Below are 93277 nucleotides of genomic sequence, written 5' to 3' on the forward strand. Positions count from 1 at the left end.
GGGCGGGGCCGGGCGGGCGGGGCCGGGCGGGCGGGGCCGGGCGGGCGGGGCCGGGCGGGCGGGGCCGGGCGGGGTGGGGTTAGCCGGCCAGGTGGGACCAGGTGGGTTCCAGGTCGTGCCAGGGGCCCTGGGCGGCGACCGTGCCGGACTGGAGGACCACGACGTGGTCGGCCCGGACCAGGGCGGCCCGCTTCGAGGTCGAGCCGACCACTGTCACCCCGTGCTCGCGCAGCGCCTGCCACAGCGCGAGCTCGGTGGTGACGTCCAACGCGGAGGACACGTCGTCGGCCACCAGCAGCTCGGTACGCGGGGCGAGCGCCCGGGCCAGCGCGAGGCGCTGCAACTGCCCGCCCGAGAGGCGGGTGCCCTTGTGCCCGATCAGCAGCCCGAGCCCGCCACCGGCCGCCGCCAGGTCGTGGTCGAGCTGGGCGGTCGTCACCGCCGCGGCGGCGTCCACCTGGTGGCCGAGGGTGATGTTGTCCGCCACCGTGCCGGAGAGCACCCGGGGCAACTGGCCGACGTAGCCCACCTGGTGCGGGCGCAGGAACAGCTCCGGCTCGGTGACCGGATCGCCGTTCCAGGTCAGCCGGCCGGTGTGCGGCGCGATGCCGGCGAGGGCCCGCAGCAGCGACGACTTGCCCGAGCCGACCTGACCGACGACCAGCACGAGCTGGCCGCGTTCCACGGTCAGGTCGACGTCGCGTACGGCGACCGTCCCGTCGGCGTGCCGGACGCCGAAGTCGGTCAGCTCCAGCCGGCGCAGCGGGTGCCGGGGCGGCGCGGTCGGCGCCGGGGCCGTCCCCGCGCCGAGGTCCACCTCCGGCACCGCCGCCGAGTAGGCCTCCACCCCGGTCATCGCCACCGTCCGCCGGGTCCACACCTGCGCCGACGGGATCTGCGAGATCAGCGACGCCGTCGTCCAGGCGAACCAGCGGGCGGCGGCCAGCGTGGCGACCGCGACCAGGGTGGCGCCCGCCGACAGTTCCCCGGCCAGGAACAGCGCCCACGCGCCGATCGGCAGCAGGCCGCTGACCAGCAACGGGGTCGACCGGGACCACACCTGCACCGAGATCTCCCGGCGCTGCCGTTCGCTGCGGACCACGTCGAGGTCGGCCAGGTGGGCCAGCACCGGCCGGGTGGCCCCGGCCAGTTTGACGGTACGGGCGGACGACAGCGAGGAGACCAGCGCGGTGGCGAACGCGGCCCGGGCCGTGACGGTGGCCCGCGCGGAGCGCTCCAGCCGGGGCCCGAACAGTGTGGCGGCCAGCCCGGAGACCAGCATCGTCCCGGCGAAGAAGAACCCCGGCACGAGGCTTCCGGTGACGGCGGTCATCGTGATCAGCAGCAGGAGTGAGATCCCCTGGTCCATCACGTTGTCGGCGAGCTGCACCACCCGCTCGGTGTCGCCGCCCTGGGCCACCACCTCGGCCGGCGTGTGCCCGCTGACCCGGCGCGGCCCGGTCTGGCCGTGCACCAGGCGCAGGCTGATCCGCAGCATCTGCCGGACCCACCACTGGGGGAACCGCAGGCCGGTGAAGTACGGCACCGGCAGGGTGATCAGCAGGCCGGCGACGATCCCCCACGCCGGCAGCCACGGGTCACCGGCGCCGTCGACCAGGTCGGCCCAGAGCCAGGGCAGCACCGGCCCCTCCAGTCCGACGAGCACCCACAGCAGGAACATCGCGAGCGAGGCCAGCCCGTACCGCGCGTCGTTGACGGACAGCCGCAGGATCTCCCGCAGGGCGCGCAGCCCCCGTAGGGACATCCCGGCCGGTTTTCCCGGTTCCTCGGCGGTGTCCCCGCCCGCCCGACCTGCGGTGGGCCCGCCCGACCGGGCGGCGGGCGAGTTGGCCGGTGGCGGGTCGAGCGCCCCAACCGATCCGGCCGGCGCGGCGGGCGGGATGGCCGACGGCAGGTCCTCGTCCCGAGCGGTGGGCGGGAACGGATCCGACAGCCCGGTCAGCAGGTCCACCCCGCCGGACCCGCTCCCCTGCGCCGCGTGCGCGTACGCGGTGGCGTGGCTGGTGGCGAGCAGTTCGGCGAAGCGCTCCGAGGAGTGCAGCGGCCCCGCCTCCACCACCGCGCCGTCGGCCATCACCACCACCTCGTCGCAGCGGCGGACGGAGGAGAGGCGGTGCGCGATGACGATGCCGATCCGGTCCCGCAGCAACCGCTCGGTGGCCTGCTGCACCCGCGCCTCGGTCACCGGGTCCAGCCGGGCGGTGGCCTCGTCGAGGATCACCACGTGCGGCTCGCGCACGAGGATCCGGGCGAAGGCGACCAACTGTTCCTGCCCGGCCGAGAGCACGTGCCCGCCCTCGCCCAGCCGGGTGTCGAGGCCGTCGGGCAGCTCGGCGATCCAGCCGGCCAGCCCCAGCTCGTGCAGCGCCCGGGCGGCGGCGTCGAGCAGGCCCGGGTCGAACAGTGCGACGTTCTGGGCGAGGGTGCCCGCGAGGATCTCGGTGCGCTGGGGTACCACGGCGATCCACCGGCGCAGCCGCTCGACGTCGAGGTCACACAGGTCGTCACCGGCCAGGAAGACCGTCCCGGGCGGCACGTCGACGGCCCGGGTGAGCACCTTGGCCAGCGTCGACTTACCGGAGCCGGTCCTGCCGACGAGGGCGTACGAGCGGCCCCGGGCGAACGTCAGGTCGACGTCGCGCAGCGCGGGGCCGCGTCCGCCGTCGGCGCTGGCGTAGCGGAACGTGAGGCCCCGGATCACCAGGTCCCCCTCGGCCGGTGCGGCACCGCCCACGGGCTCCTGCGGGGAGTCCGCCAGCAGTTGCACCCGGCCCCACGCGCCGAGGGCGTACTGGAGCTCGGGGACCATCCGGCTGACGTGCTCGACGGTCATGCCGAACCCGATGGCGAGCAGCCAGACCGCGGTGAGCCGGGCGCCGTCGACCCGGCCGGTGACCAGCGCCCACGCGCCGCCGAGCACCACGGCCCCGACGCCCACCCGGATGACGCCGGCGGCCACGGTGGTGACCTCGGCCGACATCCGCCACACCCGTACCCCCCGGCGGAGCACCTCGGCCGCCCGGCGGGTGTAGAGGCGCAGCACGTACGGCTGGGCCAGGCTGGTGCGTACGTCGTCCTGGCCGTGGATCGACTCCTCCATCACCGCGGCGAGGTCGGACCAGGCCTCCTCCTCGGCCATCCGGGCCGGGCCGATCCGCGCGGTGGGCTTGCGCAGGCCGACCGCCAGCAGCACGGTGAGCAGCAGCATCCCGACGCCGGCTGGCCACCACACCGCGAGGGCCACGGCGGTCGACAGCACGCCGCCGGCCAGCCCCTGCGCGATCCGTACGCCCTGGTTTCGCACCGCCGAGGCGACCTGGTAGACGTCGCCGTCGATCCGGTCGAGCAGCTCGCCGACGGGGGTGCTTTCCAGCGTCGGCAGATCCTGCCCGAGCGCCACCCGGCACAGCCTGCGGCGCACGTCGGCGGACCAGTCGGCGGTCAGCCCGGCCATCAGCAGGCTGACCGCGAGGTCGGTGACCACGGCGGCGACCAGCGCCACGGCGAGCAGGGCGAAGACCCCGGCGGCGCGGTGCACGAGCACCGGACCGGCCAGCGCGGCGGCGGCGGCCTGACCGCCGGCGCCGAGCACGATCATGCAGGTCACGAACGCCATTCGGCGGGGCGAGGTGGCCCACAGGTCCCGGAGCAGACGCATGGTGAAGTCCCTTCGGGCAGACCTGGGCGGAACGTCTAGCCTGCTCGGTGCGGGCCGACCGGCTCAACGCATTTACCGGCCGGCCGGGCACACGGACGGGCCGGCGGAGCGTGGTCGGGGCCGGGCCGCAGCCGACCCGCCACACGATCGGGTGACGCCCCGGCGGCGGCACCGGCGGGCAGGGCCGGACGAGCACGGGCGCGAGCGTGCCGGGCCGGCCGGGCACGGCGACGAGGAGAGCCAGGTCAGAAGAGCACTGTGGCCAGCGTGCCGACCGGGCGGAAGCCGCAGCGTTCGTAGACCCGGCGGGCCGGCTGGTTGAAGTCGTTGACGTAGAGGCTGACGGTCGGCGCGACCCGCAGCAGCGCGTCGCGTACCACCGCCGCCATGGCCGCCGTGGCGATGCCCCGGCCCCGCCACTCGGGAGCCACCCAGACGCCCTGCACCTGGGCCGTCCGGCGGGTCACCACCGCCAGCTCCGCCTTGAACACCACCTGGTCGTCGACGAACCTGGCGTACGCCCGACCGGCCCGGACCAGGTCGGCGACCCGCCGCCGGTAGCCGCGCCCGCCGTCGTCGGCGAGCGGGGAGACGCCCACCTCCTCGGTGTACATCGCCACCGCCGCCGGGAAGAGCCGGTCGACCTCGCTGCCGTGCACCAGGCGCACCTGCGGGTCCGCCGCCGGCGTCGGCAACGCGTCGGTGGCCAGCAACGGCTGGTTGTGGCGTACGGCCCGGGCGGGGCCCCAGACGTCGGAGAGCCGCTCCCAGAGGCCGAGCACCGCCTCGGCCCGCCCGACGATCGACGAGCAGAGCCGCTCCTCGCCGGCGAGCAGGTCGGCGTAGGCGGCGACGGCCGGCTCACCGGCGAGCACCGGGGTCAGGTTGCCGCCGAGCCAGCAGATCGACTCCAGGTTGCGGCGGGTGCCGTAGCCCAGCACCCGGCCCTCCGCGCGCCACCAGGCCAGGCCCCGCGCGGCGATCCGCTCGGCGACCTGCGCGCCCGCGAACGGGTCGAGGTCGAGCAGTCGCTCGACCGCGCGGCGCTCCGATTCCCCGAGTTGCCGTACCGGCACCGTCAGCACGCTTACCAGCCTGCCAGATCCGCCCCCCGTCGCGCCGGTCGAGTGACCAGTGGGACGGCTGCACCGCGAGCGGACCCGGGCCGTACGGCCGCCGGAAGCGCGCCGGCCCCGGCCGCCGGAACGGGCGGTCGGGGCCGGCGCACGACGGCGCGGTGGGTCAGTGCACGCTGACCGTGGCCCCCGGGAGCAGGCCGCGCAGCTCCTCGGGCAGCTCGGCGCCCATCTCGTCGGCGATGCGCAGCGCCTCCTCGATCAGCGTCTCCACGATCTGCGCCTCGGGCACGGTCTTGACGACCTTGCCCTTGACGAAGATCTGGCCCTTGCCGTTGCCGGAGGCCACCCCGAGGTCGGCCTCGCGGGCCTCGCCCGGGCCGTTCACGACGCAGCCCATCACGGCGACCCGCAGCGGCACCGGCAGCCCCTCCAGGCCGGCGGTGACCTCCTCGGCGAGCTTGTAGACGTCGACCTGGGCCCGGCCGCAGGACGGGCAGGAGACGATTTCCAGGCCCCGCTCGCGCAGCCCGAGCGACTCCAGGATCTGGTTGCCGACCTTGATCTCCTCCACCGGCGGGGCCGACAGCGAGACCCGGATCGTGTCGCCGATCCCCTCGGCCAGCAGGGCACCGAAGGCGACCGCCGACTTGATGGTGCCCTGGAAGGCCGGGCCGGCCTCGGTGACGCCCAGGTGCAGCGGGTAGTCGCACTTCTCGGCGAGCTGGCGGTAGGCCCGGATCATCACCACCGGGTCGTTGTGCTTGACCGAGATCTTGATGTCGCGGAAGCCGTGCTCCTCGAACAGCGAGCACTCCCACAGCGCCGACTCGACAAGCGCCTCGGCGGTGGCCTTGCCGTACTTGGCGAGCAGCCGCTTGTCCAGCGAGCCGGCGTTGACGCCGATCCGGATCGGTACGCCCGCGTCGCCGGCCGCCTTGGCGATCTCCTTGACCTTGTCGTCGAACTGGCGGATGTTGCCCGGGTTCACCCGGACGGCCGCGCAGCCGGCGTCGATCGCGGCGAAGACGTACTTCGGCTGGAAGTGGATGTCGGCGATCACCGGGATCTGCGACTTCCTGGCGATGGCCGGCAGCGCCTCCACGTCGTCCTGGCTGGGCACGGCGACCCGGACGATCTGGCAGCCGGACGCGGTCAGCTCGGCGATCTGCTGGAGGGTGGCGTTGACGTCGGAGGTGAGGGTGGTGGTCATCGACTGCACCGACACCGGCGCGCCCCCGCCGACCGGCACCGGACCGACCATGATCTGGCGGCTGACCCGGCGCGGGGCGAGCGGCGGGGGCGGTACGGCGGGGATACCGAGACTGACAGCGGTCACTTCAGGCACTCACCTTGAGAAGAGCGTGATCGGGTTGACGACGTCCGCGGTGATGGTCAGCAGCGTGAACACGCCACCGATCAGGATCACCGCGTACGTGAGGGGCATGAGCTTGAGGTAGTCGACGCGGCCGGGGTCGGCGCGGCCGATCCGGGCGTAGAGCCAGGACCGGGCCCGCTCGAACCAGGCGATCGCGATGTGCCCGCCGTCGAGCGGCAGCAGCGGCAGCAGGTTGAACACGCCGATGAAGAAGTTCAGCGAGACGAACAGCATGAAGAACAGCAGCCAGGCCTCGTTCTCGACGGCCTCGCCGCCGAGCCGGCTCGCGCCCACCACGCTGATCGGGGTGTCGATGTCCCGCTCGCCGCCGGTGATCGCCGTCCACAGGGCCGGCACCTTCTCCGGGATGCGCTTCATCGCCTCGTAGGTGTTGACCGCCATGTCGCCGGTGAAGTCGGCGGTCGCGCCGAACGCGCCGACCGGCCCGTACGTGATCCGGGTCGGGGTGCTGGGCACCAGGCCGACGCCGAGCGCGGCAACCGCGGCGACCTGGCCCTTCGGGTCGTCCAGCGGGGGCCGCTGGGTCTGCGCGAGCACCGCGCTGCCCGTGCCCGGCTGGCCGTCCCGGACATACGCGATCTGCGCCGTCTCGCCCGGCTTGAGGGTGCGCAGCGTGGTGAGCAGCTGGCCGTAGTCGTTGATCGGCGTGCCGTTGACGGCGGTGATCCGGTCGCCGTCGCGCAGTTGCGCCTGGGCGGCGGGGCTGGCCGGGTCGGCGGCGGTGCACTCGCGCAGGGTGTTCTCCGGCACCACGCACTCCGACAGCGCGATGACCGCCGGCTCCTTGCGGATCTCGGCCTCGGTGCTGGGGAACTGCGGGTTGGGCAGGCCGGCGCTGACCGCGATGATCCAGAGGGCGATCACGGCGAGGGCGAAGTGGGTGATCGAGCCGGCGGACATCACGATCGTCCGCTTCCACACCGGGAACCGCCACATCGCGCGCGGTTCGTCGGCCGGGTCGACGTCGTCGTCCTGGGGGGTCATCCCGACGATCTTGCAGAAGCCGCCGAGCGGGATGCCCTTGATGCCGTACTCGGTCTCGCCCCGCTTGAAGGACCAGAGCGTGGGGCCGAAGCCGACGAAGTAGCGGGTGACCTTCATGCCGAAGGCCTTGGCGGTGAGCATGTGCCCCGCCTCGTGCAGGCTCACCGAGATGAGGATCGCAAGGGCGAAGAGCACCACCCCGAGCAGGTACGCCATCAAGCTCCTTCCACCGAACCCGCGATGATGATCTCCTGCGCGTGCGCGCGCGCCCACGACTCCGCCGCGAGCACGTCTTCGACCGTACCTGGTTCGTCGAAATCGGGAGCGTCGTCCAACACGCGACGGAGAGTGTCGACGATGCCGAGGAAGGGCAGCCGGCCGGCCACGAACGCGGCCACGCACTCCTCGTTCGCCGCGTTGTAGATCGCCGGCCGGCAGCGCCCGGCCTCGCCGGCGGCCTTGGCCAGCGCGACCGCCGGGAACGCCTCGTCGTCCAGCGGCGCGAACTCCCAGGTGTGCGCCGTCGTCCAGTCCACGGCGGCGGCGGCCCCGCCGACCCGGTCGGGCCAGCCGAGGCCCAGCGCGATCGGCAGCCGCATGTCCGGCGGGCTGGCCTGGGCGAGGGTGGAGCCGTCCACGAACTCGACCATCGAGTGGATCACCGACTGCGGGTGCACCATCACGGCGATGTCGGCGTACGGCACGTCGAACAGCTCGTGCGCCTCGATCACCTCCAGCGCCTTGTTGACCATCGTGGCGGAGTTGATCGTGACGACCGGCCCCATGTTCCAGGTCGGGTGGGCCAGCGCCTGCTCCGGCGTGACCTGCGTCAACTCGTCGCGGCGCTTGCCCCGGAACGGGCCGCCGCTGGCGGTGACGACCAGCCGCCGCACCTCGCCCCGGGTGCCGCCGCGCAGGCACTGGGCCAGCGCCGAGTGCTCCGAGTCGACGGGGACGATCTGCTCCGGCCGCGTCACCGCCGCCTTGACCAGCGAGCCGCCGGCCACCAGCGACTCCTTGTTGGCGAGCGCGAGCGTACGCCCGGCGCGCAGCGCGGCCAGGGTCGGCGCGAGCCCGAGCGAGCCGACCACGCCGTTGAGCACGACGTCGCAGGGCCACTGCGCCAGTTCGGTCATCGCGTCCGGGCCGGCCACGATCTTGGGAAGCTTGAAGTCGCCGGTGGCCCAGCCACGCCGGGACGCCTCGGCGTAGAAGGCGAGTTGGAGATCCTGCGCGGCGGACGCCTTCGCCACCCCGACCGCCTCGACGCGCAGTTCGAGGGCCTGGGCGGCGAGCAGGTCGACGTTGCCGCCGCCGGCGCCGAGCGCGACCACCCGGAACCGGTCCGGGTTGCGCCGCACGATGTCGATGGCCTGTGTGCCGATCGAGCCGGTGGAACCGAGCAGAACAAGATCACGTGGGGACGTCACCGGAACATTCTTCCCCAGCGCCGCTGAGCGCCCGCTGGGAGCCTCAGCCCTCCGCGTCGACCTGTTCCTCCGCGCTCTCCTCGCCTTCCTCCGGTGCCTCGTCGCCTTCGTCCGGTGCCGCCTCCCCGAGCAGGTCGGCCGGGTCGATGGAGAACTCGAACGGCTGCCTCATCAGGAAACGGGTGCCGGCGGCAGCGGCCGCCACCGGCCGATACTCCCCCTCGGCAAGCTCGAACAAGGCGATGGTGGGCACCCGGTTACGCAAATCGACGCGGAGGAAGAACGGCACGCCGACGGCGGCGTACTCCCGGGGCCGGTCGATGATGTCCCTGCGCCGGTTGCCCGGCGAGACGATCTCGCCGAGCAGCACGGCGTGCCTGATGTCCATCGTCGTCCGCCCGCCACCCGGCACGTCGAGGATGACGATGTCCGGAATGAAGAGGTCGTCGCCCGAGACGACGTTCGCTTCGAGGTAGAGCCAGGGGTCACGATCACGCTTCCGCTCAGGACCTCAACCTTGGGGCCGTTGGTCTCCGGCAACAGGTCGAGGGCGAGCTGAGCGGTCCACGGCTCGTCGTGCCACCGCAGCACGTCGAACGACGGCTCGGTGGGCATGCGACGCGGGGTCGGGTTGCTGCGGCGCCGGCTCGGGCGCGAAAGCTGCCTGAGCCATCCGGGCTCACCCCCTCAGCGGACATTCTGCTCAGGTCAGCCTAGCCGCCGCAGCCCGCGCCGCACGCCATCGCACACCTGGTCCGACACTGGAAGGAGAAACACCCGCGTCCCGCCAGATCCAGTGGATCTCGCCGCCAGGCCCCGGCCCCGCCAGCCTCCGACCGCTGTGCCAGGTCGCCACTCGACAGCTGCCCCGGCCGCGCAGATCATGGGCGATGTCGCACTTTCGGTGCCCACAGGGAGGGCAGCCCCTATTAGCGCTCACTTTCATGTCGGGAGTCTGCCGTAGGCCGGGGTGTACTCGGGTGCAGTCTCGGGAACGTCCGGGTAGCGAATGCTGCCCTCAGTCTCCCACCAGCGGTCCGTGTACTCGCTTGGATTCTTGTATTCGAATATTGCCGCCAGGCCGAGTAGGGAAACCGGATTGTCTGCCCAGAAGTCCCAGCCACCCCGCTGAGCACAGAAGGCATCATGTTTCCTGTCGTACCAGATTGAGAATCCTTTATGTTCCAGGACTGCGATTGCCGTCGTGTAGACATTCACGTGTTCGCTCAGCGCTGGCATCCCGACTTCTACCTACCTCGTACGAGGGTCATCGCGTCATATGGGATCGACCCTATGAACAGAACTTCCTCCGCGCGCCGCGCATCGCGAACTACGCGTGAGTCGCCGCCCCTTGTGGCGGCTTGCATGACATTATTGTGATCAACAAATCTGGCTCCGCCCGCAATAGCCTTGTCGACATCGATTTCGACCAGCCCCTGGCCTGAGGCGAACCGTTCGGACGCGTTCTGGGTCTCCGATGCGGAGATGTGCTTGGTCGGGCGATTCAAGATATGGTCAATTATGGACCCAGTGGTACCACGAGGCTGCAGGCCCTCGCCGCTGTCGAATCGCACACGGTCCTCATAGCTCAACTGTCGGTAGACCTTGCGTCCACAGCCAGTCTTTTTGTTGTTGTTGTGGACGAGTATCGACGTGTCGCCGGCTGTCACATAGTACGTGTGGATGTCGTCGACGGTGAGGTCGTACGTGACGTGTTCGGCGTGGTATTTGCGGACCGCCCCGACCTGCACGTACGTGCCGGCAGAGGTCCGCAGCAGCTCGCCCGGCTTCAGGTCACCGGCGTCGATCCAGCTCTCCCGCGTGACGGACCAGAACTTGTGGTGGTCCGTCGCGGTGAGCGAGTCGCCTGCGTCGGTCCCCTCGACCGTGACGTCGACGTACTCCTTGTCGCTGTCGGTGCGGATCGTGTGGGTGACCTGGCGGGCCTCGGTGCGGCCCGACTCCGGGTCGGTGGCGAGCACGGTGTCACCCGGCTCGACCTGTTCGATCGCCTTCTGCGTGCCGTCGGCGAGCAGGACCGCGGTGCCGGCGACGAAGCTGTTCGCGCACATGCAGGACGTGCAGCCGTCACCGCCGCCGGAGTCCTTCTTGGTCTTGGCCTTCGCCTTTGCCGCCAGCGCCTTGGCTCGCGCCGCCGCTGCCGCTGCCGCCCTTCTGGCCGCCGCCTCCGCGGCCGCCTTCGCCGCAGCGGCCTTCTGGGCCGCCTCCCTGGCCGCCGCCGCTGCCGCCGCCTTGGCCGCCTCGGCGGCCCGTTCGGCGTTGCGCAGGATGGCCCTGGCCCAGTCGAGTTCCTTCAGGAAGGTGACGACCGCCTTGCCGGCCCGGAAGATCGCCTCGGCGATCTTCTTCGCCTTGAAGATCTTGCCCCAGGGCAACGCCCCGATGATCATCGAGACGCAGGCGCCCAGGTCGCCCTTGAGGCAGTTGATGATGTCGTTGATCCCGAGGAACTCCATCAGGATCTGGCCGCCGGCCTCCAGCACCACGTCCAGCAGACTCTTGCTCTGGATCTGCTGGGCCCTGGCGACGTCCTCCGGGTTCGACTGCGGGGCGCCCGTCGCCGCCGCCGGCTCCGGGGTCGCCCCGGTCGGGTCGGTGTACGACGTCGGGTTGTTGTCGGCGTACGTGTACGGCGAGGTCGCCGCCCCGCCCATCGGCATCGGGTCGGTGGTGGTGAACCGGCCCGTGCCCGGGTTGTAGTTGCGGGCCCGCAGGTAGTAGTTGCCGCTGCCGGTGGTGGAGTCCTGGTACGCCCCGCCGTACTGCAGCGGGTTCTCCGGCGCGCCGGCCTGCCCGTCCGCCCCGCCGCCGCCGCCCAGTGTCGGCCCGACACGCGGATTGCCGAACGGGTCGTAGTCGTAGCCGACCTGCGGCGTGCCGGTCGGGGTGAGCATGTTCGCGATTCCGCCGAGCCAGTCGTGGGTGTACGAGTGCGCCCCGCTCGCCGGGTCCAGCAGCGCCAGCGGCTCGTCGTCCGGGCCGTACGTGAAGCCGCGCTTCTCGGCCGTCTGGCCGTTGGCGTCGGTCACGGTGTCGATGGCGATCTGGGGCAGGGTGCCGGAGACGTCCCAGGACCAGCGCTGGGTGGCCTGCTCCGGCCTGCCCGGGTCGGTGGTGGCGGTCAGCCGCAGCCCGTCGGCGCCGTAGCCGAAGACCGCCTCCCGGCCGGCGACCTTCGCCTTGGCCAGGGTGTTGTCGAGGTGGTACTCGAAGCGGTCGGTGCCGGCCCGGGTCTGGTTGCCGTTGACGTCGTAGCCGTACTCCTTGGTGGTGACGTGCCGGGGCTCGAGGAGGATCTCCTTGGTGAGCTGGTTGGCGTCGTCGTAGTGGTAGGTGGTGGTGTCGTTGCCGGCGCTGCCGCTGCGCTTCTGGCTGAGCCGGTTGCCCATCAGGTCGTAGCGGTAGTCGATCCGCCCGGTCGGCTTGCTCTTGTCCTCGCAGGAGGTGGCCGCGTAGCAGGCCGAGGTGAGCCGGTCGGCCTGGTCGTAGGCGTACGCGACGGACTCGGAGGTGCCGCCCCGGGTGGTGACGACCCGGGTCGGGTTGCCGACCGCGTCGAGTTCGAGTTGGAACGCCGAGACCGGGTCCTGCGGCACCGCGACCGGGCTTACCGGGGCGGACGGTTCCGACGCCTCTCCGGCCCCGTCCTTGTCGTGTGCGGCGACGGTGAAGGTGTACGCCGTACCGGCGTCCAGCCCGTGCACCACCGCGCTCGTCGCGTTCGCGCCGACGGTGGTCTTCTTGCCGCCCGGCGAGGCGGTCACCGTGTAGCCGGCGACGTCGTTGTCCCGGGGTGCCTTCCAGGCGACCACGGCCAGGCCGGCGCCCGGCTGGGCGGTCACCGCGGTCGGCGCGTCGGGACGGTCACCGAAGGCGAGGAGCCCGCCGTCCGGAAGCTTGGCCTGTTGCGCCTCGGGTGCCCGTTCGGTGCCGATGCCGGTCAGCCGTCCGGCGTCGTCGTACGTGCGCCGCTCGATCAGCCCGGTCGCGGCCGGTAGCCGGGTGACCTCCCGCCGGCCCGCCACGTCGTAGTCGAAGCCCCAGGTCGCCGGGGTCGCGCCGACGGATCCACCCGCGGCGGTCAGCGTCTTCATCTGGCTGTCCGCGTCGTACGTCGCGGAGACCTTCGTACCGTCCGGGTACTCGCGCAGCGTGATGTTGCCGCGCGCGTCGTACTCGTAACGGAACTTCTCCTCCAGGTCGGCCTCGACGCGGGTGACGGACTGGATCTGGTCCTCGTCGTCGTAGGCGACCGTGCGGTGCCCGGTCGGGTCGACGTACGCGGTGGTCCGGTCCTTGGCGTCGTACCGCCAGGAGTAGCGCGGCCCCTCGCTGCCGAGGGTGCGGGTGTCGCGGCGGTTGACGATGTCGTAGGTGTCGACGATGGTGCGCTCGGCCCGCTCCTCGGGAGTGAGCCGCTCCAGGGTCCTGCGGGTCAGGGTCGACACGCGGTTGCCCTCGACGTCGTAGCCGTACTCGGTGACCCGGCCCAGCGGGTCGGTCTCCTTCGTCAGCCGGCCGCCGTCGTCGTACGCCATCCAGGTGCGGTTGCCGTTCGGGTCGCGCACGGAGGCCACCAGGCCGTCGTCGAAGTAGTCGTAGACGGTGGTGTGGCGGGTCGGGTCGAACAGGTCGCGCGGGGCGTCCGGGGTGCGCACGGTGCGCGGCAGGTTGTCGTCCCGGTAGGTGTAGTGCGTGGTGCGGTTCTTGGCGTCGGTGACCGAGGTCAGCCGGTTGTTGGCGTCGTACCGGTACGTCGTGGTGTGGTCGAGCGGGTCGATGACCCGGGACGGGTTGCCGGCCAGGTCGTACTCGTGGTGGGTGGTGAACCGCTCCTTGTCGGCACCCGGGAGGTTGCCCCGGGGCTCCGTGGAGCTGGCCAGCATGCCGTCGTCGTCGTAGCCGAAGGTGCTGATGCCGCCGGTCGCCCGCTTCGTCTTGACCCTGTTGCCCGCCTCGTCGTACTCGTACTCGACGACGCCCTGCTCAGGGTCCTTGATGCGGGTCTGCTGGCCGTTGTCGTCGTACCCCATCTCGGTGCGACGGCGCAGGTTGTCCTGGGTGGCGGTGACGTTGCCGACGTTGTCCCGCTCGAACGTCGACTGCTTGTTGTGCTCGTCCGTCTTGGACGTGGTCCGGTCCAGGTCGTCCACGCCGATGTCGCGCTTGACGGTGATGCCGCCCGGATAGGGGCGTTCCATCCGCAGCGGGTTGTCGTTGGCGTCGTAGAAGTAGGTGGTGGTGAAGTCGGCCGCGTTCGCGCCGGGCAGGTTGCCGCGCGGCGAGGTGACCTTGTGCAGCAGGCCCTTGGCGTTGTAGGCGTAGGTCGTCACCGGGTCCGGCTGGTCGTCCAGCTCCAGCCGGGCCGAGGCGCGCCGCCCCGCGTCCGTGTAGGTGTAGGACATCGTCCGGCGCGGATCCTTGACGACCTTGAGCAGGCCGTTGTCGAGGTACCGGTACTCGGTGCGGGCGCCCAACGGCGTCGTCTGGGCGTGCGTCCGGCCGAGGTCGTCGTAGCTGGTCCGCCACGGGTGGATCTTTCCCGGCTCGTGGACGGCGACGGTCCGGTCCTGGGCGTCGAACTCGTAGCGGGTCGTGTAGTCGCCACGGTCGGCCTTCGGCACGGTGCCGCGCGGGTCGGTCACCGCGATCTGCCGGCCGACCCTGTCGTACGCGAACTCGACCCGGCGACCCATCGGCGAGATCACCGCCTTCGGCAGGCCGCTGTTCAGGTGGCCGACCGGCAGGTACTCGTACCGGGTCACCTTCTTGCGCTGGTCGGTCCGGGCGACGAGCAGGCCGCGCTCGTCGTAGGCGTAGGTGATGGTGTTCTTCTTCGCGTCGGTGCTCTTGACCAGCTCGTCGAACTCGTTGTACTCGTCCTCCCAGACCTTGCCGTTGCCGTCGGTGTGCCTGGTCGGATTGTTCCGGGCGTCGTAGGTGGTCTTCTCGTCGAAGTTCAGCGACTGGGGCGCCTTCCGCCGCGTCCGGTTGCCCCGGTCGTCGAACTCCGACTCGTGCTGGCTGTGCTTGCCGTTGACCACGAGACCGCGGTTGAGCGCGCCGTCGTAGCGGTGGTGCTCCGAGTCGCCGTTGCCGCGCTGGGTGTAGACCAGCACGTTGCCCCGGTAGCCGTCGTAGATCCGCACCCCGTCGGCGTCGGTGGTCAGCGACTCCTGCCGGTCGGCCCGCCACTCGAAGGTGGTCGCCTTGCCCAGCGCGTCGAGCTGCCGCACCACCCGACCGTCCGCGTCGTACTCGGTGCGGACCTCGACGACCTGGTCCGGGTTGGTGACGGTCGCGAGCAGGCCGTTCGGGCCGTACCCGTACTTCCAGAGCTTGCCGCGCGCGTCCAGGTGCGCGGTGAGCAGCGTGCCGGTGTAGAAGAACTTCACCCGGCGGTGGTCGGGCAGGCTGATCTCGCGGATCAGGCCGCCCTCGACCGCCGCCTTCGCCACCCGCCCCGAGGCGTCCGTGATCGCGATGCCGGATTCGGTGTACGCCAACCGCACACCCATGCCGCGCGGGTTGAGGATCGAGACCAGCCGCCCCTGCGCGTCGAAGGTGTGGGCGATGTTGCGGGGGGTGACCAGCTCCCAGCCGTCCCCGGCCCTGCGCAGGTTCGACCGCACCCCCGGCGGCCGGCGGTAGCTCTCCCCCTCCAGCCGGTACGTCGCCTCGGCGCCGTCCTCGGCCCGGACGATCGCGCCGCCCTCGGTCGCGGTCACCGTCATGCCGTACGACCAGGCCCAGCCGCCGCCGAGCGGGCCGACCCCGTTGGCGGACGAGTAGGTGCGGGAAGAGTTGAACGGCACCCCGAACGACGCCATCGCCAGGTCCTGCTCGACCTGGATGAAGGACCCGATCGCGGTGTTGACGCCGTTGGCCCGGATCGCCTGGCCGGCGCTGGTGAGCGCGAGCGCGTTGCCGCAACCGCAGCCGGCCGCCTGACCCCGCGGGATCGCCGGCGGCTCGATGGTGGTCCGGGGCTGCGCCTCGGAACGCTCCGAGACGATCTCGCGGCTGTCGTCCAGGACCGCCGTGATGGTGACCTCGTAGGTCCGGCCCGCGTCGAGCACCCAGCCCTGGTCCTTGCCGAACGACCGGCAGTAGTCGCGCTGGCCGGAACAGGCCGAGCGGCTGATCTCGTCCCGGGTGAGCGTGGTCGAGGCCTGCTCGGTCTGCGACTGCTTGTCGTAGGCGGTGACCCGCCAGGTCGACCAGGCGGGGGCGTCGGCGTCGACGTTGAAGTACAGGCTCAGCGAGGTGTCCCCGAGCAGGAAGCCGGGCCGCAGCAGCACGTCGGTGAAGACCCGGTCCTCGGCCGCGACCCGGGCGCCGGTACGCCGGTCCCAGTCGGCCCGTGCCAGTGCCCGGGGGTTGCCGTCGGCGCGCACCTCAGGGGGGACCACGGGTGGTCGCTTGTCGGGCGGGAAGGCGGTGTCGGGGCGTACGCCCTTCGGCATCGGCCGGTCGACGGGCCCCTGCCCGGCCGAGGGAGGCGCCGGGATCTGCGCCGCCTCCGCCCGACTGCTGTCGGCTGGCGGCGCCAGCGTGACGATCAGGATCAGCGCACAGGCACCCGCCAAGAAACGGGCACGAATCAGTGCGGTACGACTGGACATGTTGGACCCTCCCCCGTGGACGGGACGTTCTCGCTATGCCAGTTCTCCGCGTTCGACCATAGGCCGAAATCGATTTATATAGGTGTCCGCTTCATGACAGGAGCCCACCTGGCCAGGCGATCACCGCCTCCGCGACAGTCCACAGAAAAATCACGGCCACACTGATCACCCACCACGCCACCCCGACTGAGGCACGATGAAGCGCAACCAATCCTGATGGTGATCATGTGGGCGCACGCTGCCACAATGGGCGGTCCCAGGTTGCGGGAGGGATAACGCGAATGACCGGGGTGGAGTTGATCGTGGCGGCGCTGGCCGCCGCCGCGACGGCAGGCATCACCAGCGGGATGCAGGACGCCTACGGCGGGCTGAAGGCGCTGCTGGCCAGGCGGCTGTCCGGCCGTGACCGGGCAGTGCAGGCCCTTGAGGGACGGGAGACGGAGCCGGGGGTGTGGCAGGCCCGCATCGGTGACGACCTGCACGCGTCCGGCGCGGACGCCGACGAGCCGGTCCTCGCCGCCGCGCGGGCGGTCCTCGCCCGGGCCGACCCGGCCGGGACGCAGGCGGGTACCTACACGGTGACCACGAACCACGGCGCGGTGGGGCAGTTCAACGCGCCGGTGACGTTCCATCAGGGGCCGCCGGTCCCCCCAGCCTCTCCGGGGACGGTGTAGGGCCGTCCGTCCCCGGTGCCGATGTCGTCTGTGGACAGTCGTCGCGGCCAGGCCTCCAGGCGTACGACGATGTCGAGCAGCGCCCGCTCGAAGGCCGCGTCGTCGGACTCCCCCGCCGACCGGCGGTGCCACGCATCGACGAGGTCGTCCTCGATCTCGCCCAGTTCCACGAGGCGGTCGCTGTAGGCGATCGCGCGTCGCGTCACCTCCGCCGCCGTACCGGTGTATCTCCTGTCCTTGTCGGCGAGCGCGGCGAGCGTGCAGCGCGCCTCGCCGGCGATGCCACGGCCGGCGATCTCCACGGCCCGCAGGCCGCACTGCGGAGCGTGCAGGATCTCGTCGAACACGCCGAGGATGCGTGAGTTGCGTACCGTCGCGGGCTTCGCCATCGTTGCCCCTCCTGGCGTCCTGGCCGGCCGGTCCATCATCGGTCGGCCCGGCAAGCGCGGAGCGCCGGGCCGGCGGCCAGCATCCCGGCCACATGCAGAAAACTTTCAATACATCGATGGCTATGGTTGACTTCCGCCATGCGAAAAGCTCTCGTCTGGCTGGCGGCCGTGCTCGTCGCCGCTCCCCTGCTCGTCAGCCCGGGCGTGGCCCAGGCTGCCACCGCGACACCGTCGCTGGTCATCGCCAGCGACTTCCCGGACCCCGACGTCGTCAAGTTCGGCAGCACCTACTACGCGTACTCCACGAACAACGGTCACGGCAACGTCCCGGTCGCCACGGCCACCTCGCTGACCGGAACGTGGACCAGGCGGCCCGACGCGATGCCGACCCTCGGTGCCTGGGCCAACGGCGGCCTGACCTGGGCCCCCGACGTGTCCCAGCGGGCCGACGGGCGCTACCTGCTCTACTACACCGCCCGCAGCCGGGCCACCGGCCGGCAGTGCCTCGGCGCCGCGCTGGCCTCGTCGCCGCTCGGCCCGTTCGCCAGCGTCGGCACCCAGCCGCTGGTCTGCAACGCCGGTGAGGGCGGCGACATCGACGCGGCGAGCTTCACCGACAGTACGGGGCTGCGCTACCTGCTCTACAAGGACGACGGCAACGCCATCGGCCAGCCGACGAGCCTGTGGTTGCAGCAGGTCGCGGCCGACGGCGTGACCCTCCAGGGCGCCCGGGTCGAGCTGCTGCGCAGCGGGCGCGCCGAGGAGGCGGGCATCATCGAGGCGCCGGTGCTCACCAAGGTCGGCACCCAGTACGTGCTGTTCTACTCGCTCGGCGGCTACGGCGGCGACGGCTACCAGACCAGCTACGCCACGTCGGCCTCGCTGACCGGCCCCTACACGAAGGCGTACCGCTCGCTGATGACCACGGCGTCACTCGACTCGGCCGTACGCGGGCCGGGCGGCGCGGACGTGGTGCGCGAGGCGGGCGGCGACCACATCGTGTTCCACGGCTGGATCAACAACTACTCGGCCCGGGGCATGTACGTGGCGGCGCTCGGCTGGGCCGGCGGGAACCCGGTGGTGCGGGGCAGCCGCGTGCGGTACGAGGCCGAGCGCGGCACGCTCAACCGCTGCGCGGCGCGCACCGCCGCGAACACGTCACAGGGCCAGGTCGTGGCGTACATCGACTACGCGGACAGTTGGGTCGAGGTGACCGTCTTCGCGCCCCGGGCCGGCGGCTACCGCGCCCACGTCGCCTACGCCGCCGGCTACGGCGACGCCCAGCACACGCTGACCGTCAACGGCGCGAACCCGAAGGTCGTCAACTACCCCAACACCGGCTGGGACGTCTGGCGGCAGGTGGGCGTCGACGTCACGCTCAACGCGGGCTTCAACACGCTGCGGTTCACCCGCCTGAGCCGCTGGGCGGAACTCGACTTCGTCGAGGTGGCGTAGCACCCCGTCCTGCCCGAGATCTTGGTGGGAAACTGCCCCTGCAGGGGCGCTTTCTCGCCAAGATCTCGGGCGGGGACGGGCCGGCTCACCGCAGCCCGTCGGCGGAATTGGTCAGCACGAAGGTCTCCACCTCCTCGCCGCCGTACCAGTCCGTGCGGCGGCCGATGTGGGTCATGCCGAGCCGGCGGGCCACCGCCATCGACGCCTCGTTGCCCGGCGCCACCACCGCGTAGACCTCCCGGGTGCCGGTGGCCAGTTCCCGCGCCACCACCGCCCGGGCCGCCTCGGTGGCGTACCCGTGGCCCCAGCAGTCCGGGTGCAGGTGCCAGCCCACCTCGATGTCCTCGGTCAGCGTGCCCTCGTCCCGGCCCGGCAGCGGCTTGAGCAGCACCGTTCCGACCACCAGGCCCGTGTCGCGGACCTCGATCGCCCAGGTGCCGTACCGGCCGCGGTGCCCCGCGTGCCGCTCCCGCCACATCGCGAGCCGGCCCGCCGCCTGCGCGGGGTCGGTCAGCGGCAGGCCGGGCGCGCCCAGCCAGCGGGTGACCTCCGCCCGGGAGTAGATGTCGAAGATCCGGGCCAGCTCGGCCGGGTCCGCGGTCCAGTCCCGCACCGTCAGGCGCTCGGTGGTGAGTACGGTCATGGTCGGCGATCCTAATGACTGACCCGGGCCGGTACGGGGAAGGATTCCGCGATGGGCAGCGGATGGCGGCGGGCTAAGCGGATCACCACTGCGGCGTTCCGTCCGCTCCGGGGCCGGGACCTGTCCCTGCACGCCGCCGCCATCACCTTCTACGGGGCGATCGCCGTGGTGCCGGTGGCCCTGCTGGCGATCTGGCTGACGTCGCTGCTGGCGGGAGCCGACCGGGTCCGCCGGCTGGCCGCGTACGCCGTGGAGACCCTGCCGGACGCGATCGGCGCGCCGCACGCGGTGCGCGCGCTGGTCGAGGCCGGGGTGGGGTTGACCCCGCTGTTGGCGTTGGCGTCCCTGCTGCCGGCGTCGCTCTACGGCGAGGGGCTGCGCCGCGCCTTCGTCTCGGTGGCGGGGCCGCGCGGCGACGAGTCGCTGGTCGGCTGGCGGGGCCGGCTGTTGCTGCTGCCCCTGCTGGCCCCCGCCCCGGCCCTGCTGCTGTCGATCCTGCTCGCGCTGCCGACGACCACCGGGCTGGTCGAGCAGGGCGGGTGGAGCGGCGCGCTGGGGGTGGTGCTGTCGTTCCTGGCGGTCTGGCTGGTGCTCACCCCGGTGCTGCTGTGGGTGTTCCGGGTGGTCGGCCCGGCGTCGCCGGACTGGCTCTCCGCGCTGGGCGTCGGGTCGTTCACCGCGGCGAACCTCTCCGGCTTCCTGCACGGTTTCGTGCTCTTCGCCTCGCTCCCGATCGACCTGGGGGTGCCGTTCGGCGGCTTCGACGAGATCGGGGCGGGGGTGGCGGTGCTGCTCTGGCTCTACCTCTTCCACGTGATCGTGCTGGCCGGGTACTCCGCCACCCTCGCCCTCTCCGCCTGGCGCGCCCGCCGCGCCACCGCGTCCGCCGGCCGGGCGGGCGATCAGGGCCGGAACGGCCCGGAGACCTCGTAGGTGATGCCGTCGGCGCCGGTGGTGCTGCCGGAGGCCCCGCGCTGGGACGAGAAGTAGAGGCGCGACCCGTCGGGGGAGAACGCCGGGCCGGTGATCTCCGAGCCGGACTGGTCGAGCAGCCGCAGGAACGGGCTGACCACGCCGGCCGGGGTGATCACGTTGATCTCCATGTTGCCGCCGTCCTCGGCGACGTAGAGGTCCCCGCCGGCCGTGCCGGTGATGTTGTCCACCCCGGTCAGCGGCGCGGCCCCCGCCGGCACCAGCGAGTCGTCGTACGCCAGGTCGAGGCGTTCGTTCACCGCGTCGTACGCCCACACCCGGTTGTCGCCCTTGGTGGTGAACCAGCAGGTGCCCCGGTCGTACCAGCAGCCCTCGCCGCCGTCGAAGTGCCGCGCGGCGCCGACCTGCAGGCGGGTCGGCACCGGGAAGCCGTCCCGGTCCGGCAGGTCCCGCCAGGTCACCGGCCCGGTCACCTGGTCGGCCGGGGCACAGAGCACCTGCACCCTGCCGGTGCGCAGGTCGCCCCAGGTGTCGGGGACGAAGCGGTAGAAGCAGCCGTCGTCCTCGTCCTCGGTCAGGTAGACCACCCGCCGCTGCGGGTCGCAGGCGGCGGCCTCGTGGGTGAACCGGCCCATCCGGGTCCGCTCCTCGGCGGCCCGGCTGCCGTCCGGCCAGGTCTCGAAGACCCGGCCCAGCGGCACCTCCTCGCAGGAGAGCCACGTGCCCCACGGGGTCGCCCCGCCGGCGCAGTTGACGTTGGTCCCGCCGAGGATCCGGTACGCCGCCGCGATCGAGCCGTCGGCCCGGAAACGCACCGCCGAGGCGCCACCGACCAGCGGCACCTCCGAGTTGGAGACGTAGATCCAGCCGTCCCCGGCCGGGAAGCAGGCCCCGCCGTCCGGCGCCCAGTGCCACACGTACGACGTGCCGGCCACCCGCTGCCCGGACCGGGCGACGACCCGGCCGGTGAAGCCGGCCGGCAACTGGAGTCCGTTGGCGTCGGCGGCCAGCAGGTCGCCGTACGGGCCGGGGCCGGGCTGGGCGGGGGCGGCGAGCGCGGCGCCCGCCCAGAGGCTGCCGGCGAAGGCGGCGCCACCGGCGGCGGTGGCGCGGAGCAGGGTACGACGGTCCATCAGAGGCCTCCCGGGGGGACGGGGACGGTGTCCCGTCGACGCTAGGGCCGACGGGACATCGATGGAAGCCTCTATTTGGTGAACGCGGGGTGACGGGTCTCCGGGGCCGCCGGAGCCGGCTCGTCGGACTCGCGGATGCCGAAACGGCGGTAGAAGCGGGCGAGCGGGCCGGGCGCCCACCAGTTCCAGTGCCCGAGCAGCCGCATCGTGGCCGGCACCAGCAGCGCCCGGACCAGGGTCGCGTCCACCACGATCGCCACGATCATGCCGATCCCGATGAGCTTGATGTACGCCATCTCGCCCGTGGCGAAGCCGGCCACCACCACGATCAGCAGCAGCGCGGCCGCGGTGATGATCCGCCCGGTGTGCTGGAGCCCGGCCGCCACCGAGGCGGTGTTGTCGCCCGTGCGGTCCCACTCCTCGCGCACCCGGGAGAGCAGGAACACCTCGTAGTCCGTCGCCAGCCCGAACAGCACGGCGAGCATGAGGATCGGGTTGCTGGGCTCGATGAACCCGGTCGGGGTGAAGCCGAGCAGGTCCGCGAAGTGCCCGTCCTGGAAGATCCAGACCACCACGCCGAACGACGCGCCGATCGACACCAGGTTCATCAGCACCGCCTTGACCGGCAGCACCAGCGAGCCGAAGGCGAGGAAGAGCAGGACCAGGGTCGCGGCGGCCATCAGCAGGGCCATCCACGGCAGCCGGTCGCCGAGGCCGTCGATCAGGTCGAGGTCGACGGCGGGCCGCCCACCCACGAGCACCTCGGCGCCGTCGGGCGCGGGCAGGTCGCGCAGCGCCCGGACGACGTCCTGCGCCGTGTCGCCGGCCGGCTCGCCCGGGTAGGTCACGGTCAGCAGCGTCGACGTGCCCCGGTTGGCCGCCACCTGCACCCCGGTCACGCCGGGCACGGCGGCCACCCGGTCGGCGAAGGGCTGCGCCTGCTCCGGGGGCACCCCGGAGACCAGCACGTCGATCGGCGAGATCGTGCCGCCGGCGAACTCCGCGGCGACCCGCTCGGAGACCACCCGGGGCTCGGCGTCCGGGGGCAGCACCCGGTCGTCGAACCCGCCGAAGGAGACCCCGAGGAACGGCGCGGCCAGCGCCGCGAGCAGCACGACCACCCCGACCAGGTAGCGCGCCGGGCGGCGCATCACGCTGTGCGCGATCCGGGCCCAGGCGCCGCCGGTCTCCCCCGCCGCCGGCCGCTTCCCGCGCGCCCCACGCCGCCACGGCAGCGGTACGCGCAGCGCGTCGATCCGGCGGCCGAGCACCGCGAGCAGGGCCGGCAGCACGGTCAGCGCCGCCAGCATGGCGACCAGCACGGCGGCGATCCCGCCGAGGCCCATCGAGCGCAGGAACGCCTGCGGGAAGATCAGCAGGCTGGCCATGGCGAGCGCGATGGTGAGCCCGGAGACCAGCACCGTCCGCCCGGCCGTGACCATGGTCCGCCGGATCGCGGCGGGGGTGTCGTGGCCGGCGGCCAACTCCTCGCGGAAGCGGCTGACCACGAAGAGGGAGTAGTCGACCGCCATGCCCAGGCCGATCAGGGTGATGACGTTGATCGCGAAGACCGACACGTCGGTGACCAGGGTGACCAGCCGGACGGTGACGAACGCGCCGAGGATGGCCAGCCCGCCGATCAGCAGGGGCGTGGACGCCGCCACCAGCCCGCCGAAGATCAGCACGAGCAGCACCAGCAGCACCGGCATGGAGAGCAGTTCCGCGCGGGTGATGTCCTTGGTGGTCTGGGCGTTCGACTCCTGCAGGGCCGCCGTCGCGCCCCCGACCTCGGTCCGTACGCCGGGCGCCACGAGCGCCGGACGCAACTCCTCGTACGCGGCGGTCTTGTCGTCCTTGTCCGTCGCCCGGAGCTGGATCAGCGCGTAGGTGGCCCGGCGGTCGGTGGAGACCAGCGCGGGGGCCTGCGTCTCGTACCAGGTGGTGACGCTGGTGATCTCGGGGCGCTCGCGCAGCCCGGCGACCGTGGCCGTGACCGGGTCACGGAAGGCCGGCTGGTCGACGGCCGCCGTGTCGCTGGACCAGAGCACGACCAGGTCGGCGCCCTGCGGCCCCAGCTCCCGGGTGATCCGTTCGGCGGCGCGGCTGGACTCGCTCGCCGGGTCGTCGAAACCGCCCCCGGTGAGCTGCCCGAAGACGCCGACCCCCCAGGTCGCTCCGACGGCGACGAGCACCAGGGCGGCGGCCAGCACCGACCAGCGCAGCCGCACCACCATGTGTCCCCACCAGGCGAACATTCGCCTCTCCCTCCGCAGATGGCTAGCTGCTACCATCGCTAATTTCAGTGAACAGCGTTAACTATCGCAACGGTGAATTCTCTGGTCAAGGTGGTTGTCAATGGCCGCACCCACTCGGCGGGAACGCCTGCGCACGGCGACCGTCACCGAGATCAAGGACGGGGCACGCCGCCTGCTGGTGACGGGCGGGGTCGACGCGATCTCACTGCGGGCCATCGCCCGCGACATGGGCATGACGGCACCGGCCATCTACCGCTACTTCCCGAGCCTGGAGGCGCTGGTCGCGGACCTCGCCGCCGACCTCTACAACGAGCTACGGCTGCGGCTGGAGGCGGCCCGGGACGACGCCGGCGGTGCGCCCGTCGCGCAGTTGCTGGCCATGTCCCGGGCGTTCCGCGCCTGGTCGACGGCACACCCCGCCGAGTTCGGGCTGATCTTCGGCGCCCCCGTTCCGGGGCGGACCGCCTTCGTCGAGGGCAGCGCCACCCCGGACCATCCCGGTGCCCGCCTCGGCGCGGTCTTCATCCAGCCGATCCTCGACCTGTGGCGCCGGTCGCCGTTCCGCGCCCCGCCCGGCGAGCTGCTCGAACGACGGCTGGGCGGGCTGCTGGAGCCGCTGCGACTCAGCCACGGCGAGGTGCCGGTCGAGGTCGCGTACGCCTTCCTCGCCGGCTGGACCCGGCTCTACGGGCTGGTCGCCATGGAGGTCTTCCACCAGTTCGACTGGGCGGTCACCGATGCCGGGGCGCTGTTCGAGCTGGAACTGGAGATGTTCACCGCCCAGCTGCTGGCCGGCCCGCCCACCGCCCAGGAGCCGCCCGCCGCCTCAGACGGGCCGCCCGCCGCCTCAGACGGGCCGCCCGCCGCCGGAAGGCTGACCGGCGACGAAGGGCTGACCGGCGGCGCCCGGGGGCACTAGGCTCCCCCGGCATGGGTGACGAGCTGCCGACCCGGGCCGACGTGGTGATCGTCGGGTCCGGGCACAACGGTCTGGTGTCCGCGATCATGCTCGCCCGCGCCGGGCTCGACGTGCTGGTGTTGGAGGCGGCGGACGTCATCGGCGGGGCCACCCGCACCGAGGCCCCGTTCCCCCGGGTGCCCGGGCTGCGCCACTCCACCGGGTCGTACCTGCTCGGCCTGATGCCGCCGGAGCTGCTCGCCACGCTGGACGTACGCATCCCCGTGCTGCGCCGCGACCCGCACTACTTCCTGCCCACCCCGGGCGGCCCCGGCTCGCCGTACCTGCTCTTCGGCAGCGACACGGCGGCCACCCGGGCGCAGCTCACGGAGTTCTTCTCCCCCGCCGACGTGGCCGCCGACGACGCCCTCCAGGCCGAGCTGGCCGCGCTGCGCGACGACCTCGCCCCGGCCTGGCTGGCCGAGCCGCTGCCCGTCGAGGAGACCGCCGAGCGGCACGTCCGGCCGGCGCTGCGGCAGGTCTTCGTCGACCTGGTCCGCGGCTCGGTCGCCGACCACCTGGCCCGCTTCGACTTCCGCTCCGAGCTCCTGATGAGCATGTACGCGGTGACCGACGGGCTCTCCGGGCTGAACGCCGGCCCGGACGACCCCGGCACCGGGCACAACTTCCTCGTGCACAACATGTGCCGGCTGCCCGGCTCCGACGGCACCTGGATGATCGCCCAGGGCGGGATGGGCACCGTGTCGCGCACCTTCGCCGCCGCCGCCCGGGCCGCCGGCGCGACGATCCGCACCGGTACGCCGGTCAGCGCCGTCACCCTGGCCGGTGGCGCGGCCAGCGGAGTGGTGCTCGCCGACGGGCGGGAGATCGCCGCCGGGGTGGTGCTCGGCGCCTGCGACCCGTACCGGCTGATGGAGCTGCTGCCCGACGGCGCGCTCCCGGCCCCGCTGGCCGACCGGATGGCGGCGGTCCGCCGCCCCGGCACCACCCTCAAGCTCAACCTGGCGCTGACCGGGCTGCCCCGCTTCTCCTGCCTACCCAAGGGCTCGCCGAGCCCGTTCGGCTCGACGATCCACCTGCTGCCCGGCTCGGAGTCGCTCATCGGCGGGGGCGGCGAGTCGCCGATGGCGGCGCTGCGCGCCATGTGGGCGGACGTCCAGGCGGGGCGGCTGCCCGCGGAGCCGACCATCGAGTGGTACCTGCACACGACCGTCGACCCCTCGCTGTCGGACGGCCAGGGGCACCACTCGTCCGCGCTGTTCGTCCAGTCGGTGCCGTACGAGCTGGCCGGCACCACCTGGGACGAGGCGCTGCCCGGCTACGTCGACCGGCTGATCGGCATCTGCGAGCGGTACGCCCCCGGCACGGGTGACCTGATCGCCGACGCGGTGCCGCTGCCGCCGCCCGGCATCGAGGCGCACTTCGGCATCACCGGCGGGCACATCCACCACGTCGACAACACCGTCTCGTTCACCGACCGGATGCCGTACGCCACCGGCATCGACGGCGTCTACGCCGGCAGCGCCGGCTGCCACCCGGCCGGCAGCGTCATCGGCGCCGCCGGCCACAACGCCGCCCGCCGAATCCTCACCGACCTAACCCGCTAACCCACCCCGGCTCCGGGCTCCGGGCTCCGGGCTCCGGGCTCCGGGCTCCGGGCTCCGGGCTCCGGCGATCTTGCACTTTCAGCCCCCAGTTCGCGCCTTCTGTCGCCTTTGCCGGGGCACTTTGTGCAAGATCGGCGAGGAGAGCGCGGGGCGGAGAGCGCGGGGTGGGTGGGGTGGGGTGGGGTGGGTCAGGGGGTGGGGGTCTGGGCCTCGGCGGGGTGGGCGCGGATCTTGTGGCCGACGCTGGTGAGGCAGCGGCCGCTGGCCAGGTCGAACTTCCAGCCGTGCAGTTGGCAGGTGAGCTGGTCGCCGTCGACGATGCCGAACCGGGTCAGGTCCGCCTTCAGGTGCGGGCAGCGCCGCTGCACCACCCAGTCGCCGAGGGTGATGTCCTCGGCGTCACTCGACCGCTCGTGCTCGTCGTACCAGCCCTCGGCGTACTGGAGGCGTTCGGTCGACAGGCACTTGAAGAACGCGTAGACGAACTCGTTGTACTGGCCGATCCGGGCCGCCGAGAAGCGGCAGGAGAGGAAGAGGGAGTTGACCCAGTCCACCTCGCCGATGTGCAGCAGGTGCTCGATCAGCGCCCGGTCGGTGCGGAACCGGTAGCGGACCTTCTCGTCGGCGTACGGCCGGACCTGCTTGCCCGGGAAGTCCACGACGATGGATTCGACGCTGTCTCCGTCGTAGCCCACCAGGTCGAAGCGGACCGGTCCGCCGACCCCCTTGGCCAGGTAGATCGACTCCTCCAGCAGCGGCTCAATCCGGCGCTGCATCTCCTTGAGCACGTCCACCTCGGGGTGCCGCCAGGACGCCTTCTCCGCCTCGATGACCGGCCGCTTGCGCTCCCGCATCTCCGCCAGGTGCGCGGCCTTGTTCGCAAAGAACTCCTCGACCGGAATCGGGTGGCTGGTCTCGGCCCCGGAGGCGGTGACCTCGGTGACGCTGCCGGGCAGCAGCACGATGCCGTTGGTGCCGCCGACCTTCGCGTACTCGCTCAGGAAGACCGACTGGTCGGGAAAGATGTTGCCCTCGTCGCCGTGGATGTCGTTGAACTGCCACAGCTCGTCGTCGAGGAAGCAGGGCGGCCCGGCGATCGGGAAGACGTGGTCGGCCTTCAGGTCGTCGATGTAGCGCCACGTGCGGTCGAACTGGCGGTCCCGCTTCTGCTTGCCGAACGCGGTCTTCGCCGCCTGCGGCAGCTCGTAGACCATCGGGTACCAGATCGCGCCGGAGAACTGGAGCATGTGCGCGTGCACGTGGCCCAGCTCGGCGAAGACGCTCAGGTCGGTGGGGCGGGCGTCGTTCTGGTTGAGCAGCCGGACCCCGTCGTACTCCACCCACAGCGACGAGTCACCGATCGGGCCGTCGGTCGGGCTGGTCAACGCCTGGATCATGATCTTCAGGCCGCCGTCCAGCTCCACGACCTGCTCGTTCGGCGCCTTCAGGAACTTGGTGAAGCCCAGCTCCCGCAGCTCGTCCTCCATCTCGGAGGTGGGGAACGCGGGCAGCAGCACCGTGGCGTCCTTCGACACGAAGCGCTTCAGGTGCGCCGCGTCGAAGTGGTCCCGGTGCAGGTGGGACACGTAGAGGTAGTCGACGTTGCCGAGGGCCTCCCAGTCGAGCTGGGAATTGTCCGGAAACGGGAACCACGACGCGAAATAGGCCGGGTTGACCCACGGGTCGCACAGGATGCTGCCCGCGGCTGTGTCGATCCGCATGCTGGCGTGTCCCGTACCGGTCACTCGCACCGCAGTTCCCCCTCAAAACGACAAACAAGGTGTACGCCGGAAACGCTACCGGAGGGAGTCTGTCGCCCGCCCCGCGACGCCGGTAGTGCCGTTGCGCCCGGGCGGAGACGGGACCTTGGTCCCACGTCTGCCGGCTCCCGTCGCGCGCCCGGGTCGCCGGTCCGGCCGTCCGGCCCGCCCGTCGGGCCCGTGCGGTCCGCCCCATCGGTCGGACCCAGCGCCGGGCCCGGCGCGGGGCGTGCCAGACTAACCGGAGATCCGATCGCGAGGGAAGGACCGACAGTGGCAGGAAGCGAGCCGGTAACGTCGCCAGACCAGCACAAGCCCGGGCACCGCAAGTCCGGGCGGATCGGCGCGGTGGTCTCCGCGCTGGCGCTGCTGGCGATGCTCTGCGGCAACCACGAGGGCAGGGTCGAGGACATCTGGCTGATCGGCCTGGCCGTGCTGCTGCTGGTCATCGTCATCGGCGACGTCGTGCTGCGGCGCAACGGCCTGCGGTCCTGACCGCACCCGCGTCATCCGGCGTCGAGCCGGTCCGCGCGCCGGAGGTGACACGCACGAGGGCCCGCCCCCGACCGGGGAGCGGGCCCTCGCCGTACGCGGATCAGCGGCCGAAGAGGATGTCCTGCACGTCCTTGAGCGCGGCGTCGACCTCGGCCTCGAAGTAGCCGCCCTGCACGAGCCCGAAGCGCAGCGTGTCCAGCTCCTTCGGGTTCACCGGCATCGGGTTGCGCCCCTGCATGCCACCCAGCAGCGTGTCGAAGAACCTGTCGACCTGGTCCGGGTCGTACCCGCTGCCGAACCGGCGTACCTGGAACCTGCGCCGGATCTGGTCGACGCGGTAGAGGTCGCTGCCGGGCGGACCGGCCATCGGCGGACCGACCATGGGCGGGCCGGCCATCGGCGGCGGGCCACCGGCGGACGGACCACCGGGCGGCGGGCCACCGGCGGGCGGTCCACCGGGCGGCGGGCCGCCGAAGCCCTGCTGCGGGGGCGGCCCCGCCGGGCCCCGGCCCCGCAGCTCACGCAGGTCGCGCTCGGGCATCCGAATCTCGGCGGTCATGTCGGCGCGAGGCCGCCGGCCGGCCTCGAACCCGTCGAACCGTGGCTCGTCGCCGTAGCCGCCAGGACCGCCGCCCCGTGGTTCGTCGCCGTAGCCGCCCGGGCCGCCGCCGTAGCCACCGGGGCCGCCGGGGCCGCCGCCATAGCCACCAGGGCCGTCACTGTAGTCGCCGTGCCGGCCGGGGCCGTCACCGTAGCCACCGGGGCCATCGCCATAGCCACCAGGGCCGTCGCCGTAGTCGCCGTGCCGGCCGGGGCCGTCACCGTAGCCGCCCGGCCTGTCGCCGTAGTTGCCCGGCCCGTCGTTGTAGCCGCCCGGCCCGTCGTTGTAGCCGCTGGGGCCGGCGGGCAGGCCGCGCGGCGGCGGGGCGCCGTGCCCCATCGGGGCGCCCGGCCCCAGCGGAGGCGGGCCCCCGGGGCCCCTGGGCGGTTCGTAACCGCCCCGGGGGCCGTCGTAGCCACCGGTGAAGGCGCCGGTGGGCTCGTCGTAGCGGCCGTAGCGGTCGGCGGGCGGACCGGCCTGCGCCGGCATCGGCCGGGGCGGCATCGGCGACATGCCACGGTCGTCGCGCATCGGCGGGCCCATCCGGTCGGGCGGACCCAGGCGGTCGGGCGGGCCCAGCCGGTCGGCGTCCCGGGGGTCGGCACCGCGACCACCGACGCCGCCGCGCTCCTCCAGCTCGGCCAACTGCCGCTCGACCCGGTCGAGGTGCAGGTCGACCTGCCACTCGTCGTAGCCGTTGAAGCGGACCCGGAAGACGACGTCGTGGACCTCCTGGGAGGCGACGGGGGCACCGACCGGCTGACCGGCGAGCGTCGCCTCGACCCGGTCCAGGAAGGCGTCGACCTCGTCGACCTTGTATCCCCGGCGGAGCGCCTTACGCCGGAAACGCTGACCCTGACTCGCCACTATGTCTCCTGGTCTCGTTCGCTACGCCCGGTCACGCCTTTTCTCCGGCCCGGTTGGTGTCGATGTCCATGTCCTCGGCGGCGGCGAGCTGCCCACACGCTCCGTCGATCTCGCGGCCCCGGGTGTCCCGCACCGTCGTCGACACCCCGGCCTCGCGCAACCGCCGGACGAACTCCCGCTCCACCGGCTTCGGGCTGGCGTCCCAACGGCTGCCCGGAGTCGGGTTCAGCGGAATGAGATTCACGTGGGTCAACCTCCCGGCCAGCAGTCGCCCGAGCAGGTCGGCTCTCCACGGCTGGTCGTTCACGTCTCTGATCATCGCGTACTCGATCGACACGCGACGGCCTGTGCGGGCCGCGTAGTCCCACGCCGCGTCCAGCACCTCGGAAACCTTCCAGCGCTGGTTGACCGGCACGAGTTCGTCGCGCAGCTCATCATCGGGGGCGTGCAGCGACAACGCAAGGGTCACCGAGAGGTCTTCGCTGGCCAGCTTCCGGATGGCCGGGACCAGACCGACCGTGGAGACCGTGATGTGGCGCTGCGACAACCCGAGCCCTTCGGGCGCCGGGGCGACCAGCCGGCGGATCGCCGCCAGCACCCGGGAGTAGTTGGCCAACGGCTCGCCCATGCCCATGAAGACCACGTGCGACAGTCGCGGCGGCGAACCCGCCACGGCCCCGGAGGCGGCCACCCCGGCCAGGTAGACCGCCTGGTCGACGATCTCGGCGGTGGAGAGGTTGCGGGTCAGCCCGGCCTGGCCGGTGGCGCAGAAGGGGCAGGCCATGCCGCAGCCGGCCTGGCTGGAGATGCAGACGGTGACCCGGTCCGGGTAGCCCATCAGCACGCTCTCCACCAGCGAGCCGTCGTGCAGCCGCCAGAGCGCCTTGCGGGTCGCGCCGTCGTCGCAGGCCAGCTCGCGGACGGGGGTGAGCAGCCGGGGCAGCAGCCGGTCGGCGAGCTTCTCCCGGGTGGCGGCGGGCAGGTCGGTCATCTGCCCCGGATCGCGCACCAGCCGGCCGAAGTAGTGGGTGGAGACCTGCTTGGCACGGAACGCCGGCTCCCCCAGCTCGGTGACCAGCGCCTGGCGCCCGGCGAGGTCGAGGTCGGCGAGGTGGCGGGGAGGCATCGCGGGCCGCCGACCGGGGGCGTCGGGGTCTGCGGGAATCAGGGGCAGGCTCGTCATGGCGCGTCCAGTCTGTCACGCCGGACGGCGGACGCACCCGTCCGCCGGTGCCGATTCGCCCCCCGCCGGCCGGGCAGGACCGCCGGTACCCGGTGATTCATCCCTCACTCCAGCACCGGTACGAAGACCGCCAGGAGCAGGTACGCGGTCGGCAGCGCGAAGAGGATCGAGTCGAGCCGGTCCATCAGGCCGCCGTGCCCCGGGAGCAGGTTGCTCATGTCCTTGACCCCGAGGTCCCGCTTGATCATGGATTCGGCGAGGTCGCCGAGGACGGCGGCGCCGGAGACCGCGATCCCGAAGATCGCGCCCCACCACGGGGCCACGTCCAGCAACAGCCAGAGCAGCAGGGCGCTGCCCAGCGCCGCGGCGCCGACCGAGCCGGCGAAGCCCTCCCAGGACTTCTTCGGGCTGATCGAGGGGGCCATCGGATGCTTGCCGAAGTTGGCGCCGGCCGCGTACCCGCCGGTGTCGGAGAGGACCACCGCGGCCAGCGTCACCAGCACCCGCAGGTCACCGTCCTCCGGCGCCGTCAGCAACGCGGCGAACCCGGCGAGGAACGGCACGTACACAGCGATGAGGGTGGCGGCCGTCAGGTCCCGCTGGAAGCCCCGCGGCCCGTCGCCGAGCCGCCAGACCATCGTGCCCAGGACCGTGACCAGCAGGCCGAGGCTGAGCGCGTCGGGGCCGGCGAACCAGGCCAGCCCGACCGTGAGCACCCCGCCGGCGATCAGCGGCACCAGCGGCGGGTGGGCGCCGCTGCGCCGTACCGCCCGGGCCATCTCCCAGATGCCGACGGCGACCGCACCGGCCACCACGGCCACGAACGCGGGCCGGTAGAAGAACAGCGGCACCACGATCAGGGCGCCGAGGGCGACGCCGACGGCGATGGCCGCCGGCAGGTTGCGCCCGGCCCGGCTCGGGGCGGGCTGCTGGGTCGGGGGCCGGTCGGCGCCGGCCCGCCGCCGACCGCGCTGCCGCCGGCCCGGGGGCCGCGCGGGCTCCGGCTCCGGCTCGACGTCGCGGACGGGTTCGAGCTGCGCGGTCGGGAACTCCGAGTCGTCGGGGCGGTCGCGGTGACCGTTCGGCCCGGCCGGGCCGCCACGGACCACGTCGGCGTACGGGCGGGGGGCGTCCGGCTCCTCGGCGTACGGGTGGAAGCCGTCCTGCCGCTCGGCGTACGTGTCAGGGGGCGCGGCGGAGCGGCGGTGCCAGTGGTCGGGCTCGATATCGGCCTCCGGCCAGGGCAGGGCGGGGGCGGAGACGTCGGGGCGGTCCCAGCCGCGGGGCTCGGTGCTGCCGTGGGGATCGAGGTGGGACATCACGCACCGAGCGGGTCCGGTACGAGATCCACCAGATGACGCACAACCACAGCCATTCCCCTACCCGCGCGACGGTTCCGTCCGGTTGACCTGCCCGACGGCCGGCCGATCCCCACCGTTCACCCCAGGGTGGCCGGGAATCGTGCCGAGCCTACTGCACTCACCGATCCCTCACGTCGGACCGGCCCCGCGACGGCCACCGCACGACAGTGGCACCGGGCCCCACCACCCGGGGCCGGGTGACGGAGTGCCGGTGCCACGATGCCGTCGCCGCCGGTCGATGCCGGCGTACGGCTCACACCTCGAGAAGCTCGTTCTCCTTGTGCTTGACCAGGTCGTCGACGGCGGCGACGAAGCGCTGGGTCAGGTCGTCGAGTTCCTTCTCGGCGCGCCGGCCCTCGTCCTCGCCGACCTCGCCGTCCTTGACGAGCCGGTCCAGCTCCTCCTTGCCCTTGCGGCGGATGTTGCGGATGGCCACCTTGGCCTCCTCACCCTTGTGCCGGGCGACCTTGATCATTTCGCGACGGCGCTCCTCGGTCATCTGCGGGAGCAGGATGCGGAGCTGGTTGCCCTCGTTGTTCGGGTTCACGCCGAGGTCGGAGTCGCGGATCGCCTTCTCCATGGCGTTGATCTGCGAGTTGTCGTACGGCTTGATGATCACCATGCGCGGCTCGGGAACGCCGATGGACGCCATCTGGGGCAGCGGCGTGGGGCTGCCGTAGTAGTCGATGATGACCTTGGAGAACATGGCGGCGTTGGCACGACCGGTGCGGATCGCGCCGAACTCCTCCTTGGCGTGCTCGATGGCACGCTCCATCTTCTCCTCAGCCTCGAGGAGGGTGTCGTCGATCACCGGTCTCCTCGCCTCCTTCTGTGCTCGTCGTGGGCTTGTCGTGTCGGAGGGACCGCTGAGGTCGGGTCGCGCGACCGCTCAGGCGGTGATCAGGGTGCCGATCTTGTCGCCACCCACGGCCCGGATGATCGTGTCGTCGCCCTGCGCACCGAAGACCAGCATCGGCAGGCCGTTCTCCATGCACAGGCTGAACGCGGCGGCGTCGGCGACCCGCAGGTTGCGCCGCAGCACCTCGGAGAAGGTGATCGAGTCGAACTTGCTGGCGGTCGGGTCGACCCGCGGGTCGGCGCTGTAGACGCCGTCGACGCCGTTCTTGCTCATCAGCACCACGTCGGCCCGGATCTCCAGGGCCCGCTGGGCGGCCACGGTGTCGGTGGAGAAGTACGGCATGCCGGCGCCCGCGCCGAAGATCACCACACGGCCCTTCTCCAGGTGCCGGATGGCGCGCAGCGGAATGTACGGCTCGGCGACCTGGGCCATCGTGATCGCGCTCTGCACGCGCGTCTCGATGCCCTCCTTCTCCAGGAAGTCCTGCAGCGCGAGGCAGTTCATCACGGTGCCGAGCATGCCCATGTAGTCCGCCCGGGCCCGGTCCATGCCGCGCTTCTGCAACTCGGCGCCCCGGAAGAAATTGCCGCCGCCGACCACCACCGAGACCTGCACGCCACGGCGGACCACGGTGGCGATCTGCCGGGCGATGGCCTGCACGACGTCCGGGTCCACCCCGATCGCGCCCCCGCCGAACACCTCACCGGAGAGCTTCAGCACCACCCGGCGGGCCCGGCCGGGGGGTGGTGCCGTCGGATCGTCCGCCGCCAGACTCCGGTCACTCACAACCTGCGTCATCCGCCCCGTCCTTCCCCATGCGCACGTCCCGTACGCCCCGTACCGCGAAACTGCCGTAGCCGACCCTATGCGACGAGGAGGCCGCGGTGCCTGTCACGTACACCGGCGGCCTCCTCGTCGACGTTTCCCTTCCCACGGGCGCGCGAGGCGCCCGGGACGGCTCAGGCCTGGCCGACCTCGAACCGGACGAAGCGGGTGACCTCGATGCCGGCCTCGGCCAGCACCTGCTTCACCGTCTTCTTGTTGTCGGCGACCGAGGACTGCTCGATCAGGACGTAGTCCTTGAAGAAGGCGTTCACCCGACCCTCGACGATCTTCGGCAGGGCCGCCTCGGGCTTGTTCTCCTCGCGGGCGGTCTGCTCGGCGATGCGCCGCTCGGAGTCGACGACGTCGGCCGGAACCTCGTCCCGGGTGAGGAACTTCGGCCGCATGGCGGCGATCTGCATCGCGACGGCCCGGGCGTCCGAATCGCCGGCCTCGTCGGCCTTGCCGGTGTACTCCACCAGCACGCCGACCGCCGGGGGCAGGTCCTGGCTCTTGCGGTGCAGGTAGACGGCGGTGGTGCCGTCGACCTTGGCGAACCGGTTGAGGACGAGCTTCTCGCCGATCTTGGCGGACTGCTCCTGCACCAGGTCGGCGACGGTCTTGCCGTCCAGCTCGGTGGCGAGCAGCTCCTCGGCGGTGCTGACGCCGCTGCGCTCGCCGTGCTCGACGAGCCGCTGGGCCAGCTCGATGAAGGCGTCGGTCTTGGCCACGAAGTCGGTCTCGCAGTTGAGCTCGAGCAGCGCCTTGCCGGAGTGGGCGATCAGACCGTTGGCGGCCGTACGGCCGGCCCGCTTGCCGACGTCCTTGGCGCCCTTGACGCGCAGGATCTCGACGGCCTTGTCGAAGTCGCCCTCGGCCTCGGTCAGCGCCTTCTTGCAGTCCATCATGCCGGCGCCGGTGAGGTCGCGGAGCTTCTTGACGTCCGCGGCGGTGAAGTTGGACATGGCTCTCTCTTCGGTGTTGAGACTGCGGGTTGGTTGGTCCTGGTGCCGGTTACCCGGATCCGGGCGGGACGTGCCCGGCGTACCTGCCGCCTCCCCGCCGCCCGCGAGAACGGACGGCGGGGAAGCGGCGGCGCGGTCACTCCGCGGCGGCGGTCGCCGGCTGCTCGGCCGGCTTCTCGGCGGCCGGCTGCTCGGGCTCGTCGGCCTTCTTGGGCTCCTCGAGCAGCTCGCGCTCCCACTCGGCCAGCGGCTCGTCGGAGGCCACACCCGGCTCCGGCTTCTCGTCGGTGCCCCGACGACGGCCCGAACGGGCGATCAGGCCGTCGGCGACGGCGGCGGCCACGACCTTGGTCAGCAGCTCGGCCGAACGGATCGCGTCGTCGTTGCCCGGGATCGGGAAGTCGACCTCGTCCGGGTCGCAGTTGGTGTCGAGTACCGCGATCACCGGGATGCCCAGCTTGCGGGCCTCGTCGACGGCGATGTGCTCCTTCTTGGTGTCGACCACCCAGATCGCGGCCGGGAGCTTCTGCATGTCCCGCAGACCGCCGAGGGTGCGGGTCAGCTTGATCTTCTCGCGGGAGAGCTGCAGGGTCTCCTTCTTGGTGTAGCCGGCGGCGGTGCCGCTCAGGTCACCCAGGGCCTCCAGCTCCTTCATCCGCTGCAGCCGCTTGTAGACCGTCTGGAAGTTGGTCAGCATGCCACCGAGCCAGCGGTGGTTGACGAACGGCTGGCCGACCCGGGTCGCCTGCTCGGCGATGGCCTCCTGGGCCTGCTTCTTGGTGCCGACGAAGAGGATGCTGCCACCCTCGGCGACGGTGCCGCGCACGAAGTCGTAGGCCTTCTCGATGTAGTCGAGGGTCTGGCGCAGGTCGATGATGTAGATACCGTTGCGCTCGGTGAAGATGAAGCGCTTCATCTTCGGGTTCCAGCGCCGGGTCTGGTGCCCGAAGTGGACACCGCTCTCCAGCAGCTGGCGCATGGTCACGACGGCCATGGTGGGGTACTCCTCGTGGTCCCTGGTTGTTCCGCCCGGCCGGCGGCCGGGCGTCCTGGCGCCCGGTTGACGGCCATGCGGGCCCGACCAAGATCGGGACCAGGGAGGCCGTCGCCCCACGACGACTCGTGGAGAGGGCGCGCGAGGTCGACCGCGCAAGGCGGTCGCCAGTCGCCCAGTGTACGCCCCTTCCCCGCCGCCGATGCCTCGGGTGCGGGGAAGGGGTCGGAACGCCCATTTCCGGCATCGGTACGACGCCGGTCCGGGTCACGGGGTCACGGGTTACCGGTGACCGCTCAGCGGACCGCGAGCGCGGCGGCCACGAAGAGCACCAGGCCCACGGTCAGGTAGGCCGTCGGCGGACGCAGCCAGCCCCGGCTCCCCTCGGCCAGCGACAGCCCGCCGGTACGCAGCCCGTACAGGCCGATCGCGAAGATCGGCAGGCCGCACACCAGGAAGGTCCCCACGACGATGTCGGCGGCCGAGACCGGGTCGCCGGTCACACCGCTGAACAGCACCCGGATCGCGGGGACCTCGAACACCAGGACCAGCAGGGTGAAGAGCGCGGCCAGTGCGGGCCGGCGGGTCCGGTAGACCCCGTCGCCCGCCGGCGGGCCGGGGTGCGGGGCGACCACCGGCGGGTAGACCGGCAGTTCCCCGGGCGGGAGGTCGGCACGGGGCGCGATCGGCGGCATCGGCCCGGTCGGCATCTCCAGGGGGTTCGGGGGCTCGGCCGTCCGGGCGGGCTCGCCGACCGGCGCGTCCACCGGGATCGCGGCGTCGGTCGCCCGGCTGGGCGCGACGATCGGATAACCGCCCAACGGGGCCGTCTCCCCCGCCCGCTCGACGGGACCCGCCCCGGCCAGGGCGTCGGCTGCCGACGTCGACACCGCGTCGCGGGCGTCCCGCGATTCCCGGGCCGCCCGCCGGCCCGGGCGGTCGGTGGGCAGTTCCCCGGAGACGTCCGGATCCGCCTCGGCCCGCCGCGAACGGCTCGCCCGGTATCCCTCGTTCTCCGACCGGCCGTCCCCGAGCGGCGCGACCGCGCCGAAGCGTCCCGAATCGCCCTCGCCGTACCTCGCCGGCTCCGCGTCGGTGACGGCGAACCGGCCGGAGTCCTCCGACCCCCCGAAGCGGCCCCGGTCGGCGTCTACCGCGCCGAACCGCCCGGAGTCGGGCTCGACCGCGCGGAAGCGCCCCGAGTCGGGCTCCACGGCGCCGAAGCGGCCGGAGTCGGGTTCCACCGTGCCGAGGCGTCCCGAGTCGGGCTCCGCCGACGTGCCGAAGCGTCCCGGCTCGCCGCGCCGGCCACCCACGGGGTCGCCATAGCGGTCGTCCTCCGCCGCCCGGCGCTGCTCGGGCGCGCCCAGGTCGTCGTCCCGGTACCGGGACTCGGCCGGGCCGCGCCAGTCCGCCTCCCCGTAGCCGCGGTCACGGTCGCGGTCTTCGGGATACCAACGCGAGTCCTGATCTTCGACAAAGTTTCGTCGTCCGTCCACGTCCGGCACGGTATGCGAACGACCTCCCGGACGCCATTCGCCCCTCGGGTGTCCTACCCCCGCCGGCCGGTCGACCCTCCGATGGCTGGTCACCGGGTGTCGGATCGCGTCCCGGTCGTCCCGCGTAGCACACCGAAGGCATGATCGTCCGTTCGTCCACAGCCCGTCCGCCGTCCACAGGCCGGTGTACGTGGGGCGGCGCGTCCCCGCCCGGGCACGGCACCGTGCCGGACATGACGAAGCGGAACCTGGCGATCGGCGCGTACGGCGAGCGGTGCGCCGTCCGACACCTGATCGGGGCGGGGCTGCGCCCCGTGGCCCGGAACTGGCGCTGCCCGACCGGGGAGATCGACATCATCGCCTGGGACGGGCCCGTGCTCGCCTTCTGCGAGGTGAAGACCCGCCGCACGGACGGGTTCGGCACACCGGCCGAGGCGGTCGTACCGGCCAAGGCCCGCCGGCTGCGCGGCCTCGCCGCCCGATGGCTCGCCGCCACCGGCACGACCGCCGACGAGGTGCGCTTCGACGTGATCTCGGTACGCCTCACCGGCACCGGCCCCGCCCGGGTCGAGCACCTCAAGGGCGCGTTCTGAGATGGGCGGGCACGACAGGCCGGGGTCCGGCGTCGGCAGCGGGTGCAGGTCGGAGCTGGGCGGCCCCCTGACCGAGGGCCGACGGGTGGCGGCGTGAGCTACGCCAAGGTGCTCTGCGTGGGCCTGGTCGGCGTCACCGGGCACCTGATCGAGGTCGAGGCCGACCTGGCTGCCGGCCTGCCGGCGGTGGTCATCTCGGGGCTGCCGGACACCGCCCTGCACGAGGCCCGGGACCGCGTCCGGGCGGCGGTGGTCAACTCCGGCCAGCGGTGGCCCAACCGGCGGATCACCCTCAACCTCCTGCCGGCCGACCTGCCCAAGTTCGGTTCGGCGTTCGACCTGGCGATCGCGGCGGCCCTGCTGGGCGGCTCGGGCGAGCTGCCACTGCTGCCGCTGGAACGCGTGGCGGTCCTGGGCGAGCTGGGCCTCGACGGCACGGTCCGGCCGGTACGCGGCGTGCTGCCGATGGTCGCCGCGGCCGCCCGGGCCGGCATCGAGAAGGTGATCGTCCCGGCGGGCAACGCCGCCGAGGCGGCGGTCGTCCCCGGGGTCCGGGTCCGGGCGGTCGACACCCTGCACCGGCTGGTCGCCTTCGTCCGCGACGGCTCGCCCCTGATCGAACCCGAGCCGGGCGAACCGCCACCGGCCGGCGGCGGACCGGACCTCGCCGACGTCTCCGGGCAGGGGCTGGGGCGGCGGGCGCTGGAGGTGGCCGCGGCGGGCGGACACCACCTGGCGCTGGTCGGGCCGCCGGGAGCTGGCAAGACCATGCTCGCCGAACGCCTCCCGTCGATCCTGCCCGCGCTGGACGACGAGGCCGCGTTGGAGGTCACCGCGCTGCACTCGATCGCCGGGCTGCTCCCGCCGGGCGGCCGGTTGCTGCGCCGGCCGCCGTTCCAGGCACCGCACCACACCGCGACGGTGCCGTCGCTTGTCGGCGGCGGTTCCGGGCTGGCCCGGCCCGGCGCGATCTCCCTCGCCCACCGGGGAGTCCTCTTCCTCGACGAGGCACCCGAGTTCAGCCGGGGAGCCCTGGAGGCGCTGCGCCAGCCGCTGGAGAACGGCCGGGTCCGGGTGGCCCGCAGCCGGGGCGGCGCCGAATACCCCGCCCGCACCCAGCTCGTGCTGGCCGCCAACCCGTGCCCGTGCGCCAGGCCGGCCGGGGACGCGTACTGCGAGTGCGCGCCCCAGGCCCGCCGGCGCTACCTCAGCCGGCTCTCCGGTCCGCTGCTGGACCGGATCGACGTGCAGGTGAAGCTGCCACCGCTCCGGGCGGCCGAGCTGATGGAGGCCACCGCCGGCAGCGAGCCGTCGGCCACCGTCGCCGGGCGGGTGTCGGCGGCCCGGCACGCCGCGGCCGCGCGCTGGGCGGCGCTCGGCCGCCGTCTCAACGCCGAGGTACCCGGGCCGCACCTGCGCCGCCCACCCTGGCGGTTGCCGGGGCCCGACACGGCCGAGTTGCGGGCCCGGTTGGACTCGGGGTCGCTGTCGGCCCGGGGCTTCGACCGGATCATCCGTTTGGCCTGGACGATCGCCGACCTGGACGGCCGGGACCGGCCCGACCGGGAGGACGTCCGGGAAGCCATCCAACTGAGAACGGGGGACGCGACGTGAGCACCGACGAGGAGACGCTGGCCCGGGTGGCGCTGACCTGGCTCGCCGAGCCGGGCACCCGGTCGGTGCACCGGCTGGTCGACCGGTTGGGCCCGGTGTCGGCGCTCGACCTGCTGCTCGACGGCGGCGCACCGGAGGAGACGCTACGGGCCGCGGTGGCCGCGCGTACCGCCGCCGGCGACGCCAGGGCCGTCGCGGCCGAGGCGCTGGCCCGCGCGGACCGGCTCGGCGCCCGGATCGTCGTCCCCGGCCACGACGAGTGGCCGGTCCGGGTCGACGACCTGCGTCGGCTCCGGCTGACCGGCGCGTTCCGGCGGGTGGACGTCGAGACCGCTCCCCCGCTCTGCTTCTGGGTGCGCGGGGTGTGGCCGCTCGGCGAGGCGTTCGACCGTTCCGTCGCGGTCGTCGGAGCCCGGGCGGCCACCGGTTACGGCACGCACGTCGCCACGGAACTCGGCTACGGGCTGGCCGACCGCGACTGGACCGTCGTGTCGGGCGGCGCCTTCGGCATCGACGCCGCGGCCCACCGGGGGGCGCTCAACGCCGGCGGCGTCACCGTGGCCGTGCTCGCCTGCGGTGTGGACCGCCCGTACCCGATGGGCAACGCGGCGCTGTTCGACCGGATCGCCGACACCGGGCTGCTGGTCAGCGAGTGGATGCCGGGTGCCGATCCGCTCCGGCCCCGGTTCCTCATCCGCAACCGGGTGATCGCAGCGGGCACCCGCGGCACCGTGCTCGTGGAAGCGGCGGCCCGCAGCGGCGCCACGCAGACCACCCACCGGGCGCTCGCCCTGGATCGGCCCGGCATGGTGGTGCCCGGTCCCGTCACGTCGGCGATGTCCGTCGGCACGCACGAGACGCTGCGGGAGTATCCGAACGCCCGGCTGGTGACCGGCATCGCGCACGTGCTGGAGGAGGTCGGGCGGATCGGCGAGCTGGCGCCCGTGCCGCGCGGCCCGCAACGGCCGGTCGACCTGCTCGACGACGACGCCCGGGCCGTCGTCGAGGCGATGCCCCGCCGTGGTTCGGTGGGCGTGGACGCCCTCGCCGCGCGGGCCGGCGTGCCGGTCCGTACCGCGCTGCGGAAACTGTCGATGCTGGAGGAAATGACCATGGTGCTCCGCCGCGACGACGGGTACGCCCTCGCACCGCCACCGACCAGACGCACGACCGCGCCGCGGCCGACCGCGCCGGGTGGACCGTGATCCCGGGTCAGTCGCCTTCGAAGCGGATTTCCATCTCGCGGTCCTCCCGGCAGCGCCGCACCAACCGGTCGAGTCGGCGTACGTGCGTCATCTCCGGCGTCGACCGGGCCACCTCGGCGAGACGGCACAGCTCAGCGAGGAGCTGCGCCGCCTGCCCGGCGGAAACCACCAGCTCGCCGACCGGGTCCACCCGGTCGAGCAGCGGAGTGCCCCCGGCGCCACGAACCCGACCGACAAGATCCAGCAGCACGTCGTCGGGATCGGGCAGCACCTCGGCCGGCACGACGCGGCGCCGAGCGGAACGCACTCCGACCACCCGGTAGAGGACGACATCCACTCCCATGCCCGGTCCCCCTTCGTCAAGCCCGGTCCGTGGCACCGCGGCCACGACCGAAGCTCACCCGCTGGTACGACAAGTCTGCTCGCAGCGGCCGGCACAATCCACCACCCGGGCCGCACTTCGCCGGTGGATACCGCGACTGCTTCGAGAGTCAACTGGCGGACGGGCAGGCCGCGTCGCCCATCGGGCCCGACCGCCCGGCACCCCGCCGACGCGACCGGTCGACCGTAGGCTGGTCCCGTGCCGCCCGAGGTCCCGCCGCCCACCACCACACCGGCCCCGCCCACCACCCGGTCGACCCACCAAGCCCTCCCACCGGCGATGCGCGAGGCGGTGGACGAGTTCGCCGGCCACCTGGCCGGGGTGCGCAACCGGTCCGCGCACACCGTCCGCGCGTACGTCGGCGACGTGGTGTCGCTGCTGGACCACGCCCACCGGATGGGCTGCTCCGAGCTGGCGGAGCTGGATCTCACCGTGCTGCGCAGCTGGCTGGCGAAGCAGCGGACGACGGGGGCGGCACGGGCGTCGCTCGCCCGCCGGGCCGCCTCGGCGCGGACGTTCAGCGCGTGGGCACACCGGTGCGGGCTGCTTCCCGCGGACGTGGCCGGCGCGCTGTCCAGTCCGCGTGCCCATCGGGGCCTGCCCACTGTGCTCCGCGCCGACCAGGCGGCGGCCCTCGTCGAGGCGCCCGGCCGGCTCGCCCCGCAACCGGTCCCGGAAGGCGGTCAGCCCGGCGGGCCAGCAGCGGCCCCGGCGGGCGTTCCCGAGCAGGCGGAGGCGGCTGCGGCTGACGGCACCGCCGGGGCGGTGCTGCTGCGGGACCGGGCGCTGCTGGAACTTCTCTACGGCACGGGGGTGCGGATCAGCGAGGCGTGCGGCCTCGACATCACAGACGTCGACCACGCTCGGCGGGTCGTGCGTGTGTTCGGCAAGGGTGGCCGCGAACGCGCGGTGCCGTACGGGGTGCCGGCACAGCGGGCGCTCGACGAGTGGCTACGTCGGGGCAGGCCGGCCCTGGCAGGTCCGCACTCCCGCGAGGCGCTGCTGCTCGGCGCCCGCGGCGGACGGCTCAACCCGACGACCGCCAGGCGGATCGTCGGCGGGTACGCACAGGCCGCCGGCCTTCCTCCGGTCAGCCCGCACGGGCTACGGCACTCGGCGGCCACCCACCTGCTGGAGGGTGGCGCGGACCTGCGGGCGGTGCAGGAGTTGCTGGGGCACTCGTCCCTGGCGAGCACCCAGATCTACACGCACGTGTCGGTGGAACGGCTCCGCGCCGCCTACCGCCAGGCCCACCCCCGCGCCTGACTCCCGCCACCGACGCCTGTTGCCCGGTGCAGGGCGAGGGTCGGGGTGGCCGCGCCGAAAAGGGGTCATCCCGGCAACCGCCTCGTCGGGTGCGCGAGATCTTGGTACGAAACGGCCCCTGGAGGGGCGCATTCGTACCAAGATCTCCTGGATGCTGGACGCTGGGCGCGACCGGGCCGGGGAGATCAGCCGGTGGCTACGATCATCGGGTGAGCGTCCCGCAGCCGCCCGAGCCGATCGCGGCAGCCCGCCTGCTCTTCTCCCTGGACCCGGCGGTGAGCCACCTCAACCACGGCTCGTTCGGCGCGGTGCCGATCAGCGTGCAGCGCGCCCAGCAGCGGCTGCGCGACGAGATGGAGGCCAACCCGCTGCGCTTCTTCACGCAGGGCCTGGTCGACCGGATCGCCCACACCCGCCGTCACCTGGCCGGTTTCCTGGGCGCCGACCCGGACGGCACCGCCCTGGTCCCGAACGCCACCACCGGCGTGGCCACGGTGCTCCAGTCGCTCGGGCTGCGTACCGGCGACGAGGTGCTCACCACCGACCACGGCTACGGCGCGGTCGGCCTGTCCATCGCCCGCGAGTGCCGGCGTACGGGGGCCGTCACCCGGGCGCTGCCGGTCCCGTTGGCCGCCACCGACGAGGAGGTCGTCCAGATCGTGCGCGCCGGGCTGCGCCCCGGCCGGACCCGGCTGCTCGTCGTGGACCAGCTCACGTCGGCCACCGCCCGGCTCTTCCCCGTCGCCGCGATCGTCGGGGTGGCCCGGGAGCACGGCGTACCCGTCCTCGTCGACGCCGCGCACGCCCCGGGCATGCTCCCGACGCCGGTGGACTCCGTCGGCGCCGACTTCTGGGTGGGCAACCTGCACAAGTGGGCGTACGCGCCGCGCGGCACCGCCGTGCTGGTGGTCGCCCCACCGTGGCGGGAGCGGATCGAGCCGCTGGTCGTCTCCTGGGAGCAGGAGTCGGGGTTCCCGGGCCGGGTCGAGTGGGCGGCGACGCAGGACTACACCGGCTGGCTGGCCGCTCCCGTGGGCCTGTTCACGTTGCGCGGCCTCGGCGTCGACCGGGTACGCGAACACAACGCCGCGCTGGCGGCGTACGGCCAGCGGGTGCTGGGGGACGCGCTCGGGGTGGCCCCCGCCGACCTGCCCGACCCCGGCGGACCCGGGGTCGCCATGCGGATCGTCCCGCTGCCGCCGGGTGTGGGGGCCAGCTTCGACGCCGCGCGGGCGCTGCGGGAGCGGATCGCCGCGCGGCTCGCCACCGAGGTCGCCGTCATGACGTGGAACGGACGGGGCTGGCTGCGGCTCTGCGGCCAGGTCTACAACACCCCCGACGAGTACGAGCGGCTGTCGGTGCGGCTTCCCCCACTACTCGCCCAACGCTGAGATGTCAGGAAGGGCGCCTTCCTAACCCCCTTCCTGGCCCGGCACGCCGTCGAGGGGCAGCAGCCGGACCGGGCCGAGGCCGAGCAACGCCAACGGGTCCAGGTAGTCGGTGCCGCGGCGCAACCCCCAGTGCAGGCAGGCGGGGGCGGGGCAGCCGGGGTGACCGGCGAGCAGGGTGCCCAGCGGGGTCCCGGCGGCCAGCGGGTCACCGGGGCGGACCACCGGCGACACCGGCTCGTGGGTGGTGCGCAGGCCGTCGTGGTGCCCGACGGTGACGACGGGACGGCCGGCCACCACGCCCGCGAAGAGCACCGTGCCGGCGCCCGCCGCCCGCACGGTCGCGCCCGGCGCGGCGGCCAGGTCGACGCCGCGGTGGCCGGGCAGCCACGGCCGGGGCGGCGGGTCGAACCGGCGCACCGGGCGCGGCACACCGTCGAGCGGCCACCGGAACCGCGCCGCCACGACCGGGGCCCACCCGGACAGCACCGAGGCCCGGTCGGGCGACGCCGGAGCAGATGCGGACTGCGCCGAGGGGCGCGCGGACGGCACCTCGGCGTCGAACGGCCGCGCCGCCGCCGACACCGGTCGGGCGGCGGGGACAGCGGGTGCGAGCAAGAGCAGGGCGGCGCTGAGCGCGGCGGCGATACGGATGGCTGGTCGCATGGGCGCAGCCTGTTCGGCGCCCGTACGCCCGCGCCACCCCCGGCACCCGCCGCTGTGGACGACGGTCGTCCTGTGGACGGGTGCCCGCAGGGCCGACCGATCTGCTATGACCCGGCCCGGGTCGGCGAGGGCCTAGGCTGGACGGGCGTACGGCGGAGCCACCGCCGGCCGGGGAGGCCACGATGACCACTGTGGACGACGTCAGCGGGCCGTCCCGCCTGGCCGCGCCGGACGAGGGGATCAGCGTCGAGGAGCTGCGGCTCGCCGCCCGCAACCACGGGATCCCGCTGGAGGCGCTGCGCTACGACGTGACGCCGGCCGGCCTGCACTACCTGCTCATCCACTACGACATCCCGGATCTCGACCCCGCGACCCACGCGCTGAGGGTGACCGGTGCGGTGGACCGCCCGCTGACCCTCGACCTCGCCGCACTGCGCGAGCGGCCCCGGGTCACCCGACGGGTGACGTTGGAGTGCGCCGGCAACGGGCGGGCCCTGCTCCATCCTCGCCCCGTCAGCCAGCCGTGGCTGGTCGAGGCGGTCGGCAACGCGGAGTGGGCCGGCACCCCGCTGGCGCCGCTGCTGCGCGAGGCGGGAATCGCCGCCGACGCCGTGGACGTCGTGTTCACCGGTGCCGACCACGGCGTGGAACGCGGCGTCGAGCAGGACTACCAGCGGGCGCTGCCGGCCGCCGACGCGCTGCGCGAGGAGGTGCTCCTGGCGTACGAGATGAACGGGGCCCCGCTGCTGCCGCAGCACGGCGCGCCGCTGCGGCTGATCGTGCCGGGCTGGTACGGCATGGCGAGCGTCAAGTGGCTGCGCGAGATCGACGTGCGCACCGAGGCGTTCGACGGCTACCAGAACGCGGTCGCCTACCGGCTGCGGCGGGACGCCGACGATCCCGGCGTGCCGGTGACCCGGATCGAGCCGCGGGCGCTGGTCCGGCCGCCCGGCTTCCCCGACTTCATGTCCCGCACCCGGGTGCTGCGCCCCGGTCCGTGCACGCTGGACGGACGCGCCTGGTCCGGCCACGCCCCGGTGGTCGCGGTGGAGGTGACCACCGACGGCGGGGACACCTGGCGACCGGCCACCCTGGACGAGCCGGTCGGCGGCGAGTTCGCCTGGCGCCGGTGGCACCACGAATGGACGGCACGCCCGGGTCGGCACGTCCTCGGGGCCCGCGCCACCGACGCCTCCGGCCGCACCCAGCCGGTCGAGCAGCCGTGGAACCGGGGTGGCTTCGCCAACAACCTGGTCCAGCGGGTCGAGGTCGTGGTGCTGCCCGGGTGACGCCCCGGGCTGTCGGGGCGGGCGTCGCGGCGGTGGGGGGCGCCGACGAGGCCGTACGCCGGCGGTCAGGCCACCGGGCGGGACGAGGAGCGGTGGATCAGCCGCCGAAACCGGAGTCGGCGGGCAGCGAGATGTCGGGCTTCTCCAACTCCTCGACGTTGACGTCCTTGAACGTCATTACCCGGACATTCTTCACAAACCGGGCCGGGCGGTACATGTCCCACACCCAGGCGTCGTGCATCTCGACCTCGAAGTAGACCTCGCCGTCGGAGTTGCGCACGTGCAGGTCGACCTGGTTGGCCAGGTAGAAGCGCCGCTCCGTCTCCACCACATAGGAGAACTGGCGGACAATGTCGCGGTACTCCCGGTAGAGCTGTAGCTCCATCTCGGTCTCGTACTTCTCGAGATCTTCCGCGCTCATCGCACTCCGCCTTCCATGACCACATCTTCCCCCACCGACGCCGGAGGCCGAGGCTGCTCGCCCAACGCCACGCCGACGGTACCCCCTGGCGGGCAGGAGCGCTCCATCGGCTCGTCCCGCCTGGCCTCCGCCGGCCGACGCGCCCGGGGTGGGGCGCCGTCGCGGCCCGACACCGCCGCCACGTTGACGTACGAGAAGCGGTGCTCCCGGCACGGCCCCCGCTCCCGCAGCGCCGCGGTGTGCTCCGCGGTGATGTAACCCTTGTGCTCGGCGAACCCGTAGCCCGGGAACGCCCCGTCCAGCTCGACCATCATCCGGTCCCGGGTGACCTTGGCGAGCACGCTCGCCGCCGCGACGCAGGCCGCCACCCGGTCCCCCTTCCACACGGCCAGCCCCGGCACGTCGAGACCGTCCACGCCGAAGCCGTCGGTCAGCACGTAGTCGGGGCGGGTCGTCAACGACGCCAGCGCGCGGCGCATCGCGGCCAGGTTGCACACGTGCAGGCCCCGCTCGTCGACCTCCTCGGCCGGGATCACCACCACGGCGTACGCCAGGGCGCGGGCCACGACCTCGTCGTGGATCCGCTCCCGGCTGGCGGGGGTGAGCAGCTTGGAGTCGGCCAGCCCGTCGATCTCGCCGCGCCGCCCCTCGGGGAGGATCGCGGCGGCGGCGACCAGTGGGCCGGCGCAGGCGCCGCGGCCCGCCTCGTCGGCCCCGGCGACGTGCCGGAAGCCGCGCCGTTGCAACGCGCGCTCCAGCGCGTAGAGCCCGCCCTCGCGGCGCACCACGGTGCGTGGCGGGGTCAGCACGGCGCGCCTTCCCCGGCGACCGGCGCCTGCGCGGAGGTGAGCGCCCGGGCCAGCACCGCCGGCAGGTCCGTCGGGTAGTACCGCTCGCCCGTGCCCGCCAGTTCGTCGGGCGACCACCACCGGTGGGCGGCGACGGTGGCCCGCTCGATCTCGCTGAAGCCCGCGGTGTCGACCTCGTGACCCGTCACCCGCACCAGGAAGAACTCCTGCTCCTGCCGGTACCAGACGCCGTCGAACGGGAACTCCGTCACGTCGCGGTGGACCGGCGGGCCGAACGCCGAGGCCGGCAGCCGCAGGCCGATCTCCTCGGCCAGCTCACGGGCGGCACACTCGGGGTAGCTCTCCCCCGGGTCCAGGCCGCCGCCCGGGGTGAACCACCAGCGGCCGTGCTCGGGGCGGGCGGGGTCGGCGCCGCTGAAGAGCAGCAGCCGACCCGCCGCGTCGACGAGCAGGACGCGCGCCGCACGCCGGGGGGTGTAGACGGTCACCGCACCAGCCTGCCAGACGCCGCCGACAACGCCCACGCCCGGCGACCCCTACGGTTCGGGGATGGCCTCGTACGGCTTCGGGACGCTCAGCCAGGTAGCCCGGTTGACCGGCCAGAAGACGGTGAAGGCCCGGCCGACGACCTCGCCCTCGGGGATGGTGGCGACGGTGATGTCCTGCCCGGACTGCTGCCAGTGCTCCAGCGAGTCGCCCGACGCCTCGCGGTGGTCGCCCATCACCCACAGCCGCCCCTTCGGGACGGTGATGTCGAACTCCTCGGCGGTCTTGTCCCCCGGGAAGATGTAGGGCTCGTCGAGCGACTTGCCGTTGATCGTCAGCCGCCCCTGCGGGTCGCAGCAGACCACGTGGTCGCCCCCGACACCGATGACCCGCTTGATGAAGTCCTCGCCGTCGGGGTTGCTGCTCCACTCCAGGGGCGCCTTGAAGACGATCACCTCGCCCCGGTGCGGGGAGCGGAAGTCGTAGACCAGCTTGTTGACCAGCACCCGATCGTCGATCTGGAGCGTGTTCTCCATCGACGGGGAGGGGATGAAGAAGGTCTGCAGTACGAAGGCTCGCACCAGCACCGCGACCAGGATCGCCACGCCCAGGAGGATGGGCAGTTCCTTCCAGAAGGAACTGCGCGGCTTGTCGGTCTGCTCGTCAATCACGGGGAGAGCCTACGTTGCCCGGCTGGACGCCACCGACCGGAACGCGCGAGAACGGCGACCGCGGCCGTGAGCGGGACGAACAGCACCACGCCGCCGCCCGGGGTGGGGCGGACCGGGGGCGGGGCACCGGTGGTGGCGGCCGGTGGATCGGCGACGTCGCCGAAGCTGTCCGGCACCGACAGGGCGCTCCACCGCGACGACGGCCAGACCACCGTGAAGGCCCGGCCGACCACGTTCTCGATCGGCACCGGCCCCTGGCAGCGGGCGTCCTGGGAGACCATGCGGTGGTCACCCATCACGAAGATCTGCCCGGGCGGTACGACGACCTCGTCGAAGCGCCGGGACCGGCACTCCCGGGGGTTGGGCGGGATGTCGAGCGGCGAGTCCCGCAGGACGTACGACGACTCGTCGAGCGAAGTGCCGTTGACCTGCACCCGCCCCTGCGCGTCGCAGCACTTCACCCGGTCGCCGGGCAGGCCGATGACCCGCTTGATGAAGTCCTTCTCGCCGGGGCGGCTGACGCCGACCAGGTCGCCGACCGTCCGGCTGAGCTTGCCCACGAAACCGGGCTCCGGTCCCTCGTCGACCTGCGGGGCCCAGCGGTCGGTGCCCCGGAAGACGACGACCTCGCCGCGGACCGGGTCGCGCACGTCGTAGACGACCTTGTTGACCAGCACCCGGTCCCCGACGAGGAGGGTGTCCTCCATGGAGCCGGAGGGGATGAAGAACGCCTGGAGCAGGAAGGTGCGGATCAGCACCGCAAGGCAGAACGCCACCACCAGCAGCAGTGGCAGCTCCTGCCAGAGCGGCATCTGGCGGCGGGGCCGGCGGGCCCGGCGTCGCCACGGATCGACGGCGCCTTCGTCGTCACGCGTCTGCACCACGCCACTCTCCGGTCAGCAGAAAAGACACTACCGCCCGGGAGCCCTGTCGAGGCTCCCCGGGCGGTAGTGGACGTCGCTCCGCCGTCGTGGCGGGACGTCGCCCGGCTGCGCCCGTACCGACCAGACTAGTGCGGTCTTGCCGGTACGACATGTGCGCAGCTCAGGCGGCGTGGCGAGCGCGTGAGTCAGCTCGGCTGCTTCTCGCGCTTCTCCTTGATCTTGGCCTTCTTGCCCCGCAGCTCGCGCAGGTAGTAGAGCTTGGCGCGGCGCACGTCACCGCGGGTCACGACCTCGATCCGGTCGATGGCCGGGCTGTTGATCGGGTAGGTGCGCTCGACACCGACCCCGAAGCTGATCTTGCGGACCGAGAAGGTCTCGCGCAGACCGTCACCCTGGCGGCGGATCACGACGCCCTGGAAGATCTGGACACGGGACCGGTTGCCCTCGACGACCCGGGCGTGCACCTTGACGGTGTCACCGGCACGGAAGTCGGGGAGGTCGGTCCGCTTCGACTGGGCGTCAAGGGCGTCCAGGATGTTCATCGCTGCGTCCTCGTGAGGCTCACGGCGCACCGTCAGTCGGTGCGCGGATGGGTGATTCTGATCCCCTGGTGGTGGCCGGTAGGCCCGACCCCGGGCGAGGATCCTCGCAGCCGCCCACGGCGCGGCCGACTGCGGCAACCTCCCTACTTTGCCACATCCCCCGGCGGCACCTGAAATCCGGCCCGCTCCAACGCCGCGACGTCCCGTTTGTCCAGGTCGGCCGGGTCGAGCGCGGCGAGCATGTCGGGGCGGCGCGCCGCCGTCCGGATCAACGCCTCGTCCCGCCGCCAGCGGGCGATCCGGCCGTGGTCGCCGGAGCGGAGCACCTCCGGCACCTCCAGCCCGCGCCAGGTCGCCGGCTTCGTGTACATGGGGGCCTCCAGCAGCCCGTGGGCGTGTGACTCCTCCGCGAGCGAGCCCGCGTTGCCGAGCACGCCGGGCAGCAGCCGGGTGACCGCCTCCAGGATCACCAGCACGGCCACCTCCCCGCCGAACAGGACGTAGTCGCCGAGGGAGACCTCGGTGACCGGCATCCGGGTGGCGGCATGGTCGAGCACCCGCTGGTCGATGCCCTCGTACCGGCCGCAGGCGAAGATCAGGTGCGGCTCGGCGGCCAACTCGTGCGCCAGCGCCTGGGTGAAGGGCACCCCGGTCGGGGCCGGCACCACCAGCCGGGGCGGGGCCGCCTCCGCCGGGGCGAGGGCATCGAGCGCCGCGCCCCACGGCTCCGGCCGCATCACCATGCCGGGCCCGCCGCCGTAGGGGGTGTCGTCGACCGTGCGGTGCACGTCGTGGGTCCAGGTGCGCAGATCGTGTACGGCCAGCCGCAGCGTGCCGTTCGCGCGCGCCCTGCCGATCAGCGACAGGTCCAGCGGGGCGAGGTACTCCGGGAAGATCGACACGACGTCGACGCGCATGCGGGGATGCTCCAGCGGCTCTACAGGTCGAGCAGACCGGCCGGCGGGTCGACGACGACGCGACCGCCGGCGAGGTCTACCTCGGGGACGATCGCCTTGACGAACGGGATGAGCGCCGTACGCCCCTCGGGGCGGCGCAGCACCAGCAGGTCGGAGGCGGGGGCGTGGTCGATCCGGGCCACCTCGCCCAGCCGGTCGCCGGCGGGGGTGACCACGGCGAGCCCGACGAGCTGGTGGTCGTGGAACTCCTCCGGGTCCTCCGGCGCGGCGACGTCGGCGCTGTCGACCGCGAGCAGGGTGCCGCGCAGCGCTTCGGCGACGTCGCGGTCCAGGATGCCCTCGAACGCGACCAGCAGCCGCCCCTGGTGCCAGCGGGCGGACTCCACGGTCAGCTCGGCGGGCACCCGGAAGGGCTCGGGCTCGCCCGGCCCGGCCTGCGGCGGCGGGGTCGCCCCGGGCTCGGTGCGCAGCACCCGATCGCTGTGCACAGGCCGGGGCGTCGCCCCGGGCTCGGTGCGCAGCACCCGATCGCTGTGCACAGGCCGGGGCGACGCCCCGGGCTCGGTGCGCAGCACCATGCCCGGGGCGAACCGCGCTTCGGGTTCGTCGGTCCGCACCTCCACGGTGACCTCACCGCGGATGCCGTGCGGCTTGCCGATCCTGCCGACGATGAGCAGCATCAGTACGAGTCGACGATGTCGACGCGCACCCCGCGCCCGCCGATGGAGCCGATCACCTGGCGCAGCGCCTTGGCGGTCCGGCCGGACCGCCCGATCACCGTGCCGAGGTCCTCCGGGTGCACGCGGACTTCCAGCCGCTTGCCCCGACGGGAGTCGACCAGCCGGACGCGTACGTCATCGGGGTGGTCGACGATGCCCTTGACCAGGTGCTCCAACGCGGGACGCAGTGCCACGTCAGGCCTGCTCGCCGGAGTCCGCACCGGCCTGCTCCTCGGTCTTCGGCGCCTCCTCGGCAGCCGGAGCCTCGGCCTTGGCGGCGGCCTTCTTGGCCGGCTTGGCCGGCGTCTCGGCGAGCCCGGCGGCGGCCTTCGCCTCGGCCTCGTACGCGGCGGTGCGGTTGACCCGCTCCGGCGCGACCTTCAGCGGCGGCGGGGCCGGCAGGCCCTTGAACTTCTGCCAGTCACCGGTCAGCTCCAGCAGCCGCTGCACCGCCTCGCTCGGCTGGGCGCCGACGGACAGCCAGTACTGGACCCGCTCCGACTTGACCTCGATCACCGAAGGGTCTTCCTTCGGCTGGTAGATCCCGACGAACTCGATCGCCCGGCCGTCGCGCTTGGTGCGCGAGTCGGCGATGACGATGCGGTACTGCGGGTTGCGGATCTTGCCCATCCGCAGGAGCCGGATCTTTACGGCCACAGTTGTTTCGCTCCTGTTGCGATCTCACCGGCCCGAACGGGCGGTGCACGGGTGAGCGCCGACCGGCACAGTGGGGTTGGGCCGGAGACTGCTCGGTGGACTGGCGACGTGCCCGGGTTAGAGGGCGCCGGACACACGCCGGATACCAGCCAGCCATTCTGCCAGATCGACCCCGGATCGCTCGCACCGGACCGCCCCCGGTCACCCGCCAGGCGGCGGAAGTGACCGAAAGCACACCTCAGCGGGCGTCCGGGCTCAGCGCACCGGGGGCCGGTCCCAGCCGGGCGGCAGCTCCTCGGGTGTGACCCAGTCGGACGGCGGGGTGAAGTCGCACCAGGTGCCGTCGAACGGGAACTCCCCCGCCTCGGCCAGCGCGATCACCCGCTTCCCCTCGGCCCGGACCGGGTCCGGATCGGCCACCCAGTAGTGGTCGGGGAAGGCCAGCCGCTCGGCGAACTCCTCCTCGTCCTTCCACTCCCAGCTCCGGTCCGGGCGGACGACCACGTCGAGGTCCTGGTCCACCATGTCGACGCCGGCGAGCCCGCCGTCGTCCCAGCGCACCCCGGGCTCCTCCAGGTTCACGTACCAGACGGCGAAGCGGTCGTGCGCGTCGCGGAACCACCACACGGAGTGGGCCGCCCCGGCGGGCAGGAACTTCAGCACCGACGGGCCGTTCCACCGGCTGGCGGCCAGGCGGTACGACGAGGAGATCCACTCGGTGAACGGCACCGCCCGCATGCCCAACCCGGCCTCGGTGACCTCGCCCGCCACCGGGGAGTTCCGGGGCACCCAGAGCACCAGACCCCGGTCGTCGTCGCTGACCACCCGCGCGGTACGCACCCAGCCGATCCGGCCCCGGCGCACGTTGCGGTGCACGATCAGCCGCCCAGGTTCGAATCTCACGCCCCGACCCTACCGGCCCCCGCTCCCCACGCCCGCCCACCGCTCCGAGGTGTCAGGAAGGGACCCTTCCTCTACCTCAGGCGTCAGGAAGGTGCCCTTCCTGACGCCTGAGGGCGCTGCCGCGACGCCTGAGGAAGGTGCGGCGGGATCAGTAGGCGCGGGCCAGGATGGCGACCAGGTCGGGCTCGTCCTCGGTGTCGGGCACCGAGCCGTCGGCGCGCAGCAGGCAGCGCACGGTCACGCCCTGGCCGTTGGCCTCCGCCTCACCCTGCACGCCGACCGCCGACCACGGCACGAGCGCCCAGCCGGTGGCGGCCGCCTCGATCGCCTCGGCCAGGGTCGACACCTCGACGGTGCGGGACTGCCGGTGGGCCAGCGCCTGGTCGTGCAGGGCCCGCTGGTCGGCGTCGAGGGCGGCCAGCACGGCGGCGACCACGTCGGCCACCGGCGTCGGGGACTTCGAGCCGTCCGTACGCCGGACCACGACCGCGTTGCCGGCGGCCAGGTCGCGGGGGCCGACCTCGACGCGTACGGGATAGCCGCGCAGCTCGGCGTCGACGGCCCGGCGGCCGAACGGGGTGTCGACGCGGTCGTCGAGCGCGACCCGGACACCGGCGTCGCGCAACGCGTCACGCAGCTTGGCCGCCGCCTCGCCGACGCCCTCGCCGTCCTTGACGACCATGACGTACGCCTGCACGGGCGCCAGCTTCGGCGGCACCCGCAGGCCGTTGTCGTCGCCGTGGCACATGATCAGGCCGCCGAGCATCCGGGTCGACGTGCCCCAGGAGGTCGTCCAGGCGTGCTCCCGGCCGCCCTCGGCGGAGGAGTAGCTGATGTCGAAGGCCTTGGCGAAGTTCTGCCCCAGCTCGTGGCTGGTGCCGAGCTGGAGGGCCTTGCCGTCGCCCATCATGCCTTCGCAGGTGTAGGTCGCCGTCGCCCCGGCGAAGCGCTCGCGGGCCGTCTTCAGGCCGACGACCACCGGGATGCCGAGCACGTTGACCATCAGGTCCTCGTACGCCTCGTGCAGGATCCGCCGGGCGTAGGCCCGCGCGTCCTCGCGGGTCGCGTGCGCGGTGTGCCCCTCCTGCCAGAGGAACTCGCTGGTACGCAGGAACACCCGGGGGCGCAGCTCCCAGCGGACCACGTTGGCCCACTGGTTGAGCAGCAGCGGCAGGTCCCGGTACGAGTCGATCCACTTGGCCATGAACTCGCCGATGACCGTCTCGCTGGTGGGCCGCACCACGACCGGCTCGGCGAGCTGCTTGCCGCCACCGTGGGTGACCACCGCCAGCTCCGGCGAGAAGCCCTCGACGTGCTCGGCCTCGCGCTTGAGGTAGCTCTCCGGGATGAAGAGCGGGAAGTACGCGTTCTCCGCGCCCGCCGCCTTGATCCGGGCGTCCATCTCGGACTGCATCCGCTCCCAGATGGCGTAGCCGGCCGGTCGGATGACCATGGTCCCCCGGACCGGGCCGTTGTCGGCCAGCTTCGCCTTGGCGATCAGGTCCTGGTACCAGCGGGGAAAGTCCTCCGCACGGGGAGTGAGCACGCGTGCCATGACCGCACATCCTATGCGTCGGCCGAAGGGATGGTGCCATCGGGCGCGACGGCGCCGACTTCCGCCGTGCCGGTCGGTGCGGCGAGCCACCGGATTCGACACCATGGGCGGGGTGAGGGAGGGGACCCGCTCGCGGGAGATGATCGTCGAGGCCGCCGGGGCGCTGACCGTCGCCACCGGCTGGGACGGCGTCCGGATGGGTGCTGTCGCGCGTGCGGCGGGAGTCAGCCGGCAGACGGTCTACAACGAGTTCGGCAGCAAGGCGGCCCTGGCCGAGGCGCTCGCCCGACGGGAGATCGACCGTTTCGTCGGCGCCGTACGCGCCCTGCTGCGCGTGCACGGCCACGACGTCCGGGCCGCCGCGCACGCGACCATCTCGCACACCCTCACGGAGGCGGCGGGCGACCCGCTGATCAGGGCCGTCCTGACCAGCAACCGGGGCGGCTCCGACGAGCTGCTGCCCTTCCTCACCACCCGGTCGGAGCTGGTGCTGACGGAGGCCACCGACGCGCTGGTGGAGTGGGCCGACACCGTGTTGCCGGGTGCCGACCGGGCCGCGGTGGCCTTCGCCACGGACGCGGTCGTCCGGCTGGTGATCAGCCACATCGTGCGGCCCGCCGCGCCGGCCGACCAGACCGCCGCCGCCCTCGCGGACCTGGCGGTACGTCTTCTCCTGCACGCGGCCACCCAGGACGCCCACGCCGCTTGACCCCAGGCGGGCTCAGCCGGCCGGGGGGGGGACGGATCAGCGGACGACGCGGCCGCGCAGCACGATGCGGGCGGGGCTGCGGACGGCCCGCAGGTCGGTGCGCGGATCCTCGGGATAGACGACGAGGTCCGCCAGGCCACCCTCGACCAGGCCGGGGAAGCCGAGCCACTCGCGGGCCCGCCAGGACGCGGCGGCGAGCACGTCGGTGGTGGACATGCCGGCCTGCTCGTGCAGCAGCAGCATCTCCTCCGCGGCGAGGCCGTGGTCGATGCCACCGCCCGCGTCGGTGCCCACGTAGATCGGCACGCCGGCCTCGTACGCCGCCCGTACCACCTCGGGGAAACGGTCACGCAGGGCGAGCATGTGGTCGGCGTAGCCGGGGAACTTGGCCCGCGCCTGGTCGGCGATCCCGCCGAAGGTGCGGATGTTGATCATCGTGGGGATGAGGGCGGTGCCCCGCCGGGCCATCTCGTCGATCAGGTCCAGGCTCAGGCCGGTGCCGTGCTCCACCGAGTCCACCCCGGCGCGCACCATGATCTCGACGGCCGACTCGGAGAAGGTGTGCACGGCGGCGCGTACCCCGGCGGCGTGCGCGGCCTCGACGGCGGCGGTCATGGTCTCGGCGTCCCAGGCCGGGGCGAGGTCTCCGACGCCCCGGTCGATCCAGTCGCCGACCAGCTTCACCCAGCCGTTGCCGGCGCGCGCCTGCGCGGCGACGGTCGCGGCCACCTCCGCCGCGCCGACCTCGACGCCGATGTCACGCAGGTAACGCTTCGGCGGCGCGACGTGCCGGCCGGCGCGGGCCAGTCGCGGCAGGTCCGGTTCGTCGTCGAGTTCCGGGTACGGGTACGGCGACCCGGCGTCCCGGATCGCGAGGACCCCGGCGTCCCGGTCGACACGGGCCAACTCGCGGGCCTGGTCGAGCGAGGTGATCGGGGCGCCGCCCCGGGCGATGCCGATGTGGCAGTGCGCGTCGATCAGACCGGGCAGCACGAAACCGCCGTCGGCGATGGTCTGTGCCCCCGGCACCGGGGTGAACGTCACCCGGTCGCCGACCAGCCACAGGTCACGAACCTCGTCGTCGGGCAGCACCACGCCGCGTACGTGCCAGGCCATGCGTCCTCCGTCCGCGCGAAAGGGGCGGTCCGCCCGCCATTCTCCCCGGCCGGGCGGACGAGGCCCTTCCGGGTGCCCTGACCGGTCCCACGGGAAGCGGGGCCGGCCGGTGACGGCTGGCCCCGCTTCGACGGGTCGGTGGGCGGTCAGTCGCCGTCGCGCGCCAGCAGCCCGGCCCGCCGCGCGGTCAGCGCGGGCAGGTCGACGGAGACCTTCCACGGCCGCTCGGTGACGAAGAGGTCCTCGGTGTGGGTCAGCACCTCGTACTCGCCGGTGGGGCCGAGGGTGTATTCCGTCAGGGTCATCCGCTCGTGCAGCGGGTCGACCACCCAGTACGTCCGCACCCCGGCGTGCGCGTAGACCTTCGCCTTGTCGTAGAGGTCGCGGAAGGTGGAGGTCGGCGAGAGCACCTCGACGGCCAGCAGGGCGTCCTCGACGGGGACGGGCGAACGGTCGGCGTGCTCGCGGCGGATGGCGACCACGTCGGGGCGCGGCTCGTTGCGGCGGTCGATGCGCACCGACAGGTCGATGCTCACCAGGTATTCGGCGGGACAGTTGACCCGGAGCGCGAGCAGCAGCTCGACGCAGAGGTCCTGGTGCACGGCGGTGGGGGACGGCACGATCAACCTTCCGTCGACCAACTCGTACGGAAGGTCCTCCGGCAGGTCGCCGAGGTCGTCGACCGTCCACTCCGACCGCTCGGGCAGGATGGGTGCCACGGTCATGACTCCTCCTTCCAGGGGCGACATCACCCTAAGGAAGGATCACGTCACCCGCCGCCACCGACACGCCTCAGCGGGGTCGGCCGTCGCCGCCCTTGCCGAACTTGTTGAAGTCGATCTTCGGCAGCTTGAAGCCCGGCGGCAGCCCCTGGCCGCCGGTCAGGTCGTTCGGGTCCAGGCCCGGCGGGAGCTGCGGCATGCCGCCCGGGAAGCCGCCCGGCATCCCGGCGCCCGCCCCGGCGCGCGGCCGGTTGCCACCCTTGGTGCCCTTGCGCTTGTTCTTCGGCGACTTGGTGGCCTTGCGCCGGCCGCCGCCGGGCAGGCCCATCATGCCGCCCATCTGCTTCATCATCTTCTGCGCGTCGGTGAAGCGGTTGAGCAGCTGGTTGACGTCCATCACCGTGACACCGGAGCCGCTGGCGATACGGGCCCGGCGCGAACCGTTGATGATCTTCGGGTTGGTGCGCTCGGCGGGGGTCATCGACCGGATGATCGCGGTCACCCGGTCGAAGTGCTTGTCGTCCAGGTCGGCGAGCTGGTCCTTCATCTGCCCCATGCCGGGCATCATGGCCAGCACGTTGGCGATCGGGCCCATCCGGCGGACCGCGATGAGCTGGTCGAGGAAGTCCTCCAGGGTGAACTGCTCGCCGCCCATCAGCTTGGCGGTCATCTTCTCTTTCTGACCGGTGTCGAAGGCCTGCTCGGCCTGCTCGATCAGAGTGAGGACGTCGCCCATGCCGAGGATCCGGCTGGCCATCCGGTCGGGGTGGAAGACGTCGAAGTCCTCCAGCTTCTCGCCCGTGGAGGCGAACAGGATCGGCTGGCCGGTGACCTCCCGCACCGACAGCGCGGCGCCACCGCGGGCATCGCCGTCGAGCTTGGAGAGGACCACGCCGGTGATGCCCACACCGTCGCGGAACGCCTCGGCCGTACGCACCGCGTCCTGACCGACCATCGCGTCGATGACGAAGATGACCTCGTCCGGGGTGACCGCGTCGCGGATGTCCGCGGCCTGCTGCATCATCTCGGCGTCGATGCCGAGCCGGCCGGCGGTGTCGACGATGACGATGTCCCGGGCGGCCCGCCTCGCGTGCTCGACGGAGGCGCGCGCCACCTGCACCGGGTCGCCGACGCCGTTGCCGGGCTCCGGGGCGTACACCTCGACGCCGGCGCGGCCACCGAGCACCTGGAGCTGCCCGACGGCGTTGGGGCGCTGGAGGTCGGCGGCGACCAGCAGCGGCTGGTGCCCCTGGGCCTTGAGCCAGCGGGCCAGCTTGCCGGCGAGGGTGGTCTTACCGGAACCCTGGAGGCCGGCCAGCATGATCACCGTCGGCGGCTGCTTGGCGAACTGGAGCCGCCGCCCCTCGCCACCGAGGACGTTGATCAGCTCCTCGTTGACGATCTTGATGATCTGCTGCGCCGGGTTGAGCGCCTGGGAGACCTCGGCGCTGCGCGCCCGCTCCTTGACGTTGGCGATGAAGCCCTTGACCACCGGCAGCGCGACGTCCGCCTCCAGCAACGCGAGGCGGATCTCACGCGCGGTGGCATCGATGTCGGCGTCGGTGAGCCGACCCTTGCCGCGGAGCTTGGTGAAGATCCCGGACAGGCGGTCACTCAAGGTGTCAAACACGCGAACATCCCGTTTGTCAGTGTTCCGGCGGGCACAACGACCGGGCGACATGTCCGGCCACCGCTAGGGTAGCCGGCCGGTCGCACGGCCGCTCCGGGCCGGGCACAGCCAGCCCGGCCGCACGACGCAGCAGGCCCCCCACTCCCACCACCACACCCCCGCGCCCAACGAACGCCACCGCCCCGCCCCGGCGCCTCCCCGGGCGGCCCACAAGATCACGCAACTTCCAGGAAGTAGTCGGGTCGACGCCCCGGGAGGCCCCTACTTCCTGGAAGTTGCCCACACCCCGCAGGGCACATCCGCACACGGGAGCACGAGCGGTGCGAGAGCGTCAACGAAGTGCGAGAGCAGGAGCAGGTCGAGCGTCCGACGTCAGTAGGGCCCTTCCTCACACAGCGGCCAGGACCGTGGATTCCAGGTGGGCCCGGGTGGCGTCGTCCGGCCAGCCACCGACGAGGTAGAAGGCGTCGACCACGTCGCCGCCGAGGGTGGAGATGCGGGCCGCGCGCACCTGGGCGCCGGCCTCGTCGAGCGCGCAGGTGACCCGGTAGAGCAGGCCGGCCGCGTCGGCGGCGCGCAGTTCCAGCAGCACGGCGTCGGTGGCTGCCTCGCGGTGCCAGACCACCCGGGGCGCCGCCCCCTCGGCCCGCGCCGCCAGGGCCCGGCCACGCAGCCGCTGGGTGACCGAGACGTCGCCGTTCACCGCGCGACGCAGGTCGGCTCCGAGTGCGATCGGGTCGGCTGCGAGCCCGTAGCGGGGTTGCACCCGGCACTCGACCAGGGCACGGCCGTCGACGGTGGAGGCGTCGGCGGAGAGCACCTCCAGCCGGTGCAGCGCCAGGCAGCCGGCCACCGTCGCGAGCAGGCCGCGCCGGTCCGCCGCGGCCACCGCCACCCGGTCGGCCGACAGGTGTACGACCGGCAGGGGCCCCGCCAGCAGCGCCGGGTCCGGGGCCGGCGGGGCGGGCAGCGCGCCCGTGTCCAGCGCCGTACGCACCCGGGCGACCAGTTCGGCGATCAGCCGCCCCTTCCAGTCCGACCAGGCGGCCGGTCCGGTGGCTGCCGCGTCGGCGCGGACCAGGGCGTGCAGCAGGTCCAGGGTGGTGGGGTCGCCGACCCGCTCGGCCACCCCGGCGATGGTGACCGGGTCTGCGAGGTCCCGCCGGGTGGCCACGTCGGGCAGGAGCAGGTGCAGCCGGACCAGCGTGCCGATCAGCGCCACCTCCGGTTCGGGCAGGCCGATCCGGGCGGCCACCGCCTCCGCCAGCGGGGCGCCGACCGTGCTGTGGTCCCCCGGGAGGCCCTTGCCGATGTCGTGCAGGAGGGCACCGAGCAGCAGCAGGTCGGGGCGGTCCACCTCGCGGGTGTAGCGGCTCGCCTCGTACGCGGCCTGGACGAGGTGCCGGTCGAGGGTGAACCGGTGCACCGGGTTGTGCTGCGGGAGGCTGCGCAGCCGGGTCCACTCGGGCAGCCAGCCCTCGATCAGCCCGTACCGGTCGCAGGTCTCCCAGGCCGGGATCAGGCCGGCGCCGGCGCCGAGCAGGGTGACGAGCGCGGCCCGGGCCTCCGCCGGCCACGGCGTCGGCAACGGCGGGCAGTACGCGGCCAGCCACTCGCAGGTGGCTCTCGCGATCGGCAGCCGGGTGACGGCTGCGGCGGCGGCGATCCGCAACGACAGGCTCGGGTCGGGCCGGGCGCCGATCGCGGTGCGGGCCAGCACCAGCTCACCGTCGTGCTCCACGACGTCCCGGGCGACGGGTCGGCGCAGTGGGCGCCCGTCGGCGCCCCGGCGGCGGCCCGAGCGGAGCCGGTCGGTGGCGCGGAAGGCGTCGTCGAGGGCGTGGCTGACGGTCCGGGCGTCACCGGCGACCCGGCGCAGCAGCGCGTCGCCGTCGCCGACCAGTTCGGCGGCGCCACCCCGCGACGCGCCGTCGGACCCGCCAGCCGGGAGCTGCCGCAGCCCGAGCAGCGCGGCGACGCCGTCGCGTTCCTGGGCGACCAGCCGGTCGACCCGGCGGCCGACCTGCCGGTGCAGCGCGTCGCGGGTGTCGAGCAGCCGCAGGTGGGCCGCGTGCACGGCGGGGCGCAGCGCGTCGGTGATCCCGGCGGTGGCGATCGCCCGCAGGATGCCCACGTCGCGCAGCCCGCCGGCGGCCTCCTTCAGGTCGCCCTCCAGCAGGAAGGCCAGCTCACCGTGGGCCGCCCAGCGGGCGGTGGTGATCTCCCGCAGCGCCGAGAGCTGCCGTACGGCCGTGCGCCGCCAGTGGTCGGCGGCGGTGCGGACGAGCGCGTCCGCGAGTGCGGCGTCCCCGGCGACCAGCCGGGCGTCGAGCAGTCCGAGGGCCACCTTCACGTCGTCCTGCGCGACGGAGAGCGCCTCGGCGACGGTCCGGACGGAGTGGTCCAGCCGCAGCCCGGCGTCCCACACGGGATACCAGATCGAGGCGGCCAGCTCGTCCACGCCGGGCACCCCGGCGTGCAGCAGGACGAGGTCGAGGTCGCCGTGCGGCGCGCACTGCCGGCGCCCCAGCCCGCCGACGGCGATCAGCGCCACCCCGGGCCGCTGCGGGAGCAGCTTCCGCAGCCACCGGTCGTAGGCGTCGGCCCGTGCCGCCCGTGCCGCCGCGCCGACGCCCCCGGGCACGCCGACGACCTCGTTGATCAGGAGGTCCGCGTCACCGTTGCCGGCGTCCTCCGACGCGTTCTTCCTGATCAACGAGGTCATGTCGGTCGCGGCCGGTCAGAGCGCGTCGAGGCCGCGCTCGCCGGTGCGGACCCGGACGACCTCCTCGACGGCGGTCACCCAGACCTTCCCGTCGCCGATCTTGCCGGTCCGGGCGGCGCCGACGACGGCGTCTACGATCTTGTCGACGTCGATCTCGTCGGTGAGCACCTCCACCCGGATCTTGGGCAGGAACTCGACCGTGTACTCGGCACCCCGGTAGACCTCGGTGTGCCCCTTCTGCCGGCCGTAACCCTGGACCTCGCTGACGGTCAGGCCGGCCACGCCGAGGGCGTGCAGGGCCTCCTTCACCGCGTCCAGCTGGTACGGCTTGATGACCGCGGTCACCAGCTTCATGTCCAACCCCTCCATCCCAGGAACGTTAACCGGCGACCTTCTCGTTGACCGGCTCGGTGGGCGCGGCCGGCTCCGCTGCCGACTCGGTGGACGCGGGCGCCTCGGCCGCCGGCTTGGCGCCGGTCAGGCCGGCCAGCGCGAACGCGCTGCCACCGCCGCTGCCGGCGGCCGGCGACAGGTCGTACCCGCTCTCGGCGTGCTCGGCGATGTCGATGCCGCCGACCTCGTCCTCGGCCCGTAGGCGGAAGCCGATCGTCTTCTCGATGACGAAGGCGAGCACCCAGGCCACTGCGAAGGACCAGACGGTGACGATCACGCCGGCCAGGGCCTGCCGGCCGAGCTGGGTCACGCCGCCGCCGTAGAAGAGCCCGTCGGAGGCGCCGATCACGTCGCTGATCGCGCCGTTGACCGAGTTGGTGGCGAACAGGCCGAGCCAGAGCGAGCCGATCCAGCCGCCGACGAAGTGCACGCCGACCACGTCGAGCGAGTCGTCGTAGCCGAGCTTGTACTTGAGGCTGATCGCCAGCGCGCAGACCGCCCCGGCGACGAGACCGAGCAGCACCGCCGCCCAGGGGGCGATGAAGCCGCAGGCCGGGGTGATGGCGACCAGGCCGGCGACGGCGCCGGACGAGGCGCCGACCAGGGTCGGCTTCCTGTCCTTGATCCACTCGATGGCGATCCAGCCGAGCACCGCGGCGGCCGTGGCGAGCTGGGTGTTGATGAAGGCCAGGCCGGCCACCGAGTCGACGGTGAGCTCGGAACCGGCGTTGAAGCCGAACCAGCCGAACCAGAGCAGACCCGCGCCGAGCGCGACGAGCGGGATGTTGTGCGGCTTCATGCCCTCCCGGGGCCAGCCGAGCCGCTTGCCCAGCACCAGCACCAGGGCCAGGGCCGCCGCACCGGCGTTGATGTGCACCGCGGTGCCGCCGGCGAAGTCGAGCGCGTGCAGGTCGGCGCCGATGATGCCGCCGCCCCACACCCAGTGCGCGACCGGGAAGTAGACGAGCGTCGCCCAGCCGAACGCGAAGAGCAGCCAGCCGGCGAACTTCGCCCGGTCGGAGATCGCGCCGCTGATCAGCGCGACGGTGATCACGGCGAACATCATCTGGAAGGCCATGAACACGTAGAGCGGGACGCCGATGCCGCTCGGGTTCTCCGCCGTCGCGCCCCAGAGGTCGGTCTCGGCGAGGAAGGTCTTGGTGCCGAGGTAGGCGCCCGGGTCACCCCAGAGCCCGTTGACATCGCTACCGAACGCGATGCTGAAGCCGTAGAACCACCACAAAACAGAGATGAGCCCGATCGCGGAGAAGCTCATCATCATCATGTTCAGTACACCCTTGGCCCGGTTGAGGCCGCCGTAGAACAGCGCCAGTCCGGGCGTCATGAGCAGCACGAGCGCCGTCGACACCAGCAACCAGACGGTGTTGCCGGAATCGATCGTGGGTGTTGCCTCAGGCACGCTGGCCTCCTAAAGGTGAAGTTCCCTCCTTCACGGCTTCCGGGGCAGCGTCGCCCGTACGCCGGATGCGCGGAAGCCTGGCCGCTTCCTGTTTCCCCCAGCGTCACCCGTCGATTTCCGTACTGTGACGGGTTGTTTCGGACGTGTGAAGGAATCCTCACCAGCCGCCGGCCTGACCACGGCGGCACGGGCCACTCAGCGCAGCGCGTACTCCAGGGCGTTGCGCTCGTAGTCGAGCAGCCGCAGGTCGCGCATCGGCCGGCGCAGGTGCCCCTTGTGCACGATCCGGACGAAGGCCGGCTCACCGGCGGCGGCCATCCGGCGGATCCCCTCCACGTGGTCCACGATCCGCTTGCGGATGGTCCGGATCAGCCGGTGCCGGTCCCGGGGGATCAGCCCGTACGCGTCGGCGAAGAGACGCAGCCGGCGGGGCCGGTCGGGGTGCTTCCAGCCGAGGGTGATCGAGTCCCGGTCGGAGAAGATCGGCACCCAGGTCCAGGCCGCGTACGCCACGTCGTAGATCCGGGCACCGGGCGAGGCGAGGTCGAAGTCGATCAGGCCGAGGGTGCCGTCGGGCCGCCAGATGACGTTGTGCGGGGCGGCGTCGTGGTGGCAGATCACCTCGGTGTCCGGCGGCGGCGGGCCGAAGGAACGCCAGACCGCGCCGGGCTGCGGGACGAAGCCGTACTGCGCGTCGTGGAACATCCGCAGCATGGTGGCGACGGTCGTCAGCGCCTCGTCGGTGACCCAGTGCGGGGCCAGCGGGTATTCCCCGCACTCCCCCTCCAGGTACGACAGGACCTCCCGGTTGCGCTCGTCCATGCCCAGGGCGCGGGGGGCGCCGGTGAACCCGACGTACTCCAGGTGGCGCAGCAGGGCGTGCACCGAGGGCGTCCACGGCCCGGCGTTGCGTCGGACCGTGTCGCCGACCCGGACGACGGTGCTGACGTTCCCGCCGTGCAGCGGGATCTCCTGCGAAGTCACGTACGGCCTCCCGAGGCCCGCCGACGGGTGGCTGGGGTCACGCCACCCGGCGTAGGCGCGATCGTCGGTCGTCACTGCGAGACTACGCGTCCCGGGCGAGCGGCTCGGTACCGAGCAGCGCGTCGACGAACTGCGCGGGGTCGAACGGCGCCAGGTCGTCCTTGCCCTCGCCGAGCCCGACCAGCTTGACCGGGATGCCCAGCTTGCGCTGCACGGCGATCACGATGCCGCCCTTGGCGGTGCCGTCGAGCTTGGTGAGCGCGACGCCGGTGACGTTGACCGCCTCGGTGAAGACCCGGGCCTGCTCCAGCCCGTTCTGCCCGGTGGTGGCGTCGAGGATCAGCAGTGTCTCGTCGATCGGGCCGTGCTTCTCCACCACCCGCTTGACCTTGCCCAGCTCGTCCATGAGGCCGACCTTGTTCTGCAGCCGGCCGGCGGTGTCGATCAGGACGGTGTCCACCCCGGTGTCGATGCCCCGCTTGACCGCGTCGAAGGCCACGCTGGCCGGGTCGGCCGCCTCCGGGCCGCGCACGGTCTCCGCGCCGACCCGCCCGCCCCAGGTCTCCAGCTGGTCCGCGGCGGCGGCCCGGAACGTGTCGGCGGCGCCGAGCAGCACGGTACGGCCGTCGGCGACCAGCACCCGGGCGATCTTGCCGCAGGTGGTGGTCTTGCCCGCGCCGTTGACGCCGACCACCAGCACCACCGCCGGCACGCCCTCCTTCGGCGCGGTCCGCAGCGACCGGTCGAGGGTCGGGTCGAGCGCGTTGACCAGCTCGGCGGCGAGCAGGGCGCGCAGCTCGTTGGCGGAACGGGTGCCGAGGACCCGGGTGCGCTCGCGCAGCCGGTCGACGATGTCCCGGGTGGCGTCGATGCCGACGTCGGCGGTGATCAGGCTGTCCTCGATCTCCTCCCAGGCGTCCTCGTCCAGGTGGTCGCGGCTGAGCAGGCCGAGCAGGCCCTTGCCGAACACGTTCTGCGAGCGGGACAGCCGCGAGCGCAGCCGGACCAGCCGGCCGGCGGTCGGCTCGGGGACCTCCACGACCGGGGCGGGAGCCTCCACCACCGGCGGCTCGACCAGGATCCCGGTGGAGATCTCGGCCTCCGGCGCCTGCACCGGCGGGCCGGCCAGGTCCTCCTCGGCCCGGGTCTCGACCTCCGTCGTCGGCAGCGGCGGCTCCGGTCGCCGGCGCAGCCGCGGCACGACCAGCCCGATGCCACCGAGGATCAGCACGCCGAGCAGCGCGAGCGCGATGAGGAGGTATTCGGTCATGCCGGAATCCTGTCAGATGCCGGCGAGACTGTCCCAGCCACCGCTCCCGACCGCGCCGGGAGAGCGCGGCGGTAGGCTCGGTCACAGCCAGCAGTGGTGCGAGCGTCGGCCGGGTAGTAAAAGATGAAGTCCGCTCATCTGGAGGTCGACCATGCCCGCGGCAAACCTGCTCATCGGCCCGCTGCTGCGGAGGGTGGTCGGCACGCGGGCCACCGTCTGGGTCGAGACCAGCGCCCCCGCCGTGGTCACCGTCCGTACCGCCGACGGCGCCGGGGGCAGTTCCCCCACCTTCTCCGCGTACGACCACCACTACGCACTCGTGGTGGTGGAGGGGCTCACGCCGGACAGCGCCACCAGCTACGAGGTGCTGGTCGACGACGAGGTCGCCTGGCCGGAGCCGGGCGGCACGTTCCCGCCCAGCGTGATCCGCACCCGGGCGGCCGACGACCTCGACCAGCCGGTCCGGTTGGTCTTCGGATCCTGCCGGGAGACCACTCAGCACGCGACCACCCGACGGCTGCCCCCGGACGCGCTCGACGCGTACGCCCGGCGGCTCATGGCCGACCAGGAACAGGCCGAGCAGCCCGACCTGCTGGTGCTCCTCGGCGACCAGGTGTACGCCGACGTGACGTCGCCCACGGTCCGGCGGCTGCTGAAGCGGCGCCGCCGGCGGCCGAAGGGCGCGCCGGTCGACCAGGTGGTCAGCTTCGACGAGTACACGAAGCTCTACCTGGAGTCGTGGCGGGACCCGGAGATCCGCTGGCTGTTGTCCACGGTGCCGAGCGTGATGATCTTCGACGACCACGAGATCATCGACGACTGGAACACCTCGGCCTCCTGGCGGGCCGACATGCGTGACCAGCCCTGGTGGGCGGAACGGATCGGCAGCGGCCTCGCCTCCTACTGGGTCTACCAGCACCTGGGCAATCTCTCCCCCGACGAGATCGCCGCCGACCCGGTCTTCGCCGAGGTCAGCGCCGCCGAGGACGCCACCGGCGTGCTACGCGAGTTCGGGCGGCGGGTCGACACCGAGGCCGACCTCGCCCACGACACCGAGCGGTGGCGGGCCGTGCAGTACCAGTGGAGTTACGCCCTGGACCTGGGCCGGACCCGGCTGGTCATGCTGGACAACCGGTGCAGCCGCGTGCTGGAGCCCGGCAAGCGGGCCATGCTGCCCCCGGGTGAGTGGTCGTGGTTCCTCGACCGGGCCCACGGCGTCTACGACCACCTCGTGGTCGGCTCGTCGCTGCCCTGGCTGCTGCCGCCGGGCATCCACCATGTGGAGGCCTGGAACGAGAAGCTCGCCGACGCCCGACAGCGCTGGGTGGCCCGGCTGTCGGAGAAACTGCGCAGAGGGCTGGACCTGGAGCACTGGGCCGCGTTCCGCCGCTCGTTCGACGCGCTCGGCGCGCTCTTCGCCCGCATCGGCAGCGGCACCCCCGGCGACCCCGGCGCCCGGGTCGGGGCGGGTCCCGCGTACGCGCCACCGGCGTCGATCAGCGTGCTCTCCGGCGACGTGCACCACTCGTACGTGGCGCGGGCGCGGTTCGACGACCCGACCGTGGTCACCCCGGTGCACCAGCTCACCTGCTCGCCCATCCACAACCAGGTGCCCGCCGGGATGCGCCCGTTGATGCGGCTGGGCTGGTCGTCCGGACCGGCCGGGGCCACCCGGGCCCTGGCCCGCACCGCCGGGGTGCGCCGCCCGTCGTTGCGGTGGAAGCGGCTGTCCGGGCCGTACTTCGGCAACGCGGTCGCCACCCTGGCCCACTCCGGGCGGACGGCCGAGGTGACCGTCGAGGGCACCACCAGCGACGGTCACCTGCGCGAGGTGATGCGGCACCGCCTGACCTCGGGCGGCTGACCCACCGCGCCGCCGCCGGGCACCATTGACGTACGACTTTCCCACTGCAATTCCCCCGGACCCGGCCTACGAATTTCAGCGACCCGCCCGGGGGACGGCGTTACCAGAACGAGATATTCGACCGCGATCATTCACCCGTGCTTCGTCGTGACGGACTTTCGCGGCATCCGCTCCCCCATCGCCCGGCGACATTGTCGCCGTTGCCGGCGCGATACGCGTTTCGCTGCGCGCCATCGCCGACAGTGAACCCGGCGCCCGACGCCGTCGATACGGTCGGCAACCGTTTCGTCGTACACGATTGTCTGACCCCTGCCGCAATGCGGCAGGGTCACACTTGTATTGACTGAAAGGGTCGCATCATGGCAATCACCAGATCCGACGAGACGGCGCGCACAGCATCTCGCGGCCCGTTCCGAACCGTCAGTCGGCGCACCCTGATCGCTTCCGCGGCGGTCGTCGCGGTGGGGCAGCCGCTGGCAGGCCAGCCGGCGCTCGCGCAGTCCCGCGCCGTCGAGTGCCTCGCCGACCTCGGGACCGTGTGATGGGGATCCCCTGGCTCGCCGACGTGCTGCGGGCAGCCGGCGTCGCGGTCGTCGAAGAGGGAGACTGGCGGTCCCGGGGCGTCAGCGGCGCGTTCGACCCGATCGGCGTGCTGTGGCACCACACCGCCGCCACGTCCAGCCCGAGCCGGCCCGCACCGGCGCTGGGCGTCTGCATCAACGGCCGGTCCGACCTGCCCGGCCCCCTGTGCCACGCGCTCGTGGACTATCACGGCGTGTTCCACCTGATCTCCGCCAACCGCGCCAACCACGCCGGCAACAGCCGGGGCAGCGGCCCCATCCCGGCGGGCAGCGGTAACACGATGCTGATCGGCTGGGAGATCGACTACAACGGTGTCAACCAGGCGATGACCCAGGCCCAGTACAACGCGTCGGTCGCGGCCACCGCCGCGGTGCTGCGCAGACTGGGCCGCGACGCTAGCTACGCCCGGGGTCACCGCGAGACCAGCACCACCGGAAAGATCGATCCCTCCTTCATCGACCTGGACGCGATGCGCCGCGACGTCGCCGCCGCCATGACGGGCGGCGGCTCGGGCGCCGGCACCATGTACCACCAGTCGCGGTTCCCCACCGGGTCGTGGAGCGGATTCCAGCCGTTGGCCGGCTACCGGACGACCGCCCCCGGCCAGGCCCGCGACATGGCGATCACCGGACTGCCGGACCGCTCCGCCCAGGTGCTCATCGTCGGGGCCGACAGCAGCATCTTCCACCAGATCCGCAACCCCAACGGCACCTGGACCGGATTCGCACCACTCGCCGGTGCGGGCACCCCCACCCCGGCCGCCGGGAGCCGTGTCGGCATCGCCGGCATGCCCGACGGCTCCGCCCAGGTCCTCATCGTCGGCGCGAACAACGGCGTCTACCACCAGATCCGCAACCCCAACGGCACCTGGACCGGATTCCAGCCCATCAACGGTTACGACACCACCGCCCCCGCCGCCGGCAAGGACGTCGCCATCACCGGCATGCCCGACGGCTCCGCCCACATCCTCATGATCGGCGCCGACAACGGCGTCTACCACAGGATCCGCCACCCCAACGGCACCTGGGACCCGCTGCGCCCCCTGCCCGGCGCCGGAACGACCAGCACGGCGACCGGCAGCCGTGTCGGCATCGCCGGCATGCCCGACGGCTCCGCCCAGGTCCTCATCGTCGGCGCCAACGGCGGCGTCTACCACCAGATCCGCAACCCCAACGGCACCTGGACCGGATTCCAGCCCATCAACGGTTACGACACCACCGCCCCCGCCGCCGGCAAGGACGTCGCCATCACCGGCATGCCCGACGGCTCCGCCCACATCCTCATGATCGGCATCGACAACGGCGTCTACCACAGGATCCGCCACCCCAACGGCACCTGGGACCCGCTGCGCCCCCTGCCCGGCATGGGCACCCCCACCACGGCCGCCGGCAGCAACGTCAGCATCGCCGGCATGCCGGATGGTTCCGCCCAGGTCACCATCGTCGGCAGAGGTTGACGAGGCACCCACGACCCGACGCATCCGGACCGCTCCACCTGTCCACCACGTAGCGGCTGCGGGAGATCACCGTCGAGCAGTCGGGGTACGGCCCAGGTCGGCCGTACCCCGATGCACCGGTCCACCGTCGTGCCCGTCCGCCCTCCCGGCGGGCAAGCTGGTCGACCCGCCGCCCCGAGAATGCGGTCGCGGGCTGTCAGGGGTGACCGCGAGGATGGCCGGCATGACATGGCGCGCACCGGAGATCACCCGGACCCCTGAGCCCTACGTCGGCGACGAACGCACGATGCTGGAGGGCTGGCTGGACTACCACCGGCAGACCCTGCTGCTCAAGTGCGCCGGGCTGACCGCCGAGCAGCTGCGGACGCCGAGCGTCGAGCCCTCGGCGCTCACCCTGCTCGGGCTGGTCCGGCACCTGGCCGAGGTGGAGGCCTCGTGGTTCCGGGAGAACTTCGCCGGCGAGCCGGTCGACTACCCCTACTACACGCCCGAGACCCCCGACGCCGACCACGACGTCAGCGCCGCCGACGCCGAGGCCGACTTCGCCACCTACCACCGGCAGGTGGAGCTGGCCCGGGCCGCCACCGCGGGCCGGTCGCTCGACGAGACCTTCACCGAGGTCGGCCCGAAACGCCGGACGTTCAACCTGCGCTGGGTCTACGTGCACATGATCGAGGAGTACGCCCGGCACAACGGCCACGCCGACCTGATCCGCGAACGCATCGACGGCCGCACCGGCGAGTGACAGCCCGGCCTCGTCACGCGCGCCCCGAGCAGGCCGAGCACCGCCGTCAAGCAGGCCGGGCACCGCCGTCAGTAGGCCAGCGCGGCCCGCAGGTAGCGCAGGTCGGCCGGGCCGCTCCAGCGCAGCGCCGACAGCCCGGCGACGCGGGCGCCCCGGATCGCCCAGTCCTCGTCGTCGACGAAGAGCACCCGGGCCGGCGAGGTCTCCAGGGCCGCGCAGGCCGCCTGGAAGTACTCCTTCGCCGGCTTGTGCACGCCGACCTTGGACGAGTTGACCACCACGTCGAACTCGTCGGTCAGGCCGAGCGCCGCGAGGTCGGCGTCGAGGAGGTCGGTGGCGTTCGTGCCGAGCCCGATCCGGATGCCGCCCGCCCGCGCCTCGCGGACGAAGGCGAGCACCTCGGGATCCACCTCGCCCCGGTAGCGCTGCCACTGCTCCACCGCCGCCCGGGCCCGCTCGGGGCTGCCCACGGAGTCGGTCAACGCGTCGGCGACGCTGGTCATCCAGTCGGCGTGGCTGACCCGCCCGGTCAGCACCGGCTGGAGCCGCCCCCACTGCATGGCGATCTCGGACAGCACGCCCGCGGAGAGGCCGTACTCCCGCTCCACCCCGGCGGCCACCGTCGGGTCCCACCGCCGCAGGACGCCGTCGAAGTCCACCAGGAGCGCCGTCGCCCGTTCCCGACCCACTACTCGTTCTCCTCGCCGCGGCCAGGCCGCTCGTCGTCGCTGTCGACCCGGTTGAGCCGCTGGCTGATCACCTGGGTCACCCCGTTGCGCATGGTGACGCCGTACAGGGCGTCGGCGACCTCCATCGTCCGCTTCTGGTGCGTGATGACGATGAGCTGGCTCTTCTCCCGCAACTGGGCCAGCAGCGTGATCAACCGGCCGAGGTTGACGTCGTCCAGCGCCGCCTCCACCTCGTCCATGATGTAGAACGGGCTGGGCCTGGCCCGGAAGATGGCCACCAGCATCGCCACCGCGGTCAGCGAACGCTCTCCGCCGGACAGCAGCGACAGCCGTTTGATCTTCTTACCCGGCGGGCGGGCCTCCACCTCGACGCCGGTGGCGAGCAGGTCGTCGGGGTCGGTGAGCACGAGCCGCCCCTCGCCACCGGGGAAGAGCACGGTGAAGACCTGCTGGAACTCCCGGGCAGTGTCCTCGAACGCGCTGGCGAAGACCTCCAGGATCCGGTCGTCGACGTCCTTGACCACCGTGAGCAGGTCGCGACGGGTGGCCTTGAGATCCTCCAGTTGCTCCGAGAGGAACTTGAAGCGCTCCTCCAGCGCGGCGAACTCCTCCAGGGCCAGCGGGTTCACCTTGCCGAGCAGGGCCAGTTCCCGTTCCGCCTTGGCGGCCCGCTTCTCCTGCGCCGGCCGCTCGTAGCGGACGGGCTCGGGCACCGGCAGGCCGTCCCGCTCCGCCGCCGCCACGTCGGCCTGGGTCGGCGGCACGGGCTGCGTCGGGCCGTACTCGGCGACCAGGGTCTCCACGTCCAGCCCGAAGTCCTCGGCGGCCTTCGCCTCCAACTGCTCGATACGCAGCCGCTGCTCGGCGCGGGCCACCTCGTCCCGGTGCACCTGGCTGGTCAGCCGCTCCAGCTCCGCGCCGAGCCGCTTGGCCGCGCCGCGTACCTCCTGGAGTTCGGCCTCGCGGGCGGCGCGTTCGCGCGCCACGGCGTCGCGGTGTTCCTCGGCCGTGGCGATGGAGGTGGCCAGCCGGGTGAGGGCCTCCCGGGCCCCGCCGGCCACGGCCCGGGCGATCCCGGCGCCCCGGGTACGTGCCGCCCGCCGGGCCGCCGCGCGTTCCCGCGCGGCCCGCTCGGCGGTGGCCTGCCGGCGCAGCGAGTCCGCGCGGCCGGCGATCGAGGAGACCCGTTCCTCGGCGGTACGCACCGCGAGCCGGACCTCCATCTCGTTCTGCCGCGCCTGCGGCACCATGGCGGCGAGCTGGTCGCGTTCCTCGGTGGACGGCTCCGCGTCGACCGGCGTCTCCTCGGCCAGCCGCAGCCGTTCCTCCAGCTCGGCCAGGGTGAGCAGGTCCCGCTCCCGGGCCGCCTCGGCGCGGGAGCGGGACTCGCCGAGCCGGTCGGTCTCGGCCTTCGCCGAACGGGCCGCCGCGCCCAGCTCGGCCAGCCGTCGGGCGGCGGCGTTGCGGTGGCTCTCCGCCTCCCGCTTGGCGGCGGCGGCGTGCTGCACCGTCTCCTTGGCGGCGGCCACCTCCGCGCGGGCGTCCACGAGCTGTTCGCGCAGCTCCGCGCCGGTCTGTTCGGCGGCGAGCCGGTTCGACCGGGCCTCCTCGACGGCGGCCTGCACCTCGATGAAGCTGGGTGCCTTGGCCGACCCGCCGGCCGCCGCGTACGCCCCCACCACGTCCCCGTCCGGGGTGACCGCGCGCAGCTCCGGGTTGCCGGCGACCACCTCGGTGGCCGCGGCGAGGTCGTCGACCAACACCACGTCGCGCAGCGCCCGGTGCACCGCCGGCCGGATCTGCGGCGAGCACTCCACCAGGTCAGGTGCCCAGCGGGCGTTGTCGGGCAGCTTCGGTCGCAGCGCGTCGGCGGGGCCGTCCATGCCCGGGCCGGCGGGGCTGCCGACGAGCAGGCCGGCCCGGCCCGCGTCGGAGATCTTGAGCAGCCGCATGGCCTCGACGGCCTCGTCGACGCCGCTGACCGCGACCGCGTCGGCGAGCCCACCGAGCGCGGCGGCGAGCGCGGCCTCCTGCCCGGGGGCGACCGTCAGCAGGCCGGCCAGGCTGCCCAGCAGGCCCGGAACCTCGTCGGCGCGGGCCAGCAGCGCGCCCGCGCCGTCCTTGCGGCGCAGGCCGAGGGCGAGCGCCTCCTCCCGGGCCTTCCAGGTGGCGGCGTCCTTCTCCGCCGCGCGCTCGGCGTCGGTCAGCGACCGTACGGTGGCCTGCGCCCGTTCCTGGGCGGCGACCGCCTCGGCGTGCCGGGCGTCGAGGTCGGCGTTGTCCCGGTCCGCCTCGGTGGACTGCTCGGCGACCGCGTCCAGCTCGGCCTGTGCCTGCTCCGCCCGGGCCAGCGCGTCGGTGTGCGCGGCGGCGAGCCGTTCGATCTCCTCGCCGGCGCTGGTGGTCCGGGCGCGGGCGGAGTTGACCTGGCCGGTCAGCCGGGCCAGCCCCTCCCGGCGGTCGGCGATCGCCTTGGCCGCGGCGACCAGCTCGCGCTCGGCCGCGGCGAGCTGCCGCTCCAGTTCCTGGCGGTGCTCGACGGCCTCGGCCAGCCGGATCTGGTCGTCGGTGAGCGCGGCCCGCAGGTCCTCCTCCTGCTCGCGGATCCGCTCGGCCTCGGCCTCCAACTGGTCGGGGTCGCGGCCGGGCCGCTCGTCGTCGGGGGTGGCGCTGAGGTGCCGCAGCCGCTCCCGGGCGAGCTGCTCGATGGAGCGGAACCGCTCGGAGAGGGCGGAGAGCTTGTACCAGGTGTCCTGGGCTGCGGCCAGCAGCGGCGCGTCCTCGGCGAGGGCCGCCTCCAGCTCGGCCAGCCGCGCCTGCACCTCGGTGTGCTCGGCCTCGACCTGCTCGCGTCGCTCGCGCACCGCCGTCTCGTCGGCGATCTCCCGGTTGAGGGTGGTACGCAGGGTGGACAGGTCGTCGGCGAGCAGCCGCAGCCGGGCGTCGCGCAGGTTCGCCTGGATGGCGGCGGCGCGGCGGGCCACCTCCGCCTGCCGGCCCAGCGGCTTGAGCTGGCGACGCAGCTCGGCGGTGAGGTCGGTGAGCCGGTTGAGGTTCGTCTGCATCGCGTCGAGCTTCCGCAGCGCCTTCTCCTTGCGCTTGCGGTGCTTGAGGACGCCGGCCGCCTCCTCGATGAAGGAGCGGCGGTCCTCGGGCTTGGCGTGCAGCATCCCGTCGAGCCGGCCCTGGCCGACGATGATGTGCATCTCCCGGCCGATGCCGGAATCCGACAGCAGCTCCTGGATGTCGAGCAGCCGGCAGGAGTCGCCGTTGATCTCGTACTCGCTCTCGCCGGAGCGGAACATCCGGCGGGTGATCGACACCTCGGTGTACTCGATCGGCAGCGCGCCGTCGGTGTTGTCGATCGTGAGGGTCACCTCGGCCCGGCCGAGCGGGGCCCGGCCGGCGGTGCCGGCGAAGATGACGTCCTCCATCTTGCCGCCGCGCAGCGCCTTGGCGCCCTGCTCGCCGAGCACCCAGGCGATGGCGTCGACGACGTTGGACTTGCCGGAGCCGTTCGGCCCGACCACACAGGTGATCCCGGGCTCCAGCTTCAGCGTCGTCGCGGAGGCGAAGGACTTGAAGCCCTTCACCGTCAGGCTCTTGAGATGCACCTTCTCGATCCTCGTCCGGTGGCCGCCGTACCGTCGCCGGCTGCGCGGACCTGGGTGAACCCGCAGACTAACCCGGGACCGGGAACCGCCGGGCACGCGACCCGCCTAGTGACCGTCGGGGCGCGGGCCCCGGGGCGTCAGCCGGGGCGGCCGGTGATCAGCTTCCACCCGGTGCCGGGCGGGATCGCGAGATCGTCACCGGCGAGGCGGCTGCGGACAAAGCTGCGCGCCGGCACTGAAGTGTCGGCGCGCTTTTTGCGTGGTGCGATTCAGTTGTGCGACCCGGAGATCAGGTCAGCGCGGGCTCGGCCAGCCGGAGCAGATCGTCCGCCTCCGACGCAGCCGCCGCGAGCCGATCGTTCTCGGCACGCAGCCGCGTGATCTCGAACTCCAGAGCCCGAACCGTGGCACGCAGTCGGGTGACCTCGTCGAGCATGCGCCGATCGGGCGCTGCGCCTACGTGGCCGTACAGGGCCTTAGCCATGATGACTCCTTGATATGCGCTGCCGGAAAGGCCGGTCAACGCGCGCCCACGCGTACGCGGCTGTCATCCCAAGCGATTCTGGGCATGAGCGGGCGCGACTGGCGACATCTACATATTGAGCCGACACCCCCTCCTTCGTCAAGTTCCCGCAGGCCGTAGATCATTTCCACGTCGACCTGTCCGCTTGTCAGGAGGGGCTGCCGTGAGGCGCGGACACACTCTGTCCGGACACCCTGACTCTACGCCTCGGATCCCGGGAAGTCCCTCCCCGGCGCCCGCCCTCCCCTTAACTCTTCCTTAGCCGCGTTGCCGGTGCTCGCGACCGTCACGTAGCGTCACCCCGGCCCGCAACCGACCCCGTGGAGGCACAGGCGTGTACGGCTGGACCGACCCGAACGACCCGGACGGCGCCCCCCGGCGTCGGCAGCAGCCGCTGGGCGACGAGCCGACCTGGCTGACCGACCGTCCGGAGCCGAGGTCGGCCTACCTGTTCGGGGACGACCCGGAGCAGCCAGCCGACGGGTGGCACCGCGACCAGCCGACCCCGCGCTGGCAGCCCGAGTCCACGGCGACCTGGCAGCCCGAGCGGGCCGAGCCGACCGGCCGCTGGCAGCACGACCAGACCGCGCCGGGAGCGCACTGGCGACCCGAGCGGGCCGAGCCGGCCGCGCACCGGCAGCCCGAACAGGGCGAGCCGGGCGGGCGTTGGTCCCCCACGGTGATGCCCACCATCGCCGACGGCCGGCACCGGTCCCGCCGGCGGCTCTCCCGCCCCGCGTTGATCGGCGCCGCCGCAGCCGCGACGTTGGTGGCCAGCCTCGGCGTCGGCGCGGTCGCGCTGACCGGCGGCGGGCCGGAGACCGAGCCGAGCGCCGTCGACGACACGGTCGCCGCCGCCCCGGTGCTGCCGGCCGAGAAGCCCGGCGCCACGCCGGCCCCGCCCACCCCGAGCGCCGTACCGACCACCGTCGCGCCCACCCCCTCCGCCACGAGGACCACCCGACCGACGCCGGCACCGTCGCGCTCCACCGCGGCCTCGCGGCGCACCACCGAGCGGAGCACGTCGCCGACCACGCAGGCCCCCGTCAGCAGCGGTGTCAGCAGCCAGGCCCGGCAGGTGGTCAACCTGGTCAACGCCGAGCGGGCCAAGGCCGGCTGCGGCGCGCTGAGCATCGACGACAAGCTGACCACCGCGGCACAGCGGCACAGCCAGGACCAGGCCGACCACCGGAACATGTCGCACACCGGCAGCGACGGCAGCAATCCCGGGACCCGGCTGGACCGGGTCGGCTACGCCTGGCGCACCTACGGCGAGAACGTCGCCTGGAACCAGCAGACGCCGGCGGCGGTGATGGACGCCTGGATGAACAGCTCCGGCCACCGGGCCAACATCGTGAACTGCGCCTTCACCGAGATCGGCGTCGGCGTCGCCAGCAGCAACGGGCCGTACTGGACGCAGGTCTTCGCCGCGCCGCGCTGAACGCGAATCCCCGCCGGGTCCGCGCTCGTTTGACGGGGTGAGGTACGCCGACGCGGCGTACCCGCCCCGGGCGGCGTGCGGCCGTCCGCGACCTGCGGAGCTGCCGATGCGGATCCGGCCGAGTACGCGCGCCGTCGGGCGGGGCCTGCGCAGGACCCTGCCGGCCTGCGTCACCCTGACGCTGCTGGTCGTGGGCACCGGCTGCCGGGTGAACCTCACCCCGCCGGGTGCGCCGACCGCCTGGCCGGCGGCGTCGGCCGGCCGCTGGCAGTGGCAGTGGCAGGTCAGCGGCGTGCTGGATCTGGCCGTCGACGCCGACGTCTTCCTGCTCGACCCGGTCACCACCACCGCCGCGCAGACCGCCGAGCTGCGCTCCCGGGACCGCCGGCTGGTGTGCCAGGTGCACGTCGGGTCCGTCCTGCCGACCGACCCGGACGCGGAGCGCTTCCCGGCCGCCGTGCGAGGCGCGGCGGCCCGCCGGCCGCAGAGTCGCTGGCTCGACGTACGACAGTGGGACACGCTGCGGCCGGTGCTGGCCGACCGGTTCCGGCTGTGCCGGGGCAAGGGCTTCGGGGCGGTCGCGCTCGCCGACGCCGACGGGTACGCGCGCCGCTCCGGCTTCCCGCTCGACTTCGACGACCAACTGCTGTTCAACCGCCGGCTGGCCGAGCTGGCCCGGTCGTTGAGCCTCTCCCCCGGCCTGGTCAACGACGTGGCGCAGGTGGCCGCCCTGGCCCCGGACTTCGACTTCGCCGTCAACGAGGAGTGCGTACGGCTGGACCAGTGCGCCAAACTGCTGCCGTTCGTCGAGGCCGGCAAGCCGGTGTTCCACGTCGAGTACGCCGGATCGACCACGGACTTCTGCGTCACCACGGTGGGCTACGGCCTCTCCTCGATCCGCAAGGAACGGGAGCTGGACGCGTGGCTGATCCCCTGCCAGGTGCCCTGACGGTGGCCCGGAAGTGACCGGGGTCAGCCCCGGAGGGAGCCCCGGGGCCGGGGCTGGCAGCGCGGGCAGCTGAAGGACGAGCGGTTCATGAACGCCTCCCGGCGGATGGGCGCGCCGCAGTGGCGGCACGGCAGTCCCTCCCGGCCGTAGACGTTCAGCGCCCGGTCGAAGTAGCCGCTCTCCCCGTTTACGTTGACGTAGAGGGCGTCGAAGCTGGTGCCGCCCTCCTTGATCGCCTCACCGAGGACGTCCCGGACGTGCCCCAGCAGCCGCAGCCCGGCCGGCCCGGTCAGCGCGTCGGTGGGTCGGGCGCCGTGCAGCCTCGCCCGCCACAGCGCCTCGTCGGCGTAGATGTTGCCCACCCCGGAGATCAGCGTCTGGTCCAGCAGCGCCCGCTTCACCTCGGTACGCCGCCGGCGCAGCGCGGCGACGAACGCCGGGTCGGAGAACTGCGGGTCCATCGGGTCCCGGGCGATGTGCGCGATCTCCGCCGGCAGGTCCGCTCCCCCGGCCGAGACCGACAGCCCGCCGAACGTGCGCTGGTCGACGAAGCGCAGCTCGGAACCGCCGTCGGCGAACCGGAAGCGGACCCGCAGGTGCGTCTCGTCGGGCGCGTCGGCCGGCTGCACCAGCAGTTGGCCCGACATGCCCAGGTGCCCGATCACCGCGTCGCCGCTGTCCAGCGGCAGCCACAGGTACTTGCCGCGCCGGCGCGCGTCGAGCACCGTCCGGCCGGCCAGCACGTCGGCGAAGTGCCCCCCGCCGGGCGCGTGCCGGCGCACCGCCCGGGGATGGCGCACCTCGACGGTGGAGATCCGCCGGCCGGTGACCCACCGGGCCAGCCCCTGCCGGACCGTCTCGACCTCCGGCAGCTCAGGCACGGCCCAGGCCAGCCTCGGCGGCGCCCGCCGTCGCGTCCTCGTCGACCGGGCCCTCCGGCCCGGCCCCGGCCGGCTCCCGCTCGGCCCGGTCCCGCTCCGCCTGCTCGGCCCGGTCCCGCTCCGCCTGCTCGGTGAGCGTCCGCCAGGCCGCCTCGGCGGCCCGCTGCTCGGCCTCCTTCTTGCTCCGCCCGTCGGCCCCGCCGTAGCGGTTGCCGGCGACCACCACCCAGGCGGTGAAGGTCTTGAGATGGTCCGGACCGGTGCCCTCGATGCGGTACTCGGGGACGCCGAGACCGAGCGCCGCGGTCAACTCCTGGAGGCTGGTCTTCCAGTCCAGCGCCGCGCCCCGCCCCGCCGACTCGGCCATCAGCGGATCGAACAGCCGGTGGATGACGATCGCCGCGGTGTCCAGCCCGTACTGGAGGTAGATGGCGCCGAGCAGCGCCTCCAGGGTGTCGGCCAGGATGCTCGCCTTGTCCCGGCCGCCGGTGGTCTCCTCGCCCTTGCCGAGCAGCAGGTAGGCGCCGAGCCCGTCCGGGCCGAGGCCCCGGGCCACGTCGGCGAGGGCGCGCATGTTGACCACGCTGGCCCGCAGCTTGGCCAGTTGCCCCTCGGGCAGGTCGGGGTGGTTGTGGAAGAGCGCGGTGGTGATCACCACGCCGAGCACCGAGTCGCCCAGGAACTCCAGCCGCTCGTTCGTGGGCAGGCCGCCGTTCTCGTACGCGTACGAGCGGTGGGTCAGCGCGCGTTCCAGCAGGTCCGGATCCAGGCTGATGCCGAACGCGGCCTCCAGGTGACCGACGGACGCCCGTCGCCGCTTGTCGTTGCTCATGATGTGGGTACCTCGGTGTCGGTGGTGCTGTCGGTGCTTTCCTCACGGTCGCCCGCCATCGCGCCGTCGAGCAGCGCACGGACCTGGTCGGCGGCACGACGCCGCCAGAGATGGGCGGCCAGGGCGATGCCCTCGGCGACGTCCTCGGCCCGGGCGGCGCCGTGGCAGACGACCACCGTCCCGGCCACCCCGAGCAGGGCCGCCGCCCGGGGCGCGCCGCCGCCCGGCGGAGGTCCACCTGCCATCGCGTACGCGCCCTCGATCGCCTTGAGCAGCACGTTACCGGTGAAGCCGTCGGTGACCACCACATCGGCGCGCGTGCCGAACGAGACGTCGTATCCCTCGACGAGGCCGACGTAGCGGCCACCGCAGGGCAGCGACGCGGCCGCGAGCGCGGGATCGGCGAGGCGGCGGGCGCGGTCACCCTTGCCGGCCTCGGTGCCCACCGACAGCAACCCCACCCGCGGGGCGTCGACGGCGTGCGCGACCGCCGCGTAGGCGGCGCCGAGCGTGGCGTGGTGGGCGAGGGTGGCCGGGCGCGGCTCCAGCGAGCCACCGACGTCGAGCAGGACCACCGGCCCGGCGACGGCCGGCAGGGTGGCGACCAGGGCCGGATGGCGTACGTCCGGCCAGCGGCCGAGGCCGAGCGCGACGGCGGTGACGGTGGCGCCGGTCGAGCCGGCGGAGACGATCGCGTCGGCGACGCCGTCGCGGACGGCGTGCACGGCGGCGCGGACGGTGCTCTCGGCGCGGGCGGCCACCGGGTGGTCGGCCATGCCGACGGCGGCGCGGACAGGCCGCACGGCGACCCGGGCGCGCTGCGCCGGGTCGAGGGAGCGGATCAACTCGTCGGCGGCCTCGGCCGGGCCGACGAGCAGCAGGTGCAGGTCCGGGTCGGCGCGCACCGCCCGCAGAGCGCCGTCAACCACGACGGCGGGAGCGTCGTCCCCGCCGAGGAGGTCAACGGCGATCCGCGCGGTGCCCGGCTCCACCGGGTCGCCGGCCGGAACAGGCCGGCCGGCGACGGAGGGAGCCGGGACACCGGGCGGGTGCCAGGGTGCGCGAGCCGCCCGACCAGCGGTCGGCGGCGTCACTCGGCGTCCAGTCAGACCTCGAGGACCTGGCGGCCGTTGTAGGTGCCGCAGACGGAGCAGGCGGCGTGCGGCAGCTTCGCCGACTTGCACTGCGGGCAGGCCACGGTCGCGACCACGGTCGCCTTCCAGTTCGCCCGGCGGGCGCGGGTGTTGCTGCGCGACATCTTGCGCTTGGGGACGGCCACGGTTCCTACTCCTCTTTACGGTTCAGTTGCGACAGGCCCGCCCAACGCGGGTCGATCTGCTCGTGACTGTGGTCGGCCGGCAGATCGTCCCAGTGCACCCCGCAGTCGGGGCACAGGCCTGGGCAGTCCTCCCGGCAGCGCGGGTTGGTCGGCAGCGCGAGCACCACCGCGTCCCGCAGTGCCGGCTCCAGGTCGATCAGATCGCCCTGCATCCGGCCCACCTCGTCCTCGTCGGTCGTCGAGTCCGTGGTGCTGTTCTCGTACGCGTACAGCTCCTGGATCCGCACGGCCACCGAGTCGTCGATCTCGCGCAGGCAGCGACCGCACTCGCCCCGGACGGGACCGGTGACGGTTCCCGAGACGAGCACGCCCTCGGACACCGACTCCAACCTCAGGTCGAGGTCGAGGCCCGCGCCCTCCGGCACGCTGATCATCTCGCCGCCGAGGTCCGCCGGTGCCGGCGACACCCGCTTGACCGTACGCAACGCACCAGGCCGACGCGGCAGGTCCCTCGTGTCGAGGACCAGCGGCGACCTGGGGTTGAGTGTGGGAGGCGTGTGTTTGGGCATAGTCAGACTCCGGCCGGTGATAGGCCGACGAAAAAGGTTACCTGGGCGACCGCCGGACCGTCGAACCGGGGGCGGCGCCCGCCTTCGTCCGTCAGCTGGTGAGGTGCCGCTCAGAAGGGTAGCGGGCGTTCCGCCTCGTCCCCAGCGAAGGTCCCGATCTCCCGCAACGCGTGCATCTTGTCCCGCCCGCGCTCGATCGAGGCCAGCGCGCGGGTGAGGAACTGCTCGAAGTTGGCCAGCGCGGTGTCGACGTAGTCGTCGACCTCCTCGCGCAGGCGCTGCGCCTCGGCCCGGGCCTCCGCGATGATCCGCGCGCCCTCGTGCTCGGCCGAGACAGTGATCTCGTTCACCGAGACCAGCCGGGCGTGTTCCGCCTCACCCTCGCTGATGATCCGGTCGGCCTCCCGCTTGCCGGCCTCCATGATCTTGTCCCGCTCCTCCAGCAGCACGGCGGCCCGGCGCAGGTCGGCGGGGAGTTCGGCGCGCAGCTCGTCGAGCATCGCGATGACCTCACCCCGGTCGACCATGCAGTTGTTGCGCGACATCGGGACGGAGCGGGCCTGCTCCACCATGGCGATCAGTTCGTCGATGCGATCGAGCGGGTCCACCGGTACCTCACTCCTGTCGTTCGTCGGGCCGACCTACATGATGCGGGCTGCGGCCGGTTCCCGCTCCACCCATCATGTCGCGCCCCGGCCACACCACGGCGTTCACCGTGGCCCGGCGCGTCGCGACGCCCGGGGCCGCCGGCCCCGTCGGCCTGCCAGCCCGGCCGACCGATGCCAGGGCCGGCGGAGCGGGTGGGCCGTCCCGGACGACGGGCGTGGTCAGCCGCCGGCCGGCGGCGCAGTCAGCCGTGGGCCGGCCGGGCGGTCAGGCACCCGCCAGCGGCATGGTCAGTCGCGAGCCGGCCGGGCGGTCAGTCGCGGGCCGGCGGGGAGAGGCGGGCCTGGAGCGCCTCGCGGACCCGGTCGGGCACGTGGGCGGAAATGTCGCCGCCCCACTTCGCGACGTCCTTGACCAGGCTGGAGGAGAGGAACGAGTAGAGCGGGTTGGTGGGCATGAACAGGGTCTCGACGCCGGCCAGGCCGATGTTCATCTGCGCCATCTGCAGCTCGTAGTCGAAGTCGCTGACCGCCCGCAGGCCCTTGATCAGCACACTCGCCTGCTGCGCCCGACAGAAGTCGACAAGCAGGCCGCGGAACGACTCGACCCGGACGTTGTCGTAGGAGGCGGTCACCTCGCGGAGCATCTCGATCCGCTCCTCGACGGTGAACAGGCCGCTCTTCGACTGGTTCACCAGCACGCCCACGATCACCTCGTCGAACAGCCGGCTCGCCCGGCCGACGATGTCGAGGTGTCCGTTGGTGACCGGATCGAACGAGCCGGGACACACCGCACGTCTCATGATCGGCGACCGTACCAAAGGGTGCTCTCGCCGTACCGCCGGCTGCGCTCGCCGGTGATGCCCTCCACCCAGCCGACCGGGCCGGTGCGGGTGGAGCGCTCGACCACCACCAGGGCGTCCGGGGCCAGCCAGCCGCCGCCGACCAGCGCGGCGAGCATCGCGGTGATCTCCGTGTCCGGCACCGCGTAGGGCGGGTCGGCGAAGACCACGTCGTACGGGTCGCCGTCCGGGCCGCCCGCCAGCACCGTGGCGACCCGGCCGGTGACCAGCCGGGCGGCCGGGGCGGCCTGCAGCGTCGCCACGTTCTCCCGGATCACCCGGGCCGCCCGGGCGTCGGACTCCACGAGCAGCACGTGCGCGGCGCCCCGGGACAGCGCCTCCAGGCCGACCGCGCCCGACCCGGCGTACAGGTCGGCGAAGCGGGCGCCCGCCAGGTCGACCTCGGCCTGCACGGCGCTGAACAGCGCCTCGCGCACCCGGTCCGACGTCGGCCGGGTGCCCGCGCCGGGCGGCGCGGCGATCCGACGCCCGCCGAGCGTCCCGGCCACGATCCGGGTCACGGTCTCCTCCTGCTCATGCCCACGACGCTACGCGACCCGGTGGCGGCCAGCGCCGACACGGTGCGTCCCCTCGATCGACTCAGATGATCACGGAACGTGTATCGATGATCTCGCATTCATAACAACATCCTCGACGGTTCCTGTGCGCTGTGCCACGCGCGGCGATCTCGCTAGGGTCTGCCGGTGCCGGCGGGTGACCCGCCGGCCCGACGGCACGACGGGGCGCCCGCATCGGCCGCGCACGCTCGGCAGAGCCCGCCCGATCGCCCCCTCCGCGCCGGTCCTCTGACGCTTCCTCACACCCCGGGAGTACGCGTGATCCGTCCCCCGCTGTCGCCACGGCGACCGCTCACCGTGGCAGCCGCCGCCCTGGCCGGCCTGCTCACGGCGTTCGCGGTCTCGGCTCCGGCGATCGCCACCAACTCGTCGCCCTCGGCGTCGCCGAGCAGCGTGGCCACGCCGCAGCCGGCCGAGACCCCCGCCCCCACGGCGCCGGAGTGCGTCAGCGCCGCCGACGCGCGCTACACGCACACCTTCGACGGGCCGAAGGGCGAGGCGACGATCACGCTGACCAACGGCCCGCTCTGCGCGGGTGAGAAGCAGGACTTCGCCCTGGTGTCCTACGTGGCGCCGTCGGCGAAGTTCGCCGTGCCGCAGTACCTGTTCGACAAGTCGGTGAAGGCGTTCACGTCGGTGCCGGACGGCGAGATCGGCACCGTCGCCAAGCTGGAGTTCAAGGTCGCCGTGCCGACCTGCTTCACCCAGGTCGACTTCGTCTTCGGCAGCGAGATCATCGACCCGCTGGTCGAGGGCGGCAAGCGCTACGACAACCGCAAGGTCGGCAGCTCCGCCGGCATCGGTTCCCGGTCGGAGGGGCCGGCCGCCTGGTACAACGGCGGCGAGGGCACCTGCGCGGCCGAGCCCGCCGTCGAGGTCACGTACGACTGCGTCGGCACCGCGAAGCTCACCCTGCTCAACCGGGGCAACGTGGCGGCGGTCTTCGCGGTCACCGGCAGCGGCGAGTTTGCCGAGAAGGTGACCGTGCCGGCGGGCAAGTTCGAGACCCTCGAGCTGACCAAGGAGCAGGCCACGGAGATCACCGTCGCGGCCGAGGGCATGGAGACCTGGAAGGGCGGCTGGACGCAGCCCGAGGACTGCCAGCAGCCGGAGGTCGGCGAGCCGGCGACCTCCTACGACGCCACCTGCGAGGAGCTGATCCTCAAGGTGGTCAACCCGAAGGACGGCATCAGCCTCACGTCGACCTTCACCCCGAGCACCGGCGAGCCGAAGACCGTGACCTTCGAGCCGGGCACCACGAAGACCGTGACGTTCCCGGCCGCCAAGGGGCTCAGCGTCGTCGTCACCGGTGACCTGGAGTCCGAGAAGCCGATCACGTGGACCGCTCCCGAGGGTGGCTGCGACGACGGCGGCGAGGGCGGCGGCCTGCCGGTCACCGGCGCGGCGGCCGGCGGTATCGCCGCCGGCGCGGTCGCCCTGCTCGCCGTGGGCGCGGTGCTGTTCGTCGTCGCCCGCCGGCGTCGGGTGCGCTTCACCGCCTGAGCCGAACCGAGCTGACCCGTGAGGGCGCGCCGACCGTGGGGTCGGCGCGCCCTCACCCGCTTCCGCCGCCTGGCGCGGACCGGTGGCGACCCGCCCGGCGAGCTGACCCAGCGTGAGCGGCGGCGGGCCACGACCGGCGGTGGCGGGCCGGGACGTCAGCCCTTTTCCAGGTACTCCGCGCGTTCCTCGTCGACCAGGGCGGCCACCGAGGCGGCCAGCGCCGGGTGCCGGTCCAGCTCCGGATCCTCCTCGACCAGGGCGATCGCCTCGGCCCGGGCGTCCCGGATCAGGTCGGCGTCGCGCAGCAGCGAGAGCAGCCGCAGGTGGGAACGGTGCCCCGACTGGGTGGCCCCCAGCACGTCGCCCTCCCGGCGCTGCTCCAGATCCAGCTCGGCGAGCTTGAACCCGTCGGTGGTGGAGGCCACCGCGTCGAGCCGCTCCCGCGCGGACGTGCCCTCCAGCGCCTCGGTGACCAGCAGGCAGAGCCCGGGAGCGGAGCCGCGGCCGACCCGGCCACGCAACTGGTGCAGCTGGGAGACGCCGAACCGGTCGGCGTCGAGCACGATCATCACGGTCGCGTTCGGCACGTTGACGCCCACCTCGACCACGGTCGTGGCGACCAGCACGTCGAGGTCGCCGGCGGCGAAGGAGCGCATCGTCGCGTCCTTCTCGTCGGCCGGCAGCCGACCGTGCAGCACCCCGATGCGCAGGCCGTGCAGAGGGCCCTCGGCGAGCAGCGGGGCCACCTCGGTCACCGCCATCGGCGGCCGGCGCCCATTGTCGTCCTCCCGGGGCGGCTCCTCCTCGCTCGCGGGGCCCTCACCGATCCGGGGACAGACCACGTACGCCTGGTGGCCCGCGGCCGCCTCCTCGCGCAGCCGACGCCAGGCCCGGTCCAGGAAGGCCGGCTTCTCGGCGGCCGGGACCACGTGCGAGGCGATCGGCGAGCGGCCCTGCGGCAGCTGGGAGAGGGTGGAGGTCTCCAGGTCGCCGTAGACGGTCATCGCCACCGTGCGCGGGATCGGGGTGGCCGTCATCACCAGCACGTGCGGCGGCTGCTCGGCCTTGGCACGCAGCGCGTCACGCTGCTCGACGCCGAACCGGTGCTGCTCGTCGACCACCACCAGGCCGAGGTCGGCGAAGTCGACGCCCTCGTAGAGCAGGGCGTGGGTGCCGAGAACGATGCCGGCGGCGCCGCTGGCGACCTCGGCCAGGGCCCGCCGGCGGGCCGCCGCCCCCAACGAGCCGGTGACCAGCTCGACCCTGGTCGCGTCGTCGGCCGCACCCAGCTCGCCCGCCCGCCCGAGCGGCCCGAGCAGGTCGAGGATGCCCCGGTGGTGCTGCGCGGCGAGCACCTCGGTCGGGGCCAGCAGCGCGGCCTGCCCGCCCGCGTCGACCACCTGGAGCATCGCGCGCAGCGCGACCACCGTCTTGCCGGAGCCGACCTCGCCCTGGAGCAGCCGGTGCATCGGGTGGGCCGTGGCCAGGTCCGCCGCGATCTCCTCGCCCACGTCGCGCTGGCCGGGCGTCAGCTCGTAGGGCAGCCGGGCGTCGAAGGCGTCGAGCAGGCCGCCGGGCTTCGCCGGGCGGGGCCGGGCCGGCCAGGCGGCGGCCCGGTGCTTGCGCTGCACCAGGGTGAGCTGCACCGCGAACGCCTCGTCCCACTTGAGCCGGCGCCGGGCCCGGTAGAGCGCCTCCTTGCTGGTCGGCCGGTGGATCTCGCTCAGCGCCACGCCGATGCCGCCCAGGTTGCGGCTCGCCCGCAGGGTGGCGGGCAGCGGGTCCTCCGGCGGCGTGAAGGTGTCCAGCACCACCCGGACGCAACGGGCGATCACCCAGGTGGGCACCGCCGCGGCCGCCGGATAGACCGGGATCAGCGCGCCCGCGAACTCCTCGATCTCCTCGTTGGCCGCCGCCTCGCCGTCGCCGCCCTCGCCGAGCAGGACGTACTCCGGGCCGTTGAGCTGCCGCCGGCCCCGGAACTCGGTGACCTTGCCGGCGAAGAGCCCCCACCGCCCGGGCCGCAGCTCGCGCTCCCGCCACGCCTGGTTGCCGAAGAAGGTCAGGGTCAGGGTGCCGCCGGCGCCGTCGCCGACCGTGACCTCCAGCAGGTTGCCCCGGCGCTGGCGCATCGGGCGTACGGCGGTGCGCTGCACCTGGGCCAGCACGGTGGCCTGCTCGCCGACGTCGAGCGAGCGGATGTCGGTGTGCTCGCCGCGCTCGTCGTAGCGGCGCGGGAAGTGGTAGATCAGGTCGCCCGCGGTGTGCAGGTCGAGGTGCCCGGCGAGGGCCTTCGCGGTCTTCTCCCCGACCAGCTTCTTCAGCGGCGTGTCCATCGTGGACGGCTCGGACGTCATTCGACCCCCACCAGGAGCGGAAAGTGCGGCTGCCCACCCCGGTACGCCTGCACCTCGACGAACGGCCAGCGGTGGGCGACGTGCTCGCGGACCGCCTCGGCCAGCCCTTCCGGGGCGTCCGCCCCCGAGAGCAGCGTCACCAGCTCACCGCCGCCGCCGAGCATCCGGTCGACCACGGCGGCGCAGGTGTCGGTCAGGTCCGCCCCGATCAGGTGGACCTCCCCCTCGACCAGGGCCAGCACGTCGCCGGGCCGGCAGGGGCCGGCGACGGTGAGCGCCTCGCGCCGGGCGTAGCAGACCTCGGCGTAACGGCAGGCGCCGGCGGCCTCGGCCATCGCGATGACGTCGTCGGCGAAGCGCCGGGCCGGGTCGCGTACGGCGAGCGCGGCCAGCGCCTGCACCGGCGAGCGGGTCGGCACCACGCTGACCCTGACGCCGAGCGCGTGCGCCTCCCGGGCGGCGGCGTTGGCCACCGCCTGCGTGTCCGGGTCGTTGGGCAGCACCACCACGCGGGCCGCCCCGGTGGCGCGGACCGCGTCGAGCAACTCACCGATGGACGGGTTGCCGGGCACCACCGTCGCGCCCTCACCGGCGAACAGCTCGGCGATGCCCGTGCCCGTGGCCACCACCACCGCCGCCCGGCCGTCGGGCTCCATCCGGGCGGTGGTGGCCGGCTGGTCGGCGAAGCGGGTCACCGAGATGCGGTGCGGCCGGCCGGCGACCACGCCCGCCTCTATCGCCGCGCCCACGTCGTTGACGTGCACGTGCACGTTCCAGGTGCCCGTGCCGGCGGTGCCGTCGCCGACGACCACCAACGAGTCGCCCAGGGCGGCCAGCTCGACCCGCAGCCGGTCCACCGCCTCGGGCCCGGCGTCGAGCAGGAACTGCACCTCGTAGGCGTACTCCTCGGAACCGGTCTCGCGGACGGCGGTGGCCGGCGGACGGACCGGACGTGGCGCGGGGGCCGGATGCTCGGGGCTCTCCCCGGTGACGACCTCGACCAGCGCGTCGAGCAGCAGGCAGAGGCCCCGGCCGCCGGCGTCCACCACCCCGGCCCGGGCCAGCGCCGGCAACTGCTCGGGGGTGCGCGCCAACGCCCGCGCCGCCCCGCCCGACGCCGCGCGGGCGACCGCGCGCAGGTCGTCGCTGTCCGCCCGCTCCGCGGCGTGGGCCGCCGCGGCGACGACGCTGAGCACCGTGCCCTCGACCGGACGGGCGACCGCGGCGTAGGCGGCGGCGGTGGCGTCGCGCAGGGCGGCGGCCAGGGCCCGCCCCCGCACGGCGGGCAGAGGGGCGACGGCGTCGGCGAAGCCGCGCAGGATCTGCGACAGGATCACCCCCGAGTTGCCCCGCGCGCCGAGCAGCGCGCCCCTCGCCATCAGCCGCAGCGCGTGCCCGTGCGGGGTGGGCCCGTCCTCCGGGAGGGTGCCGAGGCCCATCGCCAGCGCCTGCTGGGCCGAGGTGAGGGTGAGCACCATGTTGGTGCCGGTGTCGCCGTCGGGCACCGGGTAGACGTTCAGCTCGTCGATCTCGCCCTGGTGCCGCCGGAGCGCCACCAGCCCGCCCGCGCACCAGCGGCGGACCGCGGCGGCGTCGAGGGTGTCCAGCACGGCGAGAAGCCTACTGGCGCGCACCGACAGGCGCCCGGGTCGACGGGATGTCCCGCGGCGTGTCCGGGCGACCGCACCGGCCGCGGCGCGGTGCCGCGGGCGCCCGGGGCCGGCCGGGACCGCGACGGGGCCGGCCAGCAGCGGCGTGCACCGGGCCGGTTGGTAAGGGCCCCGGGTCATCGGGTAACCTGGCCAGGTTGCCCGGGCAGCGCCTGGCGGCGACCTCATGAACGTTTCAATCCCAGGAGTATCCCGTGGCTAGCGTGTGCGACGTCTGTGGCAAGGGACCGGGCTTCGGCCACAACGTGTCCCACTCGCACCGGCGGACCAACCGCCGCTGGAACCCGAACATCCAGTCGGTGCGTACCCCGGCCGGTGGCGGCAACACCAAGAAGTTGAAGGTCTGCACCTCCTGCATCAAGGCTGGCAAGGTCACCCGCGCCTGACGCGGCAGGCCGCAGCCTCGCACAGTCGCCATTGCCGGCGGGCCAGTTGGTCCGCCGGCTCTGTCGTGTCCCGGTGGCTGCGCCCACGCGCCTCCTGACGGCTGCACCCACGGCCGCCGCCGGGACCGGCCCCCGTCGCGGGCCGATCCCGGATCGAGCTGGTCAGAGCGTGCGGCCGAAGGAGATGCAGCCTGGCTCGTCCCGGTAGAAGCCGAAGTTCGGGATCCGCTCGTAGCCGGCCGTGGTGTACATGGCGATGGCCTCGGGCTGCTTGTCGCCGCACTCCAGGATCATCCGCTCGCGCCCCTGTTCCCGGGCCGAGCGCTCCACCGCCGCCAGCACCGCCCGGGCCACGCCCCGGCCCCGGACGGACGGGTCCGTGTACATCCGCTTCAGTTCGGCGGTGTCGCCCTCGTCGCCGTGGCTGCGCCAGCCCCCGCAGCCGACCGGTTCGCCACCGAGGCGGGCGACGAGGAAGGCGCCGGCGGGCGGCACGAACTCCCCCGGGTCGACCGGGGTGTCGTCGCCGCTGCCGCCGTACCGGGTGCCGAGTTCGGCCAGTGCGGCGCGGATCAGCCGCTGCGCGACCGGCGAGTCGAAGTGCTCGGCACGGATCTCGATCTCACTCACGGAGGAAAGGGTACGACCCCCGCCAGGCCCTTACCGAAAGTGGTCCCAGCCAGTGGGTCCGTCGTACGGGCGGCCGTCGACCGTGATGCCCGAGCCCGCCGTGACCCGCCCGATCGGCCGCCAGTCCGGCGGCAGCGCCACCGCCGGGGGGAAGGTCGCGGCCAGCGCGTGGTCCTCGCCCCCGGCGAGAAGCCAGGAGTACGGGTCGACCCCGAGGGCCTGGGCCGCGTCGCGCATCTGCGGGGGCACCTCGAAGGCGTCCCGGCGCACGTCCACGGCGACCCCGCTGGCCTTCGCCACGTGCCCGAGGTCGGCGAGCAGCCCGTCCGACACGTCGATCATGGCGGTGGCGCCGAGCCGGGCGGCGTGCGGCCCGGCGTGGTAGGGCACCTCGGGCCGGCGGTACGCCTCCACCAGCAGCCGGGGCGTGCGGAAGCCCCGGGAGAGCACGGTCAGCCCGGCCGCCGCGTACCCGGTCCGGCCGGCCAGGGCCAGCACGTCCCCGGGGCGGGCGCCGGAGCGCGTCACCGGCGGCCGGCCACCGAGATCGCCGAGGGCGGTGACCGCGATCGTCAACGTCGGGCTGCCCGACATGTCCCCGCCCACCACGCTCGCGTCGACCTTCGCCGCCTCGGCGGCCAGCCCGTCGGCGAGTTCCTCGGCCCACCCGATCTCCAGATCCGGCGGTATGCAGAGCGCGACCAGCAGCGCCGTCGGCCGCGCCCCCATGGCGGCGATGTCGGCCAGGTTCGCCGCCGCCGCCCGGTGGCCGACGTCACGCGCGCCGGACCAGTCCCGCCGGAAGTGCCGCCCCTCGACCAGCACGTCGGTCGAGGCCACGACACGGGCGTCCGGCGCGGCCACCACCGCCGCGTCGTCCCCGGGGCCCAGCAGCACGGTCGGTCCGTACGACAGCCGGGCGGTAACCCGGTCGATCAGGCCGAACTCGCCGACCCCCGTGACACTCATGCAGGTCCTCCACCGTGTTCGCTCACCGCTTCTCCTTGACCACCGATCGGGATCAGACCTGGTCCGTAAGGTAACTTCTCCCTTCGGGCCGCTCCTGGGCGGCGACGGACGGAGGTCGAGTCGTGGTACAGGCGTACATCCTCATCCAGACCGAGGTCGGCCGGGCGCGTGACGTGGCCGGTCTCATCTCGGACCTTGCCGGCGTGGTACGGGTCGACGCCGTCACCGGGCCCTACGACGTGGTCGTGCTCACCGAGGCGAACACCGTCGACGAGCTCGGCAAACTCATCGTCAGCAAGGTGCAGATGGTGCCCGGCATCACCCGCACCCTCACGTGTTCGGTGGTGCGCCTGTAAGTGGACAAGATCATTGACTCCCCCGTGACCGATTCCGACCCCGACCGGACGGACGGGAGCCCCGACCGCCCGGGCCGGGACCGGACGACCCGCGGCGCCGCGCTGATCGCGACGCTGATCGCGCTGCCGATCACCGTACTGGTGGGCGGGCTCGCCTTCGCCCAGCTCTCCCCGGACGAGTCCGCCGGGCCGGCCGCCACGCCCGGCCCCTCCACCGCCGGGCCGCAGTCCAGCGCGCCGGTCGAGATGGCCGCACCCGCGCTCGCCGAACGGCCCGCCACGGTCTGCCGGGCCCTGCTCTCCCAGTTGCCGTCCACGGTCAACGATCTCGTGCAGCGTCCGGTCACCGCCGGCCCGGAGCAGAACGCCGCGTACGGCGACCCGGCGGTCACCGTCGCCTGCGGCGGGGCCGAGCCGGACGTCGGCGAGACCGACGACGTCTGGCGGGTCAACCGGGTCTGCTGGTACGCCGTCGAGCAGCCCGACGCCACGGTGCTCACCACCCTCGACCGCGAGACCGCCGTCACGGTCCGCGTGCCGCACCTCTACGGGCAGGGGTTGCAGTGGGTGGCCCCCGTCTCGGACACGATCGTGGCCTCGGTGCCCTCCGCCGGCGACTCCCCCAGCGGCTGCCGGCGCTGACCCCACCCTCACTCCCGCCCCACTCCCGCGCACCCATCGGTCGGGAAGGGCACCTTCCTGCGCACCAGGCGTCAGGAAGGTGCCCTTCCTCTCAGTGCAGGCCGACGCCGCGGTGCAGGGCGGTACGGATGAGGCGGTTGACCAGCTTCGGATACTCCAGCCCGGCCGCCGCCCACATCCGGGGGAACATCGACGTCGGGGTGAAGCCCGGCATGGTGTTGATCTCGTTGAGGTAGACGTCCAGCTCCGGGGTGACGAAGAAGTCGACCCGGGCCAGGCCGGCGCAGTCGAGCGCGCTGAAGGCGCGGACCGCGTACTCCTGGATCTGGCGGGTCACCCGGTCGGGCAGGCCGGCGGGGATGTCGTACTCGCAGGCGGACTCGGCGTCGATGTACTTCGCCTCGAAGTCGTAGAAGTCGTAGTCCCCGACCACCCGGACCTCGGCCAGCACGGACGCCTCCGGCGCGCCGCCGGCCTCGCCCTCCAGCACCCCGCACTCGATCTCGCGGCCGACGACCGCCCCCTCGACGAGCACCTTCGTATCGATCTGCCGGGCGGTGGCGACCGCCGCGTCCAGGGCCGCCCAGTCGTCGACCTTGGTGATGCCGAACGACGAACCGGCCCGGGACGGCTTCACGAAGACCGGCAGGCCGAGCCGCTCCTTGTCCGCCTCGCTCAGCGTCATGCCGTTGCGCAGCACCGCGTACGGGCCCACCGGGATGCCCTCGACGGCGCAGAGCTTCTTGGTGAACTCCTTGTCCATCGCCGCGGCGGAGGCGAAGACGTTCGCCCCGACGTAGGGGATGCCGGCCATCTCCAGCATGCCCTGGATGGTGCCGTCCTCGCCGTAGGCGCCGTGCAGCACGGGGAAGACCACGTCGACGTCGGCGAGCGCCCGGGGGCCCTCGGTCGGGTCGAGCACCATCAGTCCGTTGCCGGTCGGGTCGGCGCGCAGCACGATGTCGGTGCCGGACTCGGCGGTGATCTCCGGCAGCCGGCGCGCGTCGATCGCCAACTGGGCCGGGTCTCCGCTGGTCAGCACCCACTGGCCCGCCCGGGTGATGCCCACCGGCACCACGTCGAACTCGTCCGGGTCCAGCGCGCCGAGCACGCTGCCCGCGCTGACACAGGAGATGCCGTGCTCAGGGCTGCGTCCGCCGAAGACGATCGCCACGCGGGTCCTGCCTGGGGTGGTCACTCCGGTCACCTCTTCGTACGCGACTGCACGGTCGTGGCGCTTCACCGGTTGACCTTACTGTGCGTGGCGGGTGGCGGCTGCCGATACCCGGGACAGGCGGCGGGACGGCGGCAATCGGTCAACAAGGGATATACGTTGCGTTACCGCACGCCCGGTGCTCCGGGGCGGTGGGGGCACCACCCGCCCACTACGCTGCTCGACCTATGAGCCCTGATCCCCTCATCGACTCCCTCTCGGCGGCCCTGGACGCCCGCCCCGACGACCTGCCGCTGCGTCTGCACCTCGCCTCGCTGCTGCTGGACGCCGGCCGGGCCGGGGAGGCGATCGCGCAGGTCGGGCAGGCCCTCGCCCGGGATCCGGGCAACGGGCAGGCGCAGGCGCTGATGCAGCGGGCGCTGGGTGGCTCCGTACCCCCGGCGCCGACGCCGCCCCCGGCGGGCCCGCCGGCCGGGCCCGCCACGGAGCGGGATGGTGCGCGTCCGCTTGCCGCCGGCACGACGCAGCAACTTCTCCGCCACCTCGGCGGTGATCCGCTCGTCCGGGTCCTTGCGCA

General features: G+C 73.3%; 79 protein-coding genes and 3 pseudogenes. 23 read left to right on the plus strand and 59 right to left on the minus strand.

Annotated features, from left to right (window positions below; all coding sequences use genetic code 11):
- Positions 1 to 79: 79 nt before the first annotated feature.
- The 8 genes and pseudogenes from ABZ809_RS22915 to ABZ809_RS22950 form a co-directional block, all read right to left on the minus strand.
- Entirely contained in the window at positions 80 to 3679 is a 3600-nt protein-coding gene (locus tag ABZ809_RS22915; protein WP_357564619.1) for an ABC transporter ATP-binding protein, read from the minus strand.
- 245 nt (positions 3680 to 3924) lie between these two features.
- A complete protein-coding gene (locus ABZ809_RS22920) occupies positions 3925 to 4764 on the minus strand; it encodes a GNAT family N-acetyltransferase (protein ID WP_357564620.1) in 840 nt (279 codons plus the stop codon).
- 157 nt (positions 4765 to 4921) lie between these two features.
- On the minus strand, positions 4922 to 6094 hold the full coding sequence (ispG, locus tag ABZ809_RS22925) for a flavodoxin-dependent (E)-4-hydroxy-3-methylbut-2-enyl-diphosphate synthase (RefSeq protein ID WP_089001519.1): 1173 nt from the start codon (positions 6092 to 6094) through the stop codon (positions 4922 to 4924).
- A 9-nt stretch (positions 6095 to 6103) separates the two neighbouring features.
- On the minus strand, positions 6104 to 7354 hold the full coding sequence (locus ABZ809_RS22930) for a site-2 protease family protein (protein ID WP_357564621.1): 1251 nt from the start codon (positions 7352 to 7354) through the stop codon (positions 6104 to 6106).
- Positions 7354 to 8568, minus strand: coding sequence for a 1-deoxy-D-xylulose-5-phosphate reductoisomerase (gene dxr, locus ABZ809_RS22935; protein ID WP_357564622.1), 1215 nt, complete (start codon positions 8566 to 8568; stop codon positions 7354 to 7356). The genes ABZ809_RS22930 and dxr overlap by 1 nt, the downstream gene beginning before the upstream one ends.
- Positions 8569 to 8611: 43 nt before the next feature.
- Positions 8612 to 9007: pseudogene (locus tag ABZ809_RS22940) on the minus strand (Uma2 family endonuclease); the annotation flags it as partial.
- A gap of 503 nt (positions 9008 to 9510) precedes the next feature.
- Positions 9511 to 9807, minus strand: coding sequence for a hypothetical protein (locus tag ABZ809_RS22945; RefSeq protein WP_357564623.1), 297 nt, complete (start codon positions 9805 to 9807; stop codon positions 9511 to 9513).
- A gap of 8 nt (positions 9808 to 9815) precedes the next feature.
- Positions 9816 to 16214 (minus strand): polymorphic toxin-type HINT domain-containing protein, encoded by a 6399-nt coding sequence (locus ABZ809_RS22950; protein ID WP_357564624.1) that lies wholly within the window; start codon positions 16212 to 16214, stop codon positions 9816 to 9818.
- Between the two features lie 281 nt (positions 16215 to 16495).
- Here ABZ809_RS22950 and ABZ809_RS22955 point away from each other — a divergent pair, with 281 nt between their 5' ends.
- On the plus strand, positions 16496 to 16888 hold the full coding sequence (locus ABZ809_RS22955; RefSeq protein ID WP_357564625.1) for a hypothetical protein: 393 nt from the start codon (positions 16496 to 16498) through the stop codon (positions 16886 to 16888).
- On the opposite strand, the gene ABZ809_RS22960 is transcribed toward ABZ809_RS22955, so the two are convergent.
- Positions 16846 to 17277, minus strand: a complete 432-nt coding sequence (locus ABZ809_RS22960; protein WP_357564626.1) for a hypothetical protein — start codon at positions 17275 to 17277, stop codon at positions 16846 to 16848. The genes ABZ809_RS22955 and ABZ809_RS22960 overlap by 43 nt on opposite strands.
- Positions 17278 to 17415: 138 nt before the next feature.
- Between ABZ809_RS22960 and ABZ809_RS22965 the strand changes: the two genes are divergently transcribed.
- Entirely contained in the window at positions 17416 to 18732 is a 1317-nt protein-coding gene (locus tag ABZ809_RS22965; protein WP_357564627.1) for a family 43 glycosylhydrolase, read from the plus strand.
- A gap of 85 nt (positions 18733 to 18817) precedes the next feature.
- Here the strand turns inward: ABZ809_RS22965 and ABZ809_RS22970 are convergent, their stop codons facing one another.
- On the minus strand, positions 18818 to 19375 hold the full coding sequence (locus ABZ809_RS22970) for a GNAT family N-acetyltransferase (protein ID WP_357564628.1): 558 nt from the start codon (positions 19373 to 19375) through the stop codon (positions 18818 to 18820).
- A 51-nt stretch (positions 19376 to 19426) separates the two neighbouring features.
- Here ABZ809_RS22970 and ABZ809_RS22975 point away from each other — a divergent pair, with 51 nt between their 5' ends.
- Positions 19427 to 20308 (plus strand): YhjD/YihY/BrkB family envelope integrity protein, encoded by an 882-nt coding sequence (locus tag ABZ809_RS22975; protein WP_357564629.1) that lies wholly within the window; start codon positions 19427 to 19429, stop codon positions 20306 to 20308.
- Here ABZ809_RS22975 and ABZ809_RS22980 read toward each other — a convergent pair.
- A complete protein-coding gene (locus tag ABZ809_RS22980; protein ID WP_357564630.1) occupies positions 20278 to 21441 on the minus strand; it encodes an alkaline phosphatase PhoX in 1164 nt (387 codons plus the stop codon). The two genes, ABZ809_RS22975 and ABZ809_RS22980, sit on opposite strands and share 31 nt — an antisense overlap.
- Before the next feature lie 71 nt (positions 21442 to 21512).
- Entirely contained in the window at positions 21513 to 23696 is a 2184-nt protein-coding gene (locus ABZ809_RS22985) for an MMPL family transporter (protein ID WP_357564631.1), read from the minus strand.
- A gap of 100 nt (positions 23697 to 23796) precedes the next feature.
- Between ABZ809_RS22985 and ABZ809_RS22990 the strand changes: the two genes are divergently transcribed.
- The gene (locus ABZ809_RS22990) at positions 23797 to 24615 is read left to right on the plus strand and encodes a TetR/AcrR family transcriptional regulator (protein ID WP_357564632.1); all 819 of its coding nucleotides are present in this window, start codon (positions 23797 to 23799) and stop codon (positions 24613 to 24615) included.
- A gap of 11 nt (positions 24616 to 24626) precedes the next feature.
- Complete coding sequence (locus ABZ809_RS22995; RefSeq protein ID WP_357564633.1) at positions 24627 to 26222, plus strand: NAD(P)/FAD-dependent oxidoreductase; 1596 nt, start codon at positions 24627 to 24629, stop codon at positions 26220 to 26222.
- A gap of 188 nt (positions 26223 to 26410) precedes the next feature.
- Here the strand turns inward: ABZ809_RS22995 and ABZ809_RS23000 are convergent, their stop codons facing one another.
- On the minus strand, positions 26411 to 27973 hold the full coding sequence (locus ABZ809_RS23000; protein ID WP_357564634.1) for a Rieske 2Fe-2S domain-containing protein: 1563 nt from the start codon (positions 27971 to 27973) through the stop codon (positions 26411 to 26413).
- A gap of 282 nt (positions 27974 to 28255) precedes the next feature.
- On the opposite strand from ABZ809_RS23000, the gene ABZ809_RS23005 reads away from it, so the two are divergent.
- Positions 28256 to 28477 (plus strand): DUF2631 domain-containing protein, encoded by a 222-nt coding sequence (locus ABZ809_RS23005; RefSeq protein ID WP_357564635.1) that lies wholly within the window; start codon positions 28256 to 28258, stop codon positions 28475 to 28477.
- Between the two features lie 100 nt (positions 28478 to 28577).
- Here ABZ809_RS23005 and ABZ809_RS23010 read toward each other — a convergent pair whose 3' ends face one another.
- The 8 genes from ABZ809_RS23010 to ABZ809_RS23045 form a co-directional block, all read right to left on the minus strand.
- Complete coding sequence (locus ABZ809_RS23010; protein ID WP_357564636.1) at positions 28578 to 29945, minus strand: DivIVA domain-containing protein; 1368 nt, start codon at positions 29943 to 29945, stop codon at positions 28578 to 28580.
- A gap of 31 nt (positions 29946 to 29976) precedes the next feature.
- Positions 29977 to 31128, minus strand: coding sequence for a 23S rRNA (adenine(2503)-C(2))-methyltransferase RlmN (gene rlmN / locus ABZ809_RS23015; protein WP_357564637.1), 1152 nt, complete (start codon positions 31126 to 31128; stop codon positions 29977 to 29979).
- Positions 31129 to 31232: 104 nt separating this feature from the next.
- On the minus strand, positions 31233 to 32447 hold the full coding sequence (locus tag ABZ809_RS23020; RefSeq protein WP_357564638.1) for a phosphatidate cytidylyltransferase: 1215 nt from the start codon (positions 32445 to 32447) through the stop codon (positions 31233 to 31235).
- A gap of 295 nt (positions 32448 to 32742) precedes the next feature.
- Positions 32743 to 33300 (minus strand): ribosome recycling factor, encoded by a 558-nt coding sequence (gene frr / locus ABZ809_RS23025; RefSeq protein WP_357564639.1) that lies wholly within the window; start codon positions 33298 to 33300, stop codon positions 32743 to 32745.
- A 78-nt stretch (positions 33301 to 33378) separates the two neighbouring features.
- Positions 33379 to 34146 carry a UMP kinase gene (gene pyrH, locus ABZ809_RS23030; RefSeq protein WP_357564640.1) on the minus strand — a complete coding sequence of 256 codons (768 nt, stop codon included), beginning with the start codon at positions 34144 to 34146 and terminating at the stop codon, positions 33379 to 33381.
- Positions 34147 to 34307: 161 nt separating this feature from the next.
- Complete coding sequence (gene tsf, locus ABZ809_RS23035) at positions 34308 to 35135, minus strand: translation elongation factor Ts (protein ID WP_357564641.1); 828 nt, start codon at positions 35133 to 35135, stop codon at positions 34308 to 34310.
- Positions 35136 to 35271: 136 nt separating this feature from the next.
- Positions 35272 to 36129 carry a 30S ribosomal protein S2 gene (gene rpsB / locus ABZ809_RS23040; protein WP_357564642.1) on the minus strand — a complete coding sequence of 286 codons (858 nt, stop codon included), beginning with the start codon at positions 36127 to 36129 and terminating at the stop codon, positions 35272 to 35274.
- 296 nt (positions 36130 to 36425) lie between these two features.
- Positions 36426 to 37628 (minus strand): hypothetical protein, encoded by a 1203-nt coding sequence (locus tag ABZ809_RS23045; protein ID WP_357564643.1) that lies wholly within the window; start codon positions 37626 to 37628, stop codon positions 36426 to 36428.
- Positions 37629 to 37861: 233 nt separating this feature from the next.
- Between ABZ809_RS23045 and ABZ809_RS23050 the strand changes: the two genes are divergently transcribed.
- The 3 genes from ABZ809_RS23050 to ABZ809_RS23060 all read left to right on the plus strand — a co-directional run bounded on the left by ABZ809_RS23050 (position 37862) and on the right by ABZ809_RS23060 (position 41040).
- Positions 37862 to 38221, plus strand: coding sequence for a YraN family protein (locus ABZ809_RS23050; protein ID WP_357564644.1), 360 nt, complete (start codon positions 37862 to 37864; stop codon positions 38219 to 38221).
- A gap of 93 nt (positions 38222 to 38314) precedes the next feature.
- Complete coding sequence (locus ABZ809_RS23055) at positions 38315 to 39835, plus strand: YifB family Mg chelatase-like AAA ATPase (RefSeq protein WP_357564645.1); 1521 nt, start codon at positions 38315 to 38317, stop codon at positions 39833 to 39835.
- Entirely contained in the window at positions 39832 to 41040 is a 1209-nt protein-coding gene (locus tag ABZ809_RS23060; RefSeq protein WP_357564646.1) for a DNA-processing protein DprA, read from the plus strand. Before ABZ809_RS23055 ends, ABZ809_RS23060 begins: the two co-directional genes overlap by 4 nt.
- Positions 41041 to 41047: 7 nt before the next feature.
- Here the strand turns inward: ABZ809_RS23060 and ABZ809_RS23065 are convergent, their stop codons facing one another.
- Positions 41048 to 41383 carry a hypothetical protein gene (locus ABZ809_RS23065; protein ID WP_357564647.1) on the minus strand — a complete coding sequence of 112 codons (336 nt, stop codon included), beginning with the start codon at positions 41381 to 41383 and terminating at the stop codon, positions 41048 to 41050.
- 318 nt (positions 41384 to 41701) lie between these two features.
- On the opposite strand from ABZ809_RS23065, the gene ABZ809_RS23070 reads away from it, so the two are divergent.
- Together ABZ809_RS23070 and ABZ809_RS23075 are read left to right on the plus strand one after the other, a co-directional pair.
- On the plus strand, positions 41702 to 42688 hold the full coding sequence (locus tag ABZ809_RS23070; RefSeq protein ID WP_357564688.1) for a tyrosine recombinase XerC: 987 nt from the start codon (positions 41702 to 41704) through the stop codon (positions 42686 to 42688).
- Positions 42689 to 42897: 209 nt separating this feature from the next.
- Positions 42898 to 44079, plus strand: coding sequence for an aminotransferase class V-fold PLP-dependent enzyme (locus ABZ809_RS23075; protein ID WP_357564648.1), 1182 nt, complete (start codon positions 42898 to 42900; stop codon positions 44077 to 44079).
- Positions 44080 to 44100: 21 nt separating this feature from the next.
- Here the strand turns inward: ABZ809_RS23075 and ABZ809_RS23080 are convergent, their stop codons facing one another.
- Complete coding sequence (locus tag ABZ809_RS23080; protein ID WP_357564649.1) at positions 44101 to 44742, minus strand: M23 family metallopeptidase; 642 nt, start codon at positions 44740 to 44742, stop codon at positions 44101 to 44103.
- 182 nt (positions 44743 to 44924) lie between these two features.
- On the opposite strand from ABZ809_RS23080, the gene ABZ809_RS23085 reads away from it, so the two are divergent.
- Positions 44925 to 46031, plus strand: a complete 1107-nt coding sequence (locus tag ABZ809_RS23085) for a sulfite oxidase (protein WP_357564650.1) — start codon at positions 44925 to 44927, stop codon at positions 46029 to 46031.
- A 97-nt stretch (positions 46032 to 46128) separates the two neighbouring features.
- Here ABZ809_RS23085 and ABZ809_RS23090 read toward each other — a convergent pair whose 3' ends face one another.
- From ABZ809_RS23090 to proS, 12 genes and pseudogenes are all read right to left on the minus strand, one after another.
- A complete protein-coding gene (locus tag ABZ809_RS23090; RefSeq protein ID WP_007075222.1) occupies positions 46129 to 46452 on the minus strand; it encodes a DUF2469 domain-containing protein in 324 nt (107 codons plus the stop codon).
- On the minus strand, positions 46449 to 47261 hold the full coding sequence (locus ABZ809_RS23095; protein ID WP_357564651.1) for a ribonuclease HII: 813 nt from the start codon (positions 47259 to 47261) through the stop codon (positions 46449 to 46451). The genes ABZ809_RS23090 and ABZ809_RS23095 overlap by 4 nt, the downstream gene beginning before the upstream one ends.
- The gene (locus ABZ809_RS23100; RefSeq protein ID WP_357564652.1) at positions 47255 to 47749 is read right to left on the minus strand and encodes an NUDIX domain-containing protein; all 495 of its coding nucleotides are present in this window, start codon (positions 47747 to 47749) and stop codon (positions 47255 to 47257) included. The genes ABZ809_RS23095 and ABZ809_RS23100 overlap by 7 nt, the downstream gene beginning before the upstream one ends.
- Positions 47750 to 47797: 48 nt before the next feature.
- Positions 47798 to 48418 (minus strand): signal peptidase I, encoded by a 621-nt coding sequence (lepB, locus tag ABZ809_RS23105; RefSeq protein ID WP_357564653.1) that lies wholly within the window; start codon positions 48416 to 48418, stop codon positions 47798 to 47800.
- A 9-nt stretch (positions 48419 to 48427) separates the two neighbouring features.
- Positions 48428 to 49302: pseudogene (gene lepB / locus ABZ809_RS23110) on the minus strand (signal peptidase I).
- Positions 49303 to 49487: 185 nt separating this feature from the next.
- Positions 49488 to 49844 carry a 50S ribosomal protein L19 gene (gene rplS / locus ABZ809_RS23115; protein WP_089001547.1) on the minus strand — a complete coding sequence of 119 codons (357 nt, stop codon included), beginning with the start codon at positions 49842 to 49844 and terminating at the stop codon, positions 49488 to 49490.
- A gap of 143 nt (positions 49845 to 49987) precedes the next feature.
- Positions 49988 to 50761: a tRNA (guanosine(37)-N1)-methyltransferase TrmD gene (trmD, locus tag ABZ809_RS23120; protein WP_357564654.1), complete on the minus strand. Its 774-nt coding sequence runs from the start codon at positions 50759 to 50761 to the stop codon at positions 49988 to 49990.
- Between the two features lie 20 nt (positions 50762 to 50781).
- Entirely contained in the window at positions 50782 to 51438 is a 657-nt protein-coding gene (rimM, locus tag ABZ809_RS23125; RefSeq protein ID WP_357564689.1) for a ribosome maturation factor RimM, read from the minus strand.
- A gap of 2 nt (positions 51439 to 51440) precedes the next feature.
- Complete coding sequence (locus ABZ809_RS23130; protein WP_174242547.1) at positions 51441 to 51701, minus strand: RNA-binding protein; 261 nt, start codon at positions 51699 to 51701, stop codon at positions 51441 to 51443.
- Positions 51676 to 52137, minus strand: a complete 462-nt coding sequence (gene rpsP / locus ABZ809_RS23135; RefSeq protein WP_357564655.1) for a 30S ribosomal protein S16 — start codon at positions 52135 to 52137, stop codon at positions 51676 to 51678. The genes ABZ809_RS23130 and rpsP overlap by 26 nt, the downstream gene beginning before the upstream one ends.
- A 255-nt stretch (positions 52138 to 52392) precedes the next feature.
- Positions 52393 to 53040, minus strand: a complete 648-nt coding sequence (locus tag ABZ809_RS23140; RefSeq protein ID WP_357564656.1) for a DUF402 domain-containing protein — start codon at positions 53038 to 53040, stop codon at positions 52393 to 52395.
- Between the two features lie 148 nt (positions 53041 to 53188).
- The gene (proS, locus tag ABZ809_RS23145; protein WP_357564657.1) at positions 53189 to 54595 is read right to left on the minus strand and encodes a proline--tRNA ligase; all 1407 of its coding nucleotides are present in this window, start codon (positions 54593 to 54595) and stop codon (positions 53189 to 53191) included.
- A gap of 103 nt (positions 54596 to 54698) precedes the next feature.
- Between proS and ABZ809_RS23150 the strand changes: the two genes are divergently transcribed.
- Positions 54699 to 55304 (plus strand): TetR family transcriptional regulator, encoded by a 606-nt coding sequence (locus tag ABZ809_RS23150; protein WP_357564658.1) that lies wholly within the window; start codon positions 54699 to 54701, stop codon positions 55302 to 55304.
- A gap of 36 nt (positions 55305 to 55340) precedes the next feature.
- On the opposite strand, the gene ABZ809_RS23155 is transcribed toward ABZ809_RS23150, so the two are convergent.
- From ABZ809_RS23155 to ftsY, 8 genes are all read right to left on the minus strand, one after another.
- The gene (locus ABZ809_RS23155; RefSeq protein ID WP_357564659.1) at positions 55341 to 56420 is read right to left on the minus strand and encodes an amidohydrolase family protein; all 1080 of its coding nucleotides are present in this window, start codon (positions 56418 to 56420) and stop codon (positions 55341 to 55343) included.
- 146 nt (positions 56421 to 56566) lie between these two features.
- Positions 56567 to 57145 (minus strand): Uma2 family endonuclease, encoded by a 579-nt coding sequence (locus ABZ809_RS23160; protein ID WP_357564660.1) that lies wholly within the window; start codon positions 57143 to 57145, stop codon positions 56567 to 56569.
- A 67-nt stretch (positions 57146 to 57212) separates the two neighbouring features.
- On the minus strand, positions 57213 to 58772 hold the full coding sequence (ffh, locus tag ABZ809_RS23165; RefSeq protein WP_357564661.1) for a signal recognition particle protein: 1560 nt from the start codon (positions 58770 to 58772) through the stop codon (positions 57213 to 57215).
- A gap of 388 nt (positions 58773 to 59160) precedes the next feature.
- Positions 59161 to 61497 carry a [protein-PII] uridylyltransferase gene (locus ABZ809_RS23170; protein ID WP_357564662.1) on the minus strand — a complete coding sequence of 779 codons (2337 nt, stop codon included), beginning with the start codon at positions 61495 to 61497 and terminating at the stop codon, positions 59161 to 59163.
- Between the two features lie 15 nt (positions 61498 to 61512).
- Complete coding sequence (locus tag ABZ809_RS23175; protein WP_176733926.1) at positions 61513 to 61851, minus strand: P-II family nitrogen regulator; 339 nt, start codon at positions 61849 to 61851, stop codon at positions 61513 to 61515.
- A 25-nt stretch (positions 61852 to 61876) separates the two neighbouring features.
- Positions 61877 to 63310, minus strand: a complete 1434-nt coding sequence (locus tag ABZ809_RS23180) for an ammonium transporter (protein ID WP_357564663.1) — start codon at positions 63308 to 63310, stop codon at positions 61877 to 61879.
- 195 nt (positions 63311 to 63505) lie between these two features.
- Positions 63506 to 64369, minus strand: a complete 864-nt coding sequence (locus tag ABZ809_RS23185; protein WP_357564664.1) for an aminoglycoside phosphotransferase family protein — start codon at positions 64367 to 64369, stop codon at positions 63506 to 63508.
- Positions 64370 to 64376: 7 nt separating this feature from the next.
- Positions 64377 to 65564, minus strand: a complete 1188-nt coding sequence (gene ftsY / locus ABZ809_RS23190) for a signal recognition particle-docking protein FtsY (RefSeq protein ID WP_357564665.1) — start codon at positions 65562 to 65564, stop codon at positions 64377 to 64379.
- Between the two features lie 151 nt (positions 65565 to 65715).
- Here ftsY and ABZ809_RS23195 point away from each other — a divergent pair, with 151 nt between their 5' ends.
- The 3 genes from ABZ809_RS23195 to ABZ809_RS23205 all read left to right on the plus strand — a co-directional run bounded on the left by ABZ809_RS23195 (position 65716) and on the right by ABZ809_RS23205 (position 70211).
- Positions 65716 to 67428 (plus strand): alkaline phosphatase D family protein, encoded by a 1713-nt coding sequence (locus ABZ809_RS23195; protein ID WP_357564666.1) that lies wholly within the window; start codon positions 65716 to 65718, stop codon positions 67426 to 67428.
- A gap of 541 nt (positions 67429 to 67969) precedes the next feature.
- Positions 67970 to 69466, plus strand: coding sequence for an N-acetylmuramoyl-L-alanine amidase (locus ABZ809_RS23200; RefSeq protein ID WP_357564667.1), 1497 nt, complete (start codon positions 67970 to 67972; stop codon positions 69464 to 69466).
- 223 nt (positions 69467 to 69689) lie between these two features.
- Positions 69690 to 70211: a DinB family protein gene (locus ABZ809_RS23205; protein ID WP_357564668.1), complete on the plus strand. Its 522-nt coding sequence runs from the start codon at positions 69690 to 69692 to the stop codon at positions 70209 to 70211.
- 68 nt (positions 70212 to 70279) lie between these two features.
- Here ABZ809_RS23205 and ABZ809_RS23210 read toward each other — a convergent pair whose 3' ends face one another.
- The 3 genes from ABZ809_RS23210 to ABZ809_RS23220 all read right to left on the minus strand — a co-directional run bounded on the left by ABZ809_RS23210 (position 70280) and on the right by ABZ809_RS23220 (position 74998).
- The gene (locus tag ABZ809_RS23210) at positions 70280 to 70900 is read right to left on the minus strand and encodes an HAD-IA family hydrolase (protein ID WP_357564669.1); all 621 of its coding nucleotides are present in this window, start codon (positions 70898 to 70900) and stop codon (positions 70280 to 70282) included.
- Positions 70900 to 74514 (minus strand): chromosome segregation protein SMC, encoded by a 3615-nt coding sequence (smc, locus tag ABZ809_RS23215; RefSeq protein ID WP_357564670.1) that lies wholly within the window; start codon positions 74512 to 74514, stop codon positions 70900 to 70902. The genes ABZ809_RS23210 and smc overlap by 1 nt, the downstream gene beginning before the upstream one ends.
- A gap of 289 nt (positions 74515 to 74803) precedes the next feature.
- Positions 74804 to 74998 (minus strand): hypothetical protein, encoded by a 195-nt coding sequence (locus ABZ809_RS23220; RefSeq protein WP_357564671.1) that lies wholly within the window; start codon positions 74996 to 74998, stop codon positions 74804 to 74806.
- A 373-nt stretch (positions 74999 to 75371) separates the two neighbouring features.
- Here ABZ809_RS23220 and ABZ809_RS23225 point away from each other — a divergent pair, with 373 nt between their 5' ends.
- Together ABZ809_RS23225 and ABZ809_RS23230 are read left to right on the plus strand one after the other, a co-directional pair.
- A complete protein-coding gene (locus tag ABZ809_RS23225; protein ID WP_357564672.1) occupies positions 75372 to 76478 on the plus strand; it encodes a CAP domain-containing protein in 1107 nt (368 codons plus the stop codon).
- Positions 76479 to 76584: 106 nt separating this feature from the next.
- The gene (locus tag ABZ809_RS23230; protein ID WP_357564673.1) at positions 76585 to 77427 is read left to right on the plus strand and encodes an endo alpha-1,4 polygalactosaminidase; all 843 of its coding nucleotides are present in this window, start codon (positions 76585 to 76587) and stop codon (positions 77425 to 77427) included.
- Positions 77428 to 77450: 23 nt separating this feature from the next.
- Here the strand turns inward: ABZ809_RS23230 and mutM are convergent, their stop codons facing one another.
- From mutM to rsmD, 8 genes are all read right to left on the minus strand, one after another.
- Positions 77451 to 78308: a bifunctional DNA-formamidopyrimidine glycosylase/DNA-(apurinic or apyrimidinic site) lyase gene (gene mutM / locus ABZ809_RS23235; RefSeq protein ID WP_357564674.1), complete on the minus strand. Its 858-nt coding sequence runs from the start codon at positions 78306 to 78308 to the stop codon at positions 77451 to 77453.
- Positions 78301 to 79140, minus strand: coding sequence for a ribonuclease III (gene rnc, locus ABZ809_RS23240; RefSeq protein WP_357564675.1), 840 nt, complete (start codon positions 79138 to 79140; stop codon positions 78301 to 78303). The genes mutM and rnc overlap by 8 nt, the downstream gene beginning before the upstream one ends.
- Complete coding sequence (locus ABZ809_RS23245; RefSeq protein WP_357564676.1) at positions 79137 to 80132, minus strand: phosphate acyltransferase PlsX; 996 nt, start codon at positions 80130 to 80132, stop codon at positions 79137 to 79139. Before ABZ809_RS23245 ends, rnc begins: the two co-directional genes overlap by 4 nt.
- 113 nt (positions 80133 to 80245) lie before the next feature.
- Positions 80246 to 80419 carry a 50S ribosomal protein L32 gene (rpmF, locus tag ABZ809_RS23250; RefSeq protein WP_018786309.1) on the minus strand — a complete coding sequence of 58 codons (174 nt, stop codon included), beginning with the start codon at positions 80417 to 80419 and terminating at the stop codon, positions 80246 to 80248.
- Positions 80420 to 80424: 5 nt separating this feature from the next.
- Positions 80425 to 80988: a YceD family protein gene (locus ABZ809_RS23255; protein ID WP_357564677.1), complete on the minus strand. Its 564-nt coding sequence runs from the start codon at positions 80986 to 80988 to the stop codon at positions 80425 to 80427.
- A 110-nt stretch (positions 80989 to 81098) separates the two neighbouring features.
- The gene (locus tag ABZ809_RS23260; protein ID WP_357564678.1) at positions 81099 to 81596 is read right to left on the minus strand and encodes a hypothetical protein; all 498 of its coding nucleotides are present in this window, start codon (positions 81594 to 81596) and stop codon (positions 81099 to 81101) included.
- Between the two features lie 311 nt (positions 81597 to 81907).
- Positions 81908 to 82396 (minus strand): pantetheine-phosphate adenylyltransferase, encoded by a 489-nt coding sequence (gene coaD, locus ABZ809_RS23265; RefSeq protein ID WP_357564679.1) that lies wholly within the window; start codon positions 82394 to 82396, stop codon positions 81908 to 81910.
- Positions 82393 to 82956 (minus strand): 16S rRNA (guanine(966)-N(2))-methyltransferase RsmD, encoded by a 564-nt coding sequence (gene rsmD, locus ABZ809_RS23270; RefSeq protein WP_357564680.1) that lies wholly within the window; start codon positions 82954 to 82956, stop codon positions 82393 to 82395. Before rsmD ends, coaD begins: the two co-directional genes overlap by 4 nt.
- A gap of 315 nt (positions 82957 to 83271) precedes the next feature.
- On the opposite strand from rsmD, the gene ABZ809_RS23275 reads away from it, so the two are divergent.
- Positions 83272 to 84516, plus strand: a complete 1245-nt coding sequence (locus tag ABZ809_RS23275; protein WP_357564681.1) for a hypothetical protein — start codon at positions 83272 to 83274, stop codon at positions 84514 to 84516.
- 155 nt (positions 84517 to 84671) lie between these two features.
- On the opposite strand, the gene recG is transcribed toward ABZ809_RS23275, so the two are convergent.
- Both recG and ABZ809_RS23285 read right to left on the minus strand, forming a co-directional pair.
- Positions 84672 to 86873, minus strand: a complete 2202-nt coding sequence (gene recG / locus ABZ809_RS23280; RefSeq protein ID WP_357564682.1) for an ATP-dependent DNA helicase RecG — start codon at positions 86871 to 86873, stop codon at positions 84672 to 84674.
- On the minus strand, positions 86870 to 88483 hold the full coding sequence (locus ABZ809_RS23285) for a DAK2 domain-containing protein (protein WP_357564683.1): 1614 nt from the start codon (positions 88481 to 88483) through the stop codon (positions 86870 to 86872). The genes recG and ABZ809_RS23285 overlap by 4 nt, the downstream gene beginning before the upstream one ends.
- A gap of 254 nt (positions 88484 to 88737) precedes the next feature.
- On the opposite strand from ABZ809_RS23285, the gene rpmB reads away from it, so the two are divergent.
- A complete protein-coding gene (gene rpmB, locus ABZ809_RS23290; protein ID WP_011905179.1) occupies positions 88738 to 88929 on the plus strand; it encodes a 50S ribosomal protein L28 in 192 nt (63 codons plus the stop codon).
- Between the two features lie 162 nt (positions 88930 to 89091).
- Here the strand turns inward: rpmB and ABZ809_RS23295 are convergent, their stop codons facing one another.
- On the minus strand, positions 89092 to 89559 hold the full coding sequence (locus ABZ809_RS23295) for a GNAT family N-acetyltransferase (RefSeq protein WP_357564684.1): 468 nt from the start codon (positions 89557 to 89559) through the stop codon (positions 89092 to 89094).
- 30 nt (positions 89560 to 89589) lie between these two features.
- Positions 89590 to 90528, minus strand: coding sequence for a thiamine-phosphate kinase (locus ABZ809_RS23300; RefSeq protein ID WP_357564685.1), 939 nt, complete (start codon positions 90526 to 90528; stop codon positions 89590 to 89592).
- A 122-nt stretch (positions 90529 to 90650) separates the two neighbouring features.
- On the opposite strand from ABZ809_RS23300, the gene ABZ809_RS23305 reads away from it, so the two are divergent.
- On the plus strand, positions 90651 to 90884 hold the full coding sequence (locus ABZ809_RS23305) for an Lrp/AsnC ligand binding domain-containing protein (protein WP_089001579.1): 234 nt from the start codon (positions 90651 to 90653) through the stop codon (positions 90882 to 90884).
- 24 nt (positions 90885 to 90908) lie between these two features.
- Entirely contained in the window at positions 90909 to 91526 is a 618-nt protein-coding gene (locus ABZ809_RS23310; protein WP_357564686.1) for a DUF3515 family protein, read from the plus strand.
- A gap of 91 nt (positions 91527 to 91617) precedes the next feature.
- On the opposite strand, the gene ABZ809_RS23315 is transcribed toward ABZ809_RS23310, so the two are convergent.
- On the minus strand, positions 91618 to 92724 hold the full coding sequence (locus ABZ809_RS23315) for a D-alanine--D-alanine ligase family protein (protein ID WP_357564687.1): 1107 nt from the start codon (positions 92722 to 92724) through the stop codon (positions 91618 to 91620).
- Between the two features lie 203 nt (positions 92725 to 92927).
- On the opposite strand from ABZ809_RS23315, the pseudogene ABZ809_RS23320 reads away from it, so the two are divergent.
- Positions 92928 to 93056: pseudogene (locus tag ABZ809_RS23320) on the plus strand (tetratricopeptide repeat protein); the annotation flags it as partial.
- Between the last annotated feature and the right edge of the window lie 221 nt (positions 93057 to 93277).

The sequence above is a fragment of the Micromonospora sp. NPDC047074 genome (assembly GCF_040643815.1).
Classification (GTDB): domain Bacteria; phylum Actinomycetota; class Actinomycetes; order Mycobacteriales; family Micromonosporaceae; genus Micromonospora.

Bases quoted from the DNA above. Each gene is read 5' to 3' on its own strand.
- ABZ809_RS23200 (WP_357564667.1), top strand. From the start codon at position 67,970: ATGGGGATCCCCTGGCTCGCCGACGTGCTGCGGGCAGCCGGCGTCGCG.
- ABZ809_RS22995 (WP_357564633.1), top strand. From the start codon at position 24,627: ATGGGTGACGAGCTGCCGACCCGGGCCGACGTGGTGATCGTCGGGTCC.
- ABZ809_RS23255 (WP_357564677.1), bottom strand. From the start codon at position 80,988: ATGCCCAAACACACGCCTCCCACACTCAACCCCAGGTCGCCGCTGGTC.
- ABZ809_RS22980 (WP_357564630.1), bottom strand. From the start codon at position 21,441: ATGGACCGTCGTACCCTGCTCCGCGCCACCGCCGCCGGTGGCGCCGCC.
- ABZ809_RS22930 (WP_357564621.1), bottom strand. From the start codon at position 7,354: ATGGCGTACCTGCTCGGGGTGGTGCTCTTCGCCCTTGCGATCCTCATC.
- tsf (WP_357564641.1), bottom strand. From the start codon at position 35,135: ATGTCCAACTTCACCGCCGCGGACGTCAAGAAGCTCCGCGACCTCACC.
- ABZ809_RS23220 (WP_357564671.1), bottom strand. From the start codon at position 74,998: ATGGCTAAGGCCCTGTACGGCCACGTAGGCGCAGCGCCCGATCGGCGC.
- ABZ809_RS22990 (WP_357564632.1), top strand. From the start codon at position 23,797: ATGGCCGCACCCACTCGGCGGGAACGCCTGCGCACGGCGACCGTCACC.
- proS (WP_357564657.1), bottom strand. From the start codon at position 54,595: ATGGCACGCGTGCTCACTCCCCGTGCGGAGGACTTTCCCCGCTGGTAC.
- ABZ809_RS22960 (WP_357564626.1), bottom strand. From the start codon at position 17,277: ATGGCGAAGCCCGCGACGGTACGCAACTCACGCATCCTCGGCGTGTTC.
- recG (WP_357564682.1), bottom strand. From the start codon at position 86,873: ATGACGTCCGAGCCGTCCACGATGGACACGCCGCTGAAGAAGCTGGTC.
- ABZ809_RS23205 (WP_357564668.1), top strand. From the start codon at position 69,690: ATGACATGGCGCGCACCGGAGATCACCCGGACCCCTGAGCCCTACGTC.
- ABZ809_RS22965 (WP_357564627.1), top strand. From the start codon at position 17,416: ATGCGAAAAGCTCTCGTCTGGCTGGCGGCCGTGCTCGTCGCCGCTCCC.
- ABZ809_RS23230 (WP_357564673.1), top strand. From the start codon at position 76,585: ATGCGGATCCGGCCGAGTACGCGCGCCGTCGGGCGGGGCCTGCGCAGG.
- ABZ809_RS23085 (WP_357564650.1), top strand. From the start codon at position 44,925: ATGACCACTGTGGACGACGTCAGCGGGCCGTCCCGCCTGGCCGCGCCG.
- ABZ809_RS23170 (WP_357564662.1), bottom strand. From the start codon at position 61,497: ATGACCTCGTTGATCAGGAAGAACGCGTCGGAGGACGCCGGCAACGGT.
- ABZ809_RS23090 (WP_007075222.1), bottom strand. From the start codon at position 46,452: ATGAGCGCGGAAGATCTCGAGAAGTACGAGACCGAGATGGAGCTACAG.
- ABZ809_RS23155 (WP_357564659.1), bottom strand. From the start codon at position 56,420: ATGGCCTGGCACGTACGCGGCGTGGTGCTGCCCGACGACGAGGTTCGT.
- ABZ809_RS23050 (WP_357564644.1), top strand. From the start codon at position 37,862: ATGACGAAGCGGAACCTGGCGATCGGCGCGTACGGCGAGCGGTGCGCC.
- ABZ809_RS22950 (WP_357564624.1), bottom strand. From the start codon at position 16,214: ATGTCCAGTCGTACCGCACTGATTCGTGCCCGTTTCTTGGCGGGTGCC.
- ABZ809_RS23150 (WP_357564658.1), top strand. From the start codon at position 54,699: ATGGGCGGGGTGAGGGAGGGGACCCGCTCGCGGGAGATGATCGTCGAG.
- coaD (WP_357564679.1), bottom strand. From the start codon at position 82,396: ATGAGACGTGCGGTGTGTCCCGGCTCGTTCGATCCGGTCACCAACGGA.
- ABZ809_RS23175 (WP_176733926.1), bottom strand. From the start codon at position 61,851: ATGAAGCTGGTGACCGCGGTCATCAAGCCGTACCAGCTGGACGCGGTG.
- ABZ809_RS22945 (WP_357564623.1), bottom strand. From the start codon at position 9,807: ATGCCAGCGCTGAGCGAACACGTGAATGTCTACACGACGGCAATCGCA.
- ABZ809_RS22915 (WP_357564619.1), bottom strand. From the start codon at position 3,679: ATGCGTCTGCTCCGGGACCTGTGGGCCACCTCGCCCCGCCGAATGGCG.
- ABZ809_RS23070 (WP_357564688.1), top strand. From the start codon at position 41,702: ATGCGCGAGGCGGTGGACGAGTTCGCCGGCCACCTGGCCGGGGTGCGC.
- ftsY (WP_357564665.1), bottom strand. From the start codon at position 65,564: ATGACCGAATACCTCCTCATCGCGCTCGCGCTGCTCGGCGTGCTGATC.
- ABZ809_RS23080 (WP_357564649.1), bottom strand. From the start codon at position 44,742: ATGCGACCAGCCATCCGTATCGCCGCCGCGCTCAGCGCCGCCCTGCTC.
- ABZ809_RS23160 (WP_357564660.1), bottom strand. From the start codon at position 57,145: ATGACCGTGGCACCCATCCTGCCCGAGCGGTCGGAGTGGACGGTCGAC.
- ABZ809_RS22955 (WP_357564625.1), top strand. From the start codon at position 16,496: ATGACCGGGGTGGAGTTGATCGTGGCGGCGCTGGCCGCCGCCGCGACG.
- rnc (WP_357564675.1), bottom strand. From the start codon at position 79,140: ATGAGCAACGACAAGCGGCGACGGGCGTCCGTCGGTCACCTGGAGGCC.
- ABZ809_RS22970 (WP_357564628.1), bottom strand. From the start codon at position 19,375: ATGACCGTACTCACCACCGAGCGCCTGACGGTGCGGGACTGGACCGCG.
- ABZ809_RS23065 (WP_357564647.1), bottom strand. From the start codon at position 41,383: ATGGGAGTGGATGTCGTCCTCTACCGGGTGGTCGGAGTGCGTTCCGCT.
- rplS (WP_089001547.1), bottom strand. From the start codon at position 49,844: ATGAACATCCTGGACGCCCTTGACGCCCAGTCGAAGCGGACCGACCTC.
- ABZ809_RS22985 (WP_357564631.1), bottom strand. From the start codon at position 23,696: ATGTTCGCCTGGTGGGGACACATGGTGGTGCGGCTGCGCTGGTCGGTG.
- ABZ809_RS23300 (WP_357564685.1), bottom strand. From the start codon at position 90,528: ATGAGTGTCACGGGGGTCGGCGAGTTCGGCCTGATCGACCGGGTTACC.
- rlmN (WP_357564637.1), bottom strand. From the start codon at position 31,128: ATGACGAGCCTGCCCCTGATTCCCGCAGACCCCGACGCCCCCGGTCGG.
- ABZ809_RS23020 (WP_357564638.1), bottom strand. From the start codon at position 32,447: ATGTCCCACCTCGATCCCCACGGCAGCACCGAGCCCCGCGGCTGGGAC.
- pyrH (WP_357564640.1), bottom strand. From the start codon at position 34,146: ATGACGCAGGTTGTGAGTGACCGGAGTCTGGCGGCGGACGATCCGACG.
- trmD (WP_357564654.1), bottom strand. From the start codon at position 50,761: ATGCGCGTCGACGTCGTGTCGATCTTCCCGGAGTACCTCGCCCCGCTG.
- ABZ809_RS23195 (WP_357564666.1), top strand. From the start codon at position 65,716: ATGCCCGCGGCAAACCTGCTCATCGGCCCGCTGCTGCGGAGGGTGGTC.
- rpsB (WP_357564642.1), bottom strand. From the start codon at position 36,129: ATGGCCGTCGTGACCATGCGCCAGCTGCTGGAGAGCGGTGTCCACTTC.
- ABZ809_RS22975 (WP_357564629.1), top strand. From the start codon at position 19,427: ATGGGCAGCGGATGGCGGCGGGCTAAGCGGATCACCACTGCGGCGTTC.